Genomic DNA, 96,505 nt, shown 5'->3' with positions numbered 1-96,505 from the left:
CCCTCGGGCGGCTACCTCGTCATCAACCCGACGGAAGCGCTGGTTTCAGTCGACGTCAACTCCGGCCGCGCCACGCGTGAGCGCAACGTGGAAAGCACGGCGCTCCGCACCAACATCGAGGCCGCGCGAAGCGGATCTGGTCGTCGGAGATGATACCGGGGTAATGCGCCCACCAGCATGTTTCGGCGATGTGGCGGATGGCGGGGATATCGGCGGCGGTGGCGGGGCGCAGGGTGATGTCGCTCATGTGGGTCTCCACAATAAAAAAGCCGGTGGCGAAACCACCGGCTTTTTCGTCAATGGTTTCAGCCGGAATTAGGCGGCTTCTTCCTGGTCGCCTTCGGCGGCGGGAGCGGCTTCGCCTGTTTCACCGGCTTCGGCAGCGGCTTTGGCTGCTTTGGCGGCGCGGCGGGCATCGGCAGCGGCTTTGCGCTCAACGCGGTCGGCTTCGTCCTCTTCCAGCTTGGTGCCGCGCTTCACGGAAATCACTTTGCCGTCCAGTGCGTCCTTGCCTTCAGACTCGGTACGGGCAACGGCGACTTTCACCGTAACGGCCACTTCCGGGTGGAGCATAACTTTAACCGGGTATACGCCGATGTCTTTAATCGCCTGGACCATGGTCACCATCTGGTGAGTGACGGCCTTGTTCTTCTCGGCAATCGCATTGGCGATGTCGCGAGCGCTGACGGAACCGAACAGGCGGCCCTCTTCACCCGACTGACGGATGATGATGACGCTGGTGTTATCCAGGGTGGAAGCCTGTTTCTGGGCTTCGGTGCGCTTTTCTTCGTTCTGCTTGGCGATTTCAGCCTTGCGGGTTTCGAACACGGCGACATTGTCTTTGGTGGCGCGCAGGGCTTTGCCTTTGGGCAGCAGGAAGTTGCGGGCGTAGCCGTCCTTCACCGTGACTTTATCACCCAGGGCGCCCAGTCGGCCAACACGTTCCAGCAGGATCACTTCCATGACACAATTCCTAATTAAACAATAACTTAGTTGCTAGCGAACGGCAGCAGGGCCAGCATGCGGGCCTGCTTGATGGCCTGGGCCAGTGCACGCTGCTTTTTGGCAGAAACAGCCGTGATGCGGCTCGGCATGATTTTGCCGCGCTCGGAGATGAAACGGCCAAGCAGCTTCACGTCCTTATAATCCAGAACCGGAGCGTTCGGGCCGGAAAGCGGGCAGGTTTTCTTGCGGCGGAAAAAGACGCGACGAGCGGTGCCACCAGCGTTTGATTTGCGATCTTCAGCCATGGGTTATCTCCTTATTCGCTGACTTCTTCGGTGGATTCACGGCGTGGTCCACGGGACGGACGGCCAGCATAGGGGCCGCGTGCATCCGGACGGCCAGGACGGCCGGTATCGGAAGAACCGGGGTTCATGATCGGGGTCGGCTCAGCGCTGACTTTCTCAACGCGAATGGTCATGTAGCGCACCACGTCTTCGTTCAGACGCAGGCGGCGCTCCAGCTCGTTCACAGCAGCGGCGGGCGCTTCGTAGCCGAGGTAGGTGTAATGACCCTTGCGGTTTTTCTTGATGCGGTAAGCCATGCTGCGCAGACCCCAGTATTCCCGCTTGATCAGCTTGCCGCCCTGCTCCGACATGATGGAGACCATGCTGTCAGCCAGCTGCTCCACGTCGTTGGGCGCCATTTCCTGGCGGGTAATAAAAGTGCTCTCATACAGTGGCATAGCCAAAATCCTAAGCGATTGAATTTTCAATGCACCACGGGCCGCCAACCGGGGGTCCGGGTGCTTAAGGGAATGTGAACATACGCATTTTCAAATGAAGTGCAAGCGGAATTAGTAATTTTTACGGGGTTCTTGACCTGTATTAACCGTTCCTTGGCGCGAAGCGGCTAGTATGGGGCTTATTATAAGGAGATTTTCATGCCGCATTACCACGCCCCGCTGGCCGATTTCCATTATTTATATACGCATGTGCTGGGGCTGGACTGCTGGAACGAGGTACCGGGGCTGGAAAGCGTGAAGGAACTGGCAGGGCCAGTGCTGGACGAGGCCGCAAAACTGTGCGAGCAGGTGCTTTACCCCCTGCACCAGAGCGCCGACCGCGAGGGGCTGAAGCTGGTGGATGGGGCCGTTATTACTCCCAAGGGCTTCAAGGAAGCCTACAAGGCTTATATTGTGGGCGGGTGGCCTTCATTGGCCTGCGATCCTGATTACGGCGGCCAGGGGTTGCCGGAAACACTCAATATGGCGGTGGTGGAAATGATCTGCTCGGCCAACCTCGCCTTCGGCCTCACCCCGGGCTTGACGCACGCGGCCTATAACGCGCTGATCGCGCATGGGAGCGATGAATTGAAGCAGGCCTACCTGCCCAAGATGGTGGATGGCACCTGGTCGGGCGTGATGTGCCTGACCGAGCCGCAGGCGGGGACGGACCTCGGGTTGATCCGCACCAAGGCGGAACCGGACGGCGACCAGTATAAGATAAGTGGAACGAAAATCTTTATTTCGTCGGGCGAGCAGGACCTGACCGACAATATTATTCATCTGGTGCTGGCGCGGCTGCCGGGCGCGCCGGAAGGCATCAAGGGCATCAGCCTGTTCCTGGTGCCGAAGATCCTGCCGGATGGAACGCGCAATGCCGTCCATTGCCGCGGGCTGGAGCATAAGATGGGCCTGCATGCCTCCCCCACCTGCGTGATGGAGTATGAAAATGCCGTCGGCTACCTCATCGGCACGCCGCACAAAGGTGTGCGGCAGATGTTCACCATGATGAATGCAGCGCGGCTTTATGTGGGCGTTCAAGGCCTCGGCGTTGCTGAACTGGCCACGCAAAATGCACTGACCTACGCCAGGGAGCGCGTGCAGGGCGCCACATTGGGCAAGGATTCGCATCAGGCGACCATCATTGAGCACCCCGATGTGCGGCGGATGCTGCTGACCATGAAGAGCATGACGGAAGGCATGCGGGCGCTCTGCCTGGAATCGGCATTGCATCTGGATATCTCCCACCGCCATCCGCTGCCGGAAGTGAGGCAGGCCGCCGATGAGTGGATTCAGCTGATGACGCCCGTGATCAAGGCGCTGTTCACCGATATGGGGCATGAGCTGGCGAATGTGGGCATGCAGGTGTTCGGCGGTTATGGTTACATTGCCGAATATGGCATGGAACAGATGGCGCGCGATGTTCGCATCACGCAGATTTATGAAGGCACCAACGGCGTGCAGGCGCTTGACCTGGTCGGGCGTAAACTCAGCGCGGAGAACGGGCGCTACCTGAGGCGCGTGTTCCACCCGATGACGCATTTCATTGAAGAGAATCTGGCGCATCCGAAGCTGGGCAGGCTCATCAAGCAATTAAGCAAGCATGTGAGCTATACGCAGCAAGCAACTCTTTGGCTGGCACAAAATGGACTTGGTAACCCGAACGCGGCGGCATGTGGCGCGACGGAATATAACCGCATGATGGGGTTGACCTATGTGGGGTATCTGTGGGCACGCATGGCGGTGGCCTCGGTCAATGCCATGATCGGCGGGGATGAAGACCCCATCCATGCGCAGAAGATCGCCACGGCGGAATTCTACATGGCCAAGACGCTGCCGCAGGTGGCGGGGTTGATTGGCTCCATCGTGGCGGGGGATCGCAGCGTAATGGGCAAGGACGTGGATGCGTTGGCTTAAGGCTTTGTGTCATCCTCGGGGCCGCGTAGCGGCAACCGGGGATCCACGACGGCTCAGTAAGAAATGAGAGGATGAAAGATGGATCCCCGGTTCGCACTGCGCGCGCCCGAGGATGACGGGTCGCTAAGCCCGCCATGGCTCGTTTCCTGATAGATTCACGATGGATCCCCCGGTTCGCACTGCGCGCGCCCGGGGATGACAGGTCGCTAAGCGCGGGACGCGCTAAGCGACCTGTCACTTTCCACGTGACATTGGTGTTTGAGATGCCTTAGATAATTTCCCGTGCTGCATTGCAACATCGGGAGATACTACATGCGCCTTTGGGTTAGCCTGCTTTCACTGTTCGCCGCTTCCCTTTTCGCATGGCCCGCCATGGCCGCCGATGGGCTGGATAAGGCCGATACGGCCTGGATGATGATTTCTTCCATCCTTGTATTGATGATGATCGTGCCCGGGCTGGCGCTGTTTTACGGCGGGCTGGTGAAGCGCGACAACGTGCTGGCCACCCTGATGCAGACCTTCGCGGTGTGCTGCATCGTCAGCGTGTTATGGCCGGTGTTCGGCTATTCGCTGGCATTTACGGAGGGCAACAGCTTCATTGGCTCCGCGGGTAAAATATTGCTGCAAGGCGTAACGCCTGCCAGCCTCACGGGCACCATCCCCGAGACTGTGTTCATCTTCTTCCAGCTGACCTTTGCCGCCATTACCTGCGCGCTGCTGATCGGCGCGGTGGCGGACCGCATCAAATTCTCGGCCGTGTGCCTGTTCACCCCGCTCTGGCTGCTGTTTGTCTATGTGCCGATTGCGCATTGGGTGTGGGGGCCGGGCGGCTTCATCGGCGGCGCGGGCCTGAGCGATTTCGCCGGGGTGCTGGGTTTTGGCTCCGCACTGGACTTCGCGGGCGGCACGGTGGTGCATATCAATTCCGGCATCGCGGGGCTGGTGGCCGCGCTGGTGCTGGGCAAACGCCTGCATGACCAGGAGGATTCCACCTCCAATAACCTGGTGTTCAGCCTCACTGGCGCGGCACTGCTGTGGGTGGGCTGGTTCGGCTTCAACGCGGGTTCGGCCCTGACCGCCGGTACCAGCGCGGGCATGGCGATGCTGGTGACCAACAGCGCTGCGGGCATGGCGGCAGTTGCCTGGTGCGGCATGGAATGGTTCAAACGCGGCAAACCGAGCGTGGACGGGGCGATCGCCGGGGTGGTTTCCGGCTTGGTGGCGATCACGCCGGCTTCGGGTTTTGTGGGCTTTGGCGCCTCGCTCATCATCGGCGCGCTTTCCGGCGTGGGCTGCTATGCGGGCGTGCACTGGCTGAAGAAAAAACTCAGTTTCGACGACTCGCTGGATGTGTTCGGCATTCATGGCGTGGGCGGCATTATCGGCGCCCTGCTGACCGGGGTGTTCGCCAGCGAGGCCATTGGCGGCAAAGCCGGATGGATCGAGGGGAACTGGCATCAGTTCGCGGCACAATCCCTGAGCGTGGTGATCGTGGCTGTTTATTCCGCCGCCTTTACCTGGATCATCCTGAAACTGGTGGATCAGCTGGTGGGGCTTCGCGTGGAAGCGGAAGTGGAGCGCGACGGGCTCGACCTCAACCTGCATGGCAACGCCCTGCCCGATATTGTGGCGATTGCCGCCGCACCGCCCAAGCGGACCCGCAAGCCATCCTCAAAGTAATCCGTATCTGTCACGCATACGTAACTTTCTTTTCCTATTTAATCGGTCAGGAAGGGAAACATGACCGAAGTTACGCTTACAGACAGCCAGGACGGCAAGGCCTGCCCCGTTCTTGCTTATCCGCATAATGGCGCGGATCACCTGCCGCCGGCGCTGCATCTGGTTATCGGTCATCTGGAGGATGTTTTTCCCCGGTTTGATATGTATGCGCGGTTGTCCTGCCGCTATGTGGCCGGCAGGGATGAATCCGGCTGCCGTTATTATGGCATCCAGCATCCCGACCCTGACTATTTGGAGCATCTGAACTTATACCTGCGGCGCTATTGCGGGTTGCCCTCTTTCCTGAAGGAAATAGACGGCGTGCCGACGGTCACCATGGATGTGGACCGGGCCTATGATACGGCCAATAACGGCTATGGAATATGGGTCTCCCCGCATTTACCGGGAGCCGCACGTGTTCTGCCCGCCCTGAAATGGATACAAAATGAAACGCTTATCAAAGCGCATCATGATTTCTTCCATTATGCCAATATCTTTGCTCCAAACACCACCAGCCTGAATGTAGACCCCCAGGTGGAGCTGATCGGCATGCTGCAGAAAGATGGCAGCTCCAAAACGGTTATCGCCATTGATTTTGTCGGCGCGCGCGCAATGGTCGAGGAGATGCTGACCACCGGCGCCCCGCCCGAGGGTTATGACATTGAGGTTATGTCCACCGAGGACGTCTATCCGGATGTATCCGCCGATGAAATCCTCATGCAAATGGCCGAAAGCGCGCTGAGATTCATCGAGAACTGGGAAGGCGACGACATCCCGGAAGAGATGGCGGACTATATCGACGGGTTTGAGCAACTGCGGGACAAGAACTGGAAAACCTTCATCATCAAGCAGCCGGATTTTGGGTTGATGGAGATGTTCCGGTCACGCGTGGCCAAGGTGTTGGGGGTTTCCCCCCGGGATATCCCGATTGAGTTCAACCCGACCATGCGTTTCGCAGGGCCCTGTATGATCCATATTGATTACGACCGTTTTGCTGAACACGCGGTCGAACTGGCGAAAGTGGCCAAGGAATGCGCGCAAAGTTACCAGATATTCCAGAAGGTCGCGCTGGAATTCACCCGTGAACCGGGAGAAGGCAAGGCAAAACTCAGCTGAGCTGCTCGATCTGCTGATCGGTGAGCGTGCCGGGGATGATGAGCAGCGGGACGAAGAGTTTATCCCCCAGCGCTTTGGCGAGCGAGCCGATTTTCACGTCGCGCTTTTGCGGATTGGTGCTGGTGCCGAGCATGATCATGTTAAGGTCGGCATCTTCCTGCGCGGTCTGGATGATCTGCTCCTCCACATTGCCTTCCTTGATGAGTACCGTGGCGGGACGGCCGGTGATTTCCTTCACGTATTTCGCCGCCTCGTCCATGAAGGTTTTTGCCTCCGCGCGACGTTCCTCGCGCAGTTTTTCCACCACAGAAAGCATGCCCTGAAATTCCGCCGGTTCCACCACATGCAGCAGCGTGATGCGCGAACCGCGCTTTTGCGCACGCTGGCAGGCGAATTTCAGCATCACACGGGAATGGTCGCTGGGCGATATGCAGACGAGGTATTTGATCGGGTTCACTTTGGGCATGGGTGCACCTCCTATGTGCGCTTCAGCATGGTGGCGGCCAGCCAGCCGATGATGACCGCAATCATCACCGATACGATGCCGTAGATTAAGGGAAACTGGTGCGCGGTATCGAATACAAAAGCATCGAACCCGCGCTTTTTCACTTCAATGGGGGTGGATTGCATGGCCACCAGGCGGCCGTCGTTGATGAGATAGACCTCGGCGGTGTATTCGCCGCGGGCGATGGTTTCGGGAAACTGGATGATGGTTTTGAACAGGGTTTCACCCATGAAGCTGATACGACCGGCAACCGGCGTATAAAGCCCCTTGTGCTGCCGTTCATTCAGCAGCGCCTGCCAGAAATGCTCTTCGGCCGGTTTGCTGTGGCGAATAGCCAGCGCATGCGTGCCGATGCCCAGACGCGCCAGCAGATCCTGCCCCTGGATGCTGTTTAAAGGCTGGGTGGAAGCAAGGGCATAGAAGCTTGGTACATTGTCGAATTCTGTGCTGCGGCGGTTGACGAACATACCGCTGACGCGTTCTTTTTTGCGGATGATGGCATCCATCAACGGGCCGCGCACTACCACCACCACATCGCCCGCGCCCTGGCGTGCGCCGAACAGCAGGATGCTGGTGCCGGTAAAGGCGGAATCAATGGCAATCGCATGCAGGGAGGCATCCGCCACGAGCGGCTTCGCCTGTGCCGCCAACGGCATGATGAGCAGGATGCACAGCATGAGCAGCCGACGCATCATGGCGCTGCGTCCTGCTTCAAGGTTTCCTCCAGCACGTAACGCTGCGGCGGCTCAATGAAAAGGCCGAAGGCCAGCTTGAGCGCAACGCCCAGCACGATAGCGGCCAGCAGCGCCCTCACCTGCTCCGGCTGGAAGCGCATGGCCCAGCGCGTGCCATATTGCGCGCCGACGACCGAGCCCATCAGCAGCAGCACGGCCAGCACCACATCCACCGTCTGGGTGTTCACCGCATGCAAAATGGTGACATGGATGGTGGTGAAGATGATCTGAAAGAGCGAGGTGCCGATGACCATGGTGGCGGGCATGCCGAGCAGGTAAATCATGGCGGGCACCATGATGAAACCGCCGCCCACGCCCATGAGCGATACCATCAGCCCCACCAGGAGGCCGACGCCGATGGGCAGCAGCAGGCTGATGGAGATGTTGGAGCGCGGAAAAAACACCTGCCAGGGCAGTTTTTCACGCCAGTGCGTCGGCAGGGTTTTGATAGGCGGCGGCGGCTTGCCATCGCGCTTGGCCTTGATGTGCAGCCAGCTTTCCCAGCCCATCATGCCACCGATGCCGCCCAGGAAGAATACATAACACAGCGAGATGAGCAGATCGATCTGCCCCAGGCTTTTCAGCACCGCGAACAGCCATACGCCAAGCGAGGAACCGATGGTGCTGCCGAACAGCAGCACAAACCCCATCTTCACATCCACATGGCCACGCCGCGCCTGCGCAACAAATCCCGACATGGAGGCAGCGATCATCTGATTGGCGGAGGTGGACACCGCCACGCTGGGCGGAATGCCGATGAAGATGAGAAAAGGCGTGATGAGAAAGCCGCCCCCTACCCCGAACATACCGGCAAAAACGCCCGTGATGCCGCCGAGCAGCAGCATCTCGAACACGTTGACGGGCATTTCGGCAATGGGAAGGTAAAGCTGCATGGTAGGGCGCCCTTCCCGCAGCCTAGTCTTTCACACGCTCATGAAAGAACTTGTAGGTCAGCGCGCGGGTCTGCTGGTCCAGGTCGTCCACCAGGTCGTCGGCCATGGTGTTGAACAGTTCCTCGCGGTAACCGACGCCGGCGACGGATTCGATGCGGCCTTCACGCGTGGCGGTGGCTTCAGTCTCCGCCACAGGCATGGCGTCTTCGCCGTTATAGAGCTTCATTTCCACCATGGCGGTGGCGAGGTATTTATCCATGCGTTTGCCGGGGAAGAGGCCGAAAAAGCGCGGCTTGTCCTCGTAATGGCTTTCCTGCAGGCTGGCTTCGCGGATGATGATCTTCAGCACGCCTTCCTCACCGGTGGCGACAAAGCTGCTTTTGGCCCAGTCGGCAATGCTGTCGGCAAGGGGGACGGGAAACTGGGGATCCACATAGGGCGGCTCGTTGCGGAGCTTGTATTCGTTCACCACCTCCACCTTGCCCACATTCATGAGCGTGACATCTTCCAGCTCATCGGGGACGTTGGGAGTTTTTTTAGGCGCTGCCTGCACCGCGGAGGAAAGCAGGATGACCGTCAGCATCAGAACAAGGGCGGTTATCTGCTTCATGCCTTATCGTTTCCATGTAAAAAAGGGGTTGGCAGTTTGGCGTCCGGCTCCCGAATATACAAAGGACGCGGCGGTTGTAAACCATCCTGCCATCTGATGCCGCCATCGCGGACGAGAAAGGCCCAGACGGCCGATGCATCCGGCCCCGTGCCCGTTTGGACGGCCTGCGGGGCGGCAAGCCCGTGCTTTATCAAGGACGCAACGCCGCTGCCCGCCAGCCTGGCCTGGCCGAATCGCCGGGCCAGTACGGCATGGGCTTCGATGCCGGGTTCGGCGGTGGGATTGCCGTTTTCGTCGAAAGGCTGCCAGTAGCACTGGCCGCGCAAGGCTTCCTGAATCACGACCAGCGGGCCGGGATGCAATGACTGCACGGCATGGGCCGTGCGCTGCAGGCCGGTGACGCCATGCACGGGGATGGAGAGCGCCAGCCCCAGAGCGCGCGCCACGGCCAGCCCAACGCGGATGCCCGTGAAGCTGCCCGGGCCGATATTGGCCACGACCTGGCCGAGATCGGCGTATGTTTTGCCTGCATCCTTCAGCAGCCGCTCCAGCATGATCACCAGTTGCTCGGACTGGCGGGCGGTGTCCTCCAGGCTCACGGCGCCATGAGGGCGAGCGGCATCGCCCAGCGCGAGCGAGGTGCCGCCCTCGGCGGTATCGATGATGAGGGTAAGGGGCATAGGGCGGGGTTCCATGCTGCCCTGTAGCGGATTTTCATGGTGCTGGCAAAATTTCTACGGCCTGCTATAGGACGCAGCATGTTCTCTCGTCTGTTCAAGCCCAAGGCGCCTGTTTTCGACATTCCGCTGGAAGCCAATGTCGCCCTTGGGCTGCGCCGCATATCCTGTGCCACGGTGCCGCGCAGCGGGCACCACATGCTTCAGCAATTGCTGAAGCAGTATTACGGCGAGCGGCACCATTACTGCCAGTTTTACGACGGCCCCCTGAAACGACCCGATTGCTGCGGGAATTACCCCTGCACCAACATGGATGTGAATTACCAGAAGAACCACGACCTTGCGCTCAAAAGCCCGCAGCCCGACAATGCCTGGTATATCGTGCAGTACCGGCACCCGCTGAAGGCGGCCGTTTCGGGCTATGAGCTCGGCATGGAGCACGAACCCGCCATGAAGGCGCGCGACAGCGTGCTTTACTGGCAGAAATTCGCCAAAAAGGAGCTGCGCTATTTCCAGCAGTTCATGAAGCGATGGGTGTATGACGCGCCGGAACATAACCGGCTGCTGGTGGAATATGACCGCTTCACCGCCGACCCGGCAAAAGGGCTGGAACGCGTGGTGCGCTTCATCGAACCGGGCGTTGAACCCGCACCCGGGCATATTCAAGCCGCGATCGGCCATAAGGGCGTGAAAGCCAACCGCAGCATTGAAAAATTCGTCTATTACGACCGTGCCTTTTTTCATGAATTAGAACAAATGGTCGAAAAAGACTTGATACGCCTTGGCATTCCGTTTTTAATGCCGCTTTCAATAGATTGAACTGAGATTATCTCAGGTTACAAAAATCCACTTCATGGCCTCATGCTGCCTAGAATAAGGATAAGGAGTACGATTTGGACGCACTTTCTATTGCACAAGCGGCACGCGCGGCGCATGCATCCACCAATAAAAAACGGATAAAACTATATGAACACCCATCTCCCGTCATGCAGCGGCCTGTTGTGTTTACAGGGATGAAAGCATGCAGCAAGTGGATTATACAGCAAATTTTACAAGATTATTTTGAAGAAAATTACCGAACGCAGGATCACCTGGATAAGGATTGCGCCGAGGTGGTTTTATACCGTCATCCGCTTATTTCCGCCGCGCACCGGTATTGGCACAAGTATGAAAAAAACAAGTCCTTTAAAAAAGCGGACAGTCCGGAACAATGGGAAGAATTCTGGCAAAATCACTTATCTGAATTCAAACATCTTTTTAAAACCCGTTTAAAGCCAGGCAAGAAATCCACTATTTTTCTTCTGGAAACGGATGCCTACATTCAGGCTCCTTTTAAAACCCTGTGCTCATTGATCGCATTTATAAGCCCCGCGCATAAACCGGATATTTATAAAATAGCTCAATTGCTTGGTAAGCACCCGTACCCGAAAGATAAAAGCATCCTTTCGTTTTCGCACTATAATCTCCAATGTTTTACACAGATGGAAAAAACCGTGCTCGAAGAACTTAAATGGCTGGATATAAAGCCATTTTTCATTCATTGATTTTTTATCCTACCTTACCAAAGGCGGAGCCATGTTATACCTTATTGCCGCAGGCCATAGACGAATGGGCACCATCCTCAACCGGTACTGCAAACCATCGGAGAATATAAAAGTTCCCGTGGATGATGGGCGCCTCATTTTTAAAGCGCGGGGCCTTAACCGTGTTGCTTCGGCTTCCGTGCCGCGAACCGGGCATCACATGCTTCAGCAAATGCTGGAAGAGTATTTCGGCGAACGGCACAGCTATTGCCAATATTATGACGGGCCGCAAAAACGAGCCGATTGCTGCAATCAATTTCCCTGTGTCCATCCGGATGTGAATTTTCAGAAAAACCATGATCTGGATCGCAAAGGTACCTCCACCACCCAATACCATTATCTTGTACAATACCGGCACCCGCTGAAGGCAACCGTATCTTCTTTTTTAGAAGGCCTCAGCTACCAGCCGCATATGCGCAACAACTATGAATACTGGCGCCATTTCGCCCGGGGGGAATTTAATTTTTACAAGTCCTTCGTAAAACGCTGGATGAAAGCCTATGCGCTTCCGCATGCGCTGTACGTGGAATATGATGATTTCATGCAGCGGCCCATTAAAGTCTTCAGCCAGATTGTTTCCTTTTTTGAGCCCGATGCAGAACCCGATCTGGAGAAAATATCCAAGATCATTGCTAAGAAAAATATCATCTCGACCAAAAGCTTTTTCGACTTTCATTATTTTGATCTGGATTATTTCGTTCAGCTTGAACGCTACGTCTCCCAGGAATTGCGTGAACTAAAGATCCCGTTTCAATTGATTGATGAAGATGATTACAGCAGCTCCATGCTGGAGACGGGCATTTACTGACCTTGCGCGGGCAGCCAGATGATGACGAACTCATCTGCATAGGCGCGCGTCCATATTTTCCATGCATCCATTGCTCCCGCCAACGGATGATTGGACGCCAGTATGATGGCCGTTGGATGATGGGCCATCACGCGCCCCTGCCAGCCGGGAGACTGCGCCATGAAAGCGAGGTAATCGCGTATGACGGAGGGTGGGTAGGCGGTTTCGGCACGGCCGTCGATGGTGTTTTTGAAATGGCCGTCGCCCCACCAGATAAGGCTGCCGCCCAGGTTGTAGTCGTTCCATATGTGCAGAGGTTTGACATGCTGACCCAGCCAGGCCAGACCGGGTTTGGGGCCGTCTGGCAGCGTTATGCGCACGGTGAGGGTCAGGCCCGCCCATACCATGAGCAGCGGCAGCAATAAGGCGATGGCAAGGGCGGGCTTCATCCTCGCCATATCGGCGCCGTATTCCGTATTTTTTTGCCGCCAGACATTCCATGCGCCCAGGCGGGCGTCCAGCGCGGAAGACACGGGTATGGCGGTGAGCACCGCCATGACGGGGATGTGACGGATGGAGCCGATGGCCAGCGCGCCCGCCCCCAGAATGAGGAACGTATCAAACCAACGACCGGCGCGCATGTGCCGCCAGGCAGCCCAGCCCGCCAGCAGCAGCCATAATGACGGGATGATTTCTTTAGCGGGTTGGATGGCGCGCCACTCGGCCACATGCCTGACCATCTCCCCCCCCAGCGTGCGCAGGATGGCCGCGGGAAGCAACTGGTGCAGCGGGTGCACCAGCAAGGCCAGGATAAAAGCGGCGAACAGGGTCAGGGCAAGCCGCAGCGCCTCCTCTTCCCGCTTTTGCCACAGCAGCCACAGGCACCAGCCCATTGTCAGCAGAAAGCCCAGCAGCACGCCGCCATGAATATTGGCCCAAAGCGCCAGCAACCCCGCCAGCAGCACCGTATGGCGTTTGGTCAGCACGGGAAGATGAAAGAGGGCCGTGAGGCATGCCAGCGCAAACAGGGTGAATGTCTGCGGGCGCGGCGAGACACCATGCGTCATCATGATGCCCGCGGCAAAGGCCGCCAGGCTGGCGGCCAGCACGCCCTGTCCGTTTCGTAACGCCGTGCGACAGAGGATAAAAGGCACGCAGGCGGCCAACAGCGCGGCCAGCAACAGTCCGCGCCAGCCGGTGGCCTGCTGCATGCCATAGAGAAACGCATCCCACCACCAGCTGATGTTGAGCCATGGGTAATCGCCCGCCGTGTAGCTGAATGGATCAACCCGCGTGGCGCCATGTTCCCAAAACCAGCGCCCAGCGCCCAGGTGCCAGAGGATGTCCGGATCCGCCAGGGTGGCAGGAAGCCTGGAGGCATAAACCAGGGCAAAGGCAGCCGCCCACAGCAGGGGCAGGAATAAGGATGGGGCTGCTTGAAAAACCAAGGATTTCACAAGGTTTTTCTGACTTAACGATTGCTTCACGCTTGCCCCTTACAAGAAACGGGAAAGATAAATACTATCGCTCTTTTATCGCAATCGTGATGGTTTGCCCATGCGTATGCGAGGGGGCGCAAAGTTTCAACAGGAGCCAACCATGACCACCCGCAAGGCAAAACTGATTCTCGACAAAGGCCCGATGAAGGAGATCGACCTGCCGATCTACGAAGCCGTGGAAGGGCCGGATGTGATCGACATCAGCACGCTGTACAAGGATACCGGTTATTTTACCTACGATCCCGGCTTCCTTTCCACGGCCTCGTGTGAATCCGGCATTACCTATATTGATGGCGACAAGGGTATTCTGCGCTATCGCGGTTATGACATTCACGACCTGGCCGAAGGCTGCGAATTTACCGATGTAGTGCATCTGCTGCTTTACGGCGAACTGCCGGGCGCCGAGGAAAAACGCGTGTTCGACCGCAAACTGACGCTGCATACGATGGTGCATGAGCAACTGCAATTCCTGTATCGCGGCTTTCCGCGCCGCAGCCATCCGATGGCGATTCTGGTGGGCGCGGTGGCTTCGCTTTCCGCCTTCTATCACGACAGCCTTGACCTGCACGACCCGCACCAGCGCGAGCTGGCGGCGCACCGCATTGTGGCCAAAATCCCCACCCTTGCAGCGATGGCTTACAAATATTCCATCGGTCAGCCGTTCGTCTATCCGCGTAACGAGCTTTCGATGGCGGCCAATTTCCTTCACATGATGTTCGCCACGCCGTGCGAACCCTATGAACCGAACCCCGTGCTGGTGAAAGCCATTGACAAACTCTTCATCCTGCATGCCGACCATGAACAGAACGCGTCGACCTCCACGGTAAGGCTGGCGGGTTCCTCGGGCGCCAATCCATATGCATGTATTGGCGCGGGCATTGCTTCTCTCTGGGGCCCGCTGCATGGCGGCGCCAACGAGGCGGTAATCCATATGCTGCAGGAAATCGGCACGCCGGATCGCATCCCCGAATTCATCAAAAAGGCGAAAGACAAGGATGATCCCTTCCGCCTGATGGGCTTTGGCCACCGCGTGTATAAAAACTTCGACCCGCGCGCCACGGTGCTGCGCGCCACCTGCCATGATGTGCTCAACGAGCTGGGCAACCATGACGAGCCGCTGCTGAAAATCGCCATGCAGCTGGAAAAAATCGCGCTGGAGGACCCCTATTTCGTGGAGCGCAAGCTTTACCCGAACGTGGATTTCTACAGCGGCATCATCTACCGCGCCATCGGCATCCCCGAGGCGATGTTTACCGTGATGTTCGCCGTGGCCCGCGCCGCCGGCTGGATTTCCCAGTGGAAAGAAATGGTGGACGATCCCAAAGGCAAAATCGGCCGTCCGCGCCAGCTTTATACCGGCTCCGCACCGCGCAAATTTCAGCCGATTCAGCAGCGGAAGAAGAAGGCGGCTTAAATTTCACATTTTATGCACATGCCAAAGGGCGGCCATATTGGCCGCCCTTTTCGTTGCTAAGACATCAGGCAACGGCGGAGAGTGCAGCGTTGCCAGTGCCCATCACCAAAGCCTGTGCAACAGCAGCAATCACCGCGCCGATGCGAATGCTGGATTGCACCCCCTGTTTGCTGACGCCGCCCTTGATGACTTCATTGACATGCGCATCCATGCACATGCCGCAGCCGTTGATGGCGGAGACGGCGAGGCTCATGAGCTCGAAGCTCACTTTCTCGATGCCCGGGTTGCCGATGACGTTCATGCGGAGGTTGGCGGGCATGCGGCCGTATTCCTTGTCGCTCACCAGATGTACGAAGCGGTAATAAACGTTGTTCATGCCCATGATGGTGGCGGCGGCGCGGGCGGCGTTCACTTCCTCCGCTGACAGGATGGTGGCGGTTTCGGCCTCGAACGCGGCGATGACGGCCGGATGTTTGGTGGCATAGGCGGAAGCAAGCGCGATGCCGAATATCTGGTTTTTGCTGAGGCCCGGTGCGCCGTCTTCTTCCAGCACCTTGCCGAGGTTGAGTTTGATGTCTTTTGCGTAATCGCCGAGCTGGTCGCGCAGTTGTTGGATGGTCATGGATCGTTCTCCTAAGCTGCCCCTCACCCCTACCCTCTCCCTGCAAGCGGGGAGAGAGAGAATCAGGAGCCTGTGTTATTGATTAGGCGGCTTTTTTGCCGGATTTGGGGGTGTCGCCGGTGGCTTCGTGCAAGTCGATGGTTTGCTCGCCTTTGCTCCAGTTGCAGGGGCAGAGTTCATCCGTCTGCAGGGCATCGAGTACGCGGAGCACTTCCTTGGGGTTGCGGCCCACATTGAGGTCGGTCACCATGGAGAAGCGTACGATGCCATCCGGATCCACGATGAAGGTGGCGCGCTGGGCGACGCCTTCGTTCTTATCCAGAATGCCGAGGTTCTGCGAAAGCTCGCGCTTGATATCGGCCAGCATGGGGAATGGCAGGTCGCGCAATTCCGGCTGGTGCTTGCGCCATGCCCAATGGGTGAACTCGCTGTCCGTACTGGCGGCGAGCACCTGGGTGTCGCGGTCTTTAAACTCATTGTTGAGATCACCGAAGGCGGCAATTTCCGTCGGACAGACAAAGGTGAAATCCTTCGGGTAGAAGAAAACCACCAGCCATTTGCCCTTGTAGGATTTCTCGTTCACATCGACAAAGACGTTGTCGATGGTGATGTCGTCGAATTTCTTGCCGTCCACGGCTTTGAGGTTGAAGGCCGGGAATTGTTCACCAACTGAAATGGTCATGATTAGCTCCGTTTGGTTTTGGGTTGTTTCGTTTCGCCGATGCCTTCCTCTTTGAGGTAGGCACGGCAGGCACATTCAACGTCGTATTCTGCCGCCTCGTCTTGTGTTTTGGCCTCTTCATGCGCATCCTTGTGGGAATGCTCCTGAAGGGTGAGAATGCAGAAGAGATCGTATGCATCGAGATTCCGCATGATCGCCTCCCCTTTTGCTGTTGCCGTTGAACCTATGATTTGACTTTAATCCATAGCTTATATGAATGTACAATCGATTGTTTCTATGTTAATGATAGATATTGTGAATGGTGAGGCGATATGAACCTGCGTGACATGGAATATGTGGTGACGGTGGCGGATTTGAAGAATTTCAGCCAGGCGGCCGAGCTTTGCCATGTGAGCCAGCCGACGCTCAGCAACCAGATCAAGAAAATGGAGGAATTCCTTGGAGTGCAGCTGTTTGAGCGCAGCAACCGGCGCGTGATGCTGACGGAAATCGGCGAGCAGATCGTCCAGCATGCGCGGCGGGTGCTGAGGGAGGTGGAGAATATCCACGAGATTGCCGAACATGCGCATGATCCGCTTTCGGGCACCTTCCGGCTGGGGGCGTTCCCGACGCTTTCGACCTATCTTTTTCCTACCATCGCGCCCGGTGTGAAAGAAACGCTGCCCAAGCTGAAGCTGGTGCTGGTGGAGGATAAAACCGCGCAACTGATTGAGCTTTTGCTGCGCGGCCAGCTGGATGCAGCGCTGCTCGCCTTGCCCGTGTATGACGACCAGCTGGTGAGCCAGAAGCTGTTTGACGATCCGTTCTACCTGGCGGCGCCCAAAGGGCACCCCTTGGCCAAACAGAAGAAAATCACCCAGGCCGCGCTGAACGGGGAGAAGCTGCTGCTGCTGGACGAAGGCCATTGCCTGCGCGACCAGGCGCTGGATGTGTGCCAGGCCATCGGCCTGGGGGAAGACCAGGATTTTCGGGCCACGGGGCTGGAGACGCTGCGCCAGATGGTGAAGGCGGGCATGGGCATCACCCTGATGCCCGGCATCGCGCGGAGGCAGGATGATGAGGGAATCGCCTATATTCCCTTCGCCACCCCCGCCCCCAGCCGCACCATCGGGCTGGTGTGGCGCAAAACCAGCGCGCGAATGAAGGTGATGGAAAAGCTGATCGGCATGATGAAACATCCCTAAACCCATGCATTGCCACGGGAATATCACCGATCTGCCACATAAGCTTCATGTGTGGATTATATGAATGGCCCGCACATATAAAAGCAGGCCATTATGCTATCAGCACCCGATCGTATCCAGGACATCACCCCAGGCTGGGTATTGGATAAGGCCAATGGCATTGTCTATGCCAGTTATCCCAATACCGCCCAGCATACGCCTTATGACGACCTGGTTCAGATCACGGCATGGCTGAGGGCGCATCATCCGGATTACCGGTCGGTTCCCGTTGAAACACGCACGCTGCTTTCGGAATGGGGGCGTCATTATGATCTGGAAGTTCCTTCCGCCATCACCCTTACGGAACATCCCCGCTATGGCGGAAAATCCTCTGATCCGGTTATCACCATACCCTGGCACTTGTTTGAAGCCGCCCTCAGCGGCCAGCCCGCATTAGAGGCCGCGGTGGCCAGCAGCATGTCATTGACCCCTGCCCCAGGACCGGACGCCGACTGGCAGGTTCGCGCCATCTGCGAACTTGGCATCATTGTGGCGGATGAGCCCGCCGTGCTGCAGATGATCTATGACCATGCGGCACCTGAATATGCCATGCCGAGGGAAGTCTACAACCCTCCTCATGAAGATGCGCTGTTTCGCATGGTATATGGCAGCGGCTATTATAAGAGCAGCAGCGATGAGGGCGCACTGAAACCGCGTGAACGCGGCTTTCAGTGCAACTTCGTGGGCCATTCCTCGTTGCATGGCTCCATCCTTGCCGACAAGGGCATGGGTGTTCCCGGCTTTAATCATAAAGCATCGCATCTGGCGAATACCACGAAAGCAGGGATGTGCATGGCGCTGCTGCGCAAGCATATTCCGGATATTGAAACGCTCTGGGCCGGGCACTGGTCGAATCACGGCCAGCTTGAGAGTCTGCATCTCAATTTTTCCGCCGAGCCGTTTCTTGCCCTATTCGGGCAGGACATGATTGCCTATCTGCGTTCCCTTGATACCGGGCTGATGGAAGGCAACGTTGCGGAAGCATTCGAGGCCCTGAAACAATATGATCACCTCCAGATCGATAACGAGGCCGAGGCGCATGCCCTTTATGGGCGCTGGGCGCAGATGGAAATGCAGTTGCGCCATGTGTGGGAATGGTTCGATTTTGACTCATTATGGCAAGCAGGCCGGGGGGATTGGAACATCATCGACGAGGCTGCCAATGATTATGAGTACAGCCGTTCACTGCCGGAACATGAACGTGTGAGCGAACTTCCCACACGATGGCATGAGCGCCATGATAGTCTGCCGGATCACATCCTGGCTGCGGCCAATACCCCGCGCATCCAGCTTGCCGATGTTCTCACCGCATTGCTTGCGCATCAGGGCGGAGGAGCCCTACCCGGCCCAGGCGTGCCACAGCTGATGGCCTGAGGCTTGACCGCACCCTGGCAGCATTGTAACCCATTCAGGTAACATTGCTGCAAAGGGATTTATGAGCGCTGCATTCACCCTTCATCATCAGGACCTGCCTACCGGGCTGAATCTCAAGGGCGACCTGGCCGTGGATACCGAAACCACAGGACTTTCGCTGATGCGCGACCGGCTGTGCCTGGTGCAGATTTCGGATGAGACGGGGGCGATTCATCTGGTGAAATTCGACGGGCGTGATTACAGCGCACCGAATTTGCGCACGCTGCTGACGGATGCCAAACGCACCAAGATATTCCATTTCGCACGGTTTGACGTGGGCATGTTCTGGCGCTGGATGGAAATTGAAACGCAGCCGGTGTTCTGCACCAAAATCGCCTCCAAGCTGGTGCGCACCTATACGGACCGGCACGGGCTGAAGGATGTGTGCAACGAGCTGCTCGGCGTGGAGCTTTCCAAGCAGCAGCAATCGAGCGACTGGGCGGCTGAGAATTTAAGCGACGCGCAACTGGCCTATGCCGCCAGCGATGTGCTGCACCTGCACAAGCTGCGCGACGAACTCACGCGCCGTTTGAAACGGGAAAACCGGCTGGAACTGGCTGAGAAATGTTTCGGCTTCCTCCCCTCCCGCGCCAAGCTGGACTGCCTGGGCTGGGAAGAGACGGATATTTTCGCGCATAGCTGATTATTCGGCGGCCCTGGATTGCTGTGCCACGCGGTCAAATGCCTCGTGAATGATGCTGGCAATGGCTTTACTGCCATATCCCACAATATTGGCTTCGGGCATGTTAAGCACCCATCTCTTCAGCTGGGCATCATCATCCAGGAGCTCGTTCACCTCTTGCAGCGCTGTTTTATTATGATCCAGCCCTTCTATCGCCGCGAGATCGGCTACGATTCTTTCCGCCGTACTAAGCGGCATTTGCAGGTTCTGGGCTTTAGCATCCAATGCCAACCGTAAATCCGTTGCCAAGTCTGCTGTAACAATCTTGGTCGTTACTTCGGATTCTTCATCCACGTGCTCAAGTACCGGAAGAGCCGCGTCAACATTCGGCGTTTCATCTGCCAGGGTCAGATCGCTTTCGGCCACCATAACTGCAGTTTCGCTGAGTGTGGCTTCCAGCTGGGCCCCCACTTGCGCAGGTGTAGCGGGCGCCTCTTCCAAGGGCTCACCTTTTACGAAATATTGAATTGTGGGCGAGTTCAGAAATGCATTTAACTGGGCCGTAATCAGCCCTAACCCACGCAGTTCAATCGTCGGGTTATCGTGGCTCAAGAGATCCTCAACGGCACCGGTCCTGCCTACCAGCGCATCGGCACTCTGAATCAGCTGATAGAGCCGAAAATTAGCATTATGATTAAGGCGATTCGCCCATCCAGTTACACGGCCATGCTCAGTCACATCCTGGGGGATGTCCTGGAATATGCCAATCCCCAGGTAAACATCCAGCGCAATTTCTACCAAGGTATATGCCTGCGTTAACGCGAGGGTACTCAAAATAACGCGTTTGGCGTTGGGCGAAAGCTTGGCCTCCAGGGCGTTTGCTGCGCCAATCAAATCGTCCGCTTTGTCTTTGGTATTGGTGAGACGCTGGGCATCGGCGGCCAACTCGATAGCCAAACCCATGATTTCTTTAAAAATATCGTATTTTCCTTCATCGTGGGACGACATTGCCCCATATGTGGCAATCTTGTTGTAGATGTCGTGGGTGGCATTCAGGCCCGCCAGATCATCCTTCAGGACATTTTCCAGTATTTGTGCAACCGACATGTAACTATACCGCTTATAAGCTGAATCAATGATGTCGCTTATAGCGCCGCATCATGACATTTTGATTGCCGTACTGTGGCGATTCTATTGCAGAGCACCTGATTTATATGCAGAATTAACATAACTGGAATGCAACGACCCTTCAAGAAAGCCTATGCAGGTTCGCCGCACGCTCATCGAAGCCATATTGGTTCATGATAAATATCCTCATGAAACCTGCATTCTCCATAGGGGAGAGGTATAAAACCTCGCCATAATCGTTCAGATTCACCGCTTTGGCCCTAAGATCGGTCAATAATGAGCAGAGATTGAGCAGGGTGCATTTGAGATATGCCCCCGTATCCTCACCTTGCATATCCGAGAAGTTAATGAAAGCGATGCACACGAAATTCTTGAGTGCTTTGTTTTTTGCCGACCTGCTGATGGATATGTTCAAATCCTGATGAGAAATCTCTTCCTGTGAAACGGCGTAGGCCTTGTTGATATCGTCAACGAGTCTGGTCACGTTCTCGATAATCGTGCCATGCTCCTCGCGTGTGATGATAGAGCCTACATGGATGAAGGATGGGCTGGCCGCAATTACTTCCTGCTGGCTGAACGCCATTGCCAGCTGGCCAGCCAGTGTCAGGGAATACGCATTATCACGCCGAATATCAGACATTGGTCAGCCCGATATTCAATACCTTACTCAGTGCAGCGGCTTGTGTATCATCATAGATGGATGCGAGCATTTCCTGAGTAGACCCGCCAAGAGCATTCTTATCGACCTCGATTCCCCTCAAGGCAGAGCCCACTACCTTACCGGCCATCAGCGCGGCCTGACTGGGATGCATGCCAACCTGGATGGCCTCCCGCATGGTGCCAGCTGTAACTTCGGCCAGGAAAGGCGCTACGTCCATGTTCTGCAGCATCATGTCACGAACCGCTATGTTCAACTGCCCCGTTACCCAAGGCACATGGTAAGGGGATTTGGCATCTGTACCAATGATAACAAAGCTAGAGTTGACTACTGCGGAAGCAAAACGCCTGGCAAAAAAACTCGCCTGGTCTGTGCCACCCAACTCATAATCATTGTAATTTGGTGGAAGCTTGACCTCAATATCGTTCAAGCTTTGAATGCCGTGAGCAAGTGTCTGATAGTTTTTTAAAGCGCCGACTAATTCCTGATCTTTTGGAAAACCAAATTTATCCTGCAAAGCGCCGCGCAGGTCTTTCAATGTCTGGCGAAGGTCCTCATCGACTTCGCTACCAAACAATTTGAATGCGATTGCACCGATACTATTTAATGCCAAATCAAAGTTCTGATTCTGGGCGTTTTTAACCATGTCATTGAAATCTATAATTATTTCAGCCAAATAACCTGACATTTCCGCGTCATCAACGGTTGCTGTTCCGATCACTGACCTAAAGTCCTTCAGAGCTTTATATGCCTGTTGAAGCGTCTTCCATGAGTCTGTATTGGCTGTCATAAGCTAAGTCTCTGTATAATATGAACCATATACTAGCACCAAATAATTAATTTATTAATAATTTGGTGTTGGACAAGACTTTGCGTTGCTTTGCCATTTAACTTCAGCTACTTGCCCCCTACCGTTATGCGCTCAGGCCGGATTTCTGCAACTGGGAATAGCTGGCTGGCTGGAAGGTTTCGCCTTGTTTCTCGTGGGCGTCGATGAGGTGGTTGAGGGCGTGGATGTAGGCCTGGGCGGAGGCGACCAGGGTGTCGGGGTCGGCGGAGTGGCCGTTATATTTGCGTTTGCCGTCGGAGAGCTGGACAGTGACCTCGGCCTGGGCGTCGGTGCCTTTGGTGACGGCGTGGACCTGGTAAAGCTGGAGCGTGGCCTCGTGCGGAAGGATGGAGCTGATGGCTTTGAAGGTGGCATCCACCGGGCCGTTGCCGCTGGTGGTGGCGGTGTAGTCCTCGCCGTCAATCGCAAGCGTCAGGCGGGCCTTCTGGCCTTTGGAGCCGCATTCCACCCAGAGTTCCTTGAATTGCAGGCGCTGGTTGCGCTTGAGGGCGTTGGGGCTGATGAGAGAGAGGATGTCCTCGTCGTAGATTTCCTTTTTACGGTCGGCGAGGGATTTGAACTGCTCGAACACCTCGTCCACCTGGCTGTCGCCCAGATCGACGCCGAGTTCCTTCAGCTTGGAGACGAAGGCGTGGCGGCCGGAATGTTTGCCAAGCACGAGTTCGGATTTGCTTAAGCCCACCGATTCGGGCGTCATGATCTCATAGGTATTGCGGTTGGCGAGCATGCCGTGCTGGTGGATGCCGGATTCATGCGCGAAGGCATTGGCCCCGACGATGGATTTATTCTTCTGCACGGCAAAGCCGGTGACCTGGGAAACCAGGCGGGAAATGCGGGTGATGTGCTCGGTTTTGATGTTGGTTTTAAATGGCAGCAGGTCGCTGCGGGTGCGGATGGCCATGACGATTTCTTCCATCGCCGCATTGCCGGCGCGCTCGCCCAGGCCGTTGATGGTGCATTCGATCTGCCGTGCCCCTGCCCCAAGGGCCGCCAGGCTGTTGGCCACCGCCAGGCCGAGGTCGTTATGGCAATGGACGGAGATGACGGCCTGATCGATATTGGGGACGCGGTTTCTCACCATGCGGATGAGGGCGGCATATTCCTCCGGCACGGCATAGCCGACCGTGTCGGGGATGTTGATGGTCCTGGCGCCCGCTTTGATGGCGGTTTCGATAGCCTTGCAGAGAAAATCATGCTCGCTGCGGGAGCCGTCCTCGCTGCTCCATTCCACGTCGTCGGTGTAGTTGCGGGCATAGGAGACGCTGTCATGGATGGCTTCCAGCACCGTTTCGGGCGACATTTTGAGCTTGAACTCCATGTGCAGCGGGCTGGTGGAGATGAAGGTGTGGATGCGCTTCTTTTTCGCGTGTTTCAGGGATTCGCCCGCGGCGTCGATATCTTTGCGCAAGGCACGCGCGAGCGAGCAGATGGTGGCATTTTTCACCACCTTGGAAATCTGCTGAATGGCACCGGCATCACCCTGGCTGGCGATGGCGAAACCGGCCTCGATCACGTCCACGCCCATGGCGTCCAGCGCTTCGGCCACCAGCAGCTTCTCTTCCATATGCATGGTGGCGCCGGGGGATTGTTCGCCGTCGCGGAGCGTGGTGTCGAAGATGATGACTTGTTCCTGTTTGGCCATGAGGAGGTGCCTTTTGATGGGATGAGTCCATTATCTTATAGCAGGTTTTGCCTTGTGCAAGCATGGGTGCGGCGCAAAAGGCCGGTTTTTCATGCATTTCGCAGCTGCCGGAATGTAACGGGCTGTCGGCTGGATTGCCGCTTTCGCGGAAATGACGAGAAAAACGGGATATTTCTTGCCAGGCCAGGGATTTGGTGCTACATGGCGCGCCCTTATGTAATAACGTCCGAGAGTAGGAGATTCCCATGGTAGCGACGTCGATCAAATACGAACTTCATGCCCAAACCCGCGAAGGCAAAGGCCGCGGCGAAGCCCGCGAAGTGCGCCGCAGCAGCCGCATTCCGGCCGTTGTTTATGGCAAAGGCCTTGAGAAAAACGCCTATATCAGCCTGGATGAGCGCGAGTTCCTCGGCCTGTATAACCGCCCGGGCTTTTATTCCCATGTGTTTGAAATCCTGACCGGCGGTAAGGAAAAACTCCGTGCCGTTCCGCGCGACGTGCAGCTGCACCCGGTGACGGACAAGCCGGAGCATGTGGATTTCCATTACGTCGCCCCCGGCGAAAAAGTGCGCGTGAAAGTGGCGCTGCGCTTCAACGGCGCCGACAAATCTCCCGGCATCAAAAAAGGCGGCACGCTCAACATCGTGCGCCGCGACCTGGAACTGATGTGCGACCCGGACCATATTCCGCAGGTGATCGATATCGACTTGTCGGATGTGAAAATGGCCCAGTCCATCCATATCAGCCATATCGCACTGCCGCAGGGCGCAACCCCGACCATTACCGAGCGTGACTTCACCATCTGCACGATTGTGGGCCGCCGCGGTCAGAAAGACGAAGATGAATCCGGCGCGCCGGGCGCAGCCGCTGCCGGTGCCGAAGGCGACAAGGCCGCTGAAGGCGATAAAGGTGGCGATAAGGCCGCTGCCAAGAAGTAAGCGTTTCGCGCTTGACTCTGAAGCGGAGAAACCACACGGTTTCTCCGCTTTTTTGTTGAAGGTTTCTTATGCTGCTCATCGTTGGGTTAGGTAATCCAGGCAAGGAATATGAGGCCACGCGGCATAATGCGGGCTTTATGGCGGTGGATGCGCTTGCCGATAAATACGGGTTTGCGGAATGGCGCAGCAAGTTCAAGGGGCATATGGCGGAAGGCAGCATCGGCGGCGTCAAAACCCTGCTGTTGAAGCCGCAGACCTTCATGAACCGCAGCGGTATCAGTGTGGTGGAGGCGGCAGGCTTTTATAAGATACCGCCTGAGAAGATCATGGCGATTCATGACGAGCTGGACCTGCCCGCGGGGCGGATGAAAACCAAGCTCGGCGGCACCCCGGCGGGCCATAATGGCCTGAAAGACATGGACAGGGTGCTTGGACAGGGCTATTGGCGTGTGCGGCTTGGCATCGGTCATCCCGGCAGGCGCGAGATGGTGCATGGGCATGTGCTTTCCGATTTCGACAAGGCGGAACGCGTGGCGCTGGACGATGCAATTGCCAAACTGTGCGAGGTGATGCCCGAGTGGCAGGAAAAGCCCGAGCGGTTTGTAGAGCATATTAATGGTTTCGCTTCGGCGGAATTGAAGGTGAAAGGATAGTTAAGATGGTTGCGTGCGGTATTGTGGGGCTTCCGAATGTGGGTAAATCCACCCTGTTCAACGCGCTGCTGAACACGATTGCGGCGGAAGCCGCGAATTATCCTTTCTGCACCATTGAGCCGAATAACGGCAAAGTGGCGGTGCCCGACCCACGGCTGGACAAGCTGGCAGCGATTGCCGGTTCGCAAAAGCTCATCCCGACCCAGCTGGAATTTGTGGATATCGCAGGACTGGTGCGCGGGGCGAGCAAGGGCGAAGGGCTGGGCAACCAGTTTCTGGCGCATATCCGCGAGGTGGATGCCATTTTGCACGTGCTGCGCTGCTTTGACGATGGCGACGTGACGCATGTGGAAGGCCGCGTGGACCCAAAGAGCGACGCCGAGATCATCAATACGGAATTGCTGCTGGCGGACCTGGATAGCCTGGAAAAGCGCCTGCCGAACCTGCAGAAAAAGGCTAAAGGCAATGACAAGGAAGCGGCGGCGCAGCTGAAGCTGGTGGAACAGCTCATCCCCCTGCTTTCGGAAGGCAAGCCAGCGCGCGCGCTGAAAGTTGCGCCGGAGGATGCGGCGACCTTCCGTTTGCTTCAGCTCATCACGGCCAAGCCGGTTTTGTATGTGTGCAACGTGGATGAAGGCTCGGCCGCCACGGGCAATGAATTTTCCAAGCAGGTGGCGGAGATGGCCAAGGCGGAGGGCGCGCATCATGTGGTGGTGTCGGCCAAGATCGAATCCGAAGTTGCCGTGCTGGAATCCGACGAGGAGAAGAAAGAATTTCTCGGCGCGCTGGGGCTGGAAGAGACGGGCCTTAGCCGCGTGATCCGCGCGGCCTACGATCTGCTCGGGCTTATCACCTTCTTCACCGTGGGGCCGAAGGAAGCACGCGCCTGGACGGTGACCAAGGGCACGACGGCGCAGAATTCCGCTGGCGTCATCCATACGGATTTCGCGCGTGGGTTCATCGTAGCGGAAACGATTGCGTATAATGATTATGTCGCGCTGGGCGGCGAGACCAAGGCCAAGGAGATGGGCAAGCTGCGGCTGGAAGGAAAAGAATACAGAACGCAGGACGGCGATGTGTATCATTTCCGCTTCAACGTGTAACACCCGCTTGGGCTGCGAATGATTCTCGCCAAGTTTCGCTTGGCATTCGCACAGGCTGGCGTATTTTGCGGGTGAACTTTGCCTGAGGGATGTTTATGGGTATGCCTGCCGCCAATCTTTCCACCGTTTCTGCCGTGCAACTGGCCGATCGCCTGAGGCGCGTGAAGCCCTCCCCCACCATTGCGGTGACGACCAAGGCGGCCGAACTGAAAGCCGCAGGCAAGGATGTGATCGGCCTGGGTGCGGGCGAGCCGGATTTCGACACGCCGGACCATATCAAGCAGGCCGCGATTGACGCGCTGGCCAAGGGTCAGACGAAATACACGCCGGTGGATGGCATCCCCGCGTTGAAGCAGGCGATCGCGGATAAGTTCAAGCGTGAGAATAAGCTGAGCTACAGCACCAAGCAGATCACGGTCGGCACCGGCGCCAAGCACATTATTTTCAATGCGTTGCTGGCCAGCCTTAATGAAGGCGATGAAGTGATCATCCCTGCCCCGTTCTGGGTGAGCTACCCGGATATGGTGGCGTTTGCGGGTGGCGAGCCGGTGATCGTGCAATGCCCGGAAACGGACGGGTTCAAGCTTTCGCCCGCGCTGCTGGAGGCGGCTATTACGCCGCGCACGCGCTGGCTGATTTTGAATTCGCCCTCCAACCCGACGGGCGCGGCCTACACCAAGGACCAGCTGATTGCGCTGGCGGCGGTGCTGAAGCGCCACCCGCAGGTGATGGTGCTGGCGGACGATATTTACGAACATCTGGTGTATGACGGGTTTGCGTTTCACACGCTGGCGGAAGTGGCACCGGAAATGTATGAGCGCACGCTGACGGTCAATGGCGTGTCCAAGGCCTATGCCATGACAGGCTGGCGCATGGGTTACGCCGCAGGGCCGGAGCCGCTCATCAAGGCCATGACGATGATCGCCTCGCAAAGCACCTCCAACCCCACCTCCATCACGCAGCATGCGACGGTGGCCGCGCTCAACGGCCCGCAGGAATTCCTGGCCGACTGGCGCAAGAGCTTTCAGCGCCGGCGCGACCTGGTGGTGAACGGGCTGAACGCCATCGACGGGCTGGATTGCATGACGCCCTCGGGCGCGTTTTACGTCTATCCTTCCTGCCGGGGGCTGATCGGCAAGAAAACGCCGCAGGGCAAGCTCATCCAGAGTTCCGACGACCTGGCCGCCTATCTGCTGGAAGAGGCGCTGGTGGCGGTGGTGCAGGGAACGGCATTCGGGCTGGATCCCTATTTCCGTATTTCCTACGCGACCTCCGATGCCGTGCTGGAAACGGCCGTGCAGCGCATCGCCGCAGCCGTGGGCAAGCTGAGCTAGGGCGCGCGCGGTGGCCTCACCCCATCTTCCGGATAGCGGTCGCGGCAAGGGCAGCATGAAAAGCCTGCGCTTTCTGTTTTCCTATTGCCGTCCTTACCGCAGGCAGATGGTGCTGGCGCTGATTGCGCTGAGCTTCACGGCCATTTCCGTCCTCAGCATGGGGCATGGGCTGCGCTTTCTGGTGGATGAGGGGCTCGGCAAGGGCGACCCGCACCTGCTGGACCGTTCCTTCCTGGTGCTGATCGGCATGATCGGCATGCTGGCGGTGGCGTCTTTCGCGCGCAGCTTCTACATCGCCAGTGTGGGCGAGCATGTGGTGGCCGATATCCGGCGCGACCTGTTCCGGCATGTGGTGAGCCTGTCGCCGGAGTTTTTTGACACCACGCGCACGGGCGAGATTCTCAGCCGCATGACGGTGGACACCACGCTGCTGCAATCGGTTGTGGGGAACACGGTCACCTTCGCCCTGCGCAACGCCATGCTGCTGGTGGGCGGGCTGATCATGCTCATCATCACCAGCGTGACGCTGACCAGCTATGTGCTCGGCATCATCCCGCTGGTGGTGATACCCATCATCATCCTGGGCCGCCGGGTGCGTGCGCTTTCACGCGAGAGCCAAAACAAGGTGGCGGATGTGAGCGTGCATATGGAAGAGACGCTCGGCAGCATCCGCATGGTGCAGGCCTATGGCCTGGAAACTCAGCGCAGCATCGGCTTTCAACAGCGGGTGGATGATGCGCTCGGCATGGCCATTCGCCGGATTCAGACACGCTCCTGGCTGACCTCGATCGTCATCGGCATGGTATTCGGCGCCATCGGCGTGGTGCTGTGGGTCGGCGGACGCGAGGTGATCGCGGGGCATATTTCTCCGGGCGATCTTTCGGCGTTCGTGTTTTATTCGGTCGTGGTGGCTGCCGCGGTGGGCGCCATCAGCGAAATCATCGGCGACCTGCAGCGCGCGGGCGGCGCGGCGGAGCGCATCGTGGAGCTGATGCACCAGCCCGCCACCATCACCGCCCCGGCAGAACCGGCCACCCTGCCCGACCAGAGCGAACGCGCGCTGGACTTCGCACATGTGAGCTTTCATTACCCGACCCGGCCGAACCAGAATGCGCTGGAAGATTTCACGCTCGCCGTCAAACCGGGCGAAAAGGTCGCCCTCGTCGGCCCAAGCGGCGCGGGAAAAAGCACGGTGTTTGCCTTGCTGCTGCGTTTTTACGACCCGTCATCGGGCAGGATTTCGCTGGACCGGGTGAATATCAACCAGCTTGACCCGCAAAGCTTGCGCGCCGAATGCGCATTGGTGCCGCAGGACCCGGCGATTTTCTCCGCCGATGCATGGGAGAATATCCGCTGCGGCAGGCCGGATGCGAGTGATGAGGAAGTGATGCAGGCGGCCAGAGCCGCCCGCGCGCATGAATTCATCATGGCGCTGCCGCAGGGGTACGAGAGCTTTTTAGGCGAACGCGGCATCCGTCTTTCCGGTGGGCAGCGCCAGCGGATTGCGCTGGCCCGCGCCATTTTGCGCAATCCGCGCGTGCTGCTGCTGGACGAGGCGACCTCCGCGCTGGATGCCGAAAACGAAATGGAAGTGCAAAAAGCGCTGGAAACGGTGATGCAGGGACGCACGACCATCATCATCGCCCACCGCCTGAGCACCGTCCGCGCGGCCGACCGCATCGTGGTAATGGATGGCGGGCGCGTGGTGGCCGAGGGCACCCATCAGGAACTGGTGAAGGAGCAAGGGCTGTATGCAAGGCTGGCGGAGCTGCAGCTGGCGGCCTAAGCCACGTCACACAGGTTTAATAAAGTTGTTTTATAGTTTAGGCTAAAATATGGGGCTTAAACATGGCGGTTTTTACAACATTGCAGCTAAACCAGGTCGGGAGCATCCTGGATGCCGTTGGCTTGCAGGATCAGCTGGGTGAACCGCTTTCCCTCACTCCCATGAGTGACGGCATTACGAATACCACGTATAAACTAACCACAAGCGACGGCGAATATGGCTTGCATCTGCTTGAGGAAAGCCCTCTTCGTACCCTTTCGGCTCACGATATCGTTTATTACACGCAACAACTGATACAACAGGGAGCTCCTATTACTCCTTACGTGGGGCAGGCAGCAACATGGAATGGCAAGGAATGCTTCCTTAGCCAATGGGTCACAGGCGAACAAATCCAAAAACCTGTGCCCCGGGAAATTTATCTTACGTCCCGGGCTCTTGCCCATTTTCACAACGCCTCTCTCAACGTGCCCGTTGATGGCAGCGAATTATCAGCCAAGCGTAATGGTGGCAGCCTGATTGGCGCGCTGTCCAGTTATGCCCGCAGTATGGTTGGTATTGCAGGCTCCATTATTACGCACGGGAATGTTAGCCTTGAAGACCTGCTTGCATGTGCAAAACCGGATTGCCTCATTACCATGCAGGCCGTGAAACATGCCACTACGGATCTGCCAAAGGGACTTATTCACGGGGATGTTTGGCAGTCCAACATTATTTACCATGGCGACGATGTTACCTTCATCGACATGGAAAAGTTGAAATATTCCTGCCTCGTAAAAGACCTTGCTCAATATATTTACAGTTCATGCCATGATGGGAAAGGTCATATCAACCCTGAACTGGTCAAAACAGCCATCGGCGGTTATCAAACCGAACGCTGCTTATCGCAGGATGAGCTTCTTGCCATTCCGCTACTGATTAAACAGATTGCCTACCTGGATATGGCAGCCGCCATTTATCGGGGGGGATTAAACCGCGAAACGTCCGAGGGCGTTGCTTTAGCTTTAGAAAAGGGCAATGCCATTATCAACAGCTGTTGCGGTGTATTGGACAATGCCATTATCAGCATTGCAGCAGACAGCGGCGCTCTTGGGTTAGACGTTGCGTAACCCCTCTGCGCCTAAACCCCGCCTGTACCAGTAATGCTCGCTATTTAACCGGCGCTGCAGGATCATCGCCTGTTTGTTTTGCACTGACAGCTTCTTGAATTTGATTGATCATCTGTTGATCAGCGACATTAGCCGTATCAAATGAGAGGGTTCCCATTTCGGCGGCGGTGGAAAGGGCGAGGATGCGGTCTGGTGAATCCTTGCCGATGAGTTGCTCCAGCGCCTGCTGCATGTAGGCGACCATTTTGATGCCGTAGGCGCGGCCCTGGGCGTAAACGGGGATGCCGACCGTATCCTTGAGGTTTTCCATGGTGCGGCTAAACTGGTTGGCGATGTCGATTTCGGCATTCAGCGGATCGCGGCTGGCACCGGGCGGCAATTGCGCCAGCACGGCATCGCGTTCTTTTTCCAATTCCACCGTAAGGGCGGCATGGTTCTTCAAGCGGGCGGTAAGCGCATCGATCTGTTTCAGCGTGGGGTCATCGGCGGCGAAGGCGGCGCGGTAGGCCATATCGGCAGATTGGCGGATGGCGGTGTCGGTCGTTTGCAGCATGGAAGGCCCGCCGCGCAGCATGGCCATGACGGATGGAACGGCGCTGGCGGGCGAATGGGTGATCATTTCCATCAGTTGCTGCGGGGTGAGCCGCGTGGGAGCGGCGGGCGTGGCATCGTTAAGGGCGGAGCGGATAAGCGGGGCGTAGGCCGGTTGCTCGGCGGCGAGTTTTTTCAGGTCGTCACGCTCGGACTGACCGAGCCCCTTGATGACGCTTTCCACGGCGGCGGCGTGCAGCACCCTGCCTGCCTGTTCCATGCGCTGCCATTCACTTTCGCTCATGGCTTTGTCGCCATGTTCCTTGCGGGCGCTGGCCAGGGTGAGGAACAACCGCACGCCGGACTGGTAACGCTTGGCCACGGGTGCCACGCGGTCGGCCAGGTTATCGGGGAACGGGCGACGGTCGTCGGTGTCGAATTTATTGACCGGGTTGGCGGATGAGGCATCGTTCAGGCCGATGCCGCCATAGCGACGCGCTGCCTGAAGAACCATCAGCAACTCGTTGTTCTTCATGCCGATATGTTGATCGACATCGCCTGCTTTGCCACGGATCATGCCGAGGTTGGGCTTGGCGTCCTTCAGCCATTTGGCATCGGCGGTGACGTTTACCAGCGTGTCGCGTAATTTGCCGTCGGCGAGGATTTCGTCGATGACCGGGGCGGCGGCCTCGAACCCTTCGGGCTGCTGGTTCTGGTTGAAGCCGCGGGTGACGATGGCCTTGAGGGCTTCGGCCTGCGCCTCGTTGAAGGGCTGGCCGGGCTTGACGGCGTCGCCTGTGAAAAGCGGCTTGAGCAGATCGAACAGCGGCTTGATTTCAGCCAGGCGCTCGGCCGCCGCTCCCTCATGGCCAAACCCCATATACTGAGCGAGGTAGGCGGCGAATGCATCGGCATCCGGCGCATGGCGCAACGCCACCAGCGCACCGGCAACCTGTTGGGAAACAATCAACTGGCTCTGGCGGGCCTCGCCCAGATAATAACGGCTGTATCCCTCACCTCTCGCATCGGGCAAGGCGTGGCGGGCCTCGCTTGCGATGGCGCCCCTTGTTTCTTCATGCGAAGGCACCATATTGTAATGAAGGTAGGAAGGCGCAGCGCCAGCCAGCGGCTGCGGCAAGGCCTTCAGCAGTTCCAATACATGATCGGGATTCATATCGGCCATGAGACGGCGCTTGATTCCTAAAGCATTTTACGGCTTCCAGACTAGCGGGAAAAGATTGCAAAAGCTTTACGGTTTTCACTAACCCGCCCATTGGCAAAGAATTTGCATATGGTGCGGCATGCGCATGAATGTTAAGGGTTTCTTGAATTTTCACTTTGTTTCAGCCATGCACACACAATATATAGCGTAAATTATGTATTTACGTTAGTATATGTAGGAAGGGGTAAAAGGGTTGATGGCAGACGGGTCGGATTTTTCCAATGCATTCAGCGGCGCCTGGAAGCGCCAGGATAATGCGCCGCAAGGCGCAGCCCCGGCTGGTGCGCCCGCTCAACCCGTACAGTCGGCGGGCCAGCCCGGCGCCTCGCCGCTCAGCGGCCTCAGCCTTGCCGGACAGGGCGCGGTGCTGCAAAGCACGCCGCTGAACGCCCAGCAGGTGCAGTTGCAGAATTTTGCCCCCGCCCAGCCCGCGCCACCACCGCCTGCCCCTCAACAACCCCTGGCCGCCCAACCGGCTATCGCCGCGCCCGCACCCGCCGCCGCCCAGCAGCCTCCCACCAACCCCATGGCCGCCGCCGCCGTGCCGCCTGCCCCCCCCGCCGCGCCACAAGCCGCCGCAGCCGGAAGCGCGCCCGACCAGCCGAAACGGCCGATGCGCATCGGGGAAAAGCTGATTTCACTGGGGCTGATTTCCGACGACCAGTTGCAGATTGCGCTGCAGGAACAAAAGCGAAGCCGAAAGCTGGTGGGGCAGATTCTGGTGGAGATGGGCTTCCTCACCGAGAGCGCGCTGACGGAAGTACTGGCCGAAAGCTCCGGCACGCAGCGGTTTGACCCCAAGACGGCAGTGCTGGACAGTGCCGTGATCCGCACCATCCCGAAGGATGTGGCCATGCGCCAGAAGGTGCTGGCCGTGGAGATGGCGGGCGATACGGTTAAAATCGCCATGGCGGATGTGTTCAACGTGCTGGCCATTGACCAGATCCGCCGTTTCTTCCCGAAGAACACGCAGCTGATCCCGGTGTTCTGCTCGGAGACGGAAATCCTCGAGCTGATCGACAAATATTACGATTACGAGATGTCGATCGACGGGATTCTGGAAGAGATCGAAACCGGCATCCGCAGCAAGAAGGTGGTGCTGGAAGGTGAAACGGACGGATATGTGAACCCGACCGTGCGTCTGGTGAACGCCATTTTGCTGGATTCCATCAAGCAGGGCGCATCCGACATCCATTTTGAGCCGGAGGGGAACTTTCTGCGGCTGCGTTACCGCATTGACGGCAGTTTGAAGCAGGTGCGCTCGTTCCACCTGAGCTACTGGGCGGCGATGCTGGTGCGCATCAAGATCATGTCCAACATGAACATCGCCGAGACGCGCCAGCCGCAGGACGGGCGCATCGCTTTCAACGCCATGGGCCGCGAGGTGGACTTTCGCGTGGCCGCGCACCCGATGGTGCATGGCGAGAATATCGTGATGCGTACGCTTGACAAGGCGAAATCGCTGGTGTCGCTGGATAAGCTCGGCTTCAGCGAGCACAACATCAACCTGCTCAAGAAGCTGCTGAAGCGGCCGGAGGGCATCATCATTGTGACCGGCCCGACAGGTAGCGGAAAGACGACGACGCTTTATTCGGTGCTGGGGTATATCAACTCCATCGAGGTCAACATCATGACGCTCGAAGACCCGGTGGAATATCAGCTGCCGCTCATCCGCCAGACGAACGTACGCGAGGGCGGGACGGATTTCGTCAACGGCATCAAATCCCTGATGCGTCAGGATCCGGACATCATCTTCGTCGGGGAGATCCGCGATAAGGACACCGCCGTGATGGCCGTGCGCGCGGCGCTGACGGGCCACCAGGTATATTCCACGCTGCACACCAACGATGCGATAGGTTCCATCCCGCGTCTGATGGATATCGGCGTTCCGTCACATTTGATTGCGGGCACCATGATCTGTGCGCTGGCGCAGCGGCTTGCGCGCAAGCTCTGCCCCAAATGCCGCGCGCCGCGCCGCGCAACGGTGGATGAATGCCAGATACTCGGGTTCGACCCGGATGAATCCCCTACGATTTATGACGCCGCAGGCTGCGAACATTGCAATGGCAGCGGTTATAAGGGCCGCGTGGCGATTGCCGAGATTCTTGCGTTTGACCCCGGGCTGGATGACCTGATCGCCAAGCATGCCACCCGTAATCAGATGATGGAATATTGCATGGATAACGGCTTTGTCCGCATGGCCGATGACGGGGTGGACAAGGTGGTGAAAGGCGTGATCGACATGGAAGAGTTGATCGGCAATATCGACATGACGGCGAGGTTGTAACATGCCCACCTTCCGTTACAGCGCACTCAATGAAAAAGCCCGGAGCATCAAGGGCGAGCTTTCCGCCGCCAACGACATTGACTTGGAAGAACGGCTGAAGGAAGTCGGCCTTGAGCTGATCGATTACCGCATCGTGAAGCAGAAGGGCAGCTCACGCTTTTCAAAGGTCAACCTCAAGGACATGATCCTGCTCTGTTTGCAGCTGGAGCAGCTGGACCGCGCGGGCGTGCCGCTGCTGGATGCGCTTTCGGACGCACGGGATGCGGCACAGTCCGGCAAGATGCGTGACGTGCTTTCCGACGTGTTCGATTCGGTCAAAAGCGGCGAGGTGCTTTCCAAAGCATTCGCTAAATATCCGCGCGTGTTCGATTCGGTGTTCACCGGCCTGATTGCCGCCGGTGAAAAAACGGGCCAGCTGGCCAAATCCTTCGACCATTTGAGCCACCACATGAAATGGGTGAACGACCTGCGGCGCAAAGTGCGCAAGGCGCTCGCCTACCCGGCCGTGCTGGCCGTGGTGGTGAGCGGGGTGATCACCACGCTGATGCTCACCGTGGTGCCCAAGCTGACGGATTTCATGCTGAGTCAGGGTTTTGAACTGCCCATCCACACAAAAATCCTGATCGCCTTCTCTCACTTCATGGGCGATTACTGGTATATTGTATTACCGACGCCGGTGGTCCTCATCATGGTGATCGCGACGCTTTACCGCATATCGGAACCGTTCGCCTACCGGTTCGATTTGATGTCGTTGAAAATCCCGGTGATCGGGCCGACGATCCGCAAGATCGACATGGCACGCTTCACGCACTTTTTCGCGGTGATGTTTTCCAGCGGCATCGACATTCTGGAATGTCTTTCCAGCGCGAAGAAGGTGGTGAATAACCGCGTGATCAATGCGTCCATCGATACGGTGATACGCGCCGTGTCGGAGGGTAATTCGCTGACCAATGCGCTGCGCATGTCCAACCAGTTTCCCAACCTGGTGGTGCGCATGTTCAAGATCGGCGAGGATAGCGGCAACCTGGAGGAAGCGCTCGAGAACGTGAACTTTTTCTACGACCGCGAAGTGAACGACGCCGTGGACCGGCTGGTGGGGATGATCCAACCCACCATGACGCTGGTGCTCGGCATGATGATTGCCTGGATTGTGGCCAGCGTGTTCGGGCCGCTTTACCAGACATTCAGCAACCTCAAATTCTGAGTCACGAATGGCCGCCAAGTTACGAAAAAAACGGCAATTCATTCTGTCAGCTGGGGATGACGGCTGCATCCTGGTTTATATGGAAGGCAAGACGGTGCTGCGCCGTTTGTACGCCCCCTCGCCTTCGCCGGATGACGTGAAGCATTTCGATTCGCTGTTTCAGACGGATAACCGCGCGACCATTCTGTTGATGTTCGACAATATGGACCAGAGCTATGTGCAGCATACGCTGCCGCCGGTGAGCTCGCTCAGCATCAATAAAATCATCAAGCGCCGTTTGGACCGCGACTTTCTGCCGCAGGACATCAAGGGTGCGCTTTCGCAGGGGCGCAACAAAACGGGCCGCAAGGAATGGTATTACATGTTCGCATCACTCGCGAACAACCCGCCCATTTCCACCTGGGTGGATTACTGCCTGGACAAGCCGAATATCTTAGAGGGTATTTACCTGCTGCCGGTGGAGGCGGAAACGCTCGGCAAGTCGCTGGACAAGCTGTTTCCTGAAGAGGGCGCAAAGCCGGAGCGGAAAAAAACCAAAAAGAAAAAAGGCGAGGAAGAGGAAGCGCCCGTGGTGCGCTGGCACCTGATCGTCAGCCATCAGAAGGTGGGCGGCTTTCGCCAGGTGGTGCTGAAAAACGGAAGGCTGGCCTTCACCCGCATGGCCACGCCGGTGGGCGAGCCCACGCCGGAAGTGATCGCCGGCAATATCGAACAGGAAATGACCAGCACGTTGGAATATCTGAAGCGCCTCGGCTTCAATTCATCGGACTGGGTGGACCTTACGGTGATTGTGGCAGCGGATATCCGATCGCATCTGTCGCTTGAGAAGCGTAATGCCAAGCGCATTCTTGTGAAAACACCGCATGAAATCGCCACGGCCATGCAGGTGAGCAATGCCACGGAACCCAGCGACCATTTCGGCGATATCGTGTTTGCCATTTCGCTGGCCATCAACCGTAAAAAAGTGCTCCGGCTGTTTACGCCGGAGCTGAAAAAGATTTTCGATCTTTTCCAGTTCGAGCAATTCGCGAAGGTGGTGTCGGTTGTCAGTATTCCGCTGGCGGTGGTGGCCACTATCTGGCTGATTGTCAGCGGGGTGCTGATGGTGAGCGACATCAGCGACGCGGAGAAAAAGGACAAGCAGGGCAAAGCGCGGAAAGATGAGATTCAGGCGGAGGTGAACAAGCTGCCCGCCAGCATTGACGAGATTGCCGAGGTCACGAAAATATCCGATTTCCTTGAGAAGAATAGTTACAACCCGCTCAAATTTCTTGCCACCTTCGCGCAGGCGCTGGATGAAACTACGGTTATCCACAGCATCAAATGGGCCAGCAGCAACGAGGCTTACCCCAACAGCGGCGCAAGCATGGGACAAAGCACCACGCCCGTGAAGGCCGAAATCAAGGTGGAATATGCGCCATCGGGCGATGGGCAGATTGATGAGCTGCTGCAGCGGACGGAGGTGTTTTACCGCAAGCTTTCCGGCATCTTCCCCGATTATAAAATCAATTTCTCCAACCTGCCCGGCGTGGTGAGCAGGACTGAGGATTTCCGGGTTGATTTGAACAAAGAAAAAGAGGCCTCGCCCGCCGCGCAGGATACGTCCATCACCTATACCATGGAAGGGCCGATAAAAGACCCGAACGCACCAGCCACGGGAGCGCCCGCGCCATGAGGTATGATGCGCTGAAAAAACGCGTGAGCAAGATCGGGCTGGTGTGCGGCGGCATCATCGGCGGTTGCGGAGTACTGGCATTCGCTGCCTACAGCTTCTATGCCGACCGGGCCGACAAGCTGCACAAGCTTGAAACCAGCATCCGTACCACCAACAGCGACATACAAAACCTTGATGACGGTTTGAACAAAAGCCGCACCAGCCTGCCTATCTATAATACCCTGATGGCGAAGAACCCGCCCAACACGGAAACGCTCGACCGTAAAAAACTTACCGAGGTGATTGCGTACCTCAAGGAGCATTACGACCTGGTGGATGCGCAGATTTCCATAAGCCCTATCGTGAAGCTGGACAAGGACCCGTTCACGCTGCAACGCATGAAGGCGGAGCATGCGCTGGTGACGGTGACGGTGGGCGCGCTGAGCGATGAGCTGCTGTTCTCGTTCATCGACCATTTGATGCGCGTGGCGCCAGGGCTCACAGTGGCGGAATCACTGAATGTGGAGCGTATGTCCAACATGGATGACGCGTTTTACGATGCCATCAGCAGCGGCAAGCCGGTGCAGGCGGTGAAGGGCACCTTCTCCTTCCACTGGATCGGCGTCAGCAAGGCCGATGTTCCGGCCGATGCGGCAGGCGCGCCACCCACGGGGGCCACGCCATGATGCGCCGCGCGCTTCCTTTGATGGTGGGTGTTGCAGGCAGCATGCTGGCATGGACGGTGCTGGCGCAGAATGCGCCCGCCCCCGCCGTGGCAACCAATACGCCCGCCACGCCTGCTGTACAGACGGCACCTGCCGCACCGCCACCGGTGACGAACACGCCGGCAGTGCCCGTGCCTGCCGCACCGACGCCTGTGATTTCCGCACCGGCGCCTGCGGACGCGCCGTCGTCCGCACCGGCCGTTCCTACCGCACCGGTGGAAACAGCGCCGGGGGCGCCTGTGGCTGCTCCTTCCGCGCCTGTGGCGTCACCGTCGCCCGCACCTGACGCGCCCGCGGCAGTCCAGCCCTCTCCCAATCCGGGTGAACCGGCAGCACCAGCGCAAGCACCTATGCCTTCAGCGGATGCCAATACAGCCGCCTCGAATGCTCCGGCTAACCCCATGGTGACGTTGCCGGGCAAGCCTATCGACCCGGCGGCAGCGGCGGTGCCAACGGCGCCGGCCACCGGCCCGGAAGGCAAGGTGCTGTTCAATGACATGGCGGATAACTGGCAGATATCGGTGATGTTTCCGCCTACCGAGGCGCGAAAGTTCGAACGGTTCATGGCGGCCAAAAAACGCCGCGCGACCATGGGCGTACCGGGAGGGCAGCAAGGCACCGCGCCCGATGGCAGCCCGATTGACCTGGATGCCGCGCCGCCACCTCCACCCGCACCGACCGAAGCGCCTGCTTTCTATCTGAGCACTATCATCTATAAAGGTGAGAATAAATGGGCCGTATGGCTGCGCGGGTATAAATTTACCCCGGAAAACCTGGAAGACGGCACCGTCACGCTCATCAACGTCACGAAACAGCGCGCGACATTTGAATGGATCGCCGAAGGGCTGGACGTCATCTCTCCCAACTGGGAAGAGAAGGTGAAGGACACGAAGCAGGTGAAAGTGAAGGACGATAAAAAGACCGTGGTATTCAGCCTGTTTCCCAACCAGAGCTTCGTCAGCCGAGTGATGAAGGTGATCGAAGGCAAGGCGGAATCCACCCCGCTGGGTGATGGAAAAGACCAAAAAACCGCCGACGGCGCCGCACCGGCGGATGCAGGGGCTACGCCCGGCGACGGCAGGTTTGATACGCAGGCGCCGCCCACCACGCCCGCAGCGCCGGAGGCCGCAAACCCGCCCCAGGCGCCGCAAGCGCCGGACAGCGTAAATGCGGCCAATGCCAAGGCGGAAAAACTGAAACAGGCCGAAAAGGCGATCAAGGGCCTGCTGGACCCGATGAAGCCGAGCAACCACCCGGGTGTGGACGCGCTGGAAAATAAACCGCCCGCCGAGGCGACCGGCCCGGCCAGGGATGCCGCCAGCGCCTTCAAGGACCGCGTTAATAACGGTATCGTCAATCCGGACAGCCTGCCCGCCCCTGCCCCAGTGGCACCAGCCGCCGTTCCTGAACAACCCGCTACCACAACCACCCCTCCCGCCACGGTAACGCCATGAGCATCGCCCCGCTTTCCATCCGCCATTTGACCAAACGTTATGCCGCCGGGTTCGCCGTGCAGGACATGTCACTGGAATTGAAGGCCGGGGAGATATTCGGGCTGATCGGCGTCAATGGCGCGGGCAAGACAACCATGATCAAAGCCGTGCTGCAGCTGCACGGGCATGACGAAGGCGATATCCGCCTGCACGGCGTGGATGCGCGGCTGGCGGAAAGCAGGCGCGACGTGATGTATCTGCCGGAGAAATTCGCCCCCTCGCCGCTGCTGACGGGGCTGGAATTCATCCGCCTTACCTTGTCGGGCTATGGGCTGACGGCCAGCATGGAGGAAGTGGATGCGATGGCCAAGGAGCTGATGCTCGACCCGGCGGCGCTCAGGCGCGTGGTGCGGGGCTTCTCCAAGGGCATGGGGCAGAAGCTCGGGCTGATGGCGGTGCTGCTGGCCAAGCGCAAATTATTGATCCTGGATGAGCCGATGAGCGGGCTGGACCCCGCCGCGCGGGCGGAACTGCGCCAGGCCCTGATACGCTACCGCGAGGCGGCAAAAGACCGGACCATCTTTTTCAGCTCGCATATCCTTTCGGATATCGAGAGCATGTGCGACCGCATCGGCGTGATGCATGGCGGGGTTCTCGCTTTTACTGGCACAGCGGCCGAATTTCGTGCTAAACACGGCCGCAGCAAGGACCTGGAGGCGGCTTATATGCATTTCCTTGCCAATGCTTCCAGCCCTGCGAAGGACAAAAAACGCAAGGCATAAACGGCTATCATCATGCTTGAGAATCCTGTTCGTATCGCCGTGGTCGGCACCGGCTATGTGGGGCTGGTGACGGGCGCCTGTTTCGCCGACTGGGGCCACAAAGTGGTGTGCGTGGACCGCGACGAGGTGAAGATCGCCGCGTTGAAAAAAGGGCGCATCCCGATTTATGAGCCGGGGCTGGAGGTGATTGTCTCCCGCGCGGTGGAAAGCGGCTGCCTGCATTTTACCAGCGATATGAAAGAGGCGGTGAAGGACGCGGAGGTGGTGTTCCTCGGCGTGGGTACGCCGACGCTCAAGGGCACGAACCATGCGGATGTTTCCGCCGTCTATGCGGCCGCGGAAAGCGTGTGCCGGAACCTGACGCGGGATGCGGTGCTGGTGACGAAATCAACCGTGCCGGTGGGCACGGCGGAGCAACTGCGCGCACGGATTGCCAAACTAGGCATTGCGCATAAGGTGGAGGTGGCATCCAACCCGGAATTTCTGCGTGAAGGCAGCGCGGTGATCGACTTCATGAAGCCCGACCGGGTGATTGTGGGCGCGGACAGTGCCTTTGCCGCTTCGCTGCTGGAGCGGGTGTATGATCCCATCCGCGTGCATAGCGTGCCGATCATTGTCAGCAACACGACGAGCGCGGAACTGATCAAATATGCGGCCAATGCATTCCTGGCCACCAAGGTGACTTTTATCAACGAGATGGCGGATATCGCCGAGCGGCTGGGCGCGGACATTACGAAAGTGGCGCACGGCATCGGACTGGATCATCGCATCGGGACGGCGTTTTTGAACCCCGGGCCGGGGTTTGGCGGCTCGTGCTTTCCGAAGGATACGCGGGCACTGGCGGCCATCGCGCAGGATGTCGGCTCACCCAGCCGGTTGGTGGATGCGGTGATTTCGGCCAACCATAACCGCATGAGCTCGATGATCCACCGCATCATCGTGGCGGCAGGCGGCAGCTTGCACGGCAAGCGCGTGGCAGTGCTGGGGCTAACCTTCAAGGCCAACACGGATGACATGCGCGAATCGGTGAGCATGATTATCATCCCCGCGCTGCTGAACGAGGGTGCCGATGTGGTGGCGCACGACCCGGCGGGCATGGAGCATGCCAGCGCGCTGCTGCCATCGGGGGTGCAGTATGCCGGGAGCCCGGAAGAATGCATCAAAGGTGCGGATGTGACCATCATCCTCACCGAATGGGATGCGTACAAGCGCCTGCCGGTGGAGCGTTTCTCGCTGATGCAAACACCGGTGGTGGTGGATATGCGCAACCTCTATGCAGTGGATGCGATGAAGAAAGCGGGTGTTACCTATTACTCGCTCGGACGCCCCCCCGTGGGCGTGTGAAATGGCCGCGCCGGGCGACAAACTGCTGCGGCTGGGTTTCGGCACGGATGCCGCGCAGGCGCTGGCTGGCTGGATGTGGGGCCTGGCTGAAAAAACGCCCGAGCTGCTGGCGAAGCAGACGCTTTTTATTCCAAGCCTTCGTTTGAAAAAGCCGCTGCAGGCGGCGTTGCTTGCCCTGTCGGGCAGGGAGGCCCTGCCCTTGCCGCGCATCATCGGACTGGGCGAGCTGGACGACGAGATGGCCGTCATCGACCCTGCCCTTGCCGCCCTGCCGCCCGCCATACCCGCCGCGCAACGGCGGCATCTGCTGGCGCGGCAGATCGGCGCATGGCTGGAGCGGCGCGGCCAGCCCGCACCGCCGGAGCATGCGTTGCATATGGCCGAAAGCATGGCGGAATTGCTGGACGAGCTTGGGCGCGAAGGCATTGCGCTGGAAAAGCTGGAAGGGCTGGTAAAGGGAGACCTGGCGAAACACTGGCAGGATAGCCGCGATTTTCTCGCCATCATCAGCCAGCACTGGAACGCCATCCTCGCCGACCAGGGGCGGGTGGAAAGCACCACGCGCCAGTGGCAGGCGGTGGAGGCCTATGAAACGGCATGGCGGATGGAAATGCCGGATGCGCCCGTGATCATCGCGGGGTCAACCGGGAGCGCGCCTTCCACGCGCAAGCTGATGCAGGCGGTGATGCGGCTGCAGCAGGGATATGTGGTGCTGCCCTCGCTGGACCCGTTCATGCATGCCATTGAAGGTGAGCTTCCCGCCAGCCATCCCATGTGTTTGCTGAAGCGGCTGCTTGATATGTTCGGCCATAAGGCGGCGGATGTTCCGGTGATTGGTGATATGCCCGATTTCGCGCGGGACCGCGCGGCGGTGGCATCCGCCCTGTTCTGGCCGGCGGAGGCCACCGCGCCCATGCCCGTGCATGAGATGGCGGCAGAGGCCATCACGCTGGCGGAAGCACCGCATGAGCATGGCGAGGCCAGGCTGGTGGCGCTGCTGATGCGTGAAGGGCTGGCGGAGCATCCGCAGGGTTTGACCGCGCTGGTGACGCCGGACCGCGTGCTGGCGCGGCGGGTATCCGCCGAGCTGGCGACGCATGGCATTTTAGTGGATGACGGCGCGGCACAGCCGGTGCTCAAAATGCCCGAGGCACGGTTTTTGCGCCTGGTGCTGGCATGGCTGTGCAGCCTGCGCGGCGACGAGGGCCGCGTGCCCGAAGCGCTGATGGCCATGCTGAAACACCCGCTGGCGGCGCTGGGCATGCCACCGGCGCAATGCCGCCAGGCCGCACGGGAAATAGAGCGGCATGTGCTGCGCCAGCGCGCCAGCATGCAGGACTGGCGCAGCATCATGAAGCTGGCGGCTTCGGCAAGGCTTTCCAGCCAGGCGGAAGGGCTGCTGGAAAAGCTGGACGCGCTGGCCGCGCCATTGCTGGCCATGCCCAAATGGCAGGAGGCGGAACAATGGTTTCAGTCGCATATCGGCCTGTGCGAAACCATGGCCGCCAACGACGAAACAAGCGGCCCGGAAACCTTATGGGGGTATGAACATGGCGAGCAGCTGCGCAACACATTACACGGCTTTCAGCATGCGCTGGCGCTGATGGGGTCCATTTCCGGCGGGCATTACCGCGCCGCGCTGGAACATCATCTGGGCAGCGCCACCTACCGCCCCGTTATCCAGGCCCATCCCAACCTGCTGATCATCGGGCCGATGGAAGCGCGCTTGTTAAGCGCCGAGCGGGTGATCGCCGCCGGGATGAATGAAGGGACATGGCCCGCCGCGCTTTCGCCCTCCCCCTGGCTGAACCGGGCCATGCGGAATCAGCTCGGACTGCCGCCGGTAGAGCAGCGGCTGGGGCTGGCGGCGCATGACATCTGGCGGTTGATGGAAATGCCGGAAGTGATCTTTACCCGCGCCCGGCGCACAGGCCGCTCGCCCAGCCTGCCGAGCAGGTGGTGGGAGCGGCTTGCCGCTATTTCCACCCAGCCGGGCATGAAACAATCCCGGCTGGATAAAACGGCGCATTATGCGCACTGGATGGCGCTGATGGCGCCCATGCCCGCGCATGAACCACGCCCGCAGCCATCACCGATGCCGCCGCTGGATGCGCGGCCGGATGTGATTTATGCCACGGCGCTGGAACTGCTGCGGCATCATCCTTATGCCTTTTATGCCAAATATATTCTGAAACTCAGGCCGCTTGAAGAGATTGGCCAGGAGCCGGGCGAAGGGGATTACGGCAGCTGGCTGCATGAGGTGATGCTGGGATATGACCATGTGCAGCAGGCGAGCACGGCCACGCCCGGCGTGGAGACACTGATGGCCCTTGGGCGCGAAAAGCTGCCCCATACCAAACTGACGGCAGAGCAAGCGGGCATGTGGCTGCAACGGCTGGGGCTGATGGCGCCCGCGCTGGTGCGCGCCGATGCGGCAAGGCGGGCGGAGGCCGTGCGCCTGTTTGCCGAATGCGAAGGCGGCATCCTGCGCCAGCTGAACGGGCGCAGCATCACGCTAAAAGCACGGGCGGACCGACTGGAGGCGTGGCAGGACAGCACGCTCAGCGTGGTGGATTACAAGACAGGCAAGATTCCAACCAAATCGGATATCGAGAAGGGACGTGCCCTGCAGCTGGCGGCCGAGGCGGTGATTGCCGCCGAAGGGGGATTTACGGAGGCGGGTGCGCCCTCCATCCGCGAAATGTGGTACTGGGCGTTGAAAACGCACCTGGCCGATGAGCAGGACGGGCTGGTTTTTACCGTGGATGAGGATTTCCTGAAAAACGCCGCGGAGCGCATAAATGGCTGGATGGAGAAATTCCTGGCGAATGCGGACAGCGCTTTTGAGGCCTATCCGCCCCAAGGGAGTTCCTACGCGCCATTTGTGGAGGATGTTTACCGCCAGCTGGCGCGTGAGGATGAGTGGGGATAGTTTTGCTGCCTGCGCTTTGCGCAGGATTACGCGTCAATAAGGCGCGGGGCGCGGTCGCACCCAGTCGCTGCGCTCCGCCTCTTTTGTGGTTCGCTGCGCTCTCTGCACGCGCCAATAAGGCGCGGGGCGCGGTCGCGCCCAGTCGCTGCGCTCCGCCTCTTTTGTGGTTCGCTGCGCTCTCTGCACGCGCCAATAAGGCGCGGGGCGCGGTCGCGCCCAGTCGCTGCGCTCCGTTATGGTTTCTTATGCGGAACCGTTTACGATAAAATCCTTTGCCTTGCGTAGCGAGGGACGTATAAGCGAAACATATCATTTCATTATCCATAGGCAGTTTGCATGAGCACGACCATCACGGTTCCAAGTCTGGGCGAATCCGTCACCGAAGCAACGGTGGCGCGCTGGTTCAAAAACCCCGGCGATGCGGTGAAAAAAGACGAGCCCATCTGCGAGCTTGAAACCGATAAGGTAACATTGGAAGTTCCCTCCAGCGCAGCGGGTGTGCTGTCTGAAATCAAGGCCGCCGCAGGCAGCAATGTGGGCGTAGGCGCGGCACTGGCCGTGATCGCCGAAGGGATGGGCAAGGCCGCCAGCGGCGAGACGCCGAAACCCGCAAACGAATCCAAAAAAGATGCGCCGAAAGCGGCTGAGGCGGTCCCTGCCCCCGCTGCCGCTAAAGATTCCGGCGCGCATCCGCTGCCGCCGGCCGCGCAAAAGCTGGTGACGGAAAATAACCTGAACGTTTCCGCTATCAGCGGCACAGGCAAGGATGGACGCATCACCAAGGAAGATGTGCTGAAACATATGGAAGGCGGCGCCAAGCCCGCTGCTTCCGGCTCCGCCCCGGCGCTGGCCGTGGTGAGCGGAAGCCCGAACCGCAGCGAAGAGCGCGTGCGCATGACCACGCTTCGCCGCCGCATCGCGCAGCGTTTGAAAGAATCGCAAAACACCGCGGCCATCCTGTCGACCTTCAACGAGATCGACATGACCAACGTGACGCAGCTGCGCGCGGAATATAAGGACGCCATCGAGAAGAAGCACGGCATCCGCCTTGGCTTCATGGGCTTTTTTGTCAAGGCCGCCGTGCAGGCGCTGAAAGAGATCCCCGCGGTGAATGCGCAGATCGACGGTGACGATGTCATCTACAAAAACTATTACGATATCGGCGTGGCCGTGGGTACGCCGCAAGGCCTCGTGGTGCCGGTGATCCGCAATGCGGAAAGCAAAAGCCTGATCCAGATCGAGGCGGAAATCGCCGCGCTGGCCAAGAAGGCGCGTGACGGCAAGCTGACGATGGAAGAACTGACCGGCGGTACGTTCACCGTGTCCAACGGCGGGGTGTATGGCTCGCTGATGTCCACCCCCATCATCAACCCGCCGCAGTCGGGCATTCTCGGCATGCATAAGACGATGGACCGCCCCGTGGCCATGAACGGCCAGGTGGTGATTCGGCCGATGATGTATATCGCGCTTTCCTACGACCATCGCATTATCGACGGTTCCGAGTCCGTTACCTTCCTTAAGCGGGTGAAGGAAAACGTGGAAGACCCGCGCCGTCTGCTGCTGGACGTGTAGGGCGCTTTTCTGCGATTCAGCACGGATATCTAACGCTAATTTAACCTTTATCCGCTTTGTTGAGCGGAGATTTAGTCTCATTTCAGGCGTGCTGACCAATTTATGATTCTGCCCCTTTTAGGTATTGTTCTAACCATGGTGCTGGTGTTCGGCGGCTACATCATGGCCGGCGGCAAAATTGAAATCATCCTGCACGCATTGCCGCACGAATTGCCGATGCTCGGCGGCGCCACCATTGGCGCATGGTTGCTTGCCAGCCCGATGACCACGGTGAAGCTTACCGGCAAGGCAATTGGCCTTACCTTCAAGGGCTCCAAATGGAAGGCGCAGGATTATAAGGACATTCTCTGCCTGATGTTCATGCTCTCCAAGCTGATGCGCACCAAGGGCATGATGGCGGTGGAGCAGCATATCGAGAACCCGAGCTCTTCCAGCCTGTTCAGCCAGTTCCCTAAAATCCAGCACGACCATTTCGCCTGCGACTTTATTTGCGACACGCTGCGCATGATGACCATGGCGCTGGACGACCCGCACCAGGTGGAAGACCTGATGGAAAAGCAGCTGGAAAAACATCACCACGAAGCACTGAAAGGTTCCGAGGCCATTCAGACCATGGCCGACGGCCTTCCTGCCATCGGTATTGTGGTGGCGGTGCTCGGCGTAATCAAAACCATGGCCTCCATCGACCAGCCGCCGCCGATTCTCGGCGCAATGATCGGGGGTGCGTTGGTGGGTACCTTCATGGGGGTGTTCCTCGCTTATTGCTTCTTCGCGCCGATGGCCAACAAATCCAAGGCCGCGGTGGATGAGGACGGGCAGTTCTACCGCATCATCCGCGATGTGCTGGTGGCCCACCTGCATGGCAATGCGCCGCAGATCTCCGTTGAGATGGGCCGCGCCGAAGTGCCGAGCCATATCCAGCCGACCTTCCAGGAAATGGAACAGCTGCTGAGCACACTGAAAGTCGAATAGCCAGCCGCTTATGATGGCGCGATTTCGCGTGCGCTTCGGCTAGCGGAACAATCACAGAATCCATTGACTTTCGGTTGCTTTACCACGATAGATGGTAGGTTGCACGGGGTGGTGTAGCCAGATATATGAAATTGATCGCGTCGCTATTGTTATTGATCGGGTTAGCCGCATGCGCGAGCTACACACCGCCGCCCGTTGACGACCCTTATACCAAACAAGGCTGGAGCCAGGTGCTGGCTAATGAATATGCCGAATATTCCAAATCCGAGGCGGAGCAATATGACTGGGACTCCGCCAAAAAATTCGCCAGCAAAAGTGAGCGCGCCCGCAGCGGCGAAACCGTGATGCCTGAAACGCCCGATGACTGGAAGATCGACGATGAAAGCAAGGACGCGTTTGACACCGCGCGTGCACGGCTGCTGGCCATTTTAGAGCGCAAAAATGCCAAAGATGACAAGCTTGGACCCAAAACTGCGCGCGCGCAGCTATTGTTCGATTGCTGGCTGAAAGAGCATAGCGAAAAGAAAACGGATGAGAGCTCCGCCTGCAAGGATGAGTTTTTCTATACCCTGAACGAACTTGAACAGGCCCTTGGCATCGCCAAGGCCGCCCCCGATAAGGAGTAAGCCGCATTATGCCACGTCTGGGACGGATCATCACCTACACCGCCATGGGCTGCAGCCTGTTGTTGACCACCGGCTGCACGGACTGGGACCTGAAGGCGCTCAAGCGCGCGGAACTGCCTCAGGATGCATTCGCCAATGCGCTGGCCAGCTATTATCTGCGCTTTTCCGAAAGCGAGGCAGACCAGTATGACTGGATTGATTCCCAGTATTTCGCGCAGAAGGGTTTAAAGGTTGTTTACGGCAACCCGGTGGAACCGGAAGATCCTGCCAAATGGAACATTCACGGCCCTGAGCTGGACGAACTGAAAACCGCGCGCGAGGCGCTGATGCAGAAGATGGTGGCGGGCGCTTCGGCCGAGAAGCCGACCGTCGCCGCCGGCGCGCTGTTTGGTTATGACTGCTGGGTGGAGCAGGCGGAAGAAGGCTGGCAGGCTGAAGATATTCACAAGTGTAAAGAGCTCTATACTCAGTCAATGGCGGAGCTGAACAAGCCGAAAGAGATCACCGTCAATCAGGAAAGCACGGTGATGACCGAAGTGCCAGAGCCCAGCTTCATGACCAATTCCTACATGGTGTTTTTCGACTTCGACAAGTCATCGCTGACCGACCAGGGCAAGATCGTGCTGACGAAAGTAGCCGAAGACCTGAAGAAAAGCGGTGAGAATTACGACCTGATCCTTTCGGGATATACAGACCGCGCGGGCAGCGAAAGCTACAACCTCGAGCTTTCGAAAAAGCGCGTGGAAACGGTAAAGAAGCTGCTGGTGAAAATGGGCTTGAAAGAGAAGAATATCTCGACCTTCCCGTTCGGCGAGAAATCCCCCATCGTTCAAACTGCGGATGGCAAAAAGGAAGCACGCAACCGGCGCGTGGAAATCGTGGTCGCTCAATAGTGGCTGAAGGGGAATGAGCGTGATTCATCTGCTTCCCCCGCCCGATGTCATGACCAGCCGCTGCGCGATTGCGCTGGCGGGCTACCTTATCCACATGATCTTTTTCGGCATGAAACAGCGCCAGAACATGAGCGACGCCATTAAGCCCGCGCATTGGATGCACCATTTCGTAACGGCCTATGAAAAGAAGCTCAACCGCTCCCGCAGGAAAGACGGAGACCGGCTGTTTCGCGGCGCGCTGGTGACGCTGCCACTGCTGTTTGCCGCATTCTGGATTGGGCAGAGGCTGGGCGGCATTCATGCATGGTTTGAACATGGCTGGCTGCTGGAAGCCGCGGTGCTCGGGCTCATCATCCCCTGGCGCAACGCATTTGACACCTCATGGCGGCTGACCAGCTACAGCCACGATATGTCGCTGTATGAATGCCGACAACTGCTGGCAAAGCTGGTGCCCTACGACACCAGCCACCTGGACATGCATGGCGTGATACGTCAATGCATGGAACGGCTTTCGCAGGCATTTGCGGATAATCTGGTGGGCATTCTCTTTTGGTATCTGCTGCTGGGCATGCCGGGTGCCTTACTCTATTATGTCGCCTCGTTCCTGATGCTGCGTATCGGACATAATCATACACATTACAGCGCCTTCGGCATGCCGGTGACGGCGATGTTCACCGCGCTCAGCATTCCCGTGATGCCGATTGCCTCGCTGATGCTGGCGGTGGCCAGCCTGTTCACACCCGCCACGCATCCCGGCAAGGCGATGCAGGCCTGGACGGAACATTTCACCCGCGACTGGTGGTGGTGGCCGGTGGCCGTGATGGCGGGCGCTACCCATACGCAGCTTGGCGGCAAGCACCGCATGGGCGACCAGGTGCTGGAACTGCCCTGGCTGGGATCCGGCTCGGCCAAGCCGATTGACGCCGATCTGCGCGGCGCCATGCGGGTGATTTACGTGGCAAGCATGCTGATGTGCGGCGTGATAGGCCTTATTTACGTGCGACTGAGCTAGGCGCACCCGCAGCCATACCAACCACAGGTTACCTCAATATTGACGCCTTGAATGGCTCCAGTCATGCAGTTTGCGCATAGCAACAGTGCTTTTTATCCACAAGCCATGCAGCGCAGTACAGATATGCAAAAAACGCTGCATAACTATTAGTAATAAAATTAAATTGCATAGCCGCCGTAACAATTGATTTAATTCTTTGTTTTTGTTGTGTTTTATAGGCACTTCCGCTTTCGAAATTATTTACTTTATTTTTTCCGATATTACAGCTACGTTACCGTCGGTTGAAAAAACGTAATAAAAAGGTCACATATGACAGGGGAATTCAGCCTTATCGTTCAACGCACCACGCCGCCTGTGGATGGCGAAGTGCCTCCGACTCCAATCAATATTTATGTGGTGGATCCCAACGGTTATATCGTTGCCCAATTTCCAGGCTTGAATGCGGGGTTCAACCCTGGCGGCACCACGCCGGGCCTGAATAGCGACCTGAATGGTTCTGATCCGTTCAATGCTTTTTTCAGATTCCAAAACCCGGAAGCCGACATTCGCCCGGTGCGCGCCATTCAAGGCATGCAGTACGACCCGGATAACGACCTTGGCTATGTTCTGCGCACCTACACGCCGAATTACATCGCCGGAAACTGGGGTGTGCGCGAAGGCGACACAACCGGCGATGCCATTGCCATGCATCCGGACGGCATGAGCGTGGGCGGCACGGGCATCAATGACGGAACGTATGGCTGCTGGGGCATCAGCAATTCCATCAACCCGGCCACCGGCAATCTCTATTCCGTGGATTTCATGAATGTGTGGAACAGTATCCCGCCAGCGCAACGTCCGCGCGGTGTGTATGAGGCCGGTTTCGATCAGTATGTCGGCATTCCGATGGAGACGCAGGTGGTGGTAAATCCCGATGCTCCCGCCGATGGGGCCGAGGTCGCCTTCAGCGGCGTGAATGTCTCCTACGAAGGTGAGCGCGATTACACGCAGATAAGCCTGAGCGCTAATGGCAGCGGCCAACAAAATACCAGCACGGTCGCCGTTTCTCATCAGTGATTAAACCGGAAGGTTTTGTATGCCCGACAATCTTTATCAATTGAATGTTCAGTTAGCACCCAGCTGGGATGGCAGCACGGTTCCCGCCCCTATTATCGTGACCTTAACCGACCCGGCCGGTTATGTGATGGGGCAATGGAACGGCAAGGTTTCCGGACAGGGAGTGTATTACCCCTCCCCCGGCCTGCGCGGAGACCTGGATGGCGACCCGTCCAACGCCAATGCGTTCTATCCGTTCATCCATCCGGGGCAGCATATCGACCTGAGCCCGAAGCCCTACGGCTTCAATGGCCATGATGATGCCGGTAACAGCGTGGGGTTTTATCTGGGAACCTACACGGACAAAGACGCACCCGACGGCTGGGGACTGGCCGAGCCCGGCACCGATTACGTAGGGCACAGCAGCGGGTCCGCCATCGGCATCCACCCCGATGAAGACTGGAACGGCACCAATGGCTGCTTCGGTTTATACCCCGATGATATCGTCAGTTTTGCCACCATGTATAACAGTATCCTGGATAAGGGCGGACGTATCAATGGCGTGACCATACAACCGCGCGACCACCAGCTGCTTTATGCGCCCGATGCCTATGTGTCGGCATTTCCTCCGGATGCGAGCAGCGTGGTGATGGATACGACGGATCCCGTGGCGGTGGTTTATAACAGCAGCTTTGCCAGCATGACCTATGAGGGCGATGCGGTCACGCCGCTGGATGGAGGGCAGGTTCAGTCCGTTTCTTATAATGGAGCGGAGCAGGATACGCCAATTGTAGCCAAACATTGAAGGCCAGACGTATAAAACAGGGAAAAGAAGAGAGCCGCCTCGTTGCGGCTCTCTTTAATTATGCGGCCTTGCGTTCCTTGGATTTCGCTTTTTGCGCCACGCCGGATTTGATGGCGGCCTGGGCAGCGGCCAAGCGCGCGATGGGTACGCGGAAGGGTGAGCAGGAAACGTAGTTGAGGCCGACACTCTGGCAGAAATGGATAGAGGCGGGATCGCCGCCATGTTCGCCACAGATGCCGAGTTTCATGTCCTTGCGCGTGGCGCGGCCGCGTTCGGCGGCGATTTTCACCAGTTCCCCTACCCCTTGCTGGTCGATGGTGACGAAGGGATCGGCTTCCAGGATGCCTTTAGCCTTGTAGGGCTCGATGAAGTTGGCGGCGTCATCGCGCGAGATGCCCAGCGTGGTTTGTGTCAAATCGTTGGTGCCGAAGCTGAAGAACTCGGCGGATTCGGCGATGTCGCCCGCCATGAGGGCCGCGCGGGGCAGCTCGATCATGGTGCCGACCTGGTATTCCACCTTGGCGCCGCGACGGGCGAAGACGGCCTCTGCCACCTTATCGATGGCGGTTTTGAGCATGGAGAGTTCCTTGGGGTTCATCACCAGCGGGATCATGATCTCGGGGATGACGGTTTCGCCGGAAGTTTTGGCTTCATCGAGCGCGGCTTCGAAAATGGCTTCGGCCTGCATCTCGTAGATTTCGGGATAGGTGATGCCCAAACGGCAGCCACGGTGGCCGAGCATGGGGTTGGATTCGTGCAGCGCGGCCGCACGGGCGCGGATGGCATCCACGGTGAGGCCGGAGGTGTCGGCAACCTGTTTCATCTCGGCCTCCGTGTGCGGCAGGAACTCGTGCAGCGGCGGATCGAGCAAACGAATGGTGACCGGCAGGCCCTGCATGATGGAGAAGAGCGAGGCGAAATCCTGGCGTTGCATGGGCAGGAGTTTGGCGAGCGCGGCGCGGCGGCCTTTCTCGTCGGTGGAGAGAATCATCTCGCGCATGGCGGGGATGCGCTCGGCATCGAAGAACATGTGCTCGGTACGGCAGAGGCCGATGCCTTCGGCGCCAAAATCGCGCGCGGTTTTGGCATCCAGCGGGGTTTCGGCGTTGGTGCGCACCTTCATGGTGCGCACGGCATCCGCCCAGCCCATAAGGGTAGCGAAATCGCCGGAGAGTTCAGGCTGCACCATGGGAATGGCGCCGTTTATCACCTCGCCGGTGGAGCCGTTGATGGTGATGATCTCGCCTTCCTTGATTACCTGACCACCGGCTTTCAGCTGGCGGTTCTTGTAATCGATCTGCACTTCGCCCGCGCCGGAGACGCAGGGCTTGCCCATGCCGCGCGCAACCACGGCGGCGTGCGAGGTCATGCCCCCGCGGGAGGTGAGGATGCCCTGGGAGACATGCATGCCGTGAATATCTTCCGGGCTGGTTTCGACACGCACGAGCAGCACTTTTTCGCCTTTATGGGCGAGGTTTTCGGCTTCGTCGGCGGAGAAAACGATTTTGCCGGTGGCGGCACCCGGGCTGGCAGGCAAGCCGCGTGCGAGCACCTGCTTTTTGGCTTTGGGGTCCAGCGTCGGGTGGAGCAATTGATCGAGGCTGGCGGGGTCGACACGGAGGATGGCGTCCTCCTTGCTGATGACGCCTTCGCTCTGCATGTCGACGGCGATTTTCAACGCCGCCTTGGCCGTGCGTTTGCCGCTACGCGTCTGGAGCATCCAGAGTTTGCTGTTCTGCACGGTGAACTCAATGTCCTGCATGTCCTTGTAGTGGCTTTCGAGCTTCTGGTAGATGGCCACCAGCTGCTTGAACACATCGGGCATGACTTCTTCCATCGAGGGCAAATCGCCGCCTTCTGCCTTGCCGGCGATGGTGATGGGCTGCGGGGTGCGGATGCCGGCGACGACATCCTCGCCTTGCGCATTCACCAAATATTCGCCGTAGAATTCTTTTGAGCCGGTGGAAGGGTTGCGGGTGAAGCAGACGCCGGTGGCGCAGTCGTCGCCCATGTTGCCGAAGACCATGGCCTGCACGTTGACGGCCGTGCCCCAGCTTTGCGGGATGTTGTGCAGCTTGCGGTAGGTGATGGCGCGGGCGTTCATCCAGGATTTGAATACGGCGCCGATGGCGCCCCAGAGCTGCTCATGCACATCCTGCGGGAAAGGTTTGCCGAGCGCGGCTTCCACATGCTGCTTGAAGGAAATCGTCAGCTCGTGCCAGTCGGAGGCATCGAGGTCGGTATCGAGATGGACGCCTTTGTCGAGTTTTTTGTCCTCGATCATGGCTTCGAAATCATGATGATCAAGGTTCAGCACCACGTTGGAATACATGGTGATGAAGCGGCGGTAGGAATCATAGGCGAATCGCGGGTTGCCGCTGCGGCGGGCGAGGCCTTCCACCGTGTGGTCGTTGAGGCCGAGGTTGAGCACCGTGTCCATCATGCCGGGCATGGAAGCGCGCGCGCCGGAGCGCACGGAAACGAGCAGCGGGTTTTCACGGTCGCCGAATTTCATGCCGACCTTGGATTCGATTTTCTTCAGCGCCTTTTCCACATCGGGGATCAGCTGTTTCGGCATTTCCTGGCTGTTTTCGTAGAAGAGCGCGCAAACATGGGTGCCGATGGTGAAGCCCGGGGGAACCGGCAGGCCCAAATGGCACATTTCGGCAAGGTTGGCGCCTTTGCCACCAAGCGTCTCTTTCATTGAGGCGCTACCGTCGGCCGCGCCATCGCCAAAATTATACACGAGCTGGGTCGTCATGACCTTATCCTTCCAACTTGTCGAAATTCGCGAAAATACCGATCACCCGGGTGATGGCCGCCAGCAGGCGCAGGCGGTTGCGGCGGAGGTTCTCCTCCGGCACATTCACCATCACATGGGTGAAGAAATCATCGAGCGGGGTTTTCAGCAGCAGCATCTGGCCCATGGCATCGCCGAAGCGTTCCTTATGCAGCATGGGGATGATGGCTTCCTCCACCTTTTTCAGCGCGGCGTGCAGCGCCTGTTCGTCCTTCTGTTTAAGCAGGGCGGCATCAATTTTCGCGTTGTAATTGGCGCCGTCTTTGGCGGATTCGGTTTTGACGATGTTGGCGGCGCGGCGGTAGGCGGCGATGAGGCGCTCGCCGTCCGGCGCTTCCAGGAAATAGCGCAGCGCCTTGGCACGGGCGACGAGGCGCGTCATGTCGTCATCCTGCCCTTCGTCAAAGACAGCGCTGATGATGTCGTGGCGGTAGCCTTCGTCCTTCATCATCACTTTCAGGCGGTCGGCGAAAAAGCCCATCAGTTCATCGCGGAGCACATCCTTGCTTTTGCCGGAGGATTTAAGCAGCGCCGGAGGAAAGCCGATGATGGCTTTTTCCAGCAGTTCCTTCAGCGGCAGGCGAAGGTTGTTGGAAAGGATGAGGCGCAGGATGCCGAGGGCGGCACGGCGGAGCGCGAAGGGATCGCGCGAGCCGGTCGGCGCTTCACCGGCGGCAAACATGCCGACCAGGGTGTCGGTTTTATCCGCAAGGGCAAGCGCCACAGATGCAGGCGCGGAGGGGCAGCGGTCATTCGGGCCCTGGGGGGCGTAATGGTCGCGGATGGCTTCGGCGACGGCAGGGGATTCGCCGGATTCGCGGGCGTAATAGCCGCCCATGATGCCTTGCAGCTCGGGGAATTCGCCGACCATGCCGGTGGCAAGGTCCGCCTTGCAGAGTTCGGCGGCGCGGGCGGCATCGGCCACCGAGGCATTGACCCATTCGGCAATCACGGTGGTGAGTGCGGTGATGCGCTCGATCTTTTGGGCAATGGTGCCGAGCTTGGCGTGGAAGGTGACGGTTTCGAGCTTTTCGTTATAGGCCTGGAGCGGTTTTTTGCGGTCCTGCTGCCAGAAGAATTCGGCATCCGCCAGACGGGCGCGGAGGACGCGCTCGTTGCCCGCGGTGATGGATTTTCCGCCATCCTTGGCGGCGATGTTAGCCACCGTGATGAAGACGGGTGCAAGTTTGCCATTTTTGCCGCGTACGGAAAAATATTTCTGATGGCTCTTCATGGAGGTCATCAGCACCTCCTCCGGCACGGCGAGGAAGCGCTCGTCCATTTTGCCGGCCAGCACCACGGGCCATTCCACCAGGCCGGAGACTTCCTCCAGCAGGCCTTTATCCTCGATCAGCTCGCCGCCATGTTTGCGGGCAAGTGCCTGGGCATCATGCAAAATCTGATTGGCGCGGGAATCGACATCCTCCACCACGTGGGCGCGGTGGAGGGTTTCAGGGTAATCACGCGCATGCGTCAGGATGGCCTGGCGCTCGCTCATGAAGCGGTGGCCAAGGGTGGAGCGGCCTGCGGTGAGGCTGCCGTATTTTACGGGCACCACCACGTCGTCCACCAGGCAGAGGATGGAGCGAAGCGGGCGCACCCAGCCCATGTTGTTGTCTGCTTTGCCCCAGCGCATGGTTTTGGGCCAGTTGAAACCGGCAACCAGCTGGGAGAGCGGCTCGGCCAGTTTGGCGGAGAGCGGCTCGGCGGCATGACGCACCACGGCGAAATAGAAACTGTCCTTGCCGACTTCGCGCACTTCCAAATCTTTTTTGGTGAGGCCCAGGCCGCGGCAGAATCCTTCGATGGCGGCATCGGGCGCGCCGTAGCGCGGGCCGCGTTTTTCTTCTTCACGCGCGGGCAGTTCCTTGGGCAGGCCGTGTGCGATGATGCCAAGGCGGCGCGGGGTGGCGAAGCTTTCCTGGCTGGTGGGTGTCACGCCGAGATTCTGCAGAATGGCGGCGCATTTTTCCTCAAGCTGCTGGCGCGCGGCGCGCTGCATGCGGGCCGGTATCTCTTCGGAAAAAAGCTCGAACGCCAGTACCGCCATTATGCCGCCTTTGCCTTTGCACGTGGTTGCGGGATGATTTGGTTCTTGCCGTTGACCAGCACCACTTTGGGGTCGTGGTTGCGGGCTTCCATCTCGTTCATGCGGGCATAGGCGATGATGATGACCTCGTCGCCCTTCTGCACCAGGCGGGCGGCGGCGCCGTTGACCTGAATCTCACCCGTGTTGCGTTCGCCGGAAATCACATAGGTGGTGAAGCGCGCGCCGCTTTGCACGTCCAGCACGTCCACCTGTTCATAGGGGAGAATGCCGGCGGCTTCGTAGAGCAGCGGATCCACGGTGATGGAGCCTTCGTAGCTCAGGCAGGTTTCGGTGATGGTGGCGCGGTGGATCTTGCCCTTCATCATGGTGACTTGCATTAGGCGGCTCCTTTCAATTCTTTGGAGTCTTTTGTGGTGAATTGTTTTTGTTCATGGGCCATCCAGCCTTCGGCGCAACTTTTGGCCAGCGTGCGGACGCGGGCGATGTAGGCCGCGCGCTCGGTGACGCTGATGGCACCGCGGGCATCCAGCAGGTTGAAATTGTGGCTGGCTTTGATGCACTGATCATAGGCGGGCAGCACCAGCTTGCGGGCCAGCAGGTGGCGGCATTCGGTTTCGGCATCCTCAAAATGGCGCAGCAGCATCTCGACGTTGGCGGCTTCGAGGTCATAGGCGGAGAACTGACGCTCATTTTCCAGGAACACGTCGCCGTAGGTGATGTTGCCCTCGCCTTCCACGCCGTTCCAGTCCAGATCGTAGACGGATTCCTTGCCCTGGATGTACATGGCCAGGCGCTCCAGCCCGTAGGTGATCTCGCCGGAAACGGGCGAGCATTCAATGCCGCCGACCTGCTGGAAATAGGTGAACTGGGTGACCTCCATGCCGTCGCACCAGACTTCCCAGCCGAGGCCGGCGGCGCCGAGTGTGGGCGATTCCCAGTCGTCCTCCACGAAGCGGATGTCGTGGTTGGCAAGGTCGATGCCGATGCGGGCGAGGCTTTGCAGGTAGAGTTCCTGGATATTTTCCGGCGCGGGCTTCATCAGCACCTGGAACTGGTAATAATGCTGGAGCCGGTTGGGGTTTTCACCGTAGCGGCCATCTGCAGGGCGACGGCTGGGCTGCACATAGGCGGTGCGCCAGTGGTGCGGACCGAGGGAGCGCAACAGCGTGGCGGGGTGGAAGGTGCCCGCGCCCATTTCCACGTCATATGGCTGGACGATGGCGCAGCCCTGCTCTGCCCAGAATTGCTGAAGCGTCAGGATAAGCTGCTGGAAACTGAGCGGTGCCATGAAAGCGCCGTTAACCTTTGTCATTGCGTGGATTGGAATGGTCCTACGCAATAGAAAATTAACGGCTTCCGGTCAAGCGAAGCGAGGGTTTTAGGGCCAAATAATGCTTATGAAGCATTGGCTGAGGGGGCAAATCCGTATTCTTGGGTCATTTTATGGATGATTTCCTCCGGAGGGCGGCCGCCAAAGCCCTTTTCCAGAATGACGCCGTATTTGCCGAATTCCACGTTTCCCTGCTTCAGGGCGTCCATGCAGGCCTGGTATTTTTCGGGCATAACGGCCACAAAATACCAGGCCTGGCCGAGCCATGTGGTTGCTGAAAAAAGGCAAACGGCGGGGTTTTTGCGCTTCACAAGCATTTTCTGGTGGTGGCCAAGCATGGGCGTCAGTTCCAGATGGCGGCGCTTTGTGCCGGGTCCGGCGGTCCGGGAATGTCGCTGCCGGTTTCATTGACCTGACCGGCAATGTCGGGCGGGCTGTAAACTTCGGCAATGGTGGAGCGGATGTGCGCGGCGACTTCCGTCGTTACCAGCGGTTTGCCGTCATCACCCACGCCTTTTTCGCTCAGCAGCATATTAAGGATTTCTGCCACCTGATGACCGGAACTGGTGGGCACGCGCAGGTTAAAGTGAACCTCGCTATCCGCTTCATAACATTCCGCCAGCATGCGTCCCTGGCGGGGGGTGCCTTCAAAGCTAATCGAGGCGAATAGTTTGTCATCCTCCAACAGATTGTCGGCATCGAGACTGCCGGGTCTGGTGACTTGTCCCCTGAGTTCCAGCCCCATGATTTCGCGGATATTACGCGCTATATTCTGCGCGGCAAATGCATTGCCTAAACATTCCCGATTCATGGAAATTTCGAATAATATATCGGGGTCACTGCCATCGGCTGCGTTACCTTTACCCAGCACATCGGTATCGGGCACCGCGATGAATATCTTGGTCAGAGCACCACCGGAGAGTTCCTCCGTCGCCGTATGCCATACATTGTGGGGCAATGTTTTCGCAGATATAACGGCGTTGGAGGGTGTAGGTTCCTCCACCCTCATTTCGCCCATCACCATGCCGATGCGGGCGTTCAGGTCATGCCCCATGATTTCGGCATAGGCCATGGTTTCCGTAAAGTTTTCAGCCTGAGTGGCCAACAGGCCGCCATGCCTGCCGATGGGCGACGTGGCGCGCGCAGCGCGCGTGATGGTCAACAATTCGCGGATATCCAGCCCCTGAAGGCGAATATCATGCTCCTGGTGTTCACCGCTCTGAAGATTCACGTGGGTAAAGCTCAGCCGGTCACCTATGTTCCCCATGCCTGTATCGCTTAGCCATTGTTCAACATTTTCCCGTTCCAGCCGGGCCCAGCCCAGCGCAGGTTTGACATGGATCACCAGATCAAACGTATTGCTGTCCGTATGGAAGTGAATGGCGCAATCGGAAACATCGTCATTCAGTCTGCCCGTGCGCGTGGTTCGGATGGCCATGAAGAACCCCTCTCTTGTTGAGAGAAGGATACCGTCCCGGCATCAAAAATTAGTTAAAAAATTAACTAAAAGAGCTTTTTCAGGTTGAGCTGCTTGCCGAGTTCCTTGATCTGTTCTTTGGCAGCTTTGGGGTCCTGGATGGCTTTTTGGATATTTTCAGGCTTGAAGACTTCCTTCTGGATGGCTTCCAGGTCCGGCGCAATGGAAGGATCGTTGAAGGGGCCGCTGACCTTGAGGGGGACCATCAGGCCCTTGTTGTTCAGCTCGCCACCCTGGCCTTTCATGGAGCCGACGACACGGGGCTGGACCTTCATGTCGAAACGCTGGCGGGCGATGTCCACATCGCCTTGCGCCGTGAGGCGGGCGAAGGGGGCCATCATGGCGAGGTCTTCCGTATGTGCTACGCCCTGTTTGATGGCAAAGCTGCCGCCGAACTCGCTGAAGTCGGTAGAACGGGGGGTGCTGTCGCGCGCGGGGTTGAAGACGGATTTGAGATCGCGCATGGCCTGGGCCAGGTCGATGCCTTTGATCTTGCCGTCTTTCAAGCGGATATCCGCCATGCCGCCAAGGCTGTTCATGATGCCCTGCACGCTGGTGCCGGTGCCGGAAACGTTGATAACCGCATTGCCCTTGCCGGTGAGCTTGTCGATGTTGTTGAGGGCGATCAGCAGCGGCTCGACCTGAATGCCAGTGAGCTTGCTGGCAAGCGTGAGGGCGGGCGTGCCGTTGGCATCCAGCGTCACCTCCAGGTCACCCGCGCCGCTGAAAAGCTGCATGGCGGGAATGCTGAAATTGGCGCGGCCGTTTTTCACCACGGCATCGGACACGACATTGCTGAGGGTGAATTGATGGAAGATCAATTTGCCGAATTTGAACTTGCCCCCGAAATCCAGGCTTTTCAGCGCTTTCAGGTCAAACGCCTCGGTGCTGTAGGGCATGGCTTCGGCATGGGCATCGCTGATCCAGCTCGGCATCCAGGCGGAGCCATCGGCTTGCTTTTTCGGGAAATAAGGAGAGAGGTCGAGCGCGGGACCGGCGAGGTCCAGGCGGATGGCGGGGGTTTTACCCGCGATGTTGGCACGCATGGTGCCGTCCAGTTCCACGGCATCCAGCACCAGGTGGGAATGTTCCAGCGCCACTTCGGCTTCGTTGGCGCGAAGCGCGCCTTTGAGCATGAAATTTTTCAGCGTGCCGTCGGGCATGCCGGTTTTGATGCCGAATTTGCCGAGGACATCGGCCAGGTTATCGGCATTCACCACCATGTTGCCCTGCACGCCAGGTGCTTTGGTGGAAGGGTTGAGCGTGCCATCGAACACGGTTTTCAGACCGGCATAGGTGAGCTCGGCCTTCACGGCGGGGGCCTCGCCATCCAGATAGCGCTGCACGCTGGCCAGGTTGCCTTTGACGGAAATGGGCTTGCCCTGGAACTCGGCCTTGGCGTCCAGCTCAAGCGGGTCGGAAAGATTCTTCAGCCCCAGCTTGAGGTCGAGCTCATGGACGCTTTGCGCGGTTTTGGAGGCCTTGTCCTGATAATTGATAGAGCCGTTCTCGATCGTCACCTTGCTGAGTGAAATGGCGGCCAGCGCGGGAATGGCGCCTGCCTGCTGCTGCGCGGGGGCATTGTCGGCCACGTTCACGCGGCGGGAGAGAAGGTCATAGGCGGTTTCGAACTGCCAGTTGGCCTGGCCTTTGGCGTTCTTTTCCAGAAACACGACCGGCTCGATGAGGGTGAGTTCATCGACGCGGATCTCTTTTTTGAGCAGCGGCATCACCTGAAGCGAGACGGAGAGTTTCTTCATCGTCAGCATGGTGGGGTCGCTCGCCCAGGGGGCGTTGCTGAGGGAGACATCGCCCAGGTTGACGGCGATGTTGGGCCAGATGCCGACGGAGACATCGCCGGTGATTTTCAGGTCACGCCCGGTTTTGGCTTTCACCTGCTCGGCCACCATGGCCACGACCTTTTCCTTCGATACCAGCATGGGGATGGCTACCCAGGCCGCGCCGATGAGGGCGGCGATTACCAGAAGGAAAATGACGAGTTTTTTCATTGATCTTACCTCAATATCTATCCGTGCGGTTCAGGCAAATGCTGCACCGCGGAAGGCACAAAAGACCCAAACCGCTAAAAAATCAAGCGGCTTTTGTGCGCTTGGTGGCGTCGCGCTGGCTGGAGAGTCCCTCCCCCACACGCACCAGCGAGTTGCTGCTGGAATTGCGCGGGATGATAGCCTCGATCAGGTAGGGCTGATCGCTGGCGATGGCTTCTTTCAACGCGGCGTCGAATTCGGCGGGTGTGGAGACCTTCAGGCCTTTGCCAACGCCGACCATCTCCGGCACCTTGTGATAGTTCCAGCGCTGGAGGTTGTTGAAGGGGCCGTCGATGATGTGGCGCTGGGTGCCGTAGCCGTCGTTGTTCATCACAATCACAATGGGGGCCATCTTGAAGCGCGCGGCGGAGGAATATTCGATGCCGGTCATCTGGAAAGCGCCATCGCCCACCAGTGCAAAGACGCGACCGTTGCCGATGCCCTTGCCCGCATCCTTGCTTAGGGCGCGTTTGGCGGCAATCGCCCCAAGGGCGGCAGGCACGGCAAAGCCCATGGAGAGGTAAAACGCATCGGCAATGAAATTGCTGCGCTGGCGGGTGCGCAGTTCCACCGCGCCGAAAAGCGCATCGCCCACGTCGCAGGTGAGCGTGTCGTCCTCGCCCAGGTTGGCGGCGAGCACGTTGAAGAAATGCGGCACTTTCAGCTCGCCCTTCATGTCGGCATCGGAAAGCGGTTCCATCGTTTTGGCGGGGTTGGGATTGACGAAATCCTCGCGCTTTTTCACGGGGGCTTTCAGCAGCGCGTCCATGAAATCATCCATGCGCACATTGTCGTAGGTGCGGTAGCCGACGCGGCATTTCTCGGTGGTCACCAGGATGGTGCCGGATTTGTCCAGTTCGTTCGGGATGAAGCCGAAGAAAACATCTGTCACGAAGGTGCCGAGGAGGATGACGCAATCGCTTTTATCGACATATTCCTGGCATTTGGGGTCCGACAGGTTGCCGGAGAAGACGCCGATATAGTGAGGGTTGGTCTCGCGGATGACGGATTTGGAAAGGATGTCGGCGGCAATGGGGATGTTAAAGGCCTTGGCGATTTCCACGGCCTTGTCGGTGATGCCGTGGCGGTGGAGTTCCACCCCCGCGATGATGACGGGCTGTTTGGCCCTGTTGATGAATTCCACCGCATCGGCGATGCCGGCTTCCAGCACCTTGGCGTCGGAGATGACGACTTCTTTGGCGCGGGGCTGCGGCGGAGAAATGGGGAGATCGACCACATCGTAGGGTACTTCGATGTAACCAGGGCGGCACTGGTCCATCACGGCATCGATGACGCGCATGATTTCGTTGGCCGCGGTTTCGGGGTCGGTCAGCACGGTGTTGGCGCAGGTGACTTCCTCGAAGATGCGGCGCTGGGTGTCGAAGGTGCGGACCTTGTGATGGATCATGGTATCGCCGGAGCGCTCACGCGGGCTCGGGCCGCCGGAGATGACCAGCAGCGGGCTTTTTTCGGCATAGGCGCAGGCGACGGGGTTGAGCAGGTTGAGGCCGCCGACGCAATAGGTGACCAGCGCCACGCCAAGGCCCATCTGGCGGGCGTAGGCGTCGGCGGCGAAGCCGACGGAGGGCTCGTGCGTCATGGTGATGATCTCAAGCGGGGCTTTTTCCAGCCAGCGGAAGGTGGGCAAAGCAAAGTCACCCGGAATGCCGAAGACGTGGCGCGCGCCTTTTTTGTGGATGTAGTCGAAAAGGAATTCGCCGATGGTTTGTTGCTTGGCCATGTTCTTGCCCTGTCATTATTATAATGGGCTTTTGTAGAAGGTTTCGTGCGCTTTGCAAGCGACTGTATGGCAACCAACCGATGGTTAGTTGCCATACCTTTCCTAACCTGCTCTTCGCGCAGGGTTACGCCCGCATTAGCGGGCGGGGCCTTTTCGTTTGCCATGCTCCGCATGGATGGCCCAGTCCATCTGCTCCAACACAGCATGTTTCGTTACGCTATACAAATTCCCTGAAAGTCTTTATTTATACCGGTTCATTTTCGGGGCCATGAGAGTATGGACGAATTACGGCTGGGCATTGCAGGGCTTGGAACGGTTGGCAGCGGCGTGGTGCGGCTGGTGCAGCAGCAGGCCGATTTGCTGGCCGCCCGCGCGGGCATGCCGGTGCGCATCACCTCCGTCAGCGCGCATAGCCGCACGAAGAACCGCAGCGTGAAGCTGGACGGCTACAGCTGGGCGGAGCACCCGCTGGAGCTGGCCAAGGATAAAAGCGTGGATGCGGTGGTGGAGCTGATCGGCGGGGCCGAGGGCATGGCGCTGGAGCTGTGCAGGCTGGCGCTGAAAAACGGCAAGCATGTCATTACCGCCAACAAGGCGATGATCGCCCAGCACGGGCATGAACTGGCCAAGCTGGCGGAGAAGCATCAGGTGGCGCTGCGTTTCGAGGCGGCGGTGGCAGGGGCAATCCCGATCCTTTCCGTTTTGCGTGAAGGGCTGGCGGCCAACCGGATTTCGCGCGTGGCGGGGATTTTGAACGGCACCTGCAACTTTATGCTGACCAGCATGGAGAAATCCGGCCAGCCGTTTGAGGTGATTCTGCGCGAGGCGCAGGATTTGGGCTTTGCAGAAGCAGACCCGAGCTTTGACATTGATGGGATCGATTCCGCGCATAAGCTGGCGATTCTGGCCAGCCTCGCTTTTGGCGCGCAGGTGGATTTCGACCATGTGGAGGTGGAGGGTATCCGCCGGATTACGCCGCAGGATATCGACTATGCCAAGAGCCTGGGCTTTCATATCAAGCTGCTTGGCATTGCCGAGTGGATCGAGGACCGGCTGTCGCAGCGGGTGCATCCGTTCCTGGTGGGCACCAATCAGCCGATGGGCAAGGTATCGGCGGAATATAACGCCGTGGAAGTGCTGAGCCATGCTGCCGGACCGATGTTCATCGAAGGACGCGGCGCGGGCGGCGATGCCACGGCCAGCGCCGTGATGGCCGATGTGGTGGCGATTGCGCGCGGGCACCATCTGTACCCGTTCGGGCTGCCTGCCGATAAGCTGGCCACGCCTGCCATTTTCCCTGCGGCAGACCGTGTGGCGAGCTGCTATATCCGCTTCCGCGTGGTGGATCGCCCCGGCGTGCTGGCGGCCATCAGCGATGTGTTCTACCGCCATAACGTGTCGGTCAAAGCCTGCATTCAGCATTCCTACAAACCGGCGGAGCCGGTGGATGTGGTGATTGTGGTGCACCCGGTGCGTGAGGGCTCGCTGAGTCAGGCGCTGACGCGCATTGGCCAGTTGGATTTTTGTTTGGATGAGCCGCTGATGCTCAGGATCGCTGATTTATAGGAGAATAAAAACATGACGTTTGCCGCAACCAAACTCACCGCCAATGGTGATATCGAAGCCCTGACGCTGGACCGCAACCTGGCGCTGGAAGCCGTGCGCGTGACGGAAGCCGCCGCGCTTGCCTGCTCCCGCTGGATGGGACGCGGGGATGAGAAGGCCGCCGACCGTGCCGCGGTGGAAGCCATGCGGCGTGCGCTCAATACCCTGCCGATCGAGGGCACGGTGGTGATTGGCGAAGGCGAGCGCGACGAGGCGCCAATGCTTTATATCGGCGAAAAGGTCGGCAATAATAACGGACCGAAGGTGGATATCGCGCTGGACCCGCTGGAAGGCACGACCATCTGCGCCACGGGCGGCGTGAATTCCATGAGCGTGATGGCCATGGCCGAAGCCGGCGGCTTTTTGCATGCGCCGGATGTCTATATGGAAAAAATCGCAGTGGGCGGCGGCTTGCCTGCAGGTGTCATCCATATCGACGCCTCCCCGCTTGAGAATGTGAAAAACCTGGCCAAAGCGAAGAAATGCGACCCGTCGGATATTGTGGTCATCATCCTCGACCGCGAGCGCCATCAGGAACTGATCGCCAAAACCCGGGAAACGGGCGCGCGCGTGCAGCTGATCGGCGATGGCGATGTGGCGGGAATTATTGCCACCGCCACACCGCAGGCGGTGGGCGACATGTATGTGGGCACGGGCGGCGCGCCGGAAGGCGTGCTGGCCGCGGCCGCGCTGCGCTGCATCGGCGGGCAGATGCAGGGGCGCCTGCTCTTCCGCAAGGAAGAGGAAAAGACGCGCGCCAAGCGCATGGGCGTGGAGGATTTCAACCGCATTTACAGCATGACGGACATGGCCAAGGGCGATGTGATGTTCGCCGCCACCGGCGTGACCGACGGCTTCATGCTGAAGGGCGTGCGCCGTACGCAGGGCGGCGCCAGCACGCATTCGCTGGTGATGCGCTCCAAAACCGGCACGGTGCGCTATGTGGAAGCCGAACATAACTTCACCCGCAAGGAAGACTGGACGGAGGGGATGTAAGCCCCTTTGCCTTTCGCTGGGCAATAAAAAACCCCGCGTGAGCAATCACGCGGGGTTTTCTGTTTCAAGCGGGCTGTGCTTAAGCAGCGGCCACCGGCTTGCGGCGCAGGGAGGATTTGGCCGGAAGGTCGAACGGCAGGGCTTTGGCTTCGCCATCCTCGATGCCAGCAATGCGGATTTCGCCGGACATGCTGCCGCCACGACGGATTTCGATGGCGCCATAAGCGATTTTACCTTTGACGGAGCCGGTTTCGTCGATGGTGAGCAGGCCGGTGACGACCAGCTCGCCTTCAAAGCGGCCGCTGATCTCTGCGGAGCCGACGCGGGCCGTGCCGACGAATGAGCCGCCATCGGTGATGCGCATGCTCTCGACTTCTTTCATCTGGGCTTCCACCTGGCCTTCGATGACGACGCGGTCGCAATGGCTGATTTCGCCTTTGAGAACCGTTTCCACACCGACGCGGAGGATGCGCTTCTGCCCTTCCAGCTCGCCATTGTCGAGCAGGGAACCAAGCGTGGCCGACTGGGGCGCGCTGCTCGAGGGGGTGATGCTGGTGGCCGTGGCCATGCCATTGCTGGCCGGGAACGGGGGCATGGGCTGGCGCGGCGGCAGGCTGGAGGCCTGACGCACCGGGCGGGACTGCTCGGCAAAATGCTCGGAAAGCGAACGTTTTTCGCCTTTATTGTAGCTCATGGACTGGGGGGAGCCGTCGGTCGGCATGTCGTCCAATGTATCGGCTGCGGTGGCTTCATTATAGGCTTCGGCTGCATCCACCTGATTTTCGGTTTCCAGCAGTGCCGTGACATCGCGCCGACGAAACATGCAAACACTCCCTTGTAAAACATGTGTCTCGAAAACTTATGTGGCTACACATAGCTTCGATATTTACCGATTGTTAGCGGATTTGTGCGTTGCTTTCCAGCACAAACTATCGCTAAAATTGCAGCGTTTTGTGGATGACAAACACAAGATGTTGACTATTTATCGTTTTGCGCGGATTTTGCTGCGAGCGCGAATTGGAAAGGAACTCTTAGGGGTTCCCTGTTATGATGGGTTTGTCTAGTTTGCTGCCCTGCAGCGTCACCAATAACGGATTTTTGTATGTTTCTTGAAAATAGCGGCCTTTACCAGATGCACGAATGGCATAAGGCCAGCTTCGCACCGCTCCAGATGCTCGCTAAAATGGGGCGTGAGCTTTACACCAACCCCGCCAGCCCGCTTGCCTATATGCCCGGCTCCCGCCACATGGCCGCCGGAAGCGAGTTGCTGGAGCGCGTTACCCGCAAATATAACAAGCCGGAATTTGGCCTCACCGAAACCGTCATTGACGGCAAAACCTACAAGGTGACCGAAAAGGCGGTGATGGAAAAACCCTTCTGCACGCTGCTGAAATTTCAGCATCACCACACGAGCCATCTGCCGAAAATGCTGGTGGTAGCACCGCTTTCGGGCCATTACGCCACGCTGCTGCGCGGCACGGTGGAAGCGCTGATCCCGCATTTTGAGGTCTATATCACCGACTGGATGGATGCGCGCGAAGTGCCTGTTTATGAAGGCACGTTCGACCTGGATGATTATATTGATTACGTACATGAATTCATCTCCGTGCTCGGGCCGGAAGTGCATGTGCTGGCCGTGTGCCAGCCTGCCGTGCCCGTGCTGGCGGCCGTTTCCATCATGAATGCGGAAGAAAACCCCAAGGCGCCGCGCTCCATGACGCTGATCGGCGGGCCGATCGACACGCGCATCAACCCCACCGAAGTGAACCGCCTGGCCTATACGCGCTCGCTCAACTGGTTTGAGCAGAATGTGGTGACGCGGGTGCCGTTCAATTATCCGGGCTTTATGCGCCGTGTGTATCCGGGATTTTTGCAGCTTTCGGGCTTTATGCAGCTGAACCTGGAACGCCATATCGGCGAGCATATCAAGTTGTTTCAGCATCTGGTGAAGGGCGACGGCGAATCCGCCGAGGCGCACCGCAAGTTTTACAATGAATATCTCTCCGTGCTCGATCTGCCGGCGGAATTCTACCTGCAGACGATCAAAACAGTGTTTCAGGATCATTCCCTGCCCCGCGGCAAGATGGTGTCACGCGGGCGGAAAATTCAGCCTTCGGCCATTACACGCACGGCGCTTTTGACGCTGGAAGGGGAACTGGACGATATTTCCGGCGTGGGCCAGACGAAGGCCGCGCAGAAGCTGTGCAAAAACCTGCCCGAGGACATGAAGCACCACCATTGCCAGCCGGGCGTGGGCCATTACGGCATCTTCAACGGCCGCAAATACCGCGAGCATGTGGTGCCGATCATTGTGGATTTCTGCAATGCGCATAATAAAGCGCCCGCCGTGCAGGTGTCTTCGCTTCGCTCGGCTTCATTATAAGTTTGTTATCTGCTTCGCGTTGCTGCGCAATGGAACAGCGGCGAAGTTAATAACCCTGCGCTTCGCGCAGACGCCGCGCTCTGCTTATATATGTTTGTTCCCTGCTTCGCGTTGCTGCGCAATGGAACAGCGGCGTACGCGCCGCGCTCACGGCTGGGGTGACGGGAGGCCGAAAGGGATGACTCGCTCCGGCTTTGACATTGCCATGCGGCAAGGTTAGCATTCGCCTCCAATTTGAATTGAGGTTTGATATGCCGCTGGCGCTTACGTTTCCGGGACAGGGTTCCCAGGCTGTTGGGATGGGAAAGGCTTTTGCCGAGAGTTATGCGGAGGCGCGCCATGTGTTTGAAGAGGCGGACGACGCCATCGGCTTCAAGCTGAGCAAAATCATTTTTGAAGGACCGGAAAGCGATTTGACGCTGACGGTGAACACGCAACCCGCCATCATGACCACCTCGGTGGCCATTTTGCGCGTGATTGAAAAACAGCTGGGCCTGACGGCGGCCAAGGCTGCCTATGTGGCCGGGCATTCACTGGGTGAATATTCCGCGCTGTGCGCCGCGGGCAGCTTCACGCTGGCCGATGCCGCCAGGCTTTTGAAACTGCGCGGCCTGGCAATGCAGGAAGCCGTGCCCGTGGGCGAAGGCGCCATGGCCGCCATCCTTGGGCTGGAAATCGACGAGATTAAAAGCATCACCGATGCATGCGCCAGCACCGATACCTGCCAGATCGCCAACGATAACTGCCCCGGCCAAGTGGTGATAAGCGGGGCGAAACGCGCCATCGAACGCGCGGTGGACATGGCCAAGGAACGCGGCGCTAAGCGCAGCGTGCTGCTGGCCGTCAGCGCGCCCTTCCATTGCAGCCTGATGTTTTCCGCCCAGCAGAAGATGCAACAGGCGCTGGAAGCGACCACCATCAACAAACCCGTGGTGCCGCTGATCGCCAATGTCACGGCCGAAGAAGCCGAGCAGCCCGATGTTATCCGCCGCCTGCTGATCGAGCAGGTGACCGGCATGGTGCGCTGGAGGGAAAGTGTGAATTATATGGTGGATAACGGCGTGAAAACGCTGGTGGAAATCGGCCATGGCAACGTGCTGACCGGGCTTACCAAGCGCATCAACCGGGAGGTGCGCGCCATCAGCGTTTCCTCCCCGGCGGACCTGGAAGCGCTTGAAAAACTGCTGAATGAGCCCATTGCGGCCTAAGGCCGTCATGATTTTGTCATTCCAGTGACATGGTTTTGTTGCAAGAAAGCGCCATAAAGGCTTGTTTTTCTTCCATGAGCCGCCATGCCGAACCGCCCCTACCCTTTTGAGCCGTTCCTCGCCATGACCCCCTATGAGGCGGGCAAGCTCTTTTCCGTGATGGCCGACCATATGCCGCACCATTCGGGTGGAGCGGTTTCCACCCGGCGCGCGGGCAGCCCCCCTCCGCCGGAACCCCATGCCGTTGACGTGCACAGCCTGGCGCGCATAGGCGCATACAGCCTTTGGGAACTGGTGGACCAAAGCAAACTGAGCCCCGCCAGCCAGGCCTTCATCCAGCAATGCGACGCGGCGTGCAGCCGCTATGCGGAACTGGTCGGCGAGGCGCTGCAATGGTGGAAGGAGCATGTGGGGGATGACGGCATCGCCCACACGCGCGACGTAACCGGCGCGTTTCGCGCGCGCTATCCCGGCCTGGAATGGAAGCGCGGCAACCAGCATGACTGGACCGGCTTTTTCGCCGTGCTGAAATGGTATTCCGGCCAGAGTTTCGACCTGATTTCGCATTATGACGATTATCACCGGCTGAAGCGGGCCGCGCAGGATGTTCCGGCCGCCGTTCAAACCGAGATTTATATATTGGACGACCAGTTGAGGGAACTGGCGGACATGCTGGAAAACGGCCGCTGCCCGCTGCTTGAGGAAGATTTCATCCCCCTCATCTTCCCGGAAAACGCCCCCCTTCTTTTGCCCAATACCAACCGGATGCTCATGGCGCTTTACTGCCTGCACCAGACGGCGCTCGGCCTGAATGACAGCCGACACCATCACCCGTCTCTCATCCCCTCCCTCAAGCTATATTCCTACGAGGGGGTGGATGCGGTGGAGCGTCTCAAGACCATGGATGAGCTGATCCGCAATGGTTCGGGGGAAGAGGATTTCCGTGCCACGCTCAACCCCGCGCTGGCGGAGGGCGCCATAACGGGCAACGGTTTTGCCTTCCATAAGGAACGCGGGCTGAAGAAATTCACAACCCTACCCCACCATAGGGAGGCAGGGATTGACCTTCATGACCTGTTCATCCGGAAGGCCGAGGGTTATGGCCATGTGGGCGAATGGCTGGACTGGCTGCTGCTCGGGACCGCGCTGGATGAGCATGCCAACCTGCCGGATTTCCTGAAGCCGCTGCATGCCTATATGGAATCCGTCCGGCAGCCGGACGGGCAGGAGGCGCGTTATGAATAATGCGACACACAGCCCCTACCCGTTTGAGCCGTTTCTGGCGATGATGCCGCTTGAGGCGGGCAATTTTTTCATGGATATCGCCATGCTGATGTATGGGGAATATCGCGGGGCGGCATCCACGGCGCGCGCGGGCGAGCCCGCACGGCAGGAACGGCACCTGGTGGATTTGCATAATCTGGCGCGCATGGGTGCACTCGGCATCTGGCAGCATGTCGACCAGGAGGCGTTAAGCCCGGAAAGCCGTGCCTTTATTCAGCGCTGCGATGCCGCCTGCAGCCGTTACGCCCAGCTGACCGGCGAAGCCCTGCAATGGTGGAAAAACAGTATTGACGACCCGGAAGTACGCCACTCCCGCGAGGTGACTTCCTCGTTTAGAACCCGCTATCCCGGATTTGGCTGGGCGCAGGGCTCTTCGGTTGATGATGTGGGTTTTCTGAATGTGCTGCGATGGTATGCGGGTGGAGCGCTGGACGATATTCCCTGGCCATCCGACGTTTTGGCGCTGAAACACGCTCAACGTGACGTGCCGGAGGCAACCAGCCGGGAAATCCTGGCGCTGGAAGAGGAACTGCTTGAACTGACCGGCCTGCTGAATGAGGGGCGCTGCCCGCTTTCCGGTGAGGCGGCCATTCCTTTCGACTATCCCGAAGGCAACCCCATCATCATCCCCAACCAGCGCAACCTGTTGCTTAACCTCTATTGCCTGAACCAGACCGGGCGAGGGTTGAATGACAGCCGTCATCATCACCCGGTTCTCATCGCCGCGCTCAAGGACCGCACCGCCGAGGGTAAGGATTCCGCCGTTAAGCTGGGGCATCTGGACGAGGATATGGCTACCGCCTGCCGGATGGAGGATTACCGGGCGATGATGCGCATCATCGCCCCCGACGCCCAGGGCATGCAGAATGCGTTTGCAAGCCATAAGGTCCGCGCGCTTGGGGTGTTCCAGTCTCTGCCGCATACGGCAGAGGGCGGGCTTGATTACGACCTGTTCTTCAGCCTTGCCGTGGAATCGACGCCCGAGCGCAGCGCCTGGCTGGACTGGCTGCTGCTCGGCAAAATGATGGACGAGCACATGGCCCTGCCAGATTTCCTGAAGCCGCTGCATGCCTATATGGAAACGCTGCGACCCATGGAACAGGAACGGGGTTTCGAATGAACGAACGGCTTATTCACGGCAGCCCGTACCCTTTCGCCCCTTTCCTTGCCCTTACCCCAATGCAGGCGGCGTTTTTGTTTCAGGAGCTTGGGTATCATATGGTTTATCGCCATGCCGGGGCGCCATCCATCCACCGGGCAGGCGACGAGGCGATGGATGCAAACCATCTGGTGGATATCCATAACCTCGGGCGCATGGGGGCAATCGGGCTATGGCAACATGTGAACCAGCAACGCATGAGCGCCGCCAGCCGTGAGCTTGTTCAGCGGTGCGATGACGCATGCAAAACCTACAGCATGATGATGGGCGAAGCCATGGACTGGTGGGCAGGCGCACTGCGGGAGAAGGGCATTGCCGTTGACAGGAGAAGCAGCGTTACCTTCAAGGAGCGTTATCATGACCTGCAATGGGGTGGGAATGATTCCCACGACCGGACTGGTTTTCTGGCAGCGATGCAGTGGCGGGCCGGACGCAACCTGCCGAAACAGGATGAAGAGATGCTCCGCCAGGCATTGCCGGATGATGGTGGCGCCTATGCGGCCAGGCTGGATGAACTTCAACATGAAATCCAGAAAGCTGCCGACCTGCTGGCCTCTCCCGACTGCCCGCTGTCGCATGAACCGTTGATTGGTTTTCTTGCGCGCGACGGTAAGGAACTCACCATTCCAAACAGCGATGGCTACCTTACCCGGCTTTACTGCCTGAACCGCATTGCCTACGGGCTGAATGACAGCCGTTCGCATCACCCGCTGCTTATCCCTTCGCTTAAGCTGCATAGCAAAGAAGCGGTCGATGCCGCCCTGCGGCTTGGGGAATGCGACAGCCTGATGGCAGAGACCAGCCTGACCGAGCATTACCGCGCCATGATGAACCCCGGCCTGACGGGCGGGAGCGAATCTCCGGACGTGTTCGCCCAAAGCAAGGCCAAGGCATGGCAAAAGCTTTCCGCCCTGTCGCGAACGGACGATGAACGACTGGATTACAGCGCGGTTTTCGTGCGGGATTATCCCAGGCAGACCGATTTTTACGATTACATGGACTGGCTGCTCGTCGGCCGGGCAATGGAAAGCTATGAAAACCTACCGAATTACCTCAAACCGCTTGCGGCTTATATGGAAAACCTGCGCCAGGACGGGCAGGATATCCGCCAGCCCTAGGGGGCGGTTTGCCTGAGGGTGGCGATTTCTCTTTGGCATTTGGGCCAGAATAAGTTAATGGCGTGCCCCAGCAAAGGAATGTGAGGGGGCTTGGATGTTCGACCTTAGCGGCATGAATGCACTGGTGACCGGCGCGAGCGGCGGCATTGGCGCCAGCGTGGCGAAAGCCCTGGCGGCGCAAGGCGCGCGCGTGGCGGTGAGCAGCACACGCAAGGAGGTGCTGGATGCGCTGTGCGCGGAGATTGGCGGTAATTCCGTGGCGATCGTCGCCAACCTGAACGACCCCGAGGCCCCGGCGAAACTGGCCGAAGAGGCCGAAAGCGCGCTCGGCCAGGTGGATATTCTGGTGGCGAATGCGGGCATTACGCGCGACGGGCTGCTGATGCGCATGAAGGACGAGGACTGGGACCAGGTGATCGCGGTCAACCTCACCTCCACCTTCAAACTCTGCCGCGCGTTGAGCAAACACATGATGAAGCGCCGGTTCGGCCGTATCATCACCATGGCATCCGTCGTCGGGGTGATGGGCAACCCGGGCCAGGCCAATTATGTGGCGGCCAAGGCCGGGCTTATCGGCTTCACCAAAGCGATTGCGCAGGAAATGGCCAGCCGCGGCATTACCGCCAACGCGGTGGCGCCGGGCTTTATTGCCACCGCCATGACGGATAAGCTCAATGAAGAGCAGCAGACGCGCATTACGCAGAATATTCCGGCCGGCCGCATGGGCGATGTGGCGGATATCGCCAGCGGGGTGGTATACTTGGCATCCAAGGAAGCCGCCTATGTAACCGGCCAAACCCTTCATATTAATGGCGGTTTGTTGATGCCGTAAGGGATGGCATTAACCCTTCGTAAACCGCTATTGATTTGTGCAATCAGTGCGGCTAAAAGGGGCAGCTTAATTTGACTGGGCGTGCCCGGCGAGCTGAAAAAGATTTAGACTATTTAACTTACCGACTAGCCTACAAATAACCAAGGAGTTGAACATGAGTGATATCGAAGCCCGCGTACGCAAGATCGTTGTGGAACATCTGGGCGTGGATGAAGCCAAAGTGAAAACCGATGCCAGCTTCATCGATGACCTGGGCGCGGACAGCCTCGACACCGTGGAACTGGTGATGGCGTTCGAAGAAGAGTTCGGCTGCGAGATTCCGGACGATGCCGCCGAGAAAATCCAAACCGTTGGCGACGCTGTGTCCTTCATCAGCGAACATGCCAACGCCTAACAGCGCTTTAACGCGAATCAGGATCGACGCATGACGCGCCGTGTAGTGGTGACAGGTATAGGGCTCGTAACGCCGCTTGGCTGCGGGGTTGACGTGAACTGGAAAAACCTGCTCGCCGGGAAATCCGGCCTGGGGCCGATTACCTATTTTGATACGACGGATATCCCCGCCAAGGTGGCCGGCCAGGTGCCGACCACCGGCGAGGGAGCCTTCATCGCCGACGACTGGGTGCCCGCATCCGACCGCCGGAAAATGGGTAATTTCATCGTCTTCGCCATGACGGCCGCCAAGCAGGCCGTGAAGGATTCCGCCTGGGTTCCCCAGACGGAGGAAGACCGCTGCCGCACGGGCGTCATGATCGGATCCGGCATCGGCGGATTGCCGAATATCGAAGAGACGTCGCTGATCTGCAAGGAACGCGGCCCCCGCCGGGTGAGCCCGTTCTTCATTCCATCCGCGCTCATCAACCTGACATCGGGTTTCGTGTCGATCGAGTTCGGCTTCAAAGGCCCGAACCATTCGGCCGTGACCGCCTGCTCCACCGGCGCGCATGCCATTGGCGACGCCGCGCGCATCATCATGTGGGGCGATGCGGATGTGATGGTTGCCGGTGGCGCCGAAGCCGCCATCTGCCCCGTGGGCATTGCCGGTTTCGCTTCCGCCCGCGCGCTTTCCACCAGCTACAACGATACGCCGGAGAAGGCCTCCCGCCCATGGGACAAAGGCCGCGACGGGTTCGTGATGGGCGAAGGTTCCGGCGTGGTGGTGCTGGAGGAATATGAGCACGCGAAAAAACGCGGCGCGAAAATTTATGCCGAAGTGGTGGGCTACGGGATGTCCGGCGATGCCTATCACCTCACCGCTCCTTCGCCGGAAGGCGACGGCGCATTCCGCTCCATGCAGATGGCGCTGAACCGCGCGGGCATGAAGCCGGAAGATATCGACTATATCAACGCACACGGCACCTCCACGCCGAAAGGCGACGAGATCGAGCTGCTGGCCGTCAAGCGCCTGATGGGCGATGCGGTGGGCAATGTGTCCATGTCATCGACCAAATCCTCGATCGGGCATTTGCTCGGCGCTGCGGGCGCGGTGGAAGCGATTTATTCCATCCTGGCGATTCGCGACCAGATTGTGCCGCCGACGCTCAATCTGGAAGATCCGTCCGACGAATGCGGCGGCATCGACCTGGTACCCCTGAAGGCCAAGAAGCGCACCGTGCGCGCGGCCCTTTCCAATTCCTTCGGTTTCGGCGGTACCAATGCAACTGTCATTTTCAAAGCGGCGTAAATCCCCTTTGGCCCGGCTGTTCTGGGCAATCATTTACCTGGCATTGCTTGGCGGCGTGGGGCTGGAGGCCCTTTGGTGGGATGCGGTTACGCCCACCGGCGCCACGAGTGACAGCATCCTTATCGACCGGCATTCCGGAAGCCGCCACATGGCCGCGCAGCTGGCCGAGGCAGGCATGGTGCGCTGCGAGCCCTGTTTCCGGCTGACGGCGGGAGCTTATCAACGGCTGACGAAACAAAAACTCAAGGCCGGGGAATATGCTTTTCCTGCCCCCATTTCCCCGTTGGGCATGTTGGAAAAATTCGCCAGGGGCGAGGTGATTATCCGCAAATTCACGGTGCCCGAAGGACAGACCAGCGCGCAGATTCTGGCGCGTCTGGCACGGGAACCGTTTTTGACCGGCGATGCGCCCGCCAGCCTGCCGGAAGGCAGCCTGATGCCGGAGACCTACCATTATACACGCGGCGACAGCCGGGCTTCCATCGTGGAGGCCATGCAGAAGGGCATGAAGGAGTATGTCGCGAAGGCCTGGGATGAAAAGCCGGTGGACGTGCCCCTGACCGGGCCGGACCAACTGGTGGTGATGGCCTCGCTGATCGAGAAGGAAACGGGACGCCCGGATGAGCGCCCGCGCGTGGCGGCCGTGTTCTATAACCGCCTGAAGCAAGGCATGCCGCTGCAGACGGACCCGACGGTGATTTACGCCCTGACGGAAGGCAAGCAGGAATTGGGGCGCCCGCTGACGCTGGCGGACCTGCAGGTGCCGCATCCCTACAATACCTACCTGAACCCAGGCCTGCCACCGGGGCCGATCGCCAACCCGGGTAAGGCCTCCATTGATGCGGCGCTTCACCCCGCGCCGGATGCGCTGACGGCCGGTGAGCTCTATTTTGTGGCCGATGGTCTGGGCGGGCACCGTTTTTCCGCCACACTGAACGACCATAACAAGAATGTGGCGGATTACCGCGCGCTGAAGAAAGGCCCGGCCAACAAGGGGCCGGAAGCGCCCGCGCGCTGATCAGCGCTCGGCCTCCGGGGGCGCGGCGGCGCTGCGCGCGGCTTCCCATTGCAGCAACGCATCGCGCGTGGTGCGCAGCACGTAATGGCTCATTTCGGCCCAGTCGTAATTAGGGTCCGCCGCTGTATCCAGATATTCAAGCTCAGCGGCGGAGATGCCGGAGAGGGTGGCATCAACCGCCTGCCTCAGGGCATCCGCCTGCGTCCTGGGCAGATAGAATACCAGGTCAAGAGTGTCGGGGGCGTCGGCGTGCTCCAGATGCACGAGCATATCCGGCAGGTCCAGCGCGGCCATCAATTGTTCACCCCAAAGGGTGCGCTCGTCGATCTCCTCTATCTCCCGGCGACGGGTGCCTACCCAGCCATCCACCATGACCATGGCTTCCGGCGGAAGGGAAAGACCAGGCAGGAGCTCGCTTTGCCGATGACCGGGCGGCGGCGCGAGCGGGGCCGGAAACGCGGCCCGGCAGAGAGCTTCCCAGTGTTTCATATCGCCGTGATGGCATTCGCGTTTAAGCGCCATGATCAAGGCCATGCCGTCATGGAGCTGCTGCATCTGGGCAAAGCTGAGCGAGGTGCAGAATTCCTCGACATAGGATTGCAGGTCTTCTGCGTCCTGCCAGGTGTGCTGGGCCAGCAGGCCTTTGATGAGATATGCCAGAGACAGGTTCTGGCGAAGATAGTCGAACTCCGGATAAAGGCGCCGGAGTTTGTAGTCGAAATCCGTGATGTCGATATTCACGGTGTAGGGACTGGAGGCGGCGATGGGATTGGCGCCGGTATCGAAGAAGGCCTCCAGATCCAGGGGGCTGCTCATCTAAAGCCCGTGCTGAAGCGCGGCGGCCTTCACCGTGTTGGCCAGCAGGCAGGCAATGGTCATGGGCCCTACCCCGCCCGGCACGGGCGTGATGGCGGAGGCGACGAACTGGGCCTCGGCAAAATCGACATCGCCGACGATCTTTTTCTCGCCATTCTCTTCAATGCGGTTGATGCCGACATCGATGACGATGGCGCCGGGTTTCAGCCAGTCGGCCTTCACCATGCGGGGTTTGCCGACGGCGGCCACGACGATGTCGGCCTGTTTCACCAGCAGTTCGGGGCTCGGCGTGCGGGAATGGACGATGGTCACCGTGCAGTCTTCCTGCAGCAGCAATTGCGCCATCGGCTTGCCGACGATGTTGGAACGGCCGATCACCACCGCATGCAGGCCGCGCAGGTTGATGCCCAGACCTTTCAGCAGATGGATGCAGCCGAGCGGCGTGCAGGGCACCAGGCGCGGCTCGCCCACGGCCAGCTGGCCGGCATTGACCACGTGAAAGCCGTCCACATCCTTATCCGGATGGATGGCGGCCAACACGGCGGCTTCGCTGATCTGTTTGGGCAGGGGAAGCTGCACGAGGATGCCGTGGATGGCGGGGTCGTTGTTCAGCCTGTTGACCAGTGCGAGTAGTTCCTCCTGCGAGGTGGAATCGCTCAGGCGGTGCTCAATGGAATGCATGCCCAGCTGTTTGGTTTGCTCAACTTTGTTCTTTACATAGACCTGGCTTGCCGGGTTTTCCCCCACCAGCACCACGGCGAGGCCGGGGGTGACGCCCGCAGCCTTCAGGCGCTCGATCTCGGGCTTGAGGGATTCGCGCAATCTGGCGGCGGCATCGCGGCCGTCGATGAGGTTCACATGGGGGCTATGGGCGATGGGCTTCATGATCATGATCGGTTACTCATCCAGCATGTGAAATGCCGATTGCACGGCTTCGGTGGCGTCTTCCAGTTCTTCCAGGGCTTCCGGCCAGCTTTCAGGCGCGGCATGTTCCATGCGACGGCACAGATCAGCCATTTCCTCGGCGCCGACGTTGCCGGAGGCGCCTTTGAGCTCATGCGCGGCATTATACCATGCGTCTGTGTTTTTGCCACCATGGGCGATGGATTTCAGCTCGGTCACGCAGCGCTCAAGCGTCTGGCAGTAAAGCTCCGTCAAGGTAGCGCGAAGGCCTTTGTCGCCACTGGTGACTTCGTCTAAACGGGAACGGTTGAGGATAGCAGTCATGGTCAGCCTTTGGCAGCGGCGGTAAAGGAAGGCAGTAAATGGCCGAAATGCGCCATTACCTGATCGTAGATCGGTCTCTTAAACGGAACGATGAGTTCAGGCAAGCGTGCCGGGTCCACCCATTGCCAGGCGCGGAACTCGGGATGCGCGGTGGCGATGTTGATGTCGCCATCCGTTCCGGTGAAGCGGAAGAGAAACCATTGCTGCGCCTGGCCGAGAAATTTGCCACCCCAGAGTTTCTTCTGCAGGTCCGCAGGGAGGTCGTAATAAAACCACTCGTCGCTGACGGCCATCAGCTCCGCCTTGTCGGTGCCGGCCTCCTCTCCCAGCTCCCGCCAAGCGGCCTGGATACCCGTTTCACCGGGATCGATCCCTCCCTGCGGCATCTGCCAGGCCTCGGCGGTGGTGTCGATGCGCTGACCGGCGAATACCTGGCCGCGATCATTGTAGAGCATGATGCCCGCACAAGGGCGGTAACCCGGCTTCGGCGCGGGCAATGACACGGATTGTTTAATGGGTTTCATGGGCGGGGCTTTCTTCCGCCGGGGCCACGGATGCGGCAGCAGCCGTGGCCGGTTCAGCCGGAGGAACCTCGGCGGAAGCGGGCTGGGCTAGCGTCACCTGGTTGGCCGCACTGACGGGCGCCAGCAGCACGCCTTCCTTCTCAAGCCGCTTGCCGAGTCCTTCCAGTTCCTTGACCGTCAGCGGATAAGGCCGGGCGACCACCACGGCGCGTCCGGCCGATTTTGCCTGCTGGATGGCGGCGTTCAACTGGTTTTCGATGGCTTCGCGCGTGATGGTCTCATCCAGCACAATATCGGCCTGGAGCGCGTTGTAATGATAGGCGTTGCCCGCCACGCGCATGGCCTCGGTCATGCCGGGTTCGCTGCGCACCAGCAGCGCATGGCCACCCTGAAGGTTCTTGTAGAGCCTGGAAACCGACTCCCGGTGGTCCATGAATTTTTCCGACACCGGCGTGGTGAAGCCGATGGCCATGTTGCTGCGCGCGCCGAGCCATTCGATGCGGGCCTTGGCGGTCGCTTCATCCTGAGCGGTCAACAGCGCGCGGGGGCCGGGATCGGTGATGGGGTAATCGTCGGGCTCCATCGGCAGGTCGATAAACACTTCAAACCCCTTGTCCTTCGCCTGTTCCACCCAGCCGCGCAGGTCTGGCGCGTAAGGGGAGAAGGACAGGCCGATTTGCGAGGGCAAGGCGCTCATGGCCAGGTCGGTGGAGCTCTGGCTCAGGCCGAGGCCAACCAGAACCACCGCCAGCTCGGGCTTGTGATCGGGGTTGGAAAAACCCGGCGCAGCATGCGCGACAGGAGGCGCGGCGGCAGCCGACGCGGGCGCGGCGGCATGTTCCGCATGCGCTTCCGGCGCGGCAGCGGCGTGCCCCTCCGGTTTTGCTGCGGCCGCATGCTCGGCAGGCGGCACGGAAGCAGCCTCGGCGGTTTTTTCCAGCGAGCGCATATATATGCCGCTTTTGATGTCGTAAACCACGCGCTGGCTGGCGGAGAAGGAGCGCGCCTCCTCGTTATCCCTGGTGAGGTAAAACCACGCACCCTCCAGCGCCAGAATGGTGCCCAGCAGCGCCGCCGCCGTTCCCCATGTCAGTGTTGCAAGCCGGATGCGCGGTTTGCTCATTTAGGCCCTACTTCGCGGTTGCGGGTTTGGCGGCTGCGTCCTTGGCGGGTTCCGGTTTCACGGATGGTTTTTCGCTGCTGGTGAAGGTTTTGTAGAAGGACACGCCGGTAATGAAATCCAGCGCGCGCTGCAGCTGGTAATCATCCTCGCTGGCGTTGGCGGGCTTCACCTCGCTCTTGTTATCCGTTTTCAGCGGGTCTTTCTTGTCCTTGCTCACTTCACCGTTTTCAGGCTTGGCCTCGTCCTTGCCGGGCATGGCATCCTTGGCCTTTTCCATCATCTGCTTGGCTTTTTCGAGCATCTCTTTCGGTTTGCTCAGGTGGTTGGGCAGATCTGCCTCGGAGCGCATGTCGAGCTGCTCCAGCGGGACGACCTTGGAAGGTTCCACGATGATATCCGGCTGGATGCCCTCGGCCTGGATGGAACGGCCAGACGGCGTGTAATAGCGCGAGGTGGTCAGGCGGATGGCGCCATGGTTGGGAATGGGGATGACCGTCTGCACGGAGCCCTTGCCGAAGCTCTTGGTGCCCATGATGACAGCACGCTTGTGATCCTGCAATGCGCCGGAAACAATCTCGGACGCCGAAGCCGAACCGCCGTTGACGAGCACCACGATGGGCAGGCCACCCGTGATATCGCCCTCACGCGCGAAGAAGCGCTTGTTGCTGTCTTCCGTGCGGCCACGGGTGGAGACGACCTCGCCTTTTTCCAGGAAAAGGTCGGACAGGCCGATGGCCTGATCCAGAAGACCGCCGGGGTTGTTGCGCAGATCAAGCACCACGCCGCGAATCTTGTCGGGGCCGATTTCCTTTTTCAGTTTCTCGAAGGCTTCCTCCGTGCCGCTGGTGGCCTGCTCGGAGAAGGAGGTGACGCGGATATAGGCCACATCGCCCTCGCGGCGGGAGCGGACGGACTGGATTTTGATGACCGCGCGGGTGAGTTCGAAATCGAGCGGTTTGTCGGCGCCTTCGCGCAGCACGGTGAGCTTCACCTTGCTGCCAACCTTGCCGCGCATTTTTTCGACCGCGTCGGAAAGCGTGAGGCCCATCACGGGCTCGTTGTCGATGTGGCTGATGTAATCCTGCGCTTTGATGCCTACTTTGGCAGCGGGGGTGTCGTCGATCGGGGAGACCACTTTCACCAGGCCGTTTTCCATTGTCACCTCGATGCCGAGGCCGCCGAATTCGCCTTTGGTCTGTACCTGGATGTCCTTGAAGCCCTCTTTATCCAGGAAGCTGGAATGGGGGTCCAGCGAGGTTAGCATGCCGTTGATGGCGGAATGGACGAGCTTTTCATCCGGCACGTCTTCCACGTAATCTTCCTTCACGCGCTCATAGACATCGCCAAAAAGCTGGAGAAGCGCGAAGGTTTCCTTGGTGTTCTTGGGTTTGGCGGCGGCAGGTTCGGCCGCGGCATGGGCGCAGGAAACACCCCCCATCAGCGCGATGGCCGATACGGCGACCGTCAGAAAACGTGAGGCTTTTCGGGATGTTGCAAGCGGACGGTTGGATGCATGCATGTAAGGAGACCTTATGGGTACACGTTAACTGGACAGCCACGGCGATGGATCCACCGGCTTGGCATTTTTTCTAAGTTCCATGTAGAGCTTTGTCAAACCGCTATCCGCATTCTTCATCTTGCCGATCGGTTCGCCCGCCATGAGCTTCTGCCCGACGGCGGCCTGAATCTGCCCCAGGCCCGCAATGAGGGTGTGCATCTCATCCGTATGGCGGATAATGATAATGTTGCCGTAACCCATGAAGGGGCCGGTATAGACCACCTCCCCTTTCATGGGAGAAACCACCTGCGCGCCGGGACGGGTGGCGATGCGGATGCCTTTTTGCGGCATGCCGTCATCCCCCTTGGCGCCGAAGCCAGAAACCAGCTTGCCCTGCGCGGGCAGACGAAGCCCGCCTTTTGGCAGGTTGACGCTCGCGGTTTCGGGCTCATTCACTTCCGGCGCGGCGTTGCGGCGCTTGCCGGGGGCGATGTTTTTGGCCTGCGCCGCCTCGCGTTTGGTGATGGCGGCCAGAAGCTCGCTCAGGTCTTTGGCTTTGGAGGAAAGCTGCTTCAGTTCCTTGCCGGTGCTTTCGATGCCCTTGTCCAGCTCGGCATGCATCTGCTGGCGCTGCTGAATTTTCTCGGCCATTTCCGTCTGGCCGGCGAGCAGTTCCTTGCGTTCCTCTTCCAGCGTGGCTTGAAGGATCTGCCGCTGCTGGCGGAGTTCCCCGAGGATGCGGATCTTTTCCCTTAACTGGTTGGCCTCTTCCTGCAAGCCGCCGGTGACATGGCCGAGCAGGATGGCCGAGCGTACGGCGTCGTCCGCATTGCCGGGCAAGGCCACCCAGGCCTCCGGCGGCACCTGGGAGAAACGCAGCATGGCGGCAAGGCTTTCTTCCAGCTGGGCGCTGCGGGTGGCGAGGTCGCGCTCGCGGTCGGCCGTTTCGGCATCGATGGCGCCGAGTTCCTTTTCCGTATCGCTCAGGCGTCGCTCGATGCGCTGAATCTTGTCGGCCATTTTGGTGAGGGTGCCGCGCAGGCTGTCCATTTCATGCCCGAGCTTACTGGCCTTGGCCTCCAGTTCCTCCTGGTTCTTCTGCTTGGTCTGAATCTCATTTTGCACGCGCTCCAGCGTGAAACGGTCAATCGCCCATGCAGGGCCGGGCATGGCCATGGCTGCGCACATCAGCAAGGCAGTGGCAAAGGCGGGTTGCTTCATGAACCTGGAAAGGATGGGGTTGCCGCCGCATCATAGAGCAGTTTCCGGGGATGTGAACACATTATATGGTGTTAAACGAGAAGCGACGAGCCCGTCATGACCTTCGGCTGGGAGAGACCCATGAGCTTTAAGATGGTGGGCGCGATGTCGGCCAGGGCGCCGTCCTTCAGCTTCAGCCCCTGCCCTTTGCTGCCGACCAGCATCAGCGGCACGGGGCCGGTGGTGTGGGCGGTGTGGGCCTGGCCGGTATCGTGGTCATGCATTTTTTCCACGTTACCGTGGTCGGCGGTGATGAGCATGACGCCGCCTGCTTTTTCCACGGATTCGGCGATACGGCCGATACAGGCATCAACGGCTTCCACAGCCTTGATGGCAGCGGGGAGATTGCCGGTGTGGCCAACCATGTCGGGGTTGGCATAGTTGACGACAAGCAAGGCATATTGGCCGCTTTCGATGGCGGCGGTGAGTTTGTCCGTCACTTCGGGGGCGGACATTTCGGGCTGGAGGTCGTAGGTGGCGACCTGGGGGGATGGGACGAGGATGCGGTCTTCGCCTTCGAACAGTTCCTCACGCCCGCCGTTGAAGAAGAAGGTGACGTGGGGGTATTTTTCCGTCTCGGCGATGCGGAGCTGCTTGAGGCCCGCGTGGGAGACGATTTCGCCCAGGGAATCGTTCGGGGTTTCGGCGGGGAACAGCACGCTGTAGAAGGGCGCGAGCTTGCTGGAATATTCCGTCATGGCGAGCGAGTGGGAGAATTTCACCTGCTTGCCGCGGGGGAAGCCATCGAAGGCGGGGTCCAGCAATGCATGAGAGAGCTGGCGGGCACGGTCGGCGCGGAAATTGGCGAAGAGCCAGGCGTCGCCGTCCTGCATGCCGTCGTAACCGCCGAAGATGACGGGGAGGATGAATTCGTCCTGCTTACCCGCATCATAGCTGGCCTGGATGGCGGCGGGGAGTTCGGCGGCGGGTTCACCCTGCCCGCTCACGATGGCGTTGTAGGCTTTTGCAACGCGGTCCCAGCGTTTGTCGCGGTCCATGGCGTAATAGCGGCCCATGAGGGTGGCGATGCGCAGATGTTTGAGGTTGGCCAAACGCAGCATGCCCTGCTGCCAGTAATCGAGTGCGGATTCCGGCGGGGTGTCGCGGCCATCGGTGACAAGGTGGAGCCAGGTGTTGACGCCCGCTTCGTCCAGATATTCGGCGAGTGCGATGATGTGATCCATGTGGGCATGAACGCCGCCGGGGGAGAATAAACCCATCAAATGGCAGGCCTTGCCGCTGGCGCGGAGGTCGTCCGCCAGTTTGACCAGCGCGGGGTGGTTTTTGAGGGTGCCATCTTCCACGGCTTTATCAACGCGCGGGAGGTCCTGCATCATCACGCGACCGCAGCCGATATTCATGTGGCCGACCTCGGAATTGCCCATCTGGCCTTCCGGCAACCCAACCGCTAAACCAGACGTGGCCAGTTTGCTCATGGGGCTGACGGGGGTTAGCGCATCCAGGTTGGGCGTTTTGGCCAGATAAGGCGCATTGTGGGGCGAAGGCTCGGCACAGCCCCAGCCGTCCAGGATGCATAAAACAACGGGTCGGATGGCCATATGTTTTTGAATTGTTCGTTACGGGATGGGTGTTGTATAGGGATTGTCCGCTTCAGGAACAAGGCTTATGCATCATACGACTGACATTACCATCATCGGCGCGGGCCCGGTCGGGCTGTTCGCCATTTTTGAGGCAGGCATGCTGAAAATGCGCTGCCATGTGGTGGATACGCTGGATTTTACCGGCGGCCAGTGCACGGCGCTTTATCCGGAAAAGCCGATTTATGACATTCCCGGCCATCCGAAGATTGATGCCGCCGAGCTGATCAACCAGCTGGAATTGCAGGCTGCGCCTTTTGCCCCAACCTACCACTTAGGACAGCAGGTGATGGGGTTGAAGCAGGAGGCAAGTGGCGAATGGACGGTGACGACCAGCAAAGGCGTGAGCATCACCAGCAAGGCGGTGATCATTGCCGCAGGGTGCGGGGCGTTCGGCCCCAACCGGCCGCCGATGGAAGGTATTGAGCAATATGAAGGGCATAGCGTCTTTTACATGGTGAAAAGCCGTGAGGCGTTTCGCGATAAGAGGGTGGTGATTGCGGGCGGCGGGGATTCCGCCGTGGACTGGGCCATTTCGCTGGCGGAGCTGGCGGAAAGCGTGCAGCTGGTGCACCGGCGGCCGAAATTCCGCGCGGCGCCGGAATCGGTCTCCCGCCTGGATGAGCTGACCAAATCGGGCAAAGTAGAAATGGTGGTGCCCTATCAACTGCATGCGCTGGAAGGCAGCGGTACGCAGATTTCCAGCGTGATTGTGCGCACGCTGGAAGGTGAAGACCGAAAGCTTGAAGCGGATGCGCTGTTGCCCTTCTTCGGGCTGGCGATGGAGCTGGGGCCGATTGCGGATTGGGGGCTGAACCTGGAAAAGCACCATATCGGCGTGAATCAGACCACGCTGGAGACCAACAAAAAGGGTATTTTCGCCATTGGGGATATTGCGCATTATCCCGGCAAGCTGAAGCTGATCCTGTGTGGATTTTCAGAGGCCGCGATGGCGGCGCATGCAGCGCGTGAGGTGGCCTATCCGGGTGAGGTGCTGCATTTTGAATATTCCACCACCAAGGGAATTAGTGGTTTAGCGGCTTGATAGAGGCTGGATTCCAGCGAAAGCTGGAATCCAGCATGTGGCCGCATCCTTAAGGTCTGTCATTGTTGAACCGCCGTATGGATTCCAGCTTTCGCTGGAATGACGGGTGAGAGGTGGAGATAAAGAACCGCTGAAATGCTTGTTGTTTTGCCGGCTTTGTCATGAATTGTTAACGCTCGTCCGTTAGAAAACATGGTGAATTGCGTTGACACAAGGCCTTGTTTCGTCAAAGTAACCAGATAAAAATTTGCAGCAGGAACGACTGAGCATGAACAGCCCCAAATGGAGCTCTAACGTCAAGAAAAGCGGCGGCGTTACCGGGGAAGCCAAACCGGCCCCGAAGAAACAGCCTGATTTCCGCATCGGTAATGTGGATTTTCTCAAGGTCGGCACCATCGCCATTTTCGGTGTGGAAGACCTTGAAGTGATTGAGAACATCGCCTCCAAGCTCAACCGGGCCAGCTCCATGTGCGGCCAGCTGGTGATGAGCCGTATGGGCGAGGAAGTGCCCGAGCCGGACAATCTGGACGTGGAGCCCGGCAACGAATGGCCGATGAAGCTCGAATATCGCGAGAAAATGGTGATGGATAAGGTATTCTGCATTCTTTACATGCAGGGCTATGACGACAACCAGGGCCGTAACTTCGCCTATGTGAACGTGCGCGGCGACCGCTTGGAAAACCTGCGTGAGAAGATGCTGGCGGGCCCGACCTTCAACCTGCCGGATTATTCCACCATCGTGCTGACGGGCGAAGGGATGCCGACGTTTGAGCATCGCGAGAAGCTGCAGCGCGATTACCTGTTTGGTGAGCGCCATACGAATGTGCGTATCTTCCCGCCGCTCTCTGAGGTGACCTAGGTTAGCGTGGCATCGCGACATGGAACCCTGCCCTTCGCGGCAGGGTTTTTTGTATGGTATTTTGAGTGGCGGGGTTTCATACTAATCTTATGAGAACACCTTCCATCCCCACCAGCATGCATGGCTGGCTGACGCATGACAAGCCCGATGGCAGCCTGCATCATGAGCGCTGCATCACCCCGCGCCCGGGCAAGGGGGAAATGCTGATTAAGGTGGCGGCAATCGGGGTGAACCGGGCGGATCTGTATCAGGCGGAAGGAGCCTATCCACTCAGGCCGGGCATGAGCCCGATTCCCGGGCTGGAGCTTTCCGGCCAGGTGGTAGCGACTGGCAAGGGTGTGGATGCTGCCGTGGTCGGCCAGTATGTGGCGGCGCTGGTGGATGGCGGGGCCTATGCGGAATATGCGCTGGCGGATGCAGGGCTGGTGTTCCCCCTGCCCTCTAAAGCTAAACTGCAGGAGGCCGCGGGTTTGCCCGAAGGGCTGATGACGGGGTGGATGGCCTTGAAGGCCGGAGGAAAACTGAAGCGCGGCGACAGGGTGCTGATTTATGGCGCAGCGGGGGGCATTGGCCCCATTATGGCACAGTTGGCGTTGCGGCTTGGGGCGCTGGTGATCGGCACGGCTTCATCAGATGAGCGATGCGTCATCTTGAAACGCCTGGGGGTGTTGCCCATTAACCATCGCACGCAAAAGCTGACGGAAACGGTGAAAGAGCTGACCGGCGGCCGTGGCGTGGATGTGATCATCGACACGGTGGGGGCGGAACGGGCGGCGGATAACATGGCCATGGCGGCACCGGGCGGGCGTATTGTGACGCTGGCCATGCAGGGGGGCGCGGAAGCCCAGTTGAAGCTCGGCGGGCTGCTGGTGAAGCAGCTGGAATGGCGGGGAATGATGCTCAGGGCGCAAAAAATCGCCCAAAAACGGGCCTGGGCCCGGATTATTCGCGAAAATCACTGGCCATATGGCCATTCATCTGGCATAAGGCCGGTCATCGACCGCGTGATGCCACTGGCCGAAGCCGATGGGGCTTTGTCCATCCTCCGGCAGCATGCGAACACTGGAAAAATCATTCTTACCGTTTAAGAGGCACGCCATGGCGAGCACCCAGAAAAAAGCCCCCGTCCTTAACACACCGCTGATGCCCAAGGCAACGGCCGTGTGGCTGGTGGAAAATACCGGCCTTTCCTTCGACCAGATCGCCGAGTTCTGCTCCATGCACCCGCTGGAAGTTCAGGGCATCGCCGATGGCGAAGTCGCGCAGGGCATCATCGGCATGGACCAGATCGCCAATGGCCAGCTGACCCGCGAGAATATCGAGGCCTGCGAAAAAGACCCGAAAAAGAAACTGGAAATGGCCAAGGGCGCGGTGGAATACCTGCAGCTGAAAACCAAAGGCACCCGTTACACCCCGGTGGCGCGCCGCCGCGACAAGCCGGATGCGATTGCATGGCTCATCAAGAATTACCCGGCCATCACCGATGGCGCGATCATCAAGCTGATCGGCACGACGAAATCCACCATCGCGGCCATCCGCGACCGCAGCCACTGGAACATGAGCAGCATCAAACCGCGCGACCCCGTGCTGCTGGGGCTGTGCACCCAGATCGATTTGGATAAGACGGTGGCGCGCCTGCGCCTGGAGCCCGCCGTAAGCGTTGACCAGCAAACCTCTGAAGAATAAAGCTTTTTAGAGCGCCCCCTCAAAACCCCGCTCCGGCGGGGTTTTTTGTTATGTGCTTGAAAAACATTTGTTTCAATTTTGTTTCATCTTTACCTTTCCTTTACGGATGGCGCGTAGGGTGAGGTTTAATAGACATTTACCATGAAGGGGAAATCCATGTCTCGTACGCAGTCGCGTCCTATTAAGGCCCAAGCCGGCCAAGAAGGCTTCACACTGGTGGAATTATCCATCGTACTCGTGATTATCGGTCTGATCATCAGCGGGGTATTGGTGGGGCAAAACCTCATTAAATCCGCCCAGCTGCGTTCGACTATCAGTCAGATTGAGCAGACGAATACATCCGTCAGTACCTTTCGTGGTAAGTTCAATGCCATTCCGGGCGATATTAACCGCGCCGTGGCCTTCGGTCTTGGAGGCGCTAACGGTAACGGCAACGGTCTGATTCAAGATGGTACCGGCGTCATTACCAACTATAACGCCGAAATTGAAAACTTCTGGGTACATCTGTCCGGCGCAAATATGTCGCCCACAACCTTTACTGCTGTGACGGCAACTTCCCCCACCGTTGGCACCAACTTTCCGCAATCCAAACATGGCCGTGGCGGTATCATCGCTCTGGCTGTGAACGGTTATAATAACTATCTGGTTGGCGCAAACTCTGCCACTGCCGCGACGATTGCTGGCGTATTCAGTCTGACGCTGGCTCCGGACGAGGCTTTCGTGCTGGATGATAAAATGGATGATAGCAAACCTCTCACGGGTATTGCTCAAGCTGTCGGCGCTGCCACGATGGCCGCACCGACCACTGTAGGCGCCGCCGGTGCTGCAAACTGCCTGGTGGATACTGATACCAGCACCACAGTAACCCCTGCGGATGATTACAACACCCAGTATACCCAACCAGTATGCGCCCTGCGCGTTCGCATGAACTAAGCTGAGTGCACTAAGTTTAAGGGCCAGCCTTCGGGCTGGCCCTTTTTGTTTGTAGAGCGCGCGGCGTGTGTTCGGCTGCTATAGCAATGTCAATGCTCCGTCGTGCATCTTGCTCGTCATTCCGGCGCAGGGCCGGAACAAGTTGTGTTATGGAATGGTCTTGTTGTTCAATGAACAGATGAATGGATTCCGGCCTGCGCCGGAATGACGTTCGTGAGGAGTGGGGCTTTGTAGGGCAGAACGGCCTAGTGATCCGCGCCGGGGCTGGTGCCGGCGCTTTTGCCGGGGTCGCCGGGGGTGGGGGCGGTTTCCTTGGCTTCGGATTCGGGCTTGAGGAGGATGACGCGCTCATCAGGGTGGGCGTAGCCGAGGTTCTTTTTGGCCTGCTCTTCCAGCATGTCGAGGTCGAGCGAGCCATCCTGAAGCAGCTTCACCTTGCTGTCCATTTCCAGCCGCTGTTTGGTGGCGGTGTCGGCTTCTGTCTGGATGGCGGCCTCCTGATGCTGCTTGCGCACCAGGGCGAGAAAGCCGCGATCGCCAAACACCAGACGCACGGCGAGGATTACCAGCACCAGCCCAAGCAGGGCGGCCAGCATCACCCACCAGTTCATGCGGCTGCTTCGGCGGCTGCGGAAGACTCGGCGGCGGGTGGTCATATGAGGCGCTCCCTGAAGCGTGGTTTCGACCTTTTATAATGGAGCCGGGAGGCAAGGTCACGATGGATGATGCATGGATTCCCGGTTCACGCGATGCGTGCCCGGGAATGACAAAATCTACCTTAGGCGGCTTTTTTGACCGATTTGGCCTTGGCGAGCTTGAGGGCGCCGCGGCCCGCGTAGCGGCCTGCCGTGCCGAGGGACTCCTCGATGCGGATCAGGCGATTGTATTTGGCCAGACGGTCGGAACGGCTGAGGGAGCCGGTTTTGATCTGGCCACAATTGACGGCCACGGCAATGTCGGCAATCGTGGAATCTTCCGTTTCGCCGGAGCGATGGGAGAGAACGGCGCGGTAGCCCGCCTTGTGGGCGATATCGACGGCTTCGAGCGTTTCCGTCAGGGTGCCGATCTGGTTCACTTTCACCAGCAGGGCGTTGGCCAGGCCTTTTTCGATGCCGGCGGTCAGGATGGCGGGGTTGGTGACGAAGAGATCATCGCCGACGAGCTGGATTTGTTTGCCGAGGCGCTCGGTGATGAGTTTCCAGCCTTCGTGATCGTCCTCGGAGCAGGCATCCTCGATGGAGACGATGGGGTAGCGGGCGACGAGGGCTTCGTAATAGGCCACGATACCGGCTTGATCGAGGCTCTTGCCCTCGCCTTCCAGCACGTATTTGCCTTTTTTGTAAAATTCGGTGGAGGCGGCATCGAGGGCGAAGACGATGTCGTCACCCGGTTTGTAACCGGCGGATTCCACGGCTTTGCTGATGAAGCCGAGGGCTTCGTCAGCGGATTTGAGGTTGGGGGCGAAGCCGCCCTCATCGCCGACATTGGTGTTGTGGCCCTTGTCGGACAGTTGTTTTTTCAGCGCGTGGAAGACTTCGGCACCCATGCGGATGGAATCCGCCATGGTTTTGGCGCCGACGGGCATGATCATGAATTCCTGGATGTCGATGGGGTTGTCGGCATGGGCACCGCCATTGATGATGTTCATCATCGGCACCGGCAGGGTGCGGGCGAGTGAGCCGCCGATATACTGGTAAAGCGGCAGGTCGGCGCTTTCGGCGGAGGCATGGGCGGCGGCAAGGGAAACGGCCAGGATGGCGTTGGCGCCGAGGCGGGATTTGTTGGCGGTGCCGTCGAGCTTGATCATGGCGGTATCCAGCGCCACCTGCTCGCTGGCTTCCATCCCGGTGAGGGCGTCGGCGATCTCGCCATTGACGGATTCGACGGCCTTCAGCACGCCTTTGCCGTTGTAGCGTTTCTTGTCGCCATCGCGCAGTTCGCAGGCCTCATGGCTGCCGGTGGAAGCGCCCGACGGCACGGCAGCGCGGCCGAAGGAGCCGTCTTCCAGCGTTACGTCCGCTTCCACGGTGGGGTTGCCGCGGCTGTCGAGGATTTCCCGCGCGCGGATGTCGATGATGGCGACCATGGGTTTGATTCCTTTGCTGAAACTTCAGGGATTACCTAGGGGGAGATGGGTATGGCGTCAAGAAGATACCCCCTCACCCCAGCCCTCTCCCTCAAGGGGAAAGGGAGCAAGGTTACAGCCTTGCCATGCATTACATATCCCCCCTTCTCCCTATCAGGGTGAGGGATAATATGGTTCATCAACCAATTGAAACCTGTTCTCATTTGGCGTAAAATGCCATTATCGCGTAAAAACCGCAGAAATTAAGGCTTTGGCAAGCTCGTGTTAAACGATTTTTCAATGTTATCCGGCATCATGGGTTACATGGGGGATTCCCCATTGATCTGTGACATGGATAAGGACGCTGATAGTGACACGCTGACGGCACCGCCACTTGTGGTGGCATCCGGCGCGGTAGAGCTGGCCACACGAACCAAGGTTCTGGCCGTTCGCCCGCCGATGTACAAGGTGGTGATGCTAAATGACGATTACACGCCGATGGATTTTGTGGTGACCACCCTGATGGAGGTCTTCAACCGCAGCCAGGCCGATGCCACCCGCATCATGCTGGACATCCATAATTTAGGCAGCGGCATTTGCGGGGTTTACACCCGCGACATCGCCGAAACCAAGGCCGAGATCGTCATCGAAAAGGCCCAAAGCCAGGGACACCCGCTGCAATGCGTGGTGGAACCGGAGCCCAAGCCCGCGATAAGCTAATTTTTACCAGCCCCTTTTATCCATGACGTGGAGACCTATCTGATATCCAGGAGTTAGGCTATGGCCATGCTGTCGAAAAACCTAGAGATGACCCTGCACCGGGCCCTGGCCATTGCACGGCAGTATCGCCATGAATATGCCACGCTGGAGCATTTGCTGCTGGCGCTGACCGAAGACCCCGACGCGGGCGTGGTGCTGCGCGGCTGTGGTGCCAGCCTGATCGAACTCCGTCAGAATCTGTGCGAATTTTTAGAGAATGAACTGACCGACCTGGTGGTGGATGAGCTGGCAGAAGCCAAGCCGACCGCCGGTTTTCAACGCGTGATCCATCGCGCCGCCATCCATGTGCAATCCGCAGGCAAACGCGAAGTGACGGGTGCGAACGTGCTGGTGGCGCTGTTCTCCGAGCGTGATTCCCATGCCGTGTATTTCCTGCAGGAGCAGGATATCGCACGCATCGATATCGTGAACTATATCAGCCATGGCATCGTGAAATATACCGAGCGCCCTGCCCCCGTTGCCGCCAACGAGGAAGGCTCGCCCGAACAGGCCGCCGCCGCTGCCGCCAAACTGGGCGCGGGCAATGCCAATGCGGGTGCGAAAGAGAAAGAAAAAGAGGAAAGCTCGGCGCTGGCGAAATATTGCCAGAACCTCAATAAACGCGCCGCCGAAGGCCGTATCGACGTGCTGGTTGGCCGTGAGGAAGAGATCGAGCGCACCATACAGATCCTTTGCCGCCGCCGCAAAAACAACCCGCTGCTGGTGGGTGAAGCGGGCGTGGGCAAAACCGCCATCGCCGAAGGGCTGGCGCTGCGGATTGTGAAAAACAATGTGCCGGAAGTGCTGAAAAAGACCGTAATCTTCTCGCTTGATATGGGCGCGTTGATGGCCGGTACGCGCTACCGCGGTGATTTTGAAGAACGCATGAAGCAGGTGATCCATGAGGTGGAGAAGCTGCCGCAGGCTGTTCTGTTCATTGATGAAATTCATACCGTCATCGGTGCTGGTTCCACCAGCGGCGGTGCGCTGGATGCGGGCAACCTGCTGAAGCCCGCGCTGGCACGCGGCAATTTCCGCTGCATGGGTTCCACGACTTATGGCGAATACCGCACGAGCTTTGAGAAGGACCGTGCATTGGCGCGCCGCTTCCAGAAGATCGACGTGAAGGAGCCTTCGGTTGACGATACGGTGAAGATCCTGCGCGGGTTGAAGCCCTATTACGAAGAGCATCACCAGATCCGTTACACGCTGGCCGCGGTGGAAGCCGCCGCCAACCTCTCCGCCCGTTTCATCACGGACCGCAAATTGCCGGACAAGGCCATCGACGTGCTGGATGAAGCTGGCGCATCGCAGATGCTGCTGCCGGAAAGCCGCCGCCGCAAGGTGATCGGCGTCAGGGAGATCGAGGATATTGTGGCGAAAATTGCGCGGATGCCAGCCAAGTCCGTCTCTGCCGATGATGCAGAGAAACTGCGTAACCTTGAAGGCGACCTGAAGCTGACCGTGTTCGGCCAGGATAAGGCCATCGAGGCACTTGCCAGCGCCGTGAAGATGGCGCGTGCGGGTTTACGCGAAATGGAAAAACCGATCGGCAATTACCTGTTCACCGGCCCCACAGGCGTGGGCAAAACCGAGGTGGCCAAAGCGCTTGCGCATTTGATGGGCATGGAGCTGATTCGCTTCGATATGTCCGAATATATGGAAAAGCATGCCGTGGCGCGCCTGATCGGCTCCCCCCCCGGTTATGTGGGTTTCGAACAGGGCGGGTTGCTGACCGAGGCGGTGGACCGCCAGCCTTATTGCGTGCTGCTGCTTGATGAGATCGAGAAAGCGCACCCCGATATTTATAACATCCTGCTGCAGGTGATGGATTATGGCAGCCTGACGGATAATAATGGCAAGACCGTGAATTTCCGCAATGCCATCATCATCATGACCAGTAACGCAGGCGCGGCCGAAATCAGCAAAACGCCGATCGGCTTTGGCGATGTGAGCCGCGCGGGCGAGGACCAGATGGCGATCCAGCGTGTGTTCACGCCGGAATTCCGCAACCGCCTGGATGCGATCATCGGCTTTGCTCACCTTGAGAAAGAGGTGGTGGGCATGATCGTGAACAAGTTCATCTTCCGCCTGGAAGAACAGCTTTCCGAGCGCAACATCACGATTACGCTGACGGCCAAGGCGCGCGACTACCTGTGCGACAATGGCTACGACCGCAGCAACGGTGCCCGCCCGCTGGCGCGCCTGATTCAGGAAGAGATCAAGAAGCCATTGGCGGATGAAGTGCTCTTCGGCAAGCTTTCCAAAGGCGGCAATGTGGCCATTGGCGTGGATAAGGCGGGCAGCAAGCTGACGTTCAGCTACCGCCCGGAAAAAGTGGTCGCCAAAGGCAAGGGCAACAAAAAACTGCCCGATAGTCTGCAGCTGGAAGATGAAGACGAGGAACTGGCCTAGTCAGCCATGCCCGTTTAATTGCTGAGCGCTGAAGAAGTTATGCCCGCGCCCGGTATGTGCAGCGTATCGATAAAAATTCTGCAGTCGGTTGCCTGTTTGTTCTGCATGGCAATGGATTGAAGCAGCGGATCACACTGGATAGCCGCCAGTCCACGGATGAAGGGCTCCAGCGCTTCGGCGAACTTCCAGCGGTAGGTCATGATGGCGTTGCTGCCCGGATGTTCCCTTACCAGCTTGTTCCATACCAGCCCGTTCGGCTCGCTCACCACCAGGGTGACCCGTTGCCTGCCCTCGAAATAGAAGCCCTGCTCCTCCATCTCATCCTTCACCGTATGGGTGTAGAGATTGTACATGCGATTAACCACCTGGGAAGGATCATCCTGCAGGGTGGCGACCCAGCGATTGCCGTCACGCGTCAGGTTCGGCGTTTTGCAATAGGGATAGGACAGATCGATGGAATGATTGGCCCAGTCCACCGTCACCTGTTCGCAGGCGATATCGTAAATGCTGGCGAGGAGAGTGCGTGCAGCCTGCTCATCGTGTGCGATGCGTGTCATGGTTCTGTCCAATCTTCTGACTGGGGAGGGTTATACTTACCCTCTGTGATAATTTGATGAAACAGATCAGTACGGTGTGGGGCCGGATTCATCCAGCGCTGTAAAATCCATATTGGCCATGAAATCCACAAAGCTGGCATATTGCTCGGTTGAGATGCCTTCCGGCAGGGGGGCATCCGTTAACAGACGCCGCCCGCTGCCGTCGTAGCTCACTTCGGGGGAAAAATTGGCCCGGGTGATGGAGCCCAACAGCTTTTCATCCAGGCTTATCCTGCACAGGGCGTCGATCATCTTTTCCAGCCTGCCCGCGGGCATGCGCCATTTCATCACCAGGCTGGGGCATGGCCTTTCCTGATAGCCGGGCTCATTGGGATAGCGGGTGAGGGAATCATATTCGCGAAAGGCGCGCGGCTCGCGGTAGGCGGAATCAAGCCGGGTGGGAAAAGCTTCCCTGAAACCGTGGCGGGCCAGCGGCTTTTGCAGAAAGGCATCGTAGATGGACCAGATGTCGTACTGAATGAGCCTGCCCATTCTGGAAATATCCGCCGATCCGGCGGGTAATGGGTATAGCAGCTCCAGGCAGCGCATCTCTTCATCGAAGCGAACACGGCTTTCCGGCAGGCCGAACGCCCTGGCCAGCACGCCGATGGCTGTTTGTTTCTGATCGTCTTCCTGCATGGAACCCTCGTTTTTCAGTGAGGGGTTTTAATGCCGGTGTGTGATAATTTGATGAAATCACGGCGAAGATAGGCTCAATCAGTGCTGGATTGTGGCATTGAGCCGTCGGACATAGTCTTCCAGCGATTCACGCAGCTCAGGAGGTGGGCTGCCCTCCCCCCTGGCGACGATGTGGCCGTGCCGTGCATAATCGACGGTGCGTTTTTTGCGGATCGTGTCGTTCATTTTGCGTAATTCGGCCAGGGTGGTGGCGAGGAAGATATAGCCCGTTTGCGCCGTTTGGCGGCGTTCGGCACATTCCACCAGCACATAGACGTGCTTGGAGAATTGTTTTTGCAGTGCCGTTAACCCGCTCATGTTCGCCTCATCCTGAAATGGCCTGCTGACCTGCGTTCAAGGCGTCGTTCACCAGTTCCTTGATGGCGCCGATCACGTCCTGGGGGGCCTGCCCCTGTTCCCTATTCGCCACGGCCTCCTCCATATTGGCCTGGATATGGCTGAATACGGCATTCGCCGCTTCGGCCCTGACATCCGACGGGGTGGCGGCATCCATGGAATAGTGGATGAATGCCTGTACCCATTGATTCACCGCCTCCCAGTTTATGCCGTCAGCATTGCCGGCCTCTTTTGCCAGTATGTTTGCCAGCCTGGTGACCTCTGATCGGTCAATCCCCAGGACTTGCACGTTCACAATACTGACTTCGGCGGGGGGCTGAATTTCCGGCTCGGCCGTCTGCGGCTGTCGATAGGCTTCCAATTG

General features: G+C 58.8%; 90 protein-coding genes and 1 pseudogene (1 of these 91 only partly in view). 50 read left to right on the top strand and 41 right to left on the bottom strand.

Annotated features, from left to right (window positions below; genetic code table 11):
• Positions 1 to 129 (top strand): annotated as a pseudogene (locus GC177_03145) (hypothetical protein).
• A gap of 186 nt (positions 130 to 315) precedes the next feature.
• Here GC177_03145 and GC177_03140 read toward each other — a convergent pair.
• From GC177_03140 to GC177_03130, 3 genes are read right to left on the bottom strand one after another with little or no spacing between them, the layout of a single operon-like run.
• A complete protein-coding gene (locus GC177_03140; GenBank protein MBI1274952.1) occupies positions 316 to 963 on the bottom strand; it encodes a 50S ribosomal protein L9 in 648 nt (215 codons plus the stop codon).
• 26 nt (positions 964 to 989) lie between these two features.
• Positions 990 to 1,250 (bottom strand): 30S ribosomal protein S18, encoded by a 261-nt coding sequence (gene rpsR / locus GC177_03135; GenBank protein ID MBI1274951.1) that lies wholly within the window; start codon positions 1,248 to 1,250, stop codon positions 990 to 992.
• A gap of 11 nt (positions 1,251 to 1,261) precedes the next feature.
• Positions 1,262 to 1,687, bottom strand: a complete 426-nt coding sequence (locus GC177_03130; GenBank protein ID MBI1274950.1) for a 30S ribosomal protein S6 — start codon at positions 1,685 to 1,687, stop codon at positions 1,262 to 1,264.
• 198 nt (positions 1,688 to 1,885) lie between these two features.
• Between GC177_03130 and GC177_03125 the strand changes: the two genes are divergently transcribed.
• The 3 genes from GC177_03125 (at position 1,886) to GC177_03115 (ending at position 6,478) form a co-directional block, all read left to right on the top strand.
• Entirely contained in the window at positions 1,886 to 3,643 is a 1,758-nt protein-coding gene (locus GC177_03125) for an acyl-CoA dehydrogenase (GenBank protein MBI1274949.1), read from the top strand.
• A gap of 312 nt (positions 3,644 to 3,955) precedes the next feature.
• A complete protein-coding gene (amt, locus tag GC177_03120) occupies positions 3,956 to 5,323 on the top strand; it encodes an ammonium transporter (GenBank protein ID MBI1274948.1) in 1,368 nt (455 codons plus the stop codon).
• A 60-nt stretch (positions 5,324 to 5,383) separates the two neighbouring features.
• Positions 5,384 to 6,478: a hypothetical protein gene (locus tag GC177_03115; protein ID MBI1274947.1), complete on the top strand. Its 1,095-nt coding sequence runs from the start codon at positions 5,384 to 5,386 to the stop codon at positions 6,476 to 6,478.
• Here the strand turns inward: GC177_03115 and GC177_03110 are convergent.
• From GC177_03110 to tsaB, 5 genes are read right to left on the bottom strand one after another with little or no spacing between them, the layout of a single operon-like run.
• Positions 6,471 to 6,944 carry a hypothetical protein gene (locus tag GC177_03110; GenBank protein ID MBI1274946.1) on the bottom strand — a complete coding sequence of 158 codons (474 nt, stop codon included), beginning with the start codon at positions 6,942 to 6,944 and terminating at the stop codon, positions 6,471 to 6,473. The two genes, GC177_03115 and GC177_03110, sit on opposite strands and share 8 nt — an antisense overlap.
• 11 nt (positions 6,945 to 6,955) lie before the next feature.
• Entirely contained in the window at positions 6,956 to 7,678 is a 723-nt protein-coding gene (locus GC177_03105) for a hypothetical protein (GenBank protein ID MBI1274945.1), read from the bottom strand.
• A complete protein-coding gene (locus GC177_03100; GenBank protein ID MBI1274944.1) occupies positions 7,675 to 8,610 on the bottom strand; it encodes a TSUP family transporter in 936 nt (311 codons plus the stop codon). The genes GC177_03105 and GC177_03100 overlap by 4 nt, the downstream gene beginning before the upstream one ends.
• 22 nt (positions 8,611 to 8,632) lie before the next feature.
• Positions 8,633 to 9,220, bottom strand: a complete 588-nt coding sequence (locus GC177_03095; GenBank protein ID MBI1274943.1) for a hypothetical protein — start codon at positions 9,218 to 9,220, stop codon at positions 8,633 to 8,635.
• Positions 9,217 to 9,915, bottom strand: coding sequence for a tRNA (adenosine(37)-N6)-threonylcarbamoyltransferase complex dimerization subunit type 1 TsaB (gene tsaB / locus GC177_03090; GenBank protein ID MBI1274942.1), 699 nt, complete (start codon positions 9,913 to 9,915; stop codon positions 9,217 to 9,219). The genes GC177_03095 and tsaB overlap by 4 nt, the downstream gene beginning before the upstream one ends.
• A 21-nt stretch (positions 9,916 to 9,936) precedes the next feature.
• Between tsaB and GC177_03085 the strand changes: the two genes are divergently transcribed.
• The 3 genes from GC177_03085 to GC177_03075 all read left to right on the top strand — a co-directional run bounded on the left by GC177_03085 (position 9,937) and on the right by GC177_03075 (position 12,288).
• Positions 9,937 to 10,716, top strand: coding sequence for a hypothetical protein (locus GC177_03085; GenBank protein ID MBI1274941.1), 780 nt, complete (start codon positions 9,937 to 9,939; stop codon positions 10,714 to 10,716).
• A gap of 74 nt (positions 10,717 to 10,790) precedes the next feature.
• The gene (locus GC177_03080; protein ID MBI1274940.1) at positions 10,791 to 11,441 is read left to right on the top strand and encodes a hypothetical protein; all 651 of its coding nucleotides are present in this window, start codon (positions 10,791 to 10,793) and stop codon (positions 11,439 to 11,441) included.
• Between the two features lie 31 nt (positions 11,442 to 11,472).
• Positions 11,473 to 12,288 (top strand): hypothetical protein, encoded by an 816-nt coding sequence (locus GC177_03075; protein ID MBI1274939.1) that lies wholly within the window; start codon positions 11,473 to 11,475, stop codon positions 12,286 to 12,288.
• Here GC177_03075 and GC177_03070 read toward each other — a convergent pair.
• Positions 12,282 to 13,724, bottom strand: coding sequence for a hypothetical protein (locus GC177_03070; GenBank protein ID MBI1274938.1), 1,443 nt, complete (start codon positions 13,722 to 13,724; stop codon positions 12,282 to 12,284). The two genes, GC177_03075 and GC177_03070, sit on opposite strands and share 7 nt — an antisense overlap.
• 142 nt (positions 13,725 to 13,866) lie before the next feature.
• Between GC177_03070 and GC177_03065 the strand changes: the two genes are divergently transcribed.
• A complete protein-coding gene (locus tag GC177_03065; protein ID MBI1274937.1) occupies positions 13,867 to 15,180 on the top strand; it encodes a citrate synthase in 1,314 nt (437 codons plus the stop codon).
• A gap of 64 nt (positions 15,181 to 15,244) precedes the next feature.
• On the opposite strand, the gene GC177_03060 is transcribed toward GC177_03065, so the two are convergent.
• The 3 genes from GC177_03060 to GC177_03050 all read right to left on the bottom strand — a co-directional run bounded on the left by GC177_03060 (position 15,245) and on the right by GC177_03050 (position 16,675).
• Positions 15,245 to 15,802: an alkyl hydroperoxide reductase gene (locus tag GC177_03060; protein MBI1274936.1), complete on the bottom strand. Its 558-nt coding sequence runs from the start codon at positions 15,800 to 15,802 to the stop codon at positions 15,245 to 15,247.
• 82 nt (positions 15,803 to 15,884) lie between these two features.
• On the bottom strand, positions 15,885 to 16,484 hold the full coding sequence (locus GC177_03055) for a redoxin domain-containing protein (protein ID MBI1274935.1): 600 nt from the start codon (positions 16,482 to 16,484) through the stop codon (positions 15,885 to 15,887).
• 2 nt (positions 16,485 to 16,486) lie between these two features.
• The gene (locus GC177_03050) at positions 16,487 to 16,675 is read right to left on the bottom strand and encodes a hypothetical protein (GenBank protein ID MBI1274934.1); all 189 of its coding nucleotides are present in this window, start codon (positions 16,673 to 16,675) and stop codon (positions 16,487 to 16,489) included.
• Between the two features lie 120 nt (positions 16,676 to 16,795).
• Between GC177_03050 and GC177_03045 the strand changes: the two genes are divergently transcribed.
• The 3 genes from GC177_03045 to GC177_03035 all read left to right on the top strand — a co-directional run bounded on the left by GC177_03045 (position 16,796) and on the right by GC177_03035 (position 19,763).
• Complete coding sequence (locus tag GC177_03045; GenBank protein MBI1274933.1) at positions 16,796 to 17,668, top strand: LysR family transcriptional regulator; 873 nt, start codon at positions 16,796 to 16,798, stop codon at positions 17,666 to 17,668.
• A gap of 93 nt (positions 17,669 to 17,761) precedes the next feature.
• On the top strand, positions 17,762 to 19,081 hold the full coding sequence (locus GC177_03040) for a hypothetical protein (GenBank protein ID MBI1274932.1): 1,320 nt from the start codon (positions 17,762 to 17,764) through the stop codon (positions 19,079 to 19,081).
• A gap of 61 nt (positions 19,082 to 19,142) precedes the next feature.
• Positions 19,143 to 19,763: a ribonuclease D gene (locus GC177_03035; GenBank protein ID MBI1274931.1), complete on the top strand. Its 621-nt coding sequence runs from the start codon at positions 19,143 to 19,145 to the stop codon at positions 19,761 to 19,763.
• Here GC177_03035 and GC177_03030 read toward each other — a convergent pair whose 3' ends face one another.
• From GC177_03030 to GC177_03015, 4 genes are all read right to left on the bottom strand, one after another.
• Complete coding sequence (locus GC177_03030; protein ID MBI1274930.1) at positions 19,764 to 20,849, bottom strand: hypothetical protein; 1,086 nt, start codon at positions 20,847 to 20,849, stop codon at positions 19,764 to 19,766.
• Between the two features lie 142 nt (positions 20,850 to 20,991).
• Complete coding sequence (locus GC177_03025) at positions 20,992 to 21,510, bottom strand: hypothetical protein (protein MBI1274929.1); 519 nt, start codon at positions 21,508 to 21,510, stop codon at positions 20,992 to 20,994.
• The gene (locus GC177_03020; protein ID MBI1274928.1) at positions 21,503 to 22,318 is read right to left on the bottom strand and encodes a hypothetical protein; all 816 of its coding nucleotides are present in this window, start codon (positions 22,316 to 22,318) and stop codon (positions 21,503 to 21,505) included. The genes GC177_03025 and GC177_03020 overlap by 8 nt, the downstream gene beginning before the upstream one ends.
• A 124-nt stretch (positions 22,319 to 22,442) precedes the next feature.
• On the bottom strand, positions 22,443 to 24,020 hold the full coding sequence (locus GC177_03015) for a 2-isopropylmalate synthase (GenBank protein ID MBI1274927.1): 1,578 nt from the start codon (positions 24,018 to 24,020) through the stop codon (positions 22,443 to 22,445).
• Between the two features lie 245 nt (positions 24,021 to 24,265).
• Between GC177_03015 and GC177_03010 the strand changes: the two genes are divergently transcribed.
• The 6 genes from GC177_03010 to GC177_02985 all read left to right on the top strand — a co-directional run bounded on the left by GC177_03010 (position 24,266) and on the right by GC177_02985 (position 30,940).
• A complete protein-coding gene (locus tag GC177_03010; GenBank protein ID MBI1274926.1) occupies positions 24,266 to 24,958 on the top strand; it encodes a 50S ribosomal protein L25/general stress protein Ctc in 693 nt (230 codons plus the stop codon).
• A 68-nt stretch (positions 24,959 to 25,026) separates the two neighbouring features.
• Positions 25,027 to 25,611 carry an aminoacyl-tRNA hydrolase gene (locus tag GC177_03005; GenBank protein MBI1274925.1) on the top strand — a complete coding sequence of 195 codons (585 nt, stop codon included), beginning with the start codon at positions 25,027 to 25,029 and terminating at the stop codon, positions 25,609 to 25,611.
• 5 nt (positions 25,612 to 25,616) lie between these two features.
• Complete coding sequence (ychF, locus tag GC177_03000) at positions 25,617 to 26,714, top strand: redox-regulated ATPase YchF (GenBank protein MBI1274924.1); 1,098 nt, start codon at positions 25,617 to 25,619, stop codon at positions 26,712 to 26,714.
• Between the two features lie 101 nt (positions 26,715 to 26,815).
• Positions 26,816 to 28,048, top strand: coding sequence for an aminotransferase class I/II-fold pyridoxal phosphate-dependent enzyme (locus GC177_02995; GenBank protein MBI1274923.1), 1,233 nt, complete (start codon positions 26,816 to 26,818; stop codon positions 28,046 to 28,048).
• A 55-nt stretch (positions 28,049 to 28,103) separates the two neighbouring features.
• Complete coding sequence (locus tag GC177_02990) at positions 28,104 to 29,834, top strand: ATP-binding cassette domain-containing protein (GenBank protein ID MBI1274922.1); 1,731 nt, start codon at positions 28,104 to 28,106, stop codon at positions 29,832 to 29,834.
• Between the two features lie 62 nt (positions 29,835 to 29,896).
• Positions 29,897 to 30,940, top strand: a complete 1,044-nt coding sequence (locus GC177_02985; protein MBI1274921.1) for a phosphotransferase — start codon at positions 29,897 to 29,899, stop codon at positions 30,938 to 30,940.
• 40 nt (positions 30,941 to 30,980) lie between these two features.
• Here the strand turns inward: GC177_02985 and GC177_02980 are convergent, their stop codons facing one another.
• Positions 30,981 to 32,654 carry a hypothetical protein gene (locus tag GC177_02980; protein ID MBI1274920.1) on the bottom strand — a complete coding sequence of 558 codons (1,674 nt, stop codon included), beginning with the start codon at positions 32,652 to 32,654 and terminating at the stop codon, positions 30,981 to 30,983.
• 652 nt (positions 32,655 to 33,306) lie between these two features.
• Between GC177_02980 and GC177_02975 the strand changes: the two genes are divergently transcribed.
• From GC177_02975 to GC177_02960, 4 genes are read left to right on the top strand one after another with little or no spacing between them, the layout of a single operon-like run.
• A complete protein-coding gene (locus GC177_02975; protein MBI1274919.1) occupies positions 33,307 to 34,980 on the top strand; it encodes a secretion system protein E in 1,674 nt (557 codons plus the stop codon).
• A gap of 1 nt (position 34,981) precedes the next feature.
• Positions 34,982 to 36,184 carry a type II secretion system F family protein gene (locus GC177_02970; GenBank protein MBI1274918.1) on the top strand — a complete coding sequence of 401 codons (1,203 nt, stop codon included), beginning with the start codon at positions 34,982 to 34,984 and terminating at the stop codon, positions 36,182 to 36,184.
• Between the two features lie 7 nt (positions 36,185 to 36,191).
• Positions 36,192 to 37,859 (top strand): hypothetical protein, encoded by a 1,668-nt coding sequence (locus GC177_02965; GenBank protein MBI1274917.1) that lies wholly within the window; start codon positions 36,192 to 36,194, stop codon positions 37,857 to 37,859.
• Positions 37,856 to 38,524, top strand: a complete 669-nt coding sequence (locus tag GC177_02960) for a hypothetical protein (protein MBI1274916.1) — start codon at positions 37,856 to 37,858, stop codon at positions 38,522 to 38,524. Before GC177_02965 ends, GC177_02960 begins: the two co-directional genes overlap by 4 nt.
• Here the strand turns inward: GC177_02960 and GC177_02955 are convergent.
• A complete protein-coding gene (locus GC177_02955) occupies positions 38,463 to 38,933 on the bottom strand; it encodes a hypothetical protein (GenBank protein ID MBI1274915.1) in 471 nt (156 codons plus the stop codon). The genes GC177_02960 and GC177_02955 overlap by 62 nt on opposite strands.
• A gap of 31 nt (positions 38,934 to 38,964) precedes the next feature.
• Here GC177_02955 and GC177_02950 point away from each other — a divergent pair, with 31 nt between their 5' ends.
• The 11 genes from GC177_02950 to GC177_02900 all read left to right on the top strand — a co-directional run bounded on the left by GC177_02950 (position 38,965) and on the right by GC177_02900 (position 51,969).
• Entirely contained in the window at positions 38,965 to 40,017 is a 1,053-nt protein-coding gene (locus GC177_02950) for a hypothetical protein (GenBank protein MBI1274914.1), read from the top strand.
• The gene (locus GC177_02945; GenBank protein MBI1274913.1) at positions 40,014 to 40,778 is read left to right on the top strand and encodes an ATP-binding cassette domain-containing protein; all 765 of its coding nucleotides are present in this window, start codon (positions 40,014 to 40,016) and stop codon (positions 40,776 to 40,778) included. Before GC177_02950 ends, GC177_02945 begins: the two co-directional genes overlap by 4 nt.
• A gap of 12 nt (positions 40,779 to 40,790) precedes the next feature.
• Positions 40,791 to 42,122, top strand: a complete 1,332-nt coding sequence (locus GC177_02940; protein ID MBI1274912.1) for a nucleotide sugar dehydrogenase — start codon at positions 40,791 to 40,793, stop codon at positions 42,120 to 42,122.
• 1 nt (position 42,123) lies between these two features.
• Positions 42,124 to 45,054, top strand: a complete 2,931-nt coding sequence (gene addB / locus GC177_02935) for a double-strand break repair protein AddB (protein ID MBI1274911.1) — start codon at positions 42,124 to 42,126, stop codon at positions 45,052 to 45,054.
• A gap of 336 nt (positions 45,055 to 45,390) precedes the next feature.
• Positions 45,391 to 46,626 (top strand): 2-oxoglutarate dehydrogenase complex dihydrolipoyllysine-residue succinyltransferase, encoded by a 1,236-nt coding sequence (gene odhB, locus GC177_02930; GenBank protein MBI1274910.1) that lies wholly within the window; start codon positions 45,391 to 45,393, stop codon positions 46,624 to 46,626.
• A 105-nt stretch (positions 46,627 to 46,731) separates the two neighbouring features.
• The gene (motA, locus tag GC177_02925; GenBank protein MBI1274909.1) at positions 46,732 to 47,598 is read left to right on the top strand and encodes a flagellar motor stator protein MotA; all 867 of its coding nucleotides are present in this window, start codon (positions 46,732 to 46,734) and stop codon (positions 47,596 to 47,598) included.
• 125 nt (positions 47,599 to 47,723) lie between these two features.
• Positions 47,724 to 48,224, top strand: coding sequence for a hypothetical protein (locus GC177_02920; protein ID MBI1274908.1), 501 nt, complete (start codon positions 47,724 to 47,726; stop codon positions 48,222 to 48,224).
• An 8-nt stretch (positions 48,225 to 48,232) separates the two neighbouring features.
• Positions 48,233 to 49,117 carry an OmpA family protein gene (locus tag GC177_02915; protein ID MBI1274907.1) on the top strand — a complete coding sequence of 295 codons (885 nt, stop codon included), beginning with the start codon at positions 48,233 to 48,235 and terminating at the stop codon, positions 49,115 to 49,117.
• Positions 49,118 to 49,130: 13 nt separating this feature from the next.
• Complete coding sequence (locus GC177_02910; protein ID MBI1274906.1) at positions 49,131 to 50,129, top strand: hypothetical protein; 999 nt, start codon at positions 49,131 to 49,133, stop codon at positions 50,127 to 50,129.
• 309 nt (positions 50,130 to 50,438) lie between these two features.
• A complete protein-coding gene (locus GC177_02905; protein ID MBI1274905.1) occupies positions 50,439 to 51,185 on the top strand; it encodes a hypothetical protein in 747 nt (248 codons plus the stop codon).
• A gap of 19 nt (positions 51,186 to 51,204) precedes the next feature.
• Positions 51,205 to 51,969, top strand: coding sequence for a hypothetical protein (locus GC177_02900; GenBank protein ID MBI1274904.1), 765 nt, complete (start codon positions 51,205 to 51,207; stop codon positions 51,967 to 51,969).
• A 58-nt stretch (positions 51,970 to 52,027) separates the two neighbouring features.
• Here GC177_02900 and GC177_02895 read toward each other — a convergent pair whose 3' ends face one another.
• The 8 genes from GC177_02895 to GC177_02860 form a co-directional block, all read right to left on the bottom strand.
• Positions 52,028 to 54,730: a pyruvate, phosphate dikinase gene (locus GC177_02895; GenBank protein ID MBI1274903.1), complete on the bottom strand. Its 2,703-nt coding sequence runs from the start codon at positions 54,728 to 54,730 to the stop codon at positions 52,028 to 52,030.
• A gap of 4 nt (positions 54,731 to 54,734) precedes the next feature.
• A complete protein-coding gene (locus GC177_02890; protein ID MBI1274902.1) occupies positions 54,735 to 56,819 on the bottom strand; it encodes a glycine--tRNA ligase subunit beta in 2,085 nt (694 codons plus the stop codon).
• A complete protein-coding gene (locus GC177_02885) occupies positions 56,819 to 57,196 on the bottom strand; it encodes an aspartate 1-decarboxylase (GenBank protein MBI1274901.1) in 378 nt (125 codons plus the stop codon). Before GC177_02885 ends, GC177_02890 begins: the two co-directional genes overlap by 1 nt.
• Positions 57,196 to 58,107 (bottom strand): glycine--tRNA ligase subunit alpha, encoded by a 912-nt coding sequence (locus GC177_02880; GenBank protein MBI1274900.1) that lies wholly within the window; start codon positions 58,105 to 58,107, stop codon positions 57,196 to 57,198. The genes GC177_02885 and GC177_02880 overlap by 1 nt, the downstream gene beginning before the upstream one ends.
• Positions 58,108 to 58,214: 107 nt before the next feature.
• The gene (locus tag GC177_02875) at positions 58,215 to 58,487 is read right to left on the bottom strand and encodes a hypothetical protein (protein MBI1274899.1); all 273 of its coding nucleotides are present in this window, start codon (positions 58,485 to 58,487) and stop codon (positions 58,215 to 58,217) included.
• 5 nt (positions 58,488 to 58,492) lie between these two features.
• Positions 58,493 to 59,587 (bottom strand): hypothetical protein, encoded by a 1,095-nt coding sequence (locus GC177_02870; GenBank protein ID MBI1274898.1) that lies wholly within the window; start codon positions 59,585 to 59,587, stop codon positions 58,493 to 58,495.
• A gap of 65 nt (positions 59,588 to 59,652) precedes the next feature.
• Positions 59,653 to 61,635, bottom strand: coding sequence for an AsmA family protein (locus tag GC177_02865; GenBank protein MBI1274897.1), 1,983 nt, complete (start codon positions 61,633 to 61,635; stop codon positions 59,653 to 59,655).
• An 82-nt stretch (positions 61,636 to 61,717) separates the two neighbouring features.
• The gene (locus tag GC177_02860) at positions 61,718 to 63,415 is read right to left on the bottom strand and encodes an alpha-keto acid decarboxylase family protein (GenBank protein MBI1274896.1); all 1,698 of its coding nucleotides are present in this window, start codon (positions 63,413 to 63,415) and stop codon (positions 61,718 to 61,720) included.
• A gap of 276 nt (positions 63,416 to 63,691) precedes the next feature.
• Here GC177_02860 and GC177_02855 point away from each other — a divergent pair, with 276 nt between their 5' ends.
• Together GC177_02855 and glpX are read left to right on the top strand one after the other, a co-directional pair.
• The gene (locus GC177_02855) at positions 63,692 to 64,981 is read left to right on the top strand and encodes a homoserine dehydrogenase (GenBank protein MBI1274895.1); all 1,290 of its coding nucleotides are present in this window, start codon (positions 63,692 to 63,694) and stop codon (positions 64,979 to 64,981) included.
• A 66-nt stretch (positions 64,982 to 65,047) separates the two neighbouring features.
• Positions 65,048 to 66,016: a class II fructose-bisphosphatase gene (glpX, locus tag GC177_02850; GenBank protein ID MBI1274894.1), complete on the top strand. Its 969-nt coding sequence runs from the start codon at positions 65,048 to 65,050 to the stop codon at positions 66,014 to 66,016.
• Positions 66,017 to 66,095: 79 nt separating this feature from the next.
• Here glpX and GC177_02845 read toward each other — a convergent pair whose 3' ends face one another.
• Entirely contained in the window at positions 66,096 to 66,839 is a 744-nt protein-coding gene (locus tag GC177_02845) for a hypothetical protein (GenBank protein MBI1274893.1), read from the bottom strand.
• A 279-nt stretch (positions 66,840 to 67,118) separates the two neighbouring features.
• On the opposite strand from GC177_02845, the gene phaZ reads away from it, so the two are divergent.
• The 9 genes from phaZ (at position 67,119) to mltG (ending at position 76,702) form a co-directional block, all read left to right on the top strand.
• Positions 67,119 to 68,399 carry a polyhydroxyalkanoate depolymerase gene (phaZ, locus tag GC177_02840; GenBank protein MBI1274892.1) on the top strand — a complete coding sequence of 427 codons (1,281 nt, stop codon included), beginning with the start codon at positions 67,119 to 67,121 and terminating at the stop codon, positions 68,397 to 68,399.
• 251 nt (positions 68,400 to 68,650) lie between these two features.
• Positions 68,651 to 69,607 carry an ACP S-malonyltransferase gene (gene fabD, locus GC177_02835; GenBank protein ID MBI1274891.1) on the top strand — a complete coding sequence of 319 codons (957 nt, stop codon included), beginning with the start codon at positions 68,651 to 68,653 and terminating at the stop codon, positions 69,605 to 69,607.
• An 84-nt stretch (positions 69,608 to 69,691) separates the two neighbouring features.
• The gene (locus tag GC177_02830; GenBank protein ID MBI1274890.1) at positions 69,692 to 70,852 is read left to right on the top strand and encodes a hypothetical protein; all 1,161 of its coding nucleotides are present in this window, start codon (positions 69,692 to 69,694) and stop codon (positions 70,850 to 70,852) included.
• Positions 70,845 to 72,011 carry a hypothetical protein gene (locus GC177_02825; protein MBI1274889.1) on the top strand — a complete coding sequence of 389 codons (1,167 nt, stop codon included), beginning with the start codon at positions 70,845 to 70,847 and terminating at the stop codon, positions 72,009 to 72,011. The genes GC177_02830 and GC177_02825 overlap by 8 nt, the downstream gene beginning before the upstream one ends.
• Positions 72,008 to 73,168, top strand: coding sequence for a hypothetical protein (locus GC177_02820; protein ID MBI1274888.1), 1,161 nt, complete (start codon positions 72,008 to 72,010; stop codon positions 73,166 to 73,168). The genes GC177_02825 and GC177_02820 overlap by 4 nt, the downstream gene beginning before the upstream one ends.
• Before the next feature lie 94 nt (positions 73,169 to 73,262).
• A complete protein-coding gene (gene fabG, locus GC177_02815; protein MBI1274887.1) occupies positions 73,263 to 74,000 on the top strand; it encodes a 3-oxoacyl-[acyl-carrier-protein] reductase in 738 nt (245 codons plus the stop codon).
• Between the two features lie 154 nt (positions 74,001 to 74,154).
• Positions 74,155 to 74,394: an acyl carrier protein gene (locus GC177_02810; GenBank protein ID MBI1274886.1), complete on the top strand. Its 240-nt coding sequence runs from the start codon at positions 74,155 to 74,157 to the stop codon at positions 74,392 to 74,394.
• Positions 74,395 to 74,424: 30 nt separating this feature from the next.
• Complete coding sequence (gene fabF, locus GC177_02805) at positions 74,425 to 75,684, top strand: beta-ketoacyl-ACP synthase II (GenBank protein MBI1274885.1); 1,260 nt, start codon at positions 74,425 to 74,427, stop codon at positions 75,682 to 75,684.
• Positions 75,656 to 76,702 (top strand): endolytic transglycosylase MltG, encoded by a 1,047-nt coding sequence (mltG, locus tag GC177_02800; protein ID MBI1274884.1) that lies wholly within the window; start codon positions 75,656 to 75,658, stop codon positions 76,700 to 76,702. The genes fabF and mltG overlap by 29 nt, the downstream gene beginning before the upstream one ends.
• Here mltG and GC177_02795 read toward each other — a convergent pair whose 3' ends face one another.
• The 8 genes from GC177_02795 to GC177_02760 form a co-directional block, all read right to left on the bottom strand.
• The gene (locus GC177_02795; protein MBI1274883.1) at positions 76,703 to 77,518 is read right to left on the bottom strand and encodes a hypothetical protein; all 816 of its coding nucleotides are present in this window, start codon (positions 77,516 to 77,518) and stop codon (positions 76,703 to 76,705) included.
• Positions 77,519 to 78,403, bottom strand: coding sequence for a bifunctional methylenetetrahydrofolate dehydrogenase/methenyltetrahydrofolate cyclohydrolase FolD (folD, locus tag GC177_02790; GenBank protein MBI1274882.1), 885 nt, complete (start codon positions 78,401 to 78,403; stop codon positions 77,519 to 77,521). It abuts the gene before it with no gap.
• A 12-nt stretch (positions 78,404 to 78,415) separates the two neighbouring features.
• Positions 78,416 to 78,745: a hypothetical protein gene (locus tag GC177_02785; GenBank protein MBI1274881.1), complete on the bottom strand. Its 330-nt coding sequence runs from the start codon at positions 78,743 to 78,745 to the stop codon at positions 78,416 to 78,418.
• 2 nt (positions 78,746 to 78,747) lie between these two features.
• The gene (locus GC177_02780; protein ID MBI1274880.1) at positions 78,748 to 79,269 is read right to left on the bottom strand and encodes an RNA pyrophosphohydrolase; all 522 of its coding nucleotides are present in this window, start codon (positions 79,267 to 79,269) and stop codon (positions 78,748 to 78,750) included.
• Positions 79,256 to 80,392, bottom strand: coding sequence for a hypothetical protein (locus GC177_02775; GenBank protein ID MBI1274879.1), 1,137 nt, complete (start codon positions 80,390 to 80,392; stop codon positions 79,256 to 79,258). Before GC177_02775 ends, GC177_02780 begins: the two co-directional genes overlap by 14 nt.
• Positions 80,393 to 80,399: 7 nt before the next feature.
• Positions 80,400 to 81,830, bottom strand: coding sequence for a PDZ domain-containing protein (locus GC177_02770; GenBank protein MBI1274878.1), 1,431 nt, complete (start codon positions 81,828 to 81,830; stop codon positions 80,400 to 80,402).
• A gap of 105 nt (positions 81,831 to 81,935) precedes the next feature.
• Positions 81,936 to 83,111 (bottom strand): peptidoglycan DD-metalloendopeptidase family protein, encoded by a 1,176-nt coding sequence (locus GC177_02765; protein ID MBI1274877.1) that lies wholly within the window; start codon positions 83,109 to 83,111, stop codon positions 81,936 to 81,938.
• Between the two features lie 71 nt (positions 83,112 to 83,182).
• The gene (locus GC177_02760; GenBank protein ID MBI1274876.1) at positions 83,183 to 84,709 is read right to left on the bottom strand and encodes a 2,3-bisphosphoglycerate-independent phosphoglycerate mutase; all 1,527 of its coding nucleotides are present in this window, start codon (positions 84,707 to 84,709) and stop codon (positions 83,183 to 83,185) included.
• Between the two features lie 67 nt (positions 84,710 to 84,776).
• Between GC177_02760 and GC177_02755 the strand changes: the two genes are divergently transcribed.
• The 5 genes from GC177_02755 to GC177_02735 all read left to right on the top strand — a co-directional run bounded on the left by GC177_02755 (position 84,777) and on the right by GC177_02735 (position 89,271).
• The gene (locus tag GC177_02755; GenBank protein ID MBI1274875.1) at positions 84,777 to 85,793 is read left to right on the top strand and encodes a SidA/IucD/PvdA family monooxygenase; all 1,017 of its coding nucleotides are present in this window, start codon (positions 84,777 to 84,779) and stop codon (positions 85,791 to 85,793) included.
• 268 nt (positions 85,794 to 86,061) lie between these two features.
• Positions 86,062 to 86,652 (top strand): hypothetical protein, encoded by a 591-nt coding sequence (locus GC177_02750; GenBank protein MBI1274874.1) that lies wholly within the window; start codon positions 86,062 to 86,064, stop codon positions 86,650 to 86,652.
• A gap of 89 nt (positions 86,653 to 86,741) precedes the next feature.
• A complete protein-coding gene (locus GC177_02745; GenBank protein ID MBI1274873.1) occupies positions 86,742 to 87,740 on the top strand; it encodes a zinc-binding dehydrogenase in 999 nt (332 codons plus the stop codon).
• 10 nt (positions 87,741 to 87,750) lie between these two features.
• Positions 87,751 to 88,338 (top strand): DUF1013 domain-containing protein, encoded by a 588-nt coding sequence (locus GC177_02740; GenBank protein MBI1274872.1) that lies wholly within the window; start codon positions 87,751 to 87,753, stop codon positions 88,336 to 88,338.
• Positions 88,339 to 88,479: 141 nt separating this feature from the next.
• Entirely contained in the window at positions 88,480 to 89,271 is a 792-nt protein-coding gene (locus GC177_02735) for a prepilin-type N-terminal cleavage/methylation domain-containing protein (GenBank protein MBI1274871.1), read from the top strand.
• Positions 89,272 to 89,516: 245 nt separating this feature from the next.
• Here GC177_02735 and GC177_02730 read toward each other — a convergent pair whose 3' ends face one another.
• Both GC177_02730 and GC177_02725 read right to left on the bottom strand, forming a co-directional pair.
• A complete protein-coding gene (locus GC177_02730) occupies positions 89,517 to 89,927 on the bottom strand; it encodes a hypothetical protein (protein MBI1274870.1) in 411 nt (136 codons plus the stop codon).
• Positions 89,928 to 90,049: 122 nt separating this feature from the next.
• Positions 90,050 to 91,357 (bottom strand): phosphopyruvate hydratase, encoded by a 1,308-nt coding sequence (locus GC177_02725; GenBank protein ID MBI1274869.1) that lies wholly within the window; start codon positions 91,355 to 91,357, stop codon positions 90,050 to 90,052.
• 330 nt (positions 91,358 to 91,687) lie between these two features.
• Between GC177_02725 and clpS the strand changes: the two genes are divergently transcribed.
• Positions 91,688 to 92,056, top strand: a complete 369-nt coding sequence (gene clpS / locus GC177_02720; protein MBI1274868.1) for an ATP-dependent Clp protease adapter ClpS — start codon at positions 91,688 to 91,690, stop codon at positions 92,054 to 92,056.
• A gap of 66 nt (positions 92,057 to 92,122) precedes the next feature.
• Entirely contained in the window at positions 92,123 to 94,510 is a 2,388-nt protein-coding gene (clpA, locus tag GC177_02715; protein ID MBI1274867.1) for an ATP-dependent Clp protease ATP-binding subunit ClpA, read from the top strand.
• 14 nt (positions 94,511 to 94,524) lie between these two features.
• On the opposite strand, the gene GC177_02710 is transcribed toward clpA, so the two are convergent.
• The 4 genes from GC177_02710 to GC177_02695 all read right to left on the bottom strand — a co-directional run.
• Entirely contained in the window at positions 94,525 to 95,067 is a 543-nt protein-coding gene (locus tag GC177_02710; protein ID MBI1274866.1) for a hypothetical protein, read from the bottom strand.
• 66 nt (positions 95,068 to 95,133) lie between these two features.
• Positions 95,134 to 95,745 carry a hypothetical protein gene (locus GC177_02705; GenBank protein MBI1274865.1) on the bottom strand — a complete coding sequence of 204 codons (612 nt, stop codon included), beginning with the start codon at positions 95,743 to 95,745 and terminating at the stop codon, positions 95,134 to 95,136.
• 78 nt (positions 95,746 to 95,823) lie between these two features.
• Positions 95,824 to 96,102: a hypothetical protein gene (locus GC177_02700; GenBank protein MBI1274864.1), complete on the bottom strand. Its 279-nt coding sequence runs from the start codon at positions 96,100 to 96,102 to the stop codon at positions 95,824 to 95,826.
• Between the two features lie 7 nt (positions 96,103 to 96,109).
• Positions 96,110 to 96,505, bottom strand: the 3' end of a protein-coding gene (locus tag GC177_02695) for a hypothetical protein (protein ID MBI1274863.1). It continues 2,715 nt past the right edge of the window; 396 of the gene's 3,111 nt are visible here — the last part of the coding sequence; the start codon falls outside the window, past its right edge — the gene reads right to left on this strand; it ends in the stop codon at positions 96,110 to 96,112.

The organism is bacterium, assembly GCA_016124905.1.
Taxonomy (GTDB): domain Bacteria; phylum Pseudomonadota; class Alphaproteobacteria; order Rickettsiales; family RI-342; genus RI-342.
This window is presented reverse-complemented; position numbering and strand designations above follow the sequence as displayed.

Excerpts from the sequence above, each read along its gene's own strand:
- GC177_03140 (MBI1274952.1), bottom strand. The coding sequence starts at position 963 with ATGGAAGTGATCCTGCTGGAACGTGTTGGCCGACTGGGCGCCCTGGGT.
- rpsR (MBI1274951.1), bottom strand. The coding sequence starts at position 1,250 with ATGGCTGAAGATCGCAAATCAAACGCTGGTGGCACCGCTCGTCGCGTC.
- GC177_03130 (MBI1274950.1), bottom strand. The coding sequence starts at position 1,687 with ATGCCACTGTATGAGAGCACTTTTATTACCCGCCAGGAAATGGCGCCC.
- GC177_03125 (MBI1274949.1), top strand. The coding sequence starts at position 1,886 with ATGCCGCATTACCACGCCCCGCTGGCCGATTTCCATTATTTATATACG.
- amt (MBI1274948.1), top strand. The coding sequence starts at position 3,956 with ATGCGCCTTTGGGTTAGCCTGCTTTCACTGTTCGCCGCTTCCCTTTTC.
- GC177_03115 (MBI1274947.1), top strand. The coding sequence starts at position 5,384 with ATGACCGAAGTTACGCTTACAGACAGCCAGGACGGCAAGGCCTGCCCC.
- GC177_03110 (MBI1274946.1), bottom strand. The coding sequence starts at position 6,944 with ATGCCCAAAGTGAACCCGATCAAATACCTCGTCTGCATATCGCCCAGC.
- GC177_03105 (MBI1274945.1), bottom strand. The coding sequence starts at position 7,678 with ATGATGCGTCGGCTGCTCATGCTGTGCATCCTGCTCATCATGCCGTTG.
- GC177_03100 (MBI1274944.1), bottom strand. The coding sequence starts at position 8,610 with ATGCAGCTTTACCTTCCCATTGCCGAAATGCCCGTCAACGTGTTCGAG.
- GC177_03095 (MBI1274943.1), bottom strand. The coding sequence starts at position 9,220 with ATGAAGCAGATAACCGCCCTTGTTCTGATGCTGACGGTCATCCTGCTT.
- tsaB (MBI1274942.1), bottom strand. The coding sequence starts at position 9,915 with ATGGAACCCCGCCCTATGCCCCTTACCCTCATCATCGATACCGCCGAG.
- GC177_03085 (MBI1274941.1), top strand. The coding sequence starts at position 9,937 with ATGGTGCTGGCAAAATTTCTACGGCCTGCTATAGGACGCAGCATGTTC.
- GC177_03075 (MBI1274939.1), top strand. The coding sequence starts at position 11,473 with ATGTTATACCTTATTGCCGCAGGCCATAGACGAATGGGCACCATCCTC.
- GC177_03065 (MBI1274937.1), top strand. The coding sequence starts at position 13,867 with ATGACCACCCGCAAGGCAAAACTGATTCTCGACAAAGGCCCGATGAAG.
- GC177_03060 (MBI1274936.1), bottom strand. The coding sequence starts at position 15,802 with ATGACCATCCAACAACTGCGCGACCAGCTCGGCGATTACGCAAAAGAC.
- GC177_03055 (MBI1274935.1), bottom strand. The coding sequence starts at position 16,484 with ATGACCATTTCAGTTGGTGAACAATTCCCGGCCTTCAACCTCAAAGCC.
- GC177_03050 (MBI1274934.1), bottom strand. The coding sequence starts at position 16,675 with ATGCGGAATCTCGATGCATACGATCTCTTCTGCATTCTCACCCTTCAG.
- GC177_03045 (MBI1274933.1), top strand. The coding sequence starts at position 16,796 with ATGAACCTGCGTGACATGGAATATGTGGTGACGGTGGCGGATTTGAAG.
- GC177_03040 (MBI1274932.1), top strand. The coding sequence starts at position 17,762 with ATGCTATCAGCACCCGATCGTATCCAGGACATCACCCCAGGCTGGGTA.
- GC177_03035 (MBI1274931.1), top strand. The coding sequence starts at position 19,143 with ATGAGCGCTGCATTCACCCTTCATCATCAGGACCTGCCTACCGGGCTG.
- GC177_03030 (MBI1274930.1), bottom strand. The coding sequence starts at position 20,849 with ATGTCGGTTGCACAAATACTGGAAAATGTCCTGAAGGATGATCTGGCG.
- GC177_03025 (MBI1274929.1), bottom strand. The coding sequence starts at position 21,510 with ATGTCTGATATTCGGCGTGATAATGCGTATTCCCTGACACTGGCTGGC.
- GC177_03020 (MBI1274928.1), bottom strand. The coding sequence starts at position 22,318 with ATGACAGCCAATACAGACTCATGGAAGACGCTTCAACAGGCATATAAA.
- GC177_03015 (MBI1274927.1), bottom strand. The coding sequence starts at position 24,020 with ATGGCCAAACAGGAACAAGTCATCATCTTCGACACCACGCTCCGCGAC.
- GC177_03010 (MBI1274926.1), top strand. The coding sequence starts at position 24,266 with ATGGTAGCGACGTCGATCAAATACGAACTTCATGCCCAAACCCGCGAA.
- GC177_03005 (MBI1274925.1), top strand. The coding sequence starts at position 25,027 with ATGCTGCTCATCGTTGGGTTAGGTAATCCAGGCAAGGAATATGAGGCC.
- ychF (MBI1274924.1), top strand. The coding sequence starts at position 25,617 with ATGGTTGCGTGCGGTATTGTGGGGCTTCCGAATGTGGGTAAATCCACC.
- GC177_02995 (MBI1274923.1), top strand. The coding sequence starts at position 26,816 with ATGCCTGCCGCCAATCTTTCCACCGTTTCTGCCGTGCAACTGGCCGAT.
- GC177_02990 (MBI1274922.1), top strand. The coding sequence starts at position 28,104 with ATGAAAAGCCTGCGCTTTCTGTTTTCCTATTGCCGTCCTTACCGCAGG.
- GC177_02985 (MBI1274921.1), top strand. The coding sequence starts at position 29,897 with ATGGCGGTTTTTACAACATTGCAGCTAAACCAGGTCGGGAGCATCCTG.
- GC177_02980 (MBI1274920.1), bottom strand. The coding sequence starts at position 32,654 with ATGGCCGATATGAATCCCGATCATGTATTGGAACTGCTGAAGGCCTTG.
- GC177_02975 (MBI1274919.1), top strand. The coding sequence starts at position 33,307 with ATGCGCATCGGGGAAAAGCTGATTTCACTGGGGCTGATTTCCGACGAC.
- GC177_02970 (MBI1274918.1), top strand. The coding sequence starts at position 34,982 with ATGCCCACCTTCCGTTACAGCGCACTCAATGAAAAAGCCCGGAGCATC.
- GC177_02965 (MBI1274917.1), top strand. The coding sequence starts at position 36,192 with ATGGCCGCCAAGTTACGAAAAAAACGGCAATTCATTCTGTCAGCTGGG.
- GC177_02960 (MBI1274916.1), top strand. The coding sequence starts at position 37,856 with ATGAGGTATGATGCGCTGAAAAAACGCGTGAGCAAGATCGGGCTGGTG.
- GC177_02950 (MBI1274914.1), top strand. The coding sequence starts at position 38,965 with ATGGTGACGTTGCCGGGCAAGCCTATCGACCCGGCGGCAGCGGCGGTG.
- GC177_02945 (MBI1274913.1), top strand. The coding sequence starts at position 40,014 with ATGAGCATCGCCCCGCTTTCCATCCGCCATTTGACCAAACGTTATGCC.
- GC177_02940 (MBI1274912.1), top strand. The coding sequence starts at position 40,791 with ATGCTTGAGAATCCTGTTCGTATCGCCGTGGTCGGCACCGGCTATGTG.
- addB (MBI1274911.1), top strand. The coding sequence starts at position 42,124 with ATGGCCGCGCCGGGCGACAAACTGCTGCGGCTGGGTTTCGGCACGGAT.
- odhB (MBI1274910.1), top strand. The coding sequence starts at position 45,391 with ATGAGCACGACCATCACGGTTCCAAGTCTGGGCGAATCCGTCACCGAA.
- GC177_02920 (MBI1274908.1), top strand. The coding sequence starts at position 47,724 with ATGAAATTGATCGCGTCGCTATTGTTATTGATCGGGTTAGCCGCATGC.
- GC177_02915 (MBI1274907.1), top strand. The coding sequence starts at position 48,233 with ATGCCACGTCTGGGACGGATCATCACCTACACCGCCATGGGCTGCAGC.
- GC177_02910 (MBI1274906.1), top strand. The coding sequence starts at position 49,131 with ATGAGCGTGATTCATCTGCTTCCCCCGCCCGATGTCATGACCAGCCGC.
- GC177_02905 (MBI1274905.1), top strand. The coding sequence starts at position 50,439 with ATGACAGGGGAATTCAGCCTTATCGTTCAACGCACCACGCCGCCTGTG.
- GC177_02900 (MBI1274904.1), top strand. The coding sequence starts at position 51,205 with ATGCCCGACAATCTTTATCAATTGAATGTTCAGTTAGCACCCAGCTGG.
- GC177_02895 (MBI1274903.1), bottom strand. The coding sequence starts at position 54,730 with ATGACGACCCAGCTCGTGTATAATTTTGGCGATGGCGCGGCCGACGGT.
- GC177_02890 (MBI1274902.1), bottom strand. The coding sequence starts at position 56,819 with ATGGCGGTACTGGCGTTCGAGCTTTTTTCCGAAGAGATACCGGCCCGC.
- GC177_02885 (MBI1274901.1), bottom strand. The coding sequence starts at position 57,196 with ATGCAAGTCACCATGATGAAGGGCAAGATCCACCGCGCCACCATCACC.
- GC177_02880 (MBI1274900.1), bottom strand. The coding sequence starts at position 58,107 with ATGGCACCGCTCAGTTTCCAGCAGCTTATCCTGACGCTTCAGCAATTC.
- GC177_02875 (MBI1274899.1), bottom strand. The coding sequence starts at position 58,487 with ATGCTTGGCCACCACCAGAAAATGCTTGTGAAGCGCAAAAACCCCGCC.
- GC177_02870 (MBI1274898.1), bottom strand. The coding sequence starts at position 59,587 with ATGGCCATCCGAACCACGCGCACGGGCAGACTGAATGACGATGTTTCC.
- GC177_02865 (MBI1274897.1), bottom strand. The coding sequence starts at position 61,635 with ATGAAAAAACTCGTCATTTTCCTTCTGGTAATCGCCGCCCTCATCGGC.
- GC177_02860 (MBI1274896.1), bottom strand. The coding sequence starts at position 63,415 with ATGGCCAAGCAACAAACCATCGGCGAATTCCTTTTCGACTACATCCAC.
- GC177_02855 (MBI1274895.1), top strand. The coding sequence starts at position 63,692 with ATGGACGAATTACGGCTGGGCATTGCAGGGCTTGGAACGGTTGGCAGC.
- GC177_02845 (MBI1274893.1), bottom strand. The coding sequence starts at position 66,839 with ATGTTTCGTCGGCGCGATGTCACGGCACTGCTGGAAACCGAAAATCAG.
- phaZ (MBI1274892.1), top strand. The coding sequence starts at position 67,119 with ATGTTTCTTGAAAATAGCGGCCTTTACCAGATGCACGAATGGCATAAG.
- fabD (MBI1274891.1), top strand. The coding sequence starts at position 68,651 with ATGCCGCTGGCGCTTACGTTTCCGGGACAGGGTTCCCAGGCTGTTGGG.
- GC177_02830 (MBI1274890.1), top strand. The coding sequence starts at position 69,692 with ATGCCGAACCGCCCCTACCCTTTTGAGCCGTTCCTCGCCATGACCCCC.
- GC177_02825 (MBI1274889.1), top strand. The coding sequence starts at position 70,845 with ATGAATAATGCGACACACAGCCCCTACCCGTTTGAGCCGTTTCTGGCG.
- GC177_02820 (MBI1274888.1), top strand. The coding sequence starts at position 72,008 with ATGAACGAACGGCTTATTCACGGCAGCCCGTACCCTTTCGCCCCTTTC.
- fabG (MBI1274887.1), top strand. The coding sequence starts at position 73,263 with ATGTTCGACCTTAGCGGCATGAATGCACTGGTGACCGGCGCGAGCGGC.
- GC177_02810 (MBI1274886.1), top strand. The coding sequence starts at position 74,155 with ATGAGTGATATCGAAGCCCGCGTACGCAAGATCGTTGTGGAACATCTG.
- fabF (MBI1274885.1), top strand. The coding sequence starts at position 74,425 with ATGACGCGCCGTGTAGTGGTGACAGGTATAGGGCTCGTAACGCCGCTT.
- mltG (MBI1274884.1), top strand. The coding sequence starts at position 75,656 with ATGCAACTGTCATTTTCAAAGCGGCGTAAATCCCCTTTGGCCCGGCTG.
- GC177_02795 (MBI1274883.1), bottom strand. The coding sequence starts at position 77,518 with ATGAGCAGCCCCCTGGATCTGGAGGCCTTCTTCGATACCGGCGCCAAT.
- folD (MBI1274882.1), bottom strand. The coding sequence starts at position 78,403 with ATGAAGCCCATCGCCCATAGCCCCCATGTGAACCTCATCGACGGCCGC.
- GC177_02785 (MBI1274881.1), bottom strand. The coding sequence starts at position 78,745 with ATGACTGCTATCCTCAACCGTTCCCGTTTAGACGAAGTCACCAGTGGC.
- GC177_02780 (MBI1274880.1), bottom strand. The coding sequence starts at position 79,269 with ATGAAACCCATTAAACAATCCGTGTCATTGCCCGCGCCGAAGCCGGGT.
- GC177_02775 (MBI1274879.1), bottom strand. The coding sequence starts at position 80,392 with ATGAGCAAACCGCGCATCCGGCTTGCAACACTGACATGGGGAACGGCG.
- GC177_02770 (MBI1274878.1), bottom strand. The coding sequence starts at position 81,830 with ATGGGGGGTGTTTCCTGCGCCCATGCCGCGGCCGAACCTGCCGCCGCC.
- GC177_02765 (MBI1274877.1), bottom strand. The coding sequence starts at position 83,111 with ATGAAGCAACCCGCCTTTGCCACTGCCTTGCTGATGTGCGCAGCCATG.
- GC177_02760 (MBI1274876.1), bottom strand. The coding sequence starts at position 84,709 with ATGGCCATCCGACCCGTTGTTTTATGCATCCTGGACGGCTGGGGCTGT.
- GC177_02755 (MBI1274875.1), top strand. The coding sequence starts at position 84,777 with ATGCATCATACGACTGACATTACCATCATCGGCGCGGGCCCGGTCGGG.
- GC177_02750 (MBI1274874.1), top strand. The coding sequence starts at position 86,062 with ATGAACAGCCCCAAATGGAGCTCTAACGTCAAGAAAAGCGGCGGCGTT.
- GC177_02745 (MBI1274873.1), top strand. The coding sequence starts at position 86,742 with ATGAGAACACCTTCCATCCCCACCAGCATGCATGGCTGGCTGACGCAT.
- GC177_02740 (MBI1274872.1), top strand. The coding sequence starts at position 87,751 with ATGGCGAGCACCCAGAAAAAAGCCCCCGTCCTTAACACACCGCTGATG.
- GC177_02735 (MBI1274871.1), top strand. The coding sequence starts at position 88,480 with ATGAAGGGGAAATCCATGTCTCGTACGCAGTCGCGTCCTATTAAGGCC.
- GC177_02730 (MBI1274870.1), bottom strand. The coding sequence starts at position 89,927 with ATGACCACCCGCCGCCGAGTCTTCCGCAGCCGCCGAAGCAGCCGCATG.
- GC177_02725 (MBI1274869.1), bottom strand. The coding sequence starts at position 91,357 with ATGGTCGCCATCATCGACATCCGCGCGCGGGAAATCCTCGACAGCCGC.
- clpS (MBI1274868.1), top strand. The coding sequence starts at position 91,688 with ATGGATAAGGACGCTGATAGTGACACGCTGACGGCACCGCCACTTGTG.
- clpA (MBI1274867.1), top strand. The coding sequence starts at position 92,123 with ATGCTGTCGAAAAACCTAGAGATGACCCTGCACCGGGCCCTGGCCATT.
- GC177_02710 (MBI1274866.1), bottom strand. The coding sequence starts at position 95,067 with ATGACACGCATCGCACACGATGAGCAGGCTGCACGCACTCTCCTCGCC.
- GC177_02705 (MBI1274865.1), bottom strand. The coding sequence starts at position 95,745 with ATGCAGGAAGACGATCAGAAACAAACAGCCATCGGCGTGCTGGCCAGG.
- GC177_02700 (MBI1274864.1), bottom strand. The coding sequence starts at position 96,102 with ATGAGCGGGTTAACGGCACTGCAAAAACAATTCTCCAAGCACGTCTAT.